Below are 114,371 nucleotides of genomic sequence, written 5' to 3'. Positions count from 1 at the left end.
AAAGCAGCTTGTTTCGGCGCCCTGCGCCAGCGCGATCACATCCTGCTCCGGCACGCGCGCGGCCACCACCTTCTGCCGGTCGCTCATGCGCCTGATGGCCGTCAGGCGGTCACGGATGCGCGCGGCGCGTTCAAACTCCAGCGCCTCGGCGGCGTCGCTCATCTTTTTTTCCAGCTGGTGCATGCTTTTGGCACTGCCGCCGCGCAGAAAATCGATGGCTTCCTCCACGTACTCGTTGTACTCCTCCTCGCTGATCCTCCCGCGGCACGGCGCGCAGCACTGCTTGATATAATAATTCAGGCACGGCCTCGCTTTGCCGATATCCTGCGGAAACCTGCGCGAGCAGGACGGCAGACGGAAAATTTTCAGCGCCTCGTCGATGGCTTCCTTGGTCGCCCACGAGCTGACGTAAGGGCCGATGTAATTCGCGCCGTCGTCAAGGATCTGCTTTGCCTGTGAAATCCTGGGCCACGGCCCGGAGGTAATCTTGATATAATGATAGCCCTTGTCATCCTTCAACAGGATGTTGTATTTCGGGGTGTGCTGCTTGATCAGGCTGCACTCCAGCACCAGGGCCTCGAATTCGCTGTCCGTCAGAATATACTCAAAATACTCCACGTTGGCGACCATGCGGCGCACCTTCTCGTCGTGGTTCTTTTCGGAGCCGAAATACTGGCTGACGCGGTTTTTCAGCGCCTTGGCCTTACCGATATAGATGATCTTGCCCGACTTGTCGTGCATGATGTAAACGCCGGGGCTGAGCGGAAGGCGCATGGCGCGGCTTCGAAGCTCCTTGATATGTTTTTCATGATCTGTCATGATACCCTCCTCTGCTGCGCAACCCGGAACAATCGGCACGGGTTGTAAATACAAAAAAGCACCGCCGGTTAAGCGGTGCTGTTTGGCAGAATAAATTACTCGGTAAAACCGGACTGAACCAATTCCACAAGGCTGTTTACCGCCTCTTCTTCATCCGTACCGTCTGCAATAATGCGGATGGTGGTCCCGCCGACAATACCAAGGGACAAAACGCCCAGAAGGCTTTTCGCGTTCACGCGTCTTTCTTCTTTTTCCACCCAGATAGAAGATTTGTATTCATTTGCCTTTTGAATAAAAAAGGTAGCGGGGCGCGCGTGAAGGCCCACTTGATTCTGAACCAGTACTTCTTTAACACACATTACTTCATTCACTCCTAAACAGAAAAGTCATTTCCGCAAAACCAATCATTAATAAATAAAAAATATCAGTTTCATTGTTATTTTTCTATGATTCACAGTTATTATATCACAATTCAGCATACCGTCAACTAAATAAAAAAACTTTGGATTGATGACTGAATCGGGTGGATTATGTTCGGCATTGCTTTGTGCAATGTGCTATAATTGTTGAAAACTTTTGTTTTCTCTGCTGTACTGTTCCCATTTTTCTTTTGGTTCATGCTTCGTTTCCGTTTTCCATTTCGGTTTTTTTCGTCTCGGAAAGCAGTTCGGCTAAAAACTCCGTGTCCTCTTTTGTCAAATCGGCCTTTTCCAGCAGTTCCGGCCTTTTCTGCAAAGTACGCAGAATCGACTGCTGCCGACGCCATTTCCTCACATTTTCATGATGGCCCGTCATCAGTTCGTCCGGGACCTTGACCCCGCGCCACAGTGCCGGGCGGGTGTACTGCGGATACTCCAGAAGGGAATGAAAATGACTCTCCTCCTGAAAGCATTCCTCGCTGGAAAGGACCCCGTCGACCATCCGGCAGACCGAATCCGCCAGCACCAGCGCCGGAAGCTCGCCGCCGGTGAGGACATAGTCCCCGATGGAGATTTCCTCATCCACGTACCGGTCGATAATGCGCTCGTCGATTCCCTCGTAGTGGCCGCAAAGCAGCGCCAGCTCGGGGAGCTGCGCCAGTTCCTTTACACGCTGCTGGGTCAGGGTTTTCCCCTGCGGGGACAGGTACACCAAATGGGGCTTTTTCCCCAGCTTCTCAATTAAACCGTCAATACACAGGGCAATCGGCTCCGCCATGAGCAGCATGCCCATGCCGCCCCCAAACGGGCAGTCGTCGACCCTGTTATGTTTATCATATGCAAAATCACGGATTTGGTGGCAGTACACCTCGATCGCGCCTTTTTTGCGCGCCCGCCCGATGATGCTCTCGGACATGACTGCCTCGCACATGTCGGGGAAAAGGGTAAGAAAATCAATCCGCATCATCAAAAATCCCCCTAAGCGGCCGTATCTGCATTTTACCATTTGTAATATTGATATCTATAATTACTTCCGGTATTGCCGGAATCAAATAATTCTTCTTATTTTCCGACGTAATCTGATAAACGTCGTTTGCGCCGGTGCGCATAATTTCCGTCAGGGTCCCGTAGTAGATGCAGGTATCGGCGTCAAAAACCTCCAGCCCGATCAGGTCCTGCATAAAATACCGGCCCTTGTCCAGCTTTACGTCGTCGCGGCTGATATAGAGAATCCTGCCGCGCAGCGAGTCCCCCTGCTCAATGGTAGAAATCCCATTCAGCTTTAAAAGCAGCTGCGTTTTGTGGACGCGCGAAGAAGCGACTTCCAGCTTTTGAGCGCCTTTGTCCCAATAGAGCGTTTTGAACTGAGCCAGGAACTCGGCCGAGTCGCACCAGGGGTCCACGCGCAGTTCCCCCTGAAGGCCGTGCGTCCCCACAATTTTGCCTGCCTCCAAAAACTGATTGACCATAATATCCTCCATGAATCAATAGGATTCCCCGCAGCGGCGTTTCCACACCCGCCGATTCAGTCTGTGACTGTCCGAGAGCATCGCCGCAGGCGCTCAGGAAAGCGGGAACTCCCCGGTTGACCGGACTCCCTCAGTCAGGCTTTGCCTGCCGGCTGCCCGGAACGCCTAGTGCGTTTTCCGCAGGCGCAGGACGGGGATTTTCTGAACGAATTTCAGCAGCGTATAAAGCATGACCACATTTACCGGGAGTAAAAGCAGATTTGTCACGACGCGTACGGAGAGAACCGCAAGAAAGGCCTTGCCATACATGATGGAAAGCCACAGGGAATTCAGAAGGAAGTTCACCAGAACCATTACAATGGTATTGGCGGCCAGAACCCTCCATACCGTCACCGGTTTTTTGTAAAGAATGAGTCCGTAGACGAACCCGGAAAGAAAGGCGTTCAGAGTAAAGCCGGGAAAAAACGGACCCGCCGGGCGAAGCACGTAATTGACTACGTCCCCGATGGCCCCCACAATACCGCCGACAACCGGGCCGTACAAAAAGCCCGACGTTGCGATGGTCAGAAAGGAAAACCGTATCTGCAAAATGTCGGAAACGGGTACGGTAAAAATGCCCAGAACGGCATTTAAGGCGATCAACAGCCCGCACATTGCAATGGTTGTTACGTTCCGCAGCTCCTGAACGGATGATTTAACAGACTGAAAAGAAAAGCTCAAAGAAAATTCCTCCTTTATGTTGTGTATTCATCTGCTACATAAAAGAGGGATTCCTCAGAGTATGCAGCAGCGGGATGCGAATTTTGTACCGCAAGTTTCCTTTTCGTCCGCCTGACAACTCCCCGTTCAGGCGGCACTTAACGCACAAAATTCTACTCTGCTATAATTGTTTTCTGTTTGCCCCGTTACCCGGGGCGGCGCGTTTCTACAAAGCAGGGCCGCAACAGCACTGTTGCAGCCCTGCGCTTAGTCAATTTCAACGGATACTTTCCCGTTGGTACGGGTAGCGGCGGCACGCATGACAATGCGAATCGCTTTGGCAATGCGGCCCTGCTTGCCGATCACCCTGCCCATGTCGTCTTCGGCAACGTGCAGGTGATAAACAACGGTTCCTTCCTCGTTGGGCTCGTCAACGTCCACGCGAACGGCGGACGGGTCTTCGACAAGTCCCTGTGCAATCGCAATCAGCAGTTCTTTCATTGTTTTATCCTCCGCGATTACAGTACGCCGTGTTTCTTGAACAGAGATTTCACGGTGTCTGTCGGCTGTGCGCCGTTAGCGATCCATTTCTTGGCCTTCTCAGCATCCACCTTTACGACGGACGGCTCCTCGAGCGGATTGTAATAGCCGATTTCTTCAATGAAACGGCCGTCGCGCGGGAAACGGGAATCTGCAACAACTATACGATAGAAAGGAGCTTTTTTGGCACCCATTCTGCGTAATCTAATCTTTACTGACATGATGTTTCACCTCCACAAATTGATCAATATCTTCACCAAAAGGGAAATCCTTCTTGGATGAATTCAATTAAAACGGCATCCCCATGCCGGAAAAACGCCGCTTTCCGCGGCCCTTCATCTGCTTTACCAGCTTCTGCATCTGCTCCAGCTGCTTGATCAGACGGTTGACGTCCTCCACCTTCATTCCGCTGCCCGCGGCCATGCGCCGCTTGCGCGAAGGGTTGATGACGGACGGCTTGCTCCGCTCCTCGGGGGTCATGGAAAGAATAATCGCCGCTACACGGTCCATCTGACGGTCGTCGATGTCCACGTCCTTGAGCTGTTTATCCATTCCAGGCATTTTGGAAAGCACATTCTTGAGCGGCCCCATTTTTCTTACCTGCACCAGCTGGTCGAGCAGGTCGTTGAAATCCAGCCTGTTCTGCATCAGCTTCTGAGCGGTCTTTTCCGCGGCATTGCGGTCAAGCCTGCTCTGCGCGTCCTCAATGAGGGTGAGCACGTCGCCCATGCCGAGGATGCGGGAGGCCATGCGGTCCGGGTGAAAAACTTCAAGGTCCTGCAGCTTTTCGCCGGTACCGGCGAATTTGATTGGCTTGCCCGTCACCGCGCGCACGGAAAGCGCCGCGCCGCCGCGGGTGTCGCCATCCAGCTTTGTCAGAATCACGCCGGTGATATTCAGCAGCTCGTCAAAGGTTTTCGCAACGTTGACGGCTTCCTGACCGGTCATGGAGTCCACCACAAGCAGAATCTCGTGCGGGCCGATCTCGTTTTTGATATTTTTCAGCTCGTTCATCAGGACTTCGTCGATCTGAAGACGTCCGGCGGTATCGATCAGGACCATGTCGTTGCCGTAGTCCCTGGCGTGCCTGACGGCGGCTTTGCAGATTTTCACGGGGTCTTCCCGGCCCATTTCAAAAACGGGAACACCGGCGTTTTCGCCGACGACCTGCAGCTGTTTGATGGCGGCGGGGCGATAAATATCGCACGCGACCAGAAGGGGCCTGTGGCCCTTGTTTTTCAGCATCAGCCCCAGCTTTCCGGCGTGGGTGGTTTTACCGGCGCCCTGCAGGCCGCAGAGCATGATAATGGTCGGGGGGGACGCAGGGCTGGCGAGCTTCGCGTCGCTTCCGCCCATCAGAGCGGTCAGTTCCTCGTTTACAATCTTAATCACCATCTGCGCCGGAGTCAGGCTTTCCATCACCTCGGTGCCGACGGCACGCGCGCTCACGGTATTGGTAAAGTCTTTGGCGACCTTATAGTTTACGTCGGCTTCCAAAAGGGCAAGGCGGACTTCGCGCATTGCTTCCTTTACGTCGGCCTCATTCAGTTTTCCTTTTGATTTCAGCCGTTTAAATGCGGCTGACAGCTTATCGGCAAGACCTTCAAATGCCAACAGGGGCCCTCCTTCCTATTCGCAGAGCTTTTGGGAAATATCAAGAATCAGCTTCGCGTTGTTTTCAAGCTCATTGGAATATATGTAATGATCGTTGTATTCTTTAATCTGTTCGGCAGCGGAGCTGATGCGCTCCAGACCGCTTCTCATCTCACGGAAACGGCGGGCCAGGCCCAGACGCTCCTCCATGTCCAGCAGCTGAAATTCGGCACGTTTAATGGAATCGCGCACCCCCTGGCGGGTAATGCCCTGGTTGTCCGCAATTTCGGAAAGCGATAAATCCTCGTTGTAGTAATATTCGATTACCTCGCGCTGTTTGTCGGTCAGCATATCCCCGTAAAAATCAAGCAATAACGATATTTCCAGATTTTTCGACATCCGATACCCCTCCATTCAGCCTGTAAAGCAATTAACTTTACAGTTACGAATTATACAATAAAACGCGGCGCTTGTCAATAGGAAAAAAGGCCGAAGCGCCGCGCTTTTTATTTTTTATTGGGATGGATTCAGAAAGGATTTCAGCTTTTCCTGCAGATACTTCTCCAGTTCCGGCATGTTGGCTGAAAAATTCAGCAGGAATTTTCCGTCGCGGACCTCCAGCCCGCCGATATTGCCCGGAGCGTCGTTCGGCATTTCGTAGGTGCCGAACACCGGCGGCGGCAGGTACAGAACATTGCCCTCCCGCTCGGTGCCGTCCGGAAGGGAATCCATGGCACGGGAAAGCGCCCACGCGGGATCGACCGGCAAACGGCCGATTTTCAGGGAGTTGACCGCGGCGCGGATATTGTTTTTCGCGCTGTCCCAGCCGACCGTCAGGTTGGCGCTGACGCCCAGCTTCATCCCTTTGTAGGAAACGGGCAGATAGGCGGCGACGGTGTTGTCGCTGTTGACGGTAAGCCGCACCCCGGAAACGGTGTTCTGACCGTTCTGCGCAAGCTTCCGGGTCATCAGCGAGCTGACCTCTTCCCCGGTCAGCTCAGCCGGCTTTCCGGTACCGGCCGCAACAAGGAGCTTCACAGTCACCGCGGCAGAATCCGTTTCCCCGCTTGGCACAAGGGGTGCATTGGGGTCGTTCAGCGCCAGCGCAAACAGGATTCCGATGACCGCGAGCAACAGAACAAGAACGGACACAAGAATGATCAGAGGCCCTTTTTTTCGGGTTTGCGTCGTTTTCAGGACAATCTCCCCCTCTTTACAGAATCAGGACGAACGTACCGGCAGTAATCAGAACTCCCCCGAGAATGGTCTTCATGTCTATCTTTTCATGCAGGAATGCAAACGCAAGGAAAATCGTGATGACCACGCTGAATTTATCGATCGGAGCGACCTTGGAAACCGGACCGATCTGGATCGCCTTGTAATAAAAAAGCCAGGAAAGGCCCGTTGTGATTCCGGACAGGACCAAAAACAGCAGGCTTCTCTGTGTAATGTTTTTGATTCCGGTATTCGCTCCGGTAAAAAAGACGATGCCCCACGCAAGGATCAGCACCACAACGGTTCTGACCGCTGTGGCAAGATTGGAGTTGACATTCTCGATACCGACTTTTGCCAGAATCGACGTCAAAGCCGCAAACAGCGCGGACCCAACTGCGTAAACAACCCACATCACGCCGCCTCATCTCCGATCATTATTTTAATTCCACAATGGTAACGCCGGCTTCTCCCTCTCCGAACACGCCCAGCCGGTAGCTGCGCACGCTCGGGTGCCTTTTCAGGTGCTGCTGCACCGCTGCGCGCAGGGCCCCCGTTCCTTTGCCGTGGATAACGGTGAGCTGTTCAATGCCGCTGAGCAGCGCCGAATCGATAAACCGGTCGACATTCATAATGGCCTCTTCCGTCGTCTGCCCGCGCAGGTCAAGCTCGGTCGTCACCTTTGCCTGCGCCCTGCCCGTCACGTTTCTGGTAACGGTCCTGCGCTTTTCCTTTCCTTTTTTCTCCTGCACCAGCCGCAGATTGGAAAGCGGCACCCTCGTCTGGATGATGCCCGCCTGCACCAGAACGTTTTGGCTATTCCCTTCCGGCAGCTGCAGCACCGTTCCCTGCTTGTCAATATCGTAAAGCAGGACGGTATCCCCCACCTGCAGCGGACGCGGCAGCACATACGGGCCCTCGTCCTTTCTGCCGTGAATGGGATCGGCGGTTTCCTCCAGAACGCGCAACCCGGCTTTCAGCCTTGCCTTCTGCTCGGCGGAGAGCGTTTTGTTCTGCTGTTTTTTCAGTTCTTCCATTTCGTTCAGAAGGGCGTCGATCTGCCCGCGGGTGCGGGAAACCAATTCGGAAGCCTGCTGGCGCGCCTTCTCGATCTCTTTGTCCGCCTCGGCCTGGATGCTGCTGCGGATTTCCTGCGCCTCCTTCTGCGCCCGAACGGCTTCCAGATGCGCCTGCTCCGCTTTGGCGCGTTCGCCCTCCAGCTTCTGGCGGCTGGTTTCCAGGCTTTGGACCACATCCTCAAACCGCGTATTTTCACTGGATACCAGCTCTTTTGCGCGCTCCACAATTTCCTCTTCCATACCAAGGCGCAAAGAGATGGCAAACGCGTTGGAGCGGCCCGGCACGCCGATCAGCAGCCGGTAGGTCGGCCGCAGCGTCTGTACGTCGAACTCGCAGCACGCGTTTTCCACGCCGTCTGTCTGCAGCGCATAGGCTTTCAGCTCCGCGTAGTGGGTCGTAGCGGCCACCCGCGCGCCCTTTTTGCGCAGGGCCTCCAGAATCGCCATCGCGAGCGCCGCACCCTCGACCGGGTCGGTTCCCGCTCCCAGCTCATCCAGCAGAATCAGGCTGTTCCCGTCCGCCTGACCGATGATCCGGATAATATTCGTCATATGCGCCGAAAAAGTGGACAGCGACTGTTCGATGCTCTGCTCGTCGCCGATGTCGGCCAGCACCTGATGAAAAACGGAAATCTCGCTGTTTTCCGCCACCGGCAGCATCAGCCCGCACATGGCCATCAGCGTAAGCAGCCCCACCGTTTTCAGCGACACCGTTTTTCCTCCCGTGTTGGGGCCGGTAATCACCAGGGTATCAAAATGAATGCCGAGTTCAATGTCCGTGGGGACGACCCGGTTCTTGTCAATCAGCGGATGGCGAGCCTTTTTCAGCAGGATTTTCCCCTTGTCGTTCACCGCCGGAAGGCTGGCCTTCATCTTATAGCCCAGATTCGCCTTGCCGAAAATCAGGTTCAGCTCCACCGCGGCGCGGTACCCGCTGATAATCCCGCTGGAAAAGTTTCCGGTCTCCGCCGAAAGCTCGGCGAGAATCCGCTCTATTTCCGCCTGCTCCTGCGACTGCAGCACCCGCACCTCATTGTTGGCCTCGACGACTCCCATCGGCTCTACAAACACGGTCGCACCGCTTGAGGAGGTATCGTGCACCAGTCCGGCGATTTCCCCGCGGAACTCCGCCTTGACCGGCACGACGAACCGGCCGCCGCGCATGGTGACGATCGGGTCCTGCAGATATTTCTGATAGAGCGTGGAACGGATCATTTTGTCGAGCTGTTCCCGGACGCGGGAGGACGCGGAACGGATTTTGCGGCGGATGGACGCGAGCTGAACGGACGCGTTGTCCGACATTTCCTCCTCGGAAAGGATCGCGCCGTAAATCCGGTCCTCCAGATATTTGTTGGGCATCAGGGAATCGAACCGCCAGTCCAGGCAGCTTTTTACCCCCGCGCTTTTCGAGCGCCAGTCCACGATCCCGCGCAGCGTGCGCAGAACGCCCGCGACGCGCAGCAGCTCGGCCATGTTGAGCGTGCCGCCCGCCTCCGCGCGGCGCAGGGAATTGGTCATGTTGTACAGCCCGCCGAAGGACGGCGCGCCGAAGCGAGCCATCAGCGTAAAGGCCTCGTCCGTGTCGGCCAGAAGGCGCTGTACCTCGGAAAGGGAAACGGACGGGGTAAGCTGCAAAGCGAGCTCCGCCGCGTCCTCGCACGCCGTTTCGGCCGCCAGCAGCTTTCGTATTTTATCGAGCTCCAAAGCTCTGTAATGTCTTTGCATCGTATCTTCCATAAGTTACCTCTACCTATTTCTATGAAAATGAAGTCTTCTTTATCAATTATATAAAAATAAACTGAGTGAAAAACATGTAAAGGAGCGTTCCTCCCCCAATGCTCAAAAGCGTATTGTGCTTCCATTTGTGCAGAAGGACTACCGCCGCCACGGAAATTAGCTCCGGTGCGCCGAACGGCGCCGAGAAAACGGAAATCCCCTTCAGACAGTAGACGATCAGCATCCCCATCACCGCGCAGGGGAGCACCCTGCCCAGATAGCGGACAAACGCCGGCGTCTCCTTCCCCTGCGGGAACAGGAGAAACGGCAGGGCGCGGGTAAACAGCGTTATCAGCGCCATTACGAAAATCAGGATCACGGCCTGACCGGACGTCAGCGTCATACGGTTTCCTCCCTTTCAGAAGCTTTCCCGAAAAGGCTGAGGACGGCAGCGATCAGCACCATGGAGGGCAGGATAAAATTCCCCGGCCCGAACACGGCAAGGCACAAAACGGAACCGCCCAGCCCCACAAGGGCAGGAAAATGGTTCCTGTTATTTTCCCACTGATCCACAAAGATAACCGTAAAAAGCGCCGTCATTACAAAATCGATGCCCTTTGTATTGAAGGAGACCAGAGAGCCGATCAGGCCGCCCGCCGCCGCACCGATGACCCAGTAAAGCTGGTCAAGGAGGGAAACCCAGAACAGAAACCGGTCCTCATCGACGCCTTGCGGCGCGCGGGCGCTGCACAGCAGGGAAAAGGTTTCATCCGTCAGCGAAAAAATCATGTAAGGCTTTTTCTTTCCCATGCTCTTGAACCTCTCCAGCATGGAAATTCCGTAAAAGGTATGTCGGGCGTTGACCATCAGGGTCATCAGCGCCGCCTGCAGCGGCAGAAACGGGCCGGACAAAAGTCCGATTGCCACAAACTGCATGGAGCCCGCGTAGATAAACACGCTCATCAGCACCGCCCAGCCCCAGCCGTACCCTTTGCTGTTCAGCAGGATTCCGAAGGCGGCGCCTAAAAAAAGATAACCGAGCATCACCGGAATGGTGTGCGGGAAAGCCGCGCGCAGCGCGTTTTTATGCTTCAAAAGGTTTCCCCCAATCATTCTAACCGTTCGTTGATTCGTCCTCTGTTTTCATCTGTCTGTAAAATTCCAGCGTATTGAAGCTGCGCTCCAAGGTGGATAAAACATACTGCTCGCTCGCCGCGGAAAGCTCTTTCAGCCCCTGTTGTGACAGGCTGAAGGAAAAAAGCTTCTCAAAATCGGCGTAAATAATATGCCGCAGACCGGTCAGCGCGCCGCGGCTCAGCCGGACGGCGGGTTCCGCGGAGTCCACGAAGCAGTCCCCGCAATAAATCAACCCTTTGCGGGGAAGGAAGAACATCTCCTCCGCTTCATAGCACGAACAGCCGGAACAGCAGATCAGATTGGGCATATACCCCGCGAGCGAGAGCATTTTCATTTCCACGATCGCCTTGATCTGTGCGTTCGGCCTTAATCCCCTACACAGAAAGTGGAAGGAATTGAGCATTAAACGCAAAAAATCCCCGGCCTCGGCTTCCTGCGGCGCCAGCGCACCCGCCAGCTCACAAAAATATTGGGCAAGGGAAAGACGCTCAATATCCCTGCGAAGGTCAAAAAAAACTTCAATGGGCTGTGCGTCGTCAATTATGTATTTATCCCGCCCCTTGAAAATTGTGAGGCGGGAATAACTGAAAAGCTGCGTGGCGGAAAGTTTGCTGTTTTTTAATTTTTTGGCCTGCTGCGCAAAAGCGCGTACAACCCCTTCCCCGCTTGTAAGTACGGTGACAAGGCGGTCGCTTTCACCCACGGAATTCTCCCTGATGATCAGGCCTTTGGTCTCTATCTGCATCCGCGCCCTCCCGCATTTGCCTTTCTTCATTACTGTGTTTGCATTGGCTGTAGATCAGATAATCGCTGATATTTCCGGTATGTTCAAAACAATTCCATGCTGTTTGTTCATCCATATTTCCCGCTCCCTTTTCATTTTCTGATTTAAGTATTTGCCTTAATTCAGCTTATATGAGCGGTAAATAAATGAATTAAACCCATAATCAGACAAATTTCACTGCAAAAATGTGCTTTGTCTAACCGTTGAAGGAATTGCTGTCAAACCCAAGGCTGCGCAAAACCGCGGTGCGGTTGCGCCAGTCCTCTTTTACCTTTACCCAGAGTTTCAGATTGATTTTACAGTCAAAAAAACGTTCCATATCGGTGCGGGCCAGCGTGCCGACTTTTTTCAGCATCGCGCCGTCCTTGCCGATGATAATTCCCTTATGGCTTTCCTTTTCGCAGAAAACCGTAGCCTCCATATCGGTGATGCCGCTTTTGTCCCCGCGCTCGTGCATGCTTTCCACCAGAACGGCAATGCCGTGCGGGACCTCTTTGCTGCACAGGCGCAGCAGCTTTTCCCGGATGATTTCCGCGGCCAGAACGCGCTCGGGCTGGTCGGTCAGCGTATCCTCCTCAAAAAAATGCCCGCCCGGCATCGCAAGCTTTTCCAGCTCGCCGGTAAGGTCCCTGACTCCGTTGCCGTCCATCGCCGAAATAGGCACCACGGCCTCAAAGTCGTAAAGTGCTGACAGTTCGGATATCTGCGCCATCAAAACGCTCTTGTCCTGCAGCAGGTCGATCTTGTTGATCGCCAGCACCGCCGGGATTTCGATCGACTTGAACCGTTCGATCAGCGCCTGGTCCGCCGGAGAGATTTTTTTGCCCGCTTCCACTACCAGAAGGCAGGCGTCCACCCCGGAAACGGACTCCGTAACGGAGCGCACCATGTACTCCCCAAGCTGATTATGCGGTTTCAAAAGACCGGGCGTATCAATAAAGACCAACTGGTATTCTCCCCTGGTCAGAACGCCCATAATACGGGTACGCGTCGTCTGCGGTTTATTGGAAACGATAGCGACCTTCTGTCCGATCATCGCGTTCAAAAGGGACGATTTCCCCACATTCGGGCGGCCTACTATCGCAATAAAAGCGGATTTATCCTGTTTCTGATCCACCATGGGCTCTTCTCCTTATTTCTCTCGTTTTTTTCTGATATAATCGCGGATACCGGTCGGTCCCATAACGATATAAACAATGTTTGCCGCAGTCACCGCGGCAAACAGCAAAAGCATGGGCGGGCTGGAGGCAAAATAACGGAGGATCCTTCCGAGCGCCTCGGGCTGCCAGAAAACGCACACACCGACCGCAGCCGCGAAAACGGCACAGACCAGAACCGCGCCCGCCGCCATATCCTTGATAATGCGCACCACGGGGTGAAAGCTCGCCGCCGTCAGGTCGCAGAGCTCCTCCGCAACGGTGTTGAACAGTTCGGCGGTCATCACCATGGCGGTAACAATCATCACAGCGGCATAGCTTGTCCGTGACATTTCAAAAAAGAACGAAAAGACAAATACATACAGTGCAGCCACCGTATGTATCCGCATATTCCGTTCATTATTGATGCAGTAGATGATTCCGCGAAAAGCATACCGAAAGCTTTTAAAAAACCGCAAGCTTATTCCTCATCCTCGTCCAATACATAGCTGCTTGTGCTGGGAAGGCCCAGCTGGGTCATGACCAGTTCTTCCTTCTCGCGCATATGGACCCGCTGGATTCCGCCGTTTTCATGGTCGTATCCAAGCAGGTGCAGCATGGAATGCACGGAAAGGTAGCCCACCTCGCGCTCAAGGCTGTGGCCGTAGCGTTCCGCCTGTTCCACCGCCTTTTCCATGGAAATGACGATGTCGCCCAGAATTTTCGCACCGGTGGAATGGTTGATGTCGTACACACCGTTTTCCCCCATAGGGAAGGAAAGCACATCGGTCGGGACGTCCTTTCCGCGGTACTGCCTGTTCAATTCATGAATCTGCTCATTATTTACAAAGGTGACGCTGATTTCTGCGGGCGATCCGAATTTTTCCATACGCAGCACAGCATTGCAGCAGCGCCGCACCAGCATGCGCAAACCCGTAGGAATTTTGACCTCTTTCTGCTTATTTTCAATGATAACTCTCACTTTTTCCATGGTCTTTAATGCCCGGCCTCCTCATTTTTCTCATATGCTTTGATAATGTCCTGCACCAGTTTATGGCGAACGACATCTTTTTCGTTGAATCGTACCTGTGCGATATCGTCAATGTCGCGCAGGATTTTCACGACGTCCTTCAAGCCGGACCTGCGCCCGTCCGGAAGGTCTATCTGGGTAATATCCCCTGTAATCACCATTTTGGAATTGAATCCCAAACGGGTGAGAAACATCTTCATCTGCTCCGGCGTCGTGTTCTGCGCCTCGTCCAGAATAATAAAGCTGTCGTCAAGCGTTCTTCCGCGCATATACGCCAGCGGAGCCACTTCAATATTGCCGCGCTCCACATACTTCTGATACGTTTCCGCACCCAGCATATCGAACAGCGCGTCGTACAGCGGGCGCAGGTACGGGTCCACCTTCTGCTGCAGGTCACCCGGAAGAAAACCCAGCTTTTCCCCCGCTTCCACAGCGGGACGGGTCAGGATAATGCGGTTGACCTCCTGCGCGCGGAACGCCGTAACGGCAAGGGCCACAGCCAGATAGGTCTTTCCGGTTCCCGCGGGGCCGACCCCGATGGTGATCGTGTGGTTTTTAATCGACGTACAGTACTTTTTCTGCCCGAGTGTTTTTGCCTTGACCGGCTTTCCTTTGGACGTTATACAAATGCAGTCCCCTGCAAGTGTCTCAATTTTATCTTCACTGCCTTCATTCACAAGGGAAATACAGTAACGGACATTCTGTTCGCTTAAGGCCTCTCCCCGGTTGACGAGGGACAGCAGGCTGTCAATTGCGCGGACGGCCAGCGCGACATCTTCCGGATCGCCGGAAACCTTGATTTCACTTCCGCGTCCGACAATGCCCACATGGTACTCTTTTTCGATCAGCCTGATATTTTCATCAAAGTTGCCGAAAAGAGCGACCGCCTGTTCCATGCGGTCAATATTGATCCTTTGTTCAAACATTCTATCTCCTTTTGAAGATTTGCCCAGCGGTGGAAAACCTTCCCTCAGATAAATTAGGTTCATTATAACACAGTAAGCCTATTAAGTCACCATGATTAATGACAAAAATATCGTTATTTTATTAATATTTCCGATTCTTGGGCAATATTTTCCTCACATTTTGCTTTGATTGTGTAAATCAGCCTGGAATCGGTAAATTCGGCGTCCTCGCTGGCGGAAATGATCTTCGCGTCCTTCAGTTCCTCCTTCTTTTTCTGTTCCATTTGCTTCCTTGCCTCGGCAAGCGCCTGCTCTTTTGTCAGCGTGATATTTTCCATTCTTTCCTCCGTCCACTTTTCCTCGTAAAAGCCCAGGGGCAAAACGGAGTTCATCAGCTTCAGGTCGGTGTGGACGCCTTCCGTCCGGTAGTTTCCCTGCGGCTTTCCCGCAAAGGTGAGCGGCACGCGCGCGCCGAACAGGAACAGGCATCTGCGCGTGAGCGTTTTCCCCGTTGGCTTCACCTCGCTGCGCTTCAAATCGACTTCGGTAGAAAGGGTGCGGGAGGTTTCGGCAATGATTTTCCCGGCCGCGTGCCTGAGCGTGGAGTAGCCGAGGTTATCCTCGACAACACAGCTGATCAGCAGCTGCCCCTCCACAACGGCGTCGCCCTTGCTGACCTGCGCGGTGCCGGTGTAAACGTCCATGGAAAGGATCTGGCCCGTACGGGCCGCCTTGATATTGCAGATCGTTTCGTGCTTGTCGCCGACAATCAGCGGCCGGTCGACCTTTTCCTCCAGATGGACCTCCGCGGAGCATCCTCTGGTGTTGACCGAGAGCCACCCGATCTGGGGAAATTTCAGCATGAGCTTCTGCTGCAGCAGCTGGGGCTGTACGCTTGATTTCAGCGCGCCGGGCGTGACGCCCAGACGCACCAGCTCCGCCTCGATCTGTTCGGTCGGGATCGAGGTATTCCCTTTTACCTCGATGCTCCAGACGTGGAGCGACAGCAGATGGACGATCACCATAAACAGAACGGCGCCCGCCAGAATCCCCCTGCGCCTGCGGATTCCCTTCGTAGCAAACGGAAAGCCGTGCCGCTCGCGGACTTTCAGCTTTGCGTTCGCTCTTCGCGCGCACGGACGCAGCGCACGATAGTTTTTTACGGCAACACAGGCTCCGCCCTCTTTTCCCGCCGCAATATCCCAAAGATAGATCCCGGCACGGGCACAGTTGTTCAGAAAGCGTTCATTGCTGCCGCCGACAACGGAAAACCGGGCGTAGCCGAGGAGCCAGCGCGTCAAATGTAAAGAAATCATCCCGCCACCTCACACAAGAAACTCAATTCCCGTCAGGAATCCAGTTACCACCAGGGAATCCGCCGTCAGGCATTTGATGACCAGTCCGCGCCCCGTGAAGCGCACAATCAGTTTTCCCGTCTTGATTCTGACCGCTTCGGTGTCGTATTCCAGCACGCCGCTGCAGCCGTCGACAATCACTTCCTGATTTCCGTTTATCTCCATATGAGTGGGCATCTGCATTGTTGACGTCAGCTTGCGGATATTGATTTTTTTCTCCAATTGAATCCCCGCCCTACATCGAATTTATCCTATAAAGCCTATGCGGCGGACGGCGTAAATATCCGCGCGGCGACATATATATAAGGTTATGAAAGGGTGGATCGTCATGAGAATAAAACAGGGCCTGCTGCTGACTGCAACATTTCTGGCCGCCTGCGCGCTGCTGATTTTTCCTGCGGCGGCGACGGCGGGGGCTAAAAACGGAATCGGATACTGCCTGCAGATTCTCGTCCCCTCGCTGTATCCGTTTATGGTGCTTTCCGTTTTCGTGGTCAAAAGCGGGCTGTCGGAAAAAATAGGACGGGTGTTTGAGGTTCCGTGCCGCAGTGTTCTGAAGCTGCCGGGCAGTTGTGCCGCGACCATTTTAATGAGCGCGATCGGCGGATACCCGACCGGGGCGCGCGGTATCGCGGCGCTTTATGAAAATGGTTCCGTCAGCGAAAAGCAGGCTTCCCGCATGCTCTGCTTCTGTGTCAATTCCGGCCCCGCGTTCGTGATTACCGCCGTTGGGGTCGGATTCCTGCACGACGAGCGCTCAGGGGTTATCCTGCTGATTTCACAGCTTGTCGCGTCCCTGGTTCTGGCCCTTGTGTGCAGCATCGGCGAGGAAAATGAAGCTCCCGCTCCCCGGGCGGGGAAAAAGCGCGTCAGGAACCGGGCCGCGGACGCCCTGATTCTGTCCGCTGCGGATGCGGCGCGCGCCATGATCAACATGTGCTGCTTTGTCATTCTGTTCGCGGCTTTCCTGAATTTGCTGCGCCAGTGGGCGACGGGACCGCGCGCCGCCGCGGCGCTTTCGGCTCTGCTGGAGGTAACGGGCGGCTGCTCCGACCTTGCGAAGCTCGGGGTGCCGCTGTGGGCGGTTTCGCTCGCGATCGGCTGGGGCGGCATCTGCGTCCATTTCCAGGTTTTGTCCGCCGTTTCCAATATCCGTGTGAACCTGCCCCGTTTTATGCTGTTCCGTCTGCTCCACGGCATTACCGCCGCGGCGCTCACCTGGGCTCTGCTGTGTATCTTTCCGGAGGATGTGGAGGTGTTCAGCACAACGTCCCGGCAGCTCGCGGGGAGCTTCTCCGGCTCCGTCCCCGCAGCCGCCGCGCTGATTGCGCTGTGCGCGGCGCTGATTTTCAGCCTGCCGCGCGAAAAGCTGGAAATGAAGGAAGAATAATGTTATAATAATATTGTCAAATTTCGGATGGAAAATACAGGAATTTTAAAAATCGCCCGCTTACGGCGGACGGGAAACCCTATAGGAGAATCAACATGTTTGGAAAAAAGAAAGCAAAGCTTTTTGGCAATCATATAGAAACAGACTGCAGGCACTGCGAAAACAGCTCCGACTTCGACGGCGCAAGCGTGTGCAGGCTGGGAAGATACCTGGACCCCGACGGCGGCTGCAGCCGTTTTGTCTACGACCCCTTAAAGCGCACCCCCGTGAGCATGCCTGCGCTCAAACCGCACAGCGCGGAGGAATTCAAGCTATAGAAAAAAGCCCGATACATACGGAAAGCCGACGCGTAAAATCGCGCCGGTTTTCTTTTACCCTTTTGGGAACTGATTGGAACAGATCAGGCTTGTTCTGTGAATCCATCGCCGCCATCCTCATTTGCAAGCGCCTGCACTTTGGAGTCTTCTTTGTTAAGGAAATACATTCCCACGGAGCCTGCCAGCGCAACCGCCGCCACAAGTAGCCAGGAGAAACGGTAGCCGGAAAAGGGCAGGACCCTTCCCATCACCAGAGGACCCAGCGCGTTGGCAGTTCCCTGCAGAAACAAGCGGACCGCGTTCATCCGGCCAAGGTAGGCGTCGGGGGAATGTTCCGCGATAAACGCCCCGAGATTGATCACGATCAATATTTCTCCAAAGGTGTACAGCGTGCCGGCAATCAAAAAGACGGGAATATTCTTTGCAAAGGCAAACAGGACATAAGACGCAAAGTAGCAGATTCCCCCGCTGGTCACAACCGCAAGCGGATGGTATTTCGCGGTCAGCTTCGTCAGCAGCGGAGTAAAGACGGTGCAGATGACGGGGTTGACAATGCTGATAAAGCTGTAAAAACGGGCTCCGTTCGATCCGTACAACTCATGGAACTGCAGCGGCAGCATAAAGCTCCATTGAATATAGGTAAAATCAAAGACAAACAGAAATAAAAGGAAAAAGAGCAGTACCGGCGTATTTTTCAATACTACGATTGAGAAAGCGTCCCTGCCGGTCTTCGCAGGGGCGGCAGGATCGGCGTCCTCCCCCCGGCTTTCTTTCGGAAGCCGGATGTACAGGGCGATCAGGCCGGTCGACAGCAGGGTCGTTACCGCGTCCAGAATAAATAAAAGCGGCAGGTGCTTTTCAAACAGCAGTCCGCCGATCAGCGGGCTGACTGCCATGCCGATATTGATTCCGAGATAAAGAAGGGAGTAGGAAGCTTTTCTGTTGTCTGGTACGGTAAGCCTCGCCACCATGGTCTGGTACGCGGGAGAGGCGGCCACAAACAAATCGGCCGCAATCATGATAAACACCAGAAGCGTGGTATGGTCTTTGATGAATCCGCACATAAAATAGAAAAGCGCACCCAGCGTCTGACAGAAAACCAGCATTTTTTTCTGGCCGATGGCGTCGATCAGCTTTCCTCCCAGAAGCAGGCACGGCCCCTGAGAGAGAATTAAAAGAGCGGCAAAATTTCCTGTCTCCGTTTCCGACATGCCCAGCTTCTGGGAAAGAATCAGTGTAAGAAGCGGGAGCACGAAGGAGCCGATGCTGGTGATGATGCGGGCGGTAAACAGCAGGTATATTTCCTTTGGCAAGCCGTTGTAAGCTGAAAAGCTGTCTTTAATTTTTAATTTCATAGCTGCTCCTGTTCTGAAAGTGAGATTGTTATTCTTCATCCCCGGTGCGGGCATAGAACAATGTGAATTCATAGGGCGCGGTTCCCTCCGTCGGCTGCGCGTGCGCGTCGCAGAAGGCGCGGAGCTTGTTCAGGACAGCCATGTCCTGTTTGCTCAGATAGAGCGTACCTGAAAGAAGTTCTCCGATCTCAGGAGAAGACGGCACGCCGGATTTGTCAGAGGAATCCATCGTGTCGGCCCAGCGGTTAAAATTCTCGCTGACATGGTTCTGCAGCACCGCGCGCCGGACGCCCGCCGCCTCCGCGGGCAGCTTTCCCAGACTGATACTCACATTCGTCGCCCGGTAAAACTTCGCCGTAAAGCCGTGAATCTTCTCGGTGCGCGCAAGCTCCGCAAGACCGGCGGCCTCCAGCTCGGCAAGATGATGCCCCGCGCTGGACGGAGCAACTCCCAGCGCGTCCGCCAGCTGCTTTGCCGTCATTCCGTCTTTATTACGCCCCAAAAGAAACAAGATTTTTTGGCGCAGAGGATGCATATAAGTTCTCAGTTCCTTTTCCGTGGTAAGATAAAGAGTTTTCCGTTCCATATCGGCCTCCAACATAACAATAGTTGTTATGTTTAGGATTATATCATAACATTTATTGTTATGTCAAGATAAAAATGAAGGAACTGCCACAAAATTTGCGTTTTGTGGCAGTCCCTGTTTTTTCCCCTTCCGGGGCCGGTGGAAACAGATTAAGCGACAGTAGCAACCGTAACAGGCGTTTTGTCGGAATTGATATAGAATCCCGCCGACTGTCCGGCTTTTCCTACCGCTGTTACCTGATAGAAATAATCCTTTCCGGATTGCTTTACAAATTTTACCTGAAACACCTGAGAATTTCCCGAAACAAAGGCCGGTTTTTCATCAGCTGTCAGTTTGAAAACATACGTTTTTCCTTGGGAAACCCTGATCGGCTTTGTGGTATCGCTCTTCACGGAGGAAGCCGCGGTTCCCACAGTAGCGACCAGCAGCTTTACACCATTGACATAAATTCCGGTCTGTTCGCCGGGCTTGCCGACAGCTGTCAGCTGAAAGTAATAATCGCTGCCGGATGTGCTGACAAGCTGTGTTTCAAAGACTCCCGGCGTACCGGCGACAAGCGACGGAGCCGCGCCGTTCGTGCTGGTAATTTTGAACTGATAGGCACCGTTCACGCTGAAATCCATCGTTGTGTCGCTGATAAAACTCGGAGTGGATGGAGTCGCGGAAGAGGTGGAACCGGAGCTGGAATGATGATGGTTCGAATCAGGGTCCGAGCCTGAATTTTTGGGAGCTGAAACTAAAGTGAAGGTCGAGAAAGAAGACGTCGTAAAGGAAGCGTATCTGCCGTTAAAGGTCAGGTTCAACAACTCATTGATATCTTCTTCCTCATTTATGTGCTGGATTTGATAGGTTCTGGAAGAATTATAGGTGAAAGAATCCGGAAGCTTAAACGTAACGGTCACCGGGATAGCAAGATCGTGCGTTTCCTCTCCGTCAACGGAAAGGTTCAGTTCAAACGCGAGAAGCGCGTTCTCCGCCGTGGGAACAATCTGCTTCATCTCCAATTCGACCGGGGTTTCCTCCCTCTCGTCTCCCGTAATTCCGGAAGCGAGAAACAGCCCGGATACGGACGGCTGCTCTGTTATTTTTTTGCCGCTGTCTTTAATGCTTTCACTGTCCACAGATACCGTCTTTGTGACAACGCCGTCCGTCAGCTTCGCAAGCAGGGACTCCAGGTTTTCAACTGCGGCGGCATCCAGTTTTTTCGTAACGTCCTCGCCGTAATGCTGAACGTTGGACACCGCGTCTTTGATGGCATCCGCCGTATCCGAATCGTTAACATCCGCGTCGGAGGCTTTCGGAAGCGCTTCAACCGATTTTTGAGCGTCCTCTACTTCCTTGTCATAATCTTCCTGACTCTGGACGGTTACCTCGCAGGAAGCAGTGTACCCGCCGTCCTCAGTGGTGACGGTGATTGTCGTCTGCCCATATGCAACATAGGTCATCAAGCCGTTTTGGTCAATCGTGGCAACCGTGGGGTCGGAACTTTCCCATGTCACTTTTTTGTTTGTGGCATCGGAAGGCTTAAACGTCGCTTTCCACTGGCGTGTAGCGCCCAGTGCGCCGACGTAAAGACTCCGGGTAGGCAGCAGTATTCCTGTTACCGGTTTGATTCCCTCTGGATAAACGGACACCGTGACCTCCGGAGCAGTAACATCTTCGCCCAGCTGATAGCCTTCCGGCAGATCGATTGTCGGGACAAAGGTATACTCCCCTGCGGTATTACCGTCGTAGGTTTCGCATGTCCATGTGACGGGAACTGTTACATCTTTCGCCGTATCACCGTCCTGATAGTGTCCGGTCAGTGTTTCCGGAAGGCTAAGCTTCGCTTTCTCGGTGCCATACGGAACCTCTATAGGGTCAACCTCGTCGAAGGAAGTGATGGTTTTCTCTTCTACAGGAGTAGCAGCGGTAATGGTATAGCAATACGCCTTGGTTTTCTCTGGGAACGAAACATAATTGTTATTGCCCCACGTCGCTTCATCACCGGCGCATACCGTGGTAAGGAACTCGATCTTGTTCTCATCCAGCTTTGTGGTGTCGAGCTTGATCGTCCATGTTCCTGTGTCACTTTCTTCATCATATTCATAAGAAATGTTTTCCCCGAGCGCTTCGACAGAGGTAACGGTCCCCTGATCGTCAAACTCAGCGCCCGCGGCTTTCAGAAGCTTGATTGTGTTTTCTTTCTCTTCTTCCTTGTCCTCAGGAATCTGTCCGAGCAGCGCATTTAAACTATCCTTAGTAAAATCTGCGGGTACCGACGTATCCGCCAAAAGATTCAGCTGCACCGCTTCATTGTATGCTTTCCCTTCAGCATCGCGCCCTTCGCCTGCCTTGTCGCCCAGATAAATATCGAGCTGCAGTTCAGAAAGGCTGGTACCACCCGTTGTTTTGAACGGAAAAACAAAAGATTGTTCCGTTTTAGCGGTCAGCGGCTGCGCGGGGTCCCCCGCCGGACCTTCCCAGTCTTCCTCAGCTGGGAACACCGTGCTCTCCGACGCGGAAGAAATGGAAAACCAAACTTGTCCATTGTCGCCTTTCTCTGAATCATAGACGGATGCCCAATTTTCCGGAAGCACAACAAAGTTTCTCGCAGCCGCTAAAGCTTCGTCACCCGTCGCCGGCTTATTCGGGCAATCCACCCAGATAGGCGGTGTATCTTTGTCCGACGGCGACTCGAAGTCGATTGTGGCGTCATTTTCAACGGTTAACTTAATTTTGTCCTGATCGCCGTCTTTGGGGTCTACATTAATTCCGCCCCACTCATTGTTTTTCAGTTCCAAATTGCCGTCGACCGTTACGGAAGCCTCATTGTCAACAAGCACACCAATTTTGCAGTTTAAAACTGAGACATCTTCAAGGCATATTCCCTGCGTTTTGTAAGCGATAATACCTCCTTGGGCGGCCTCAGATCCGTTAATTCTCAAGTCAAGTATCGAAACGTCCTGCGTGTCTACAAGAGCTAAAACATGATTTTTCCCGCTCAGATTACTTGCCTTAATGTCCTCGGTCGCCGTAATGGTGTGGCCCTGTCCGTCAATCGTAACGGGCTTTGTGACGTCTACGGTCGTCGCTACGGTAATATTGCTGTCCAAGTAAACTGTTCCCTCGTCCGCAACATTCTCCAGAGCCTCGGACAAAGTGTCAAAATGATTTTCCCCCGTCCCGCCCACATAGACGTCGGAAGTTTCCGCAAACGCCGCGGTACCGGAAAAAGCCGTGACGACCATGCTGAGCGCTAAAACCAGAGAAAGCGCCCTTTTCTGAATCTTCATTTTTACTCCTTCTTTCTTTTTTTCTGCGTATTTATGGAAACAGCCATCTCCCTCCTTTCTGCCTGACGTACGCACGTCCCATTTTTTGGGTTTTTTCTAATCACAAATTTTATTATAATACTGCAATATGCAGTATTCAAGTATAAAAAACAACATTTCGCATAATCTAATAAGAGTGTTTCCCATTTACTTTTATACTATTTGATATCACAAATATTATTTAGGATGGTGTAAAAATTGAAGGAGGCATCTTTTGGAGAAAAATTGAAAGCATTGCGGACGGATTTGGATCTAAAGCAGTCGGATGTGGCTCAAAAACTAGGGATTTCCGCATCTGTTTACGGAAATTATGAGCAGGATAAACGCAGCCCGGATTATAAAACACTGGCCAAAATTTGTATTTTTTATCATGTTTCGGCAGACTATCTTTTGGGCGTACCAACGGAAAGCGGCTGTTTTAGTGCGTTATCCAATACGTTACGGTCTATGCATCCCGCAGACCGGCAGCAAGTGAACGAGTATGCTGAGATGCTGTATTTTTACCGAAAGCACAAAAAATAAAAGGAGGCAGGAAAAATCCTGCCTCCGGCCCGGAAATTTCGGGCCGTTTTTCGGAGTTGAAGCCGAAGCGGACAAGCATTATCCCTTACGGGGATACGTTTTCTTCCATTTCGGTTTCTCCGTATATTTTTTAGCGGGCGGCTTGCCTTTCGAACTTTCGGCAAAGCCGCTTTTTCCGGCTGTCTCTTTTTTGGCGGAGACCTTTTTTCTCGGTTCGGCGCCGGGCGCCATGGTACGGCGGCGGCGGAGCTCCGACTTCGGAGTTGGGGTGGTGATCAGCATGGGATAAGGATTGTCCTGCACCACCGGAATGGTTTTCCCGATCAGCTTCTGAATATTGCGCAGGTCCGGCTTTTCGTCGATGCAGCAGAAGGAAACCGCTGTACCGCTCAATCCCGCCCGGCCGGTCCGGCCGATGCGGTGCACATAGGTCTCGGGGACCTCGGGGAGGTCGTAGTTGAACACGCAGGATAATTCCTCGATATCGATCCCCCTCGCGGCGATATCCGTGGCCACAAGCACGCGGATGCTGCCGTTTTTAAAGCTGTTCAGCGCCGTCTGGCGGGCATTCTGCGATTTGTTCCCGTGAATGGCCTGCGCGTTGATGTTGGCCTTTTCCAGCTCTCTTACCACCCTGTCTGCGCCGTGCTTCGTCCGGGTAAATACCAGCGCGGAACGGATGGACGAATCGTCCAGAAGGGAGACCAGCAGCTTCCGTTTATTATCCTTGTCCACAAAATACAGGGACTGATCGATCCTGTCGACCGTTGTTGCCGGGGGCGTAATTTCCACCTTTGCCGGGTCGACCAACAGGGTGTCGACCATTTCTTCGATCTCTTTGGGCATGGTCGCCGAAAACAGAAGCGTCTGCCGCTTCTGCGGGATTTTGGCAATGATTTTTTTTACGTCTGCGATAAAGCCCATATCCAGCATGCGGTCGGCTTCATCCAGAACGAGGATTTCGATATTTTTAAGCTGAATATACCCCTGATTCATCAGGTCGTTCAGCCTGCCGGGAGTCGCAACCAGAATGTCCACTCCGCGGCGGAGCTTTTCCACCTGCATTTTCTGGGATACGCCGCCGAACACCACACAGGTATGCAGGCGCGTGTAGCGGCCGTAGGAATGAAAGCTTTCATAAATCTGAAGGGCGAGCTCCCTTGTGGGAGTCAGAACCAGGGAACGAATTTTCCTCGGCTCTTTTGGGTCTGTCGGGCGGCCGCTTAAAAGCTGTAAAATCGGCACCGCAAAAGCCGCTGTTTTGCCGGTGCCGGTCTGTGCGCACCCAAGAAGGTCCCTGCCGGCGAGCACAAGCGGAATTGCCTGCTCCTGAATGGGCGTCGGTACGGCATAGTTTTCTTTCTCAAGTGCATCTAAAATTCTGCGACTGAGGTTAAGGTCTTTAAAATCCATATTTACTCCTAATTTATTATTTATAGATAACCTGGCGCTTTTTGTTTTCAACCATGTTCTATATTTTCAATTTTTTAAAATTATAGCACAATTTTGTCCAATAGTCTAATGATCCCCGGAATGCATTCCCTTCATGCGGTCCGATGCCGGACGGAGCGCATACTCTCCGCCCCGAAAACACATACTAACCGCGAAGGGAAGTGCTTTCATGAGCAAAGACATCAAAAAGGCGGTAATCAACGAACTCGACCGCCGGATTGCATTGCTGAAGGAACACCAGTCCGAGCGGATTATTACCACCGGCGATCAGTACGAAGAGCTGAACCAGGCCCTGTCAAAGGTGATCGGCGTACCGCTGACGGGGGAACTGGAAAGCATCAGGGAATTCGTTCAAACGCTGTAAAACACCGATAACTTGCGGAGGTAAATTATGTCTGATAATGAATTTGCGAAAAATCTGGAAAACAATCAGTATTTTCTCTCGCTGCCGAAATTTGTGCAGGAAAGCATCAAGCAGACCAGCCCCGACTTGCGTTCGGAAGCGGATTTACGCAAAATCGCCGAAAATCTGATTCGGGAAGCCGAGCCGGGTAAAGTGGGCGGCACGCCCCGGTTCTGAGAAAATCACACAGGCAGACGATAAAAACAGCCCATACCGGAGGCCTTCCGAAATTCATCGGATACCTCCGGTATTTTCATAGCCGGGCATTCCCTAACTTCATATTGACAAGCTGTTTCCTGTTTTCATAGTATATGACAGAGCCGTCGAAAGGAGCTGAGGGTTAAAAATGTGTTGCAACTCTTGCTGGCGATGGCGTCGGCACAGATGGCGCTGGCGCCGCTGCCGTGGCTGTTTCTGATTCCGTAATTTCTGCCTCCTTAAAGTAACCGCGAACGTGTGGCGCCTGCTGTGACAGCGGGCGCCATTGCTTTTGCGCCCTTCCCTTCTCCCGCCGTTTGGAGTATAATCGCAGATGAGGTGATATCGTTGAAAAAAGGTGTGTCTGTAGCGGGCTTCATTTTGGGCATTGTCATCACCGCCTGCGGTGCGGCCGTGACCGTTTTATGCTCTCTGGGATTTGCGAAAAAAGACTGATTTTCTCTCTTTTCAACTCTGATAACCGGCGGAAACCCGAACCGTTTTGCCGAGTCTCTAATATACTTTTATCAGGAAGGTCTGAATTTTTAGAGAGTCGGTGAAAAAAGATGTCATTTGGGCTTGCACTTTCAGGAGGAGGAACAAAAGGGGCTGCTCACGTAGGAGTCCTGCTTGCGCTGGAAGAAGCCGGGATGCGTCCCTCCTCCATTGCCGGAACCAGCGCCGGGGCTATCGTGGCCGGGCTTTACGCCACAGGGACGAATGCGCCGGCACTGAAACAAATGGTGATGGGTCTGTCCAAAACAGGGATGTCCCTGTGTGATGCGGATTTTGTAAACCTTTTAAAGGCGGTGCCGCAGCTTTTATTCCGCCATAAGATCGACATTACCGGACTGTTCAAGGGAAACCGTCTGGAAAAGTTTCTTTGTGCGCAGACGGATAACAAAAATATTATGGATGCCGATATCAAAACCATTATTCCGGCGGTGGATATCAATTCGGGTGAAACCATTGTTTACACAAGCTCCCTGCGGAATGTCGCCGCCGTGGAGGGGGTAACGTGGAAAACGGATATCCCCATCTGCCAGGCGATCCGCGCAAGCATGGCGGTGCCCGCCGTTTTCCGGCCGAAGCTGATCGGCGATCTGTGCCTGGTCGACGGAGGTGTAACCAACACCCTTCCGGTGGATCTTCTGACCGCGGCGGGCGAATCCAACGTTTTGGCCGTTGACGTCACCAAAGAGTACGAGGTACCCGCCAGAATGAATATTATTGACATTACAACGCATTCCCTGTCCATTATGAGCACCCGCTTAAAGGAGCTGAGCTCCCACGGGGAAAAATTGCTGCTGAAACCGCAGCTGCCAAAGGAATCCGGACTGCTGACGTTTGAGCAGATGGAGCAGTGCATGGACGCGGGATACGAAGCGGCACAGATGAGTATGGGCGCAATCAAGGCAATATTCAAATAGTCCCCGGACAAAGACTGTCCTATGCAAAAGAAACGGTGTTCTCCGAAAAGAGAGCACCGTTTCTTATACTCCTAACTCTTCTTTTAAATCATCTTTTCTTCTTCCAGATAGTTTTTCCACGCGCACAGCGCATCCTGATATCTTCGGCGCGCAACCGGAATCACGCTGCCGTCCTCGAGCACGAATTCATTTCTGCGCAAACGTCTCACGCAGGAAAAATTGACGACATAGCAGCGGTGGCAGGCATAGAAACGACCTGCCGGAAGACGTCTAAAAAAATCGGTCAGCGGCCCGGCGGCGGTCAGAGTGCCGCCGTCTCTGCAATGCACCAGAATCATTTTGTTAAATACCTCAAGGTAAAAGATATCGCAAGCCGCCAGTACGGTGATCTCCCTTCCGGTGGTCTCTATGATACAGACGGAGCCGTCTTCATACTGCCGGAACGCCCGGCAGAGCGCCGTATGCAGCCCCTGCTTCCGCACGGGCCTGAGCAAATAATGAACGGGCGCAACGGCATAGGCGGCCAGAGCGGACTTTTCGTCGGAGGAGATAAAAACGATCGGGGAACGCAGACCGGAATCCCGCAATTTTCCGGCAAACGCCACGCCGTCCTTTCCATCCAGCACGGTATCCAGAAAAAGGATGTGATACTGCGTCCCGGGGCTCATGACCGCCGCCTCCAGCTGTTCACAGGCAGTGTATCTGTCACAGGAAAAGGCCGTACGCCGGCCGGCCAGGATTTCTTCCATCATTTTCTGCAGCTGCACGGCGCAGTCCGGGTCGTTTTCACAGACGGCAATATGGTAAACCATCCTCTTTCCCCCTGATTCGCACAGCCGGATTTCTTTCCGGCAAAATACAATTTTTTCTTTCTTAGCATATCACCGTGTCAGATTGACGTCTATAGGAAAAATAGCCGAAAATATTTTGTAAAAATCTACCATTTACGCTTTTTAATCAACCATTCGCGCAAAATATTTGTTATTTCAAAAATTTTCCATTATGATTGATTTAAATTAAGTTAAGGAATTATACTGTCAGAAAAACTGTTCTTTGGAATATTGTTGTTTTAATATCCTCGGCTGGTTCGACCGGTTCCAGCCCTCAAAACGGACACTGATGCAGGGATGCAATCGGGCAGGTGGCCAAAGGATGGAGGAAATCAAATGTCGGTGGAAGTATTTACTTTGGGAGGCTGGGACTTGCAGAAGGACGGCAGGTCTCTTTTTACCGGGAGCAGGCGGTCCCACAAAAGTCTGGAACTGCTGAAATATTTTATGGCCAACAGAGGAAAGCGCCTTTCTCCCGACAGTATCGTGGAGAATCTATGGGACGACGCGGATCTTGTCGATTCCAAAAACACTCTTCGGACTCAGATTTTCCGTCTGCGCCAGATGCTGCAGGAGGAAGAACTGCTCGGAAAAAGCGGAAATGACGCTTCGCCATTCAAACTCATCTGTGACGGCGGCTTTTACATTTTCACCCTTGGAAAGGACTGTACGGTAGATACGGACCTTTTTGAGAAGGAAATCCGCGAGGCCGACGCAAAGCAGCACAGTGACCCAAATCTGGCGATCGGCCACTATGAGCGGGCAGTCCGGCTGTATCAGGGTGCTTATCTGGCGGAAATTTCCAACTGTGAATGGACCTTTCCCCTTCACACCCATTATTCCCGGCTTTATGTACAGTCTCTGCTCCGGCTTTTTACCCTTCTGAAAGGACAGGGCCGTCACTCCGAAATCGTGGAGTATTTCGAGCAGGCCGTCTGCCATGAACCGCTGGAAGAATCTTTGCATCTTTGCTTTCTGGAGGCCCTTCTGGCCCTGAACCAATACAGCGTGGCGCTGAGTCACTACAATTATATTACCGAGCGGATGTCCCGGGAGCTCGCCGTAAAACCTTCCTCAGCCATGAAGAGCATCTACCGGCGAATCACCGCGGGGGAACAAAACGTCCACCGGGCCGATCTGTCGGACCTGAGCAGGAATTTCTCCCAGTGCGACGATCCGGACGGCGCGCTGTACTGCGATCTGGAGTATTTCCGTATTATCTATAACCTTGAAGAACGCCGCCGGATGCGCGGGAGCAGAAATACCTTTCTTGGCCTTGCGACTATTTCCGGCGCGGGAAACGATCTTTTCCCCGCCCGGATGGAAATGGCCTGCAAAGGACTGAAGCGCATTCTGGAAGACTCCCTGCGCAGGGGAGACGTCTTTACCCAGTGGAACCAGTACCAGATGATCCTGCTGCTGACGGACACAAAGCAGGAAGGGCTGATTCTGGTCGGCTCGAGAATCCAGAAGCGGTTTGAAAAACAGGTCGGCAAAGGCTTCCTGACAGTCATGATGGAATTCACACCGTTCAGCGATGTACCGTCTCATTATCTGGAGCAAATCAACCGATAAAATACAGTTTTATTCGACAAAGAGGAACACCCTGTGAGGATTTTATCCTTTTACAGGGTGTTTTTTTATTGCTGTAATCGAACTGTGCCTGAAAGATAATTGGAAATAAATTCCTGTGTGCGGAAAATGAAATCCATATAACCCCATAATGAAATTGGCGCCTGCTATAATGGGGACAAATCACAAAAGCAGAGAGAATACGGAGGACAATATCATGAAAGCTTATTCAGGGAAGAGTGTGGTGCGAACGGCTTCCGACACTTCCCCCACTTTTTTAATCAAGGTGGTGCGTTCCGACCATTACAGCATACAGGGCTATATCCGCTGGCTGGAGGAAGATAAATATGTTCCGTTTCGGAGCAGCCTGGAGCTTTTTCATCTGCTTGAAACCGGCATCTGTCAAAGCCGCGGGGAGCTGGCGCAGTTAAGATCATGGGATTCCTGGGGCGAGAGCCGGGAAGAGGACTATCCCAGCAAGAAGATTATCGGGTGAAATGACAAAACAGTGAGAGGAGGAAGCGCGAATGCGCAGAGCAGGACATTCATGGAGCAATCGGCAAAAAACACAGAAGCCGGATAATACGGTTGCCGGCAGAATAGGAAAAGCCCTTTTGCTGGTTCTCGTCTGCGCGGGCTTCCTGTTTTATACAGTCCCCCGGATGCACACAGGCGCCTATTTCACCGCCACGGCAAGCTCATCGATTGATTTCGAAATGACCGTAGGAGGATTATTCGCCAATGATGCGGCCGTACCGGACGCTCAGCTTAAGGGAGGAACTTCGGTGATTACCGAATCCGGCGCACCGGAAAGCAAAACCGAAAGTGCTGCTGCCCAAAGCTCAGCCGCAAGCACAGCGGAGAGTGCCGTGGAAAGTACGGCTCCGCAGTCCAAAACAGAGTCTTCCGAAACACAGAGCACCCCGCCGCAGGACGGGGATGCGGAAAAACCGGATGCGGAGAATACAAACTCACACGTCCCCGGCAGCACTCAGGAAACCGGGGATTCCGTTCAGAACGGAACAGAATCTTAAAAACAGGCATATGCCCGGGAGGTAATTATGGAGACGGAAACAGTATCGATCGAAATATCGGAGCCCCAAAAGGACCCCCGTAAAATAGTACGGAAAATACTCAAAACAGTCGGAAATGTATTTTTTGCCTTACTGATGGTCCTGATCGCTTTTATGCTGTTTTTCATGGTGCGCAGCAAAATGACCGGCGGCGCGCCGAAGATTGCGGGTCATTATATGCTGGTTGTGCTCAGCGGCAGTATGTCCCCTCAGTTTGACACCGGCAGTGTTGCCTTTGTCAAACCGGTGGATGCCGCAGAGATCAAAAAGGGCGATATTATTACCTTCAAGGGTTTCGCAGGAAGCGATCAAATGACAACGCACAGGGTAGTTGGAATCAACCAAAAGTCAAACGGCTTGGAATTTCTGACCAAAGGCGACGCAAACCACGCCAACGACCCCGACCCCATACCGGGAGAAAACCTGATTGGCAAAGTCAGTTTCACCCTCCCCTATCTGGGTTATTTCATGAATTTCGCCCAGACCGGAAACGGGTTACTGCTGCTGATTATCGTTCCCGGAGCGCTGCTGCTTTTCTTCGAGTGCCGCAGTTTATATCAAACTTATTTGAATTCTAAAAAGCAGGCAAAGGAAGAAATCAACTCGCAGGAAATTCTCGCGCAAACCGTTGGAAAGGAGGAACGATGATCAGAAAATCTGTTTTTATCAGCGTTCTCCTTGTCATTCTGACGGTCGGACTGTTGGGCGGGGCCACCTCCTCCTACTTCACCGACACACAGGCTCCCCAGGCTGAAATCACCACCGGCAACGCGGCGATTAAAATTGTCAAGACAGAATCCGGCAGCACAAAAAAAGGCGGCTGCTACAAAGACGCTATGGACGCCGGACTGTCCGATTATCAGACGGAGTGCCTGCCCGACTGTTGGGGCGGGGACAACGAGTATTACGCCACCTGGACCATTCGGAACACGGGCAGCACGCCGGTCACTCTGCAGGCGAAGCTTTCCCAGGAGTGGGACAAAGAAAAACCTTATTTCCCTATCCCCATTCCGGGCCCGCCGCCAAAAATAGATCCCGAATCGGTCGACGGATGGTCGCTTGAAAAATCGGTTTACTCTTACGTAACCACGGGCAAGAAACCGGTTAATCTTATTTTGGAACCCAACGACAAAGCCGTTTTCAAACTGAAATTTCAGGTAACGGGCGGCGGACTTCTGCCGCAAAATTATAAACTGAGACTGAATCTGGACGTCACGGCCACTCAGACGACGGAGCACGCGGTCTACTCCAGGATGGACACAGACGAAGCCTCAGATGAATAATGAGGAAAAACAAATTCCACAAAGTTAGACAAAATACTAGAGGGGTGGATTATTGAATGACAAAATCAAGAATGAAACTTCTGACGGGAATCGTCGGGGTCGTAACGGCCGTCGCCCTGGTGGGCGGCGGGACCATGGCTTGGTTTACCGACAAAAAGGAAGTAGCAGCCTCCAAATTTACCGCGGGCACAGTGGAAATCCAGGCGGGCCAGTCCGTAGTGGAGGATACCGGCAGTTCGGGCAAGGTGTACTACAAAACGATCGAGCTTGACCCAGACAGCATCACAGCAAAACAGGGAAAAAAGATCAATGGCGGCACAATCGGCGCTGACCGCAGGGATCCGAAAAAGGTGCTTGTCTCCGACAAAGAGATGTTTTCTCTGGGTTACGGGGACCAGTCGACCACCGGGGTGCTTACCGCCGGCTTCTCCGAGCCGCTTGGTAAGGGGGACGTTCTCGTAATTGAGAATACCTGGGGAACAAAACCAGATCCCAAATATGTGGAAACAGCCAAGGTTTATGTAAGCGCCGACAATCATGAATGGACCTACGCGGGAACCGTGACCAACCAGGTATCCGGCGGCGACCAACGCCCGAATCTGGTTCCCAGCCCTATTCCGGACGCCCTGTATATTAAAATTGTAGACACTACGCCCAAAATATTGTCTGACGGAAAGACAGCGAACAGTAGCGAAGACGGATTTGACATTGACTATATTGCCGGAAGAAGCATCCTAGACGAAACCAACTGGAACCCGGGCGACATCAACAAGCTTGCGTTCTACGTTACCAATTCGGGAACCAAGGACATTGATGTGCGGGTAAAACTGGAAGGCCACTGGGAGACACTGCAAGGCGGCGAGTGGAAGGAAAATGATGATCTCGCCGATCCTGATATAATTTCCATCAATGAACCAAAAGGCTGGACAAAAGACGGCGATTTTTACTATTGTTCCAGCAACAGCAAAGGTGGACTGAAAGGTGTCAACGGCGGCGAATCTCCAAACGCAACCGATACGATCGCCGTACTCGATTTGACCGTTCAACTCAGCGGAGATGCCGGAAACGAGTATCAAAACGCAAAGTATGTCATTACCCCCACCTTCCAGGCGATTCAGCACTCTCACAGCGACGGCTGGAGCTGGGACAGCTTTGATACGTACAACGGTACCTCTGAAGATTAAATACATTTCATAACGTCTGTTGCCTCACCGAAAAAATCAGGCGCAGACGCGGAAACAGATTTCTGCGGATAATACGGTAATGTTAATAAAAATAATTTATATGTATGGAGGAAAGAAAAATGAATTTCAAGACAAAAGTTTTAACGAGTGTTCTCGCAGTCGGGCTGACCGTGGCGTTGGTCGGCGGCTCCACCATGGCGTGGTTTACGGATTCTAAGGTAGTCGAGGGCGCAACGTTTCAGGCGGGTACGGTAAGGCTCAGCAACACTTCCGGCGACCTTACCATTAGAGGATTCGCCCAGCAAAACATCAATCCCGGCGACGAGTTCAACGGAAGCCTGACCATCGTCAACGAGGGAACAAAACCGGTAAAGCTCAGAATCAAGATTCCGGAAATCTCTTGGCTGAACGGCGAAGAGCCGACCGGCCTGTCCACCGATAATGTAAAAGTTACACTCCCCGAAAATTGGGAAAAGCACAACGACGGCTATCTCTATTATACCGGAACGATCGGTAACTACCCGCAGGGCGTTATCCCCGGAACGCAGGATGACGGCACCGAATTCCCCACCGGCACTCCAGAGCAAAGAACCATTTCCTTCGCGTTTACCGGCCAATTCGACGGTGACCTTACGACAAACGACTATCAGGGTATGACCTTAAATATGGGCTCCTCTTCCGTCGAAGTCATTCAGGCAACCAACGGCGCGGCCTGGACAACGACTCCCGTCCCCGCGGCAACCTCCTCAACCACACCGGTTGCGTAACCATTTAACGTTAACGGATTGAGAACTAAGCAAACTCCAACGAACGTCACTTTAAAAAATCGTACCGGCAAGGTATGGGAAAAGGAGGGAAACCGACCATGCTGAAAGCTTCAAAAACAATAAAATTCTTCACGGCGCTTCTGGTTGCCGCCCTCCTTGTCCCCGGGACGGTTCACGCGCAGGCGCAGAGTCTTGCCACGGGGTACCAGAACGACGGCCAGAGCAGCGGTCTGAGCATTACCGCCCCGGACCCCGCGGCCGACGTCGGCAACCTGAACCCCGGCGACACAAAGTCCTCCCGCCTGCAATTGAAAAACACCGGCCGGTATACGCTGACGGTATACATGAAAATGCTGATCGAAGCGGAATCCGCGCCGAACGGCGGTTCTTTGGCGGACGGAATGACGCTGACCGTCAAAGACGGCGGCACTTACCTGACACAGGGAAAGCTTTTCCGTACGGCAGACGACGATTCCGTTCTGGTGGGCGAAATGAGTCCGGGTGCAAGCAAGACGCTGGATTTTAACGTCGACCTGCCCGGTCAGGGAATCGGAAACCAGTATCAGGGCGCTTCCATGCAGGTAAAATGGGTCTTCACCACCACCTATACAACCGCAAGCAGCGGTGGAGGCGGAGGTGGTGGAGGCGGCGGTGGAGGAGCGGCGGCCAACGTCACTACGCCTACGGAGATCATCGGCGCGGAAAGTGTCCCAACGGCCGGAGCAACCTCTGAAGAAACGGTCACCGTGGCACAGGAAACCGTTCCAAAAGCCAGCCCCGCTACCGGAGAACGATCCGTCAGACCGGTAGCCATTGTTGGGGCGGTGGCGGGGATGATCGCAATCTGCGCAATCCTTTCCCTGAGAAAACGGTGGCAAAGCCAAAATGTCCCATCCGACCATCACAAACACTCTTAATGACAGCATTTCCAGATGATTATGCAAATGTGTTTGTATCCCTTCTCCCGCCTTCGGCTGGGAAGGGATACATCTTATTTTGCAAATAAAAATCGATTTACTATAGAACAGGAACTGCCCGTTAAAACGGTACAGTTCCTGTTTTTTCATTCTGCAGTCCGCTCCCTGTTACAGTGGCTGGGAGTTTTTCACAAAATCGATTTTATAAAACCCGCAATTTTGCGGTTGTGCGACTTTATCGACAGCCTGAAAGAGGATTGTCTTATAAATTTTCTTTCAACACTTTCCCCAGCGCGGCGATTGCCGCGTCTTCGTCCGGCCCTTCCGCCGTAACCTTGACTTCCGTCCCCTGCTCGATTCCCATTCCGATCACCTGGAACAGTCTGGTCAGGTCCGCGCTTTTTCCTCCCGCGTGGATCATACAGGCGGACTGAAAGCTTTTTGCCTGCTTGACCAACATGCCGGCCGGTCTGGCGTGTACGCCGATCTCGTCACGAATGACATAAGTAATACTTTTCATGGTTGATTCCTTTCCTTACGGCCGCAGGAACAGACATTTTTTCCGGCGGTCTTTCCTGAAATAATTCCGCTATCCTTCCGGGTCGACGACAAATCGGATTCCCATACCGTTTCTGAGATAAGGCAGATACGGCAGCGCTTCCTCTTTCAGACGCCCGATCACATTGATTCTGGGATCGGACGGCAGCGAAACGCGCGCAATTTCCAGCTCTCCCTCGTAACGCAGAAAACCGGTGTTGGACAGCAGAATATCTCCCGCTCCGTACGCGGTCTCTTTTGCAGGCTCCAGCAGCGAGCGGTCCGGAACAGGAATTCTGCGTGACTCTACCGACCGGAAAACACATTCGCTGGAATCCCGCCTGTCGTGATGAATCGTTTCCGCAAGATAATGATAGCGGCGGTCCAGTTCCGCCGGCAGGCTGACAAACCCCCGGCTGAGATCCGCCCAGGCGGCCCAGGAGCTTTCCGAAAGGCTCACGTCCCCAACCAGCACCGTATCGCACGCCGCGTCAACAAAAAGCTCCAGCGCGTTCCGGACAATATCCGCACGGCGGCGGTGCGCCTCAACAGTCGGCAGTCCCTCGTACAGCGGCCCACGCAGCATTCCGTCGCCCGGAACGAAAGCCATCGTCTGGAACCCGTATGTTTTGAGTTGCCGGTTAACCTGCGCGACCTCCGCCAGCGACAGCCCCGTCCAGGGCTTTGGGTAATAATTGTGGCAGGCGGTAAAGCGGGTCAAATCCGCTCCCGCTTTCTGCCAGCCGGTGATCTCCGCAAAAGAAACCGTAGAAGCGTTGAGCACAATCTGAAAGGTATGGGAAAGCTCCGCCGCCTGCTGCGGGGAATAGCCGTCGTCCAAACGGATCTGGGTGACGCCCCAGTTCTGAAGGTCGTACAGGGAACGGCAGCCGAGACGCTCCGCCGTGTCCGGCCCCACATCCATCACCAGGTCCATCCCGTATTTTTTACAGGCGGAAAGCAGATTTTGCGCGGAGGACCGAAGGCCGTTCCGGCTTTCTTCCGGAATCTGCAGGGAGGTAAACGCGCATCGGATTCCCGCATCCGCCGCGCGTGCAATAATCTCTGCGTTTTTTTCCTCCGCAGTGCCGCAATAGAAACAAACTCCCGTATTCATTGCAATTTTCCGGCAAGTGCTTCGCGGACCCTGCCGTGCGCACGGTCCAGCACCTGCTCTCCCCTCTCCGCGGAAACGTTCAGCAGCAGCATTACGATCGCGGTTTTGACCCTGCCGCCCGCTTCGTGCAGCGCGGTTTCGGCGTTTTCCCTGTCGCATGCGGTCGCCGCCATCACCATGTTCTGTGCGCGTACGTTCAGCTTTTCATTGCTGGCCTGCATATTTACCATGAGATTCTCATACGCGTGCCCGATTTTCACCATACTGGCGGTGGAAATCATGTTCAGAACCATCTTCTGCGCCGTGCCCGACTTGAGCCGTGTCGACCCAGTCAGAACTTCCGGACCGACATTCGGCTCTATGGCTACATCCGCCTCTTTTCCGATGTCGGAGTCCCGGTTGCAGGCGATTGCCGCTGTACGGCACCCCAGCTGTCTCGCGTAGCGCAGGCCGTACAGTACATAGGGAGTACGGCCGCTGGCGGCCAGCCCGATCACGGTGTCGCACGGCTTCAGCCCGATCCGCTCCAGGTCCTCCCTGCCCAATGTACAGCTGTCTTCCGCGCCTTCAACGGCCTCAATCAGAGCGCCCTTCCCGCCGGCAATCAGTCCAACGACAGTGTCCGCGGAAACGCCGAACGTCGGCGGACACTCGGAAGCGTCCAGAACGCCAAGCCTTCCGGAGGTTCCCGCGCCGATGTAAATGATTCTTCCGCCGGACTGCAGGCTGGCCACGGTATACTCGACCGTCTTTGCGATCTGCGGCAGAACGGCACGCACGCCCGCAACCACCTTTTCATCCTCGCGGTTCATCACGGAGACAATTTCCATGGCGGACATGCAGTCCAGATTCATCGTTTCCGGGTTTCTTGCTTCGGTAGTAAAGTGGGAAAGATCCGTCATCATAAAACTCCTTTGTCATTCATGGCCTGATACAGCGCCAGAAATTCTTCCGCCAGAATGCCAAAAGCCTCCGCGCTCATCAATTGGTCTTCCGCGTGCGCCAAAAGCATGATCCGTTCGTCCTTCTGAAAAACGGGAACATGATCTTCCCCGGACACTTCCCGAATCAGGTCCGCGTGAATATGGTGCCCCTTGTTAAAGGCGCCCTGTCCCTCGCGGATCAGCTCCTTTGCCTTATCAATATCCTTTTCGCGCGCCGCCTGTATCGCCTCAATATATAAGCTCCGGGCGCTTCCCACTTCCGTTATGATCTCAAAAAGGACAGATTCTATATCCATTTCCTGCATATTTTCAACACTCCATAATTTTTCTGGCTTGCATAAGGGCCTGTTTGCCGTCCACCATTCCGTAGATCCGCATATCAACGGCTTCGATTTTTTTGTCCGGATATTCTTTTTTTAATTTTGACAGCATATAACGCACCTGAGGCCCCAGTAAAACAACATCCGCACCGGGGATCACATTCGGGGCCTCCGCTACGCCGTAAGCCTGAATCTCGCAGGGAAAATCGGTTTCCTTCGCGGCATTCTGCATTCTGGAAACCAGCAGGCTGGTAGACATACCCGCCACACACAGTAAAACAATCTTTTTCATCGTCATCCCTCGTTTCCGAAAATAGATAAATTATTCGCTATCGGTCAGCGCGCCGTGCATATACGCCTTGGCAAAGCCGTGTTCCCCGACCTCCACTGACCGGATCATGGCCATGGAATGATAGTATTCAAAATACGGCATATCGTTGACCTCACCGTTAAAGATACGATATTGTCTGAGTCCTGTAAACCATTGATCCAGTTCCTCCCGTGTCATGGAAAGATAGACCGTCGGGGTAAAGCCCGCCAGGTCTTCGCAGTTTTCGCCATGGAACAGCTGAATCTTCTGCCCTTCCCGCCGCAGCAGGCGCACGGCCTCCGTCACGGCCTCGTACGTGTAATAATGCCTGGGATGCAGGGTACCGCGGGCATGAGTGATCACACAGTCCGCTTTCTGCTCCCGCAGATAGTCCGCAAGGAGGGAAATAAACTTTCCCGTCTCCGGCAGCTCGCCGGAAAGATAGTCCATCGCATAACAGTCGCAGTCCAGTGCGGCCGCGGCCGCGGCGATCTCGCGGTGAAGCGCGAGATCGTATTCCTGCTTCTGTTCCTCCGTTGCCTTCGGGTCGGTCAGCCTTCCCTTTGTCACATGGACCAGCGTGCAGTGCGCATGGCGCGCCGCGTAGCGTATCAGCATCGGTCCCCCCATGATCTCCGCGTCCAGGGGATGCGCCCCGATACAGATTACCCGCTTATAATCTCCCATATTCCATCATCTCCGAATTAAATTTTTTTGCGGTACAGCTGATAGGTACGGTATACCTTCAGGCCGTGGCGCTCATAAAAGCGCATGGCGGCCCCGTGGGTCCAGAGAAAATAAAGATAATAGATACCGCGTTTTCTCATTTCCATCATCTGAAGGTCGATCAGAACGCCGCCGAGCCCCTCCGACCGCAGGGCTTCCGCCACACCGATCGGGCCGAACCGCGCGTCATGCCCGTCAATCTTACGCATACAGTAGCCGATGACATTGTCTTCCCGGTCTGTCACAAGCAGAATCGTATCCTCAGCCTCCCGATTGCGCAGGGCCAGCAGAATGTTGCGGACCCAGCCGGCGTCGAATTCCCGGTCTACAAAATTCAGAAGTTTTTCCATATACGGCATGGAAAAGGAATGAAAGGTAATCCCCTTTTCCGCCAGCTCTTCGATATGCTTTGCCGTTTTTTCGGGGAGAGTATAAGTAAAGAGGTCCCGCTGCATACTGACGGCGTCCGTCCCCCGCGCGTACCCGTTTTGATCGAAGAAGGGCACGCCGCCGGGATATTGCAGGTCAACACCGGGAGCAAAATAATTGGGGCTGTATGCGCACAGGGTGATTTCCTGTGTTCCCGCGGCTTTCAGCCTGGCTTCCTCCTCTTCCAGAAGCCTTTGCCCGATTCCCCGGCGCCGGTATTCCGGAAGGACAAAGAGGCTGCTGATCCAGCCCCGCCGCTCCTCCAGCCCCCGCGTCAGATAGGGATATTTTCTTCTGATCCCCAGGCTGAAGCCGGCCACATGTCCGTCAACGACGGCAACCAAAGCCAGTTCGGGGTCGAAGTTCTCGTCAAGAAGAACCTCCTGAATAAAACGCTCCCGGGTAATCGTATCATAGAACAGGGAAGCGTTCCAGCCGGAAACAATCTCATCAATGTATTCCTGCCGATAAGGGTGTATTTCTATTTCAGACATTCTTACTATCTTCCTTTTGTTTTTTGTATTCTTTTTCCGCCGCGAGTTCCTGTTTTTCCATGACTTTGAAGAACGGCAGGAACATAAAGAAAATAATGACCATATTGACAAGGGTAATCACCATGGACTGCAGCTTAAAGCCGCTGCCGATAAAGGACGCAAGCGGAGCAGGCATTGTCCATACAACCATGGACACCATGGGCGGTGTGATTCCCAGAACGCCCAGAATGGCGTTAAGGATAAACAGCACGCTGAAGCCCAATACCCACGGCACGAACATCAGCGGATTGAGCACGACCGGAAGGCCGTACATTACCGGCTCGGCAATGTTGAAAATCGTGCCGGGCAGGGAAAGCTTGCCCAGGACCTTGAAGCGCTCGGCCTTGCTCATGGTGCAGAGCAGCGCAAGCGGGAAAACGGAGCAGCGCACGTAGAAATTGATCCACTGTTCCGTAAACATATACGGAATTGCCTGATGCGCCGCAAAAGCATTGATGTTGTCCGTAATCATGGTCGTCCAGATCGGCTGCATGACGGAAGAGACGATGTTGGAACCGTGCAGACCGACAAACCACAGGATACGGTCGAGGAAGAAGCCTGCAAACTGCGCAACCGGTCCGCTGCCGCCAACCACAAGGTAAGCGCAGAGCTTGTTGAGCAGAGCCAGAAAATCAAAGCCTGCAAAGCCCTGACCGAGGATGGCGCAAATAACAACGACCACGGACACCGGAATCATGCTGGTGAAGGCCGCCGCAATCATCGGCGGAACGGCTTCCGGCATCTTGATGGTGATTTTTTTGCCGATCAGGAAACGATATACCTCTATGGCAAGAATGCTGATCAGGATGCCGCCGAAAAGGCTGGGAGAGCCGAGGATATAGGCAGGCCAGTCAAAATTTTCACTGAGCTTGGTAAAGTTGATAAAGCACAGGAACGCCACAAAGGATACGACCGCCGCCGCGATCGGGCTGACATTTCCGTCCTTCTTGTGATAATAATCTCCGAGGAAATATCCGTTCAGCACTGCTGTAATCAGAGCGAGCAGATTGATGGTCACAAAAACCACCTGCAGCAGCCACGGCCGGCAGGGTTCCACAACCGCGCTGATCGCGTTTGCGACACCGGGAAGGTTCAAGCCGCCGTCTTTTCCGAATAAGCCGCTCAGATTCAGAATCAAGGTCGCCGTCGCTCCCAGAATCATATACGGCATCAGCGTGACGAACGTACGCTGAAGAGCCTCCAGATACCGGACCTGTGAAAGTCTCAGCAGCGGCGGCGCCACCTTTTCTTCAATAAGATTTGTCACACGGTCGAGAAGCCCGCTTTTTTTTGTCTGTTCCCCCATAACTGATCTCCTCCTTAAGCGTTTGTTTTTTTCATGTATGTACCTCACGAGAAAAACCGGCCGGTTTTCTAACCATAGTATAGCGGAACCGAAAGGCAAAATCAATACATTTACCAAAAGTTTTGGGAAATTTCTTAAAATTCTGCGAGGTTTCCCAAATCTGGCATATTAACGACCGAATTCTCTCAAAACTTTTTCCTTTTGTGCATGTTTTATGATATAATACGAAAAAGAGGAGAATGAAAATGAATCCAATTGAACAAATCAAGCTCTGCGAACCGCAGTTTACGCGTTCCGATCAGAAAATCTCGCAATACGTCCTGGAGCATCTGGATGTGATTGCTTCCTATCCCATTATTGAAATTGCTAATAAAGCCGACGTTTCAAAATCGGCCCTGCTTCGCTTTTGCCAGAAGCTGGGCTATACCGGTTTTTCGGAATTTAAATACGAGGTGTCGAAGCATCTGCTCTCCGGTTCCTTCAAGGACCCGAACGCCGTCAACGGCAGCAACGATATCGTCAATATTTATCTTTCCTGTATCAGTCATATCCCATCCCATATTTCAGACGGAAAAATTAAGGAACTCTGCAGCCTGATCGTTCATGCCGATAAAATCAAAATATACGGCGTTCATGAAAGCGGGCTTTCGGCCAGCTATTTTGCCTTCCGCCTTGCCTCCCTTGGGATTGACGCGGAAACGATCACGCTGCCGGGAGTTTTTAATGAAAAAGCCAGCTTTTCCGGCGCGCGGGATCTGAATATCTTTATCTCTGTTTCCGGTATGACGGATTGCGTTATCGAGGCGGCGGGAGCTTCGTTCCTCCGAAAGGCAAAAACCGCTATGATAACGCAGAACAGCAAAGCAAAATATGCCAACCGGTATGACAGCCTTTTGATTATTCCTTCTCTGGAAACGGATAAAAACAAACTGTTTCTGGACTCTCAGGCCATCTTGTACATTTGCATCGACCTGATTATCAACAAGCTTGCCGAGCATCTATAAAGGGGAACGCGCCTTTTACAGTGCCTTCAAAACAAGAGCAGCCCGGTCAAAAGGCCGGGCTGTTTTTTTATCAGATGCGGCCCTGATAACGGAGCAGGCATCTTAATTCTCCTTTTCAACAATTGACCTTCATTAAAGGTCATATTTCTGCTTGTTTTAGCATATGCTTTTCTCAATGACAAGCGCTGAATGTCAAAGCGTTAGGAGAAGCGTTATGTTTAAAAATAAAAATACAGACGGAACATTCAATTTGTGCGGCGGCAAAATTACAGAACTACGCAAAGAAAAAAATTTATCTCAGCGTGCTTTAGCGGACCGAATGCAATTGAGAGGTTTGGATTTAAACAAAAATGCAATCCAGCAAATTGAAAGCGGTCAGCGTTTTGTCACGGATATTGAGCTAAAAGCTTTTGCAAATTTCTTTGGCATCACTACGGATGAATTGGTTAGCAAATGATATTAATCACACAAATTCGGCCGCAGGCGACTTTACCCTTTGGGAAAGTCACAGCATCTTTTAGGAGAAATCGTCTCTTCTGCTGCCGCAGACTGCCTTTTCTTTCTCCATACCTGCCGGGATTCTCTTCCGCCATCCGCAAAAAAACAGTCCAGCCTTCTGGCTGGACTGTTTTTTTCCGTCTAAGTAAGCGGATCTTCAATAAACCCGATTCCTGCCGCACCGGGGCCGGAATGCGCCCCCACAACGGCCCCAAGTACACTGTGATAGATGGGACCCGAAAAATTTGTTATTTTTCTGAAATAATGAACGGCATAATCAATATCTTCCTGAAATTCTGCATTTTGAAAAGTAATAATCATTTTATTGATATTGGTAATTCGTGAAACCGCGACGTCTACCATGGTTTTCAAAGAATGCTTTCTTCCTATTACGACCTTCACCGGGTGCACCACGCCGCTGATGAATTCACACACCGGTTTGATCTGGACGAGTTTACCGACAAAAACGGCGGCTCCGCCGATTCTTCCGCCTGATTGCATATATTTTAAAGTGTTCACTACAAAAAGCGTATTTGTTTTCTCGACGATCTTATGAATCAGGTCAATCATTTCCTGGAAACTGCGACCGCTTTTAATCATTTTAGCAATTGCAATTTCTAACGCAGCTTGTCCACAGGCGCAAGTATTGGAATCAATTACTTCGATTTGGACGTCTCTGTTTTTTTCTATAAAAAAGTTTTTTGCCATAATAGCGTCCTGAAAGCTGGAGGACAACTTAGAAGAGATTGTTGTGACAACATAGTTTGTAAACCCCTTGGCATGTTCTTCTTCAAATACTGCCAGCCAATCGTTCATATTGGGGGCCGAAGTTTTGGGAAGATCGTCCGGGTATTCGTCCATATGCCGATAGAAATCAGCCAAGCTATAATCAAGGTTTTCCCTGCGGTAATCGGTGTCTTCAAACTTCAAATAAAAGGGTACTTCTCTAATCTGATTTTGCTCAATGAAATCCCGCGCTAGTCCCCCTGAAGAGTCTGTAACCTGACATATCAATTCATTCATTCATCTGCACCCTTATAAATTAGTTTGTAAAACCCATAAACTCGTCCTGCTTACTTACTTTTTGTATTCTGTAATGGGAAGGGTCCCGTTATTAATAATTCCAATTATATTCTTTGCTTTTATGCTTTTCAAGTTTATACTGGATTTTTCTGTATAAAAAATAAAAAGCACACCGGCAGGCCGTCACTGTTTCGCTTCTGACGCATCTTCTATCATGCTGATTTCCATAAGAGGGCGCAGACGATTTATTTTACAAAAATACTGGTAAAACGCAAGTGCCGATTCCTTCTGCTCCGTGTTTTCAAGCAGCTGTGTCATTTCGGACAGTATGTGATTCATTACCGTGCCGGAACAATACTTAAATGCCGTGTTTCCCCAACGCGGCGTTGCATTCTGATCGAAATAATTCCAAAACAGCAGGACATTCTCAGGCGGGACGCGCATTTGGTACTTGTGGTGTCCTTCGATCAGCCCGTCATGTACATCCTTGCCAAAGAAATCCTCTCTGACCATGAACGCACCTATCATTCGCCGTTCCTGCTCCGGCTGCCTGCTCTGGCGTTCAGTCAGCAGGCACACCGAATTCGGCTTCAGCCTCTCTGCGATTCGCGGCTGTCCTTTTGAATACCCACTTAGGTATCGTCCCGTCGAAACCATACAGGTCTTACAGGTCTGTTCCGCATGTTCCGGTATAATGTCAAAAGCGGCGTGTGAGTTGGCTGTTATGGAGAAATTGAGCAATTTTTGCCTGCGCTCCTGTTCTGCCTGCTCCGCCTGACGCTGCCGATTTAATTCAGCATCTTTTTTAGCAATTTGTGCTGTGATATGCCGCTGGATATTCTTATCTTTCAAGACCAAATACTCTCTGAATGCATCCGGATAGATAAATTTTTTTTCGCCTTCAGAGAAGCAGACCGTTATTGTGTTGGCAGTTAAAGCCGTGACGACACCGCAGCCGAATGTCTTATGCCTAATTGCCTGACCGTTAATATCCATTTTTCTCCTTTCTAATGTGAAAAAGAACTTCTCATCCCGACCTGACAACCAGAGATGGAAGCTCTTTTCAAAAATGCGATGGATAAAAGATTATTGCTCCGTTCTCACATCGGCTCGTTTTTTTTCGCTGATGCGCAGAACAATATTACCCGCATCGGCCTGTAACTCTATTTTATCGCTTTGAAATTCCGGGATATCACCGATTGTAATCGTTGTCCCGATCGGCATATTTTCAAGATTGACTGTAACGGTATCGAGCAGATATTCCGGTTCGGCGGCGTGAGGAACCTGCATCTGCATCTGCTCCAGAACTCCTGTCACTTTTTCTTTGTTGATAAGCACAATATCAGCAACGCTGTTGAACTTTTTTCCTTCAGCCAATACCTGGAAGCTGACATGGACTATTTCGTCGTTCATACTGTCATATCCCAAATCCTTAATTAGCGTCGGATAGGTCTTTCCATCTACCTGAATATTCACCTTGCTTCCGTTGCGCTTGGTTCGCTGGAGTTGTCTGGCCGCCCTCTGATCGATCTGGACGGAGAGCGATTCCTTCAATCCCGCGCCATAGATAACGCACGGCACAATTCCTGAACGCCTCAGTTGTTTGGCCTTTGCGGCCGGGTCGCGCTTCTGCGCCAAAATGGTATTCATCTTAGCTCCTCCTACTAAAAAATTTTTTGGTGTCTTTTAAAAAAAAGAAGGGCTTTTTATAGTACGCCAATCGGCGCAATACCAAAAGCCCTTCTTAAAGACGGTTCTTTTATATTTAATTTTTATTAGTATAACACAGATTTAAGAAAAAAGCAAATCTGTAAGACTTGTCTTACACCTAACGTGTGGGTTTTAGCGATCAGTTGGTTTTCTTATTGTTGGTACGCCCTAAAATATAGTCTACACTAACACCGTAGAAATCCGCCAAAGCACAAAGAACGTGCGGCGGAACCATCCGCTGACCGCTTTCATAGTAGGCATAGCTGCGCTGGGGTACATTGATTGCCCTTCCGACTTTTTCCTGCGTTAAATCTGCATCCTCGCGCAGAGAACGAATACGCTTATATTTTTCCATTCCTATCACCAATACCAGTATAGATAAGAACAATTTGTTCATTTACAGTTTGAACATATTGTTCTAAAATATACTTTTGGTGAATATAATGCCAGATTATAAAGAAATGTATTTGAAGATGTTACAGGCATCCGAACAGGCTGTCAATATCCTGATTGAGGCAGGCCACCCTTCTTTTTCGGGAGAGGGGAATCGGGTGGTCGTACATTCGCCCGCGTTCCGCGAGTCCCTGTTTTTTTCCCGGCGCGCAGGCCACCCCTTTTTTTCTCCGCACTTGCGCCGGGGTTCGATTCCACCATCTTTCGCAAAAAAAGAAACCCGGCCTATCGGCCGGGTTTCTTTTTTGGAGCGGGAGAGGGGAATCGAACCCCCGTCATCAGCTTGGGAAGCTGATGTTCTACCATTGAACCACTTCCGCATGTGCATTATTTTATCATAAAAATTTTAAAGAATCAAGTGAAAAATTCATTCCACAATTTCAGTGAACAATTTTTCATTCATGGAAGCCTTATTACCGACAGTAACAAGAACATATCTTCCCTGCTGCACAATTACAAAATTTTTCAGCAGATTGTACTGTTCGGGATTCAGGCTTTTAAAACCCGCTGCCTTGGAATTGATATGGTTGGCGGCGGCGGCTTTCAATTCGGGAAACTTTGATTTATCCGTCAGCAAAAAGCAGGCGATTTCCGAAGCGCTGTCGGACGATTTGCTCATGTACAGCGAACTGTCGGTAATAATCCCGTCGGGAATACTGTAATGCTTGGACAGCTGATTCTGGCTGACCTCAATCATATCGGAATAATTCATTTCACTGATAATTTCGGCGGTAATACTGGCGGGAGAAGGCCCCACCGAATTTTCTTTCACATTTTTGGCCCAAAAAAAGGAACCCCCAAAAATAGCAAAAGCAATCAGCAGCGCGGCTATGGAGAATATTTTCCATCCCTTCCGGCTCAAAACTATTCTGCTCAATTTCTCGCCCCCGCCCCACTGCTATTATTGTGTATTTTAACGCATGACGGAAACGACTTAATTTCATATGGGAATATTTTCAAAATATAACAGCATTTTATGGAAATTTCAAAATGTTTTTGTATTGGCGGAAGAAGCTGTTCCGCAATCCTCTAACTTTACATAAATCTTAACATAATATTTCTAAAATATCATAATAAACGATTTCTTCCACACTTTCAACCGAGTTTTCAACATATTCCCCTTACAGGAACCGGAATTTTCCCCATTTTTCAACTTATCAAATGAACGGTGGAAAGAAAACGGTGGAATAATAGAAAGTTCCACAGGTTGACATAAAAACCGATTGTGTTGGCCGGACCGCAAAAGGAAAGGGCCGGATGTATGATACATCCGGCCCCGAACAAAAAGGAAATCAGTCTTTTGATTTTTCAGCAACCTGAGCGACCGCTTTTGCAACAAATGCAGCAACATCCATAGATCCAATATCGCCATCCTTGCGGCTGCGCACGGAAACGGTACCCTCCTGCGCCTCTTTATCCCCGATAATGAGCATATAGGGAATTTTCTGAAGCTGCGCTTCGCGGATCTTATATCCGATTTTTTCGCTTCTGGTGTCGCAGGTTGCCCTCAGGCCGGATGCCTTCAGCTTTGCGACTACCTTGTCGGCTTCCGGCTGCAGACGGTCGCTGATCGGCAGCACCCTGACCTGCTCGGGCATCAGCCACATGGGCAGCGCGCCTGCATATTTTTCAATCAGCAGGGCCAGCGTGCGCTCGTAGCAGCCGATGGAGGTGCGATGGATAATGTAGGGATTCTTCTGCTTCCCGTCCGCGTCCGTGTATTCCATGCCGAACTTTTCGGCCAGCATCTGGTCGATCTGGATGGTGATGAGCGTATCTTCTTTGCCGAATACGTTTTTAAGTTGAATATCAAGTTTCGGACCATAGAAAGCGGCTTCGCCGACGCCCTCCACATAGGGAATCTCAAGATGGTCCAGAATCTTGCGCATGACGCCCTGCGCTTCGTCCCACTGCTCCGGCGTCCCGATATATTTTGCGCGGTCGTTGGGGTCCCACATGGAGAACCGGTAGGAAACGTCCTCGTAAAGACCGAGCGTCTTCAGCATGAATATGGCAAGCTCCAGGCAGTCCTTGAATTCGTCTTCCAGCTGGGCAGGCGTACACATCAGATGCCCTTCGGAAATCGTAAACTGCCGCACCCGGATCAGGCCGTGCATTTCTCCGGAAGCCTCGTTGCGGAACAGCGTCGATGTCTCATTGTAACGCAGCGGCAGGTCACGGTAGGAACGCTTCTTGTTCAGGTAAGCCTGGTACTGGAACGGACAGGTCATCGGACGCAGGGCAAAAACCTCGTCGTCCTTTTCCTCGTCGCCGAGGACAAACATGCCGTCCTTATAGTGATCCCAGTGCCCGGAAAGCTTATAAAGGTCGCTTTTCGCCATAAAAGGCGTCTTTGTCAGCAGCCAGCCGCGGCTTTGCTCCTCGTCTTCCACAAAGCGCTGCAGAAGCTGAATCACGCGCGCGCCGTTCGGAAGCAAGATCGGCAGGCCCTGCCCGATCAGGTCGCTGGTGGTAAAGTAGCCGAGCTGACGGCCCAGAATATTATGGTCGCGCTTTTTCGCCTCTTCCACCTTCGCCAGATATTCCTCAAGCTCGCTGCTCTTCGGGAAGGAAATGCCGTAAATGCGCTGCAGCATCTTATTTTTGGAATCGCCGCGCCAATAAGCCGCCGTATTCGCGGTCAGCTTAACGGCTTTTACGCAGCCGGTGCTCATCAGATGGGGGCCGGCACAAAGGTCGGTGTAGTCTCCCTGACGGTAAAAGCTGATCTTTTCCCCTTTGCCGGAATGCTCCTCGATCAGTTCGACCTTGTATTTCTGGTTTTCCTTCTTCATCAGTTCAACCGCTTCAGCGGGGTCAAGCTCAAAGCGCTCGATCGGGATATTCTCCTTGATGATCTTTTTCATTTCCGCTTCAATTTTCGGAAGATCTTCCGGGGTCAGGGAGCGCTCCAGATCAATATCATAATAGAAGCCGCTGTCCACCGCCGGGCCGATGGCGAAGCCGGCGCCGGGGAACAGCCTTTTTACCGCCTGCGCCATAATGTGCGAGGTGGTATGCCAGTAAGCTTTCTTGCCCTCTTCGCTGTCAAAGGTCAGGATTTCCAGCTCACAGTCGCCGGTTACGGGCGTTCGCAGGTCCACTGCCTTTCCATCTATTTTACCGACACAGGCAGCCTTGTACAGGCCCATGCCGATCGACTTTGCGATTTCGGCCACCGTGATGCCGTTTTCAAACTCCCTGACATCCTCTTTCAGTTTTACTTTTACCATATCTTTCACTCCTTCAAATAAAAAAAGCCCTACCCCAAAAAGGGGCAAGGCTATCGCTCGCGGTTCCACCCAATTTCAGCGGACGAATCATCCGCTCTCATTGCAGCAGGTAACGGTGCTGCCCGGCATGCCTTTGGCAATCTGCGTTCGGCACGCACTCAGAGGCGGTGTCCTTTCTGCCAAACTGCGCGCACGCTTTCAGCTGCTGCATGCGCTCTCTGTTGCAATTGCACGGTGGAAAGGCTTCCTCGTCAACATTTTTTACATATTCTTATATATTGTTCATATTAGCACCGTCTGAGGAACTTGTCAACGGACGGCTGGGCGATTTGTTACTATTATACAGATTTTTTTCGTATCATGTGACTGAAACAACGATCGTCCTTAAATAATATGAACAGTTTGTATCGATTGCAAGCGATATTTCTTGACATTAGGGTACCAGAAGTAATACAATTATGAATAAGATGCACATATATGCATTCATGGGCTTAACGCACCCATCTTAATTAATTTTAAACTAAAATATTGAAAAAGTAAGAAAGACAAGGAGGTGCCAACAAATTGACCACAGCCACTGTTAGTTTGCTAACATGTATTATCATCGCGCTTGTCTGCGCGGTGGTTGCAGGTGTTATTGCTTTCTTAGGCGGAATCGCCCACCGGAAAAAGCAGGCCGAGTTTACCATCGGTTCCGCTGAGCTGGAAGCCAAAAGAATTATCAGCGACGCGATTAAATCATCCGAAGCCAAAAAGAAAGAAGCTGTTTTAGAGGGCAAGGACGAAATCCACCGTTTGAGAAACGAGTCGGAACGCGAGCTAAACGAACGCAGAAAAGAAGTACAGCGTCAGGAACGCCGCATCCAGCAGAAGGAAGAAACCCTGGATAAAAAAATGGAAAGTCTGGAAGCGAAAGACGAAATCCTGACCAATAAAAACAAACAGGCGGATGAAAGGCTTGCCGAAGCGGAAGCCGTAAAGAAAAGCCAGTTTGATATGCTGGAGCGGATTTCCGGATTCACCGTGGATCAGGCGAAGGATTATTTGCTGAAGAATCTGGAAGACGAACTCACCCATGAAAAGGCCGTCAAGCTGATGGAATTTGAACAGCAGACCAAGGAAGACGCCGACAAATCCGCGCGGGAAATCATTTCCATGGCAATTCAGCGCTGTGCGGCGGATCATGTGGCAGAAGCCACCATTTCCGTTGTTCCGCTGCCAAACGATGAGATGAAGGGCCGTATTATTGGACGTGAGGGAAGAAATATCCGGGCGATTGAAACTCTGACCGGTGTCGATCTGATTATTGACGATACTCCGGAAGCGATTACCCTTTCCAGTTTTGAGCCTGTTCGCCGCGAGGTAGCCCGCATTGCGCTGGAGCGTCTGATTGCGGACGGCAGAATTCATCCCGCAAGAATAGAGGAAATGATAGAGAAGGCGCGCCGCGAGGTGGATGCCACCATCAAACAGGAAGGCGAGCGTGCTGTGATCGAGGCCGGAGTGAATGGAATCCACCCCGAGCTGATCAAACTGCTGGGACGGTTGCGTTACCGCACCAGTTACGGACAAAATGTTTTGAATCATTCGCTGGAAGTTGCTTTTTTATCCGGTGTGATGGCTTCCGAACTTGGTTTGGATCCTACAATCGCACGCAGAGCCGGTTTGCTGCATGATATCGGCAAATCGCTCGACCATGAAATTGAAGGTTCCCATGTCGACATCGGCGTCGACGTGGCTCGCAAATACAAGGAAAGCGAAACCGTTATCCACGCAATTCACGCTCATCACAACGATGTGGAGCCTAAAACAGTCATCGCCTGCATTGTACAGGCGGCAGACGCAATTTCAGCCGCCAGGCCGGGCGCAAGGCGTGAAAACCTTGAAAATTATATCAAACGGCTTGAAAAGCTGGAGGAGGTCGCCTCTTCCTTTGACGGTGTGGAACGCTGCTTCGCGATTCAGGCCGGCAGAGAGATTCGGGTCATTGTAAAGCCCGAAATGATCAGCGACGACAAAATGGTGCTTCTGGCCCGCGACATCTGCAACAAGATTGAAAACGAGCTGGAATATCCGGGACAGATTAAGGTAAACATAATCCGTGAAAGCCGCGCGATCGAGTACGCGAAGTAATAGAACGGGACGTACCGGATGGCGCATAAGCGGCGGAGCGTAATATAGGGCGTTTCGGCGCATTGGGGAGAAGTTTTTTGGGGGACAGCGAAAGCTGTTCCCCATATTCATTTCTTACACGCCTTTCTGTTGTTGGGAATTCTCTGCTGTTTCTGACGGAAACAGGACCGGCGTAAATGCGTATTTAGGGATTTACTTGATAAAAATAAACTGTTACAATAAATTTATTACAAAAGAGCCCGCAGAAACACTGGGGGCATCCACATAGAAGGTAGGCTTTCAAATGAATATTCTTGCAATCGGCGACGTTGTCGGCAGCATCGGCTGCCGCTTTCTTCGCCAGCGTCTTCCGGTATTCAAAAAAATGAAAGGGATCGATCTGGTCATTGCAAACGGTGAAAATTCCGCCGACGGAAACGGACTGACCCCCGTTTCCGTTCAGTTCCTGTATGACAGCGGCGTGGACGTGATCACCGCCGGCAACCACAGCTTCCGCCGCAAAGAAAGCTACGAGCTGTTTGATTCCAGCGAATATCTGATTCGTCCCGCGAATTTTCCGTCCTCGGTTCCCGGCAGGGGCTCCTGTATTGTAGACATGGGGCGGGTGCAGGTAGGCGTCATCAATCTGATGGGGACGATTTACATGGAGAGCCTGGACTCCCCGTTCGACACGGCCGACCGCCTGCTTGCGGACATGCCTAAAATCACGCTGATAGACTTTCACGCGGAGGCGACCGGGGAAAAACGTTCCTTCGGCTATTATCTGGACGGGCGCGTCTCGGCGGTTTTCGGTACGCACACCCACGTTCAGACCGCGGACGAGTGCGTGCTTCCTCAGGGAGCCGGGTATATCACAGACCTGGGCATGACGGGACCCATCCAATCCGTGCTCGGCGTAAAGCCCGAACTGGTCATAGAGAAAATGAGGACCAAAATGCCGGTCCGTTTTGCGCTGGCTGAGGGCGACTGTAAAATGGAATGCGCCCTGTTTCAGATCGATGAAAAAAGCGGAAAAACCGTCTCTGTGGAGCGAATTCAGATTCAATAACAGCAATTCGTTGGTTTTTACAGTTTTTTTTTCATAATTTACGTGTTTTTGGTAAATACTACTTGCAAAACTTTGTGTTTCGTTTTATGATGATACTATGATTTTGCATAGTCTGGAGGATGGCCTATGGAAATATTGAAAGTATCGTCAAAGTCAGCGCCAAATTCCGTTGCGGGCGCAGTCGCAGGAGTGATTCGCGAAACAGGGTCTGTCGAGCTGCAGGCTGTCGGCGCAGGCGCCGCCAATCAGGCAATTAAGGCCATTGCAATCGCACGCGGATACCTTGCCCCATCCGGAATCGACGTTGTATGCATCCCAGCCTTTGCCAGTGTAGTGATCGACAATGAAGAACGCACGGCGATCAAGTTGATTGTTGAACCCAGATAGTTCCGACCCGTATCGATATCCTCACATGATGTGAGGATATTTTTTATGGCGCCTTATGCCCTTTTCCCACCGCGCCGGAAGGCCGCGAGAAATTAAGATTGAATCTGCCTGTGCACTATGATATAATATTAAGATGAAAAATAAGGTAATGCAATAAGTGAAATTTAGGGAGTGCTGAATGGTGATAAATGGAATTGACCTGAGAAACGCTATAATATCAGGCGCTAATAATATCGTAAAGCATAAAACATCGGTCGATGAGTTGAACATCTTCCCTGTTCCCGACGGAGATACGGGAACCAACATGTCCATGACGATGAGCTCCGCTTCCCGCGAGCTCTCAAAAAATACCAACAGCAGCGCAGGCGAAGTCGCGCGCACCGCAGCTTCCGCCATGCTCCACGGCGCAAGGGGCAACTCCGGGGTCATCCTCTCCATTCTGTTCCGCGGGTTCTCCAAGGGGATTGAGGGAATGGAAGAAGTCAGCGGCACCGATCTGGCCAACGCTTTGGGTGTTGGCGTAGAGGCCGCATATAAGGCCGTGATGAAGCCGACGGAGGGAACCATCCTGACCGTTTCCCGCGTTGCCAGCGAAAAGGGTAAGGCGGCGGCGGCCATCGACGACGACGTCGTTTATGTGTGGAGCGCGATTTGCAAGGGCGCTGCCGAAGCACTGGAAAAAACACCGGAGCTGCTGCCCGTACTGAAAAAGGCGGGAGTAATCGATGCCGGAGGAAAAGGACTCTGTTATATTTTGGACGGAATGCTGAGCGTATTTAAGGACGGTACCATCATTTTGAACGAGGCGGACTCCCCCGAGGAGCAGGCGGCTGAAACCGACTTTTTCAGAAACGCCGCCGCGGAATTTGATCAGGTCATCAACTTTACCTATTGCACCGAATTTATCGTGGGACGCGACCTTGAATGCAAGAAAGACCCGCAGGAGCTTCGCGGCTATCTGGAAAGCATCGGCGACAGCGTGGTTCTGGTGGACGACGACGACATTATCAAGGTGCATGTGCATACGGAAGAACCGGGCAACGCGCTGCAGTCGGCTCTGGTATTCGGCCAGCTGCTGACCGTAAAAATAGAAAATATGAAGGAACAGCACCGGAAGGCCGCGGAGGCAAACGAAGAGGCCAAAGCAAAGGCCGTGGCTTCCCTGGAACCTGCAGAGCCCGCCGACGAGGTCGGGTTTGTTTCAGTCGCCGCCGGAGAAGGCCTGAAAACCCTTTTCACCGACCTGGGCTGTACGCACGTCGTCAGCGGCGGGCAAACCATGAATCCCAGTACAAACGACCTTCTCGCCGCGATTCTGGCGACTCCCGCAAAAACCGTTCTGGTCCTGCCGAACAACAAGAACATCATTATGGCGGCCGAACAGACCATCCCGCTTGTGAACGACCGCAAGGTAATCGTCCTGCCCACCCGCACGATCCCGCAGGGCCTTTCCGCCATGCTCGCCTACGATCCGGACGCAAGCACGGAAGGAAATACCGTCGCGATGATGGAGGCCGCATCCAACGTCTCGACCGCTTCCGTCACCTTCGCCGCGCGCGACTCCGAATTCGGCGGCCACAAAATCAAGGCGGGCGACATTCTGGGCCTGAACAACGGCAAGCTGGAACTGATCGAAAAGGATATTGTCCATACCTGCAGCAAACTGACGCGCTCCATGATTACCCGCGGCACTTCGTTCATTACTATTATTTACGGGGCGGACGTTACGGAGGAACAGGCAAACGAAGCTTATAGCCGGATTAAGGCCAGGGTAGGCAATGAAACCGAGGTTACGCTCGTCAACGGCGGCCAGCCGGTATATTATTTTATTGTTTCCATTGAATGATGCGTTCTTTATTTGAAAGAAATATCCGCGACCTGAAGGGCGTCGGCGAAAAGCGTGCCAAGCTGTTTGAAAAGCTCGGCGCGCCGACTGTCGGCGCTTTACTGCGTCTGTACCCCCGTACCTATGAGGACCTGAGCCACCCTTATCCGATCCGCCTGGCGCCGCTGAACGAGCCCTGCGCCGTGCGGGCGACCGTTTTGGAACGGCCGAAGGAAACGAGAATCCGCTCCGGAATGATGATCTGCAAGGTAACGGTCACCGACGGCGAAAGCGATATGGAGCTTACCTATTTCAACAATCCCTATATCTCTTCCATGCTGAATGCGGACGAGGAATACGTATTTTACGGAAAGGTAACCGCCAATTTTCTAAAACGGGAAATGACCACGCCGGAATTTGTGCGCGCGGCGGTCAGTCCCCCTATCCGGTCCGTTTATCATCAGACGCTGGGGCTGACCAGCCGGATGATCGAAAACGCGGTCAGAAGCGCCCTTGATCTGCTGCCGGACAGGATTCGTGATCCGATTCCGGAAACGATCCGGGAGAAGTACGGGCTCTGCCCGCTGCGGTTTGCGCTGGAAAGCATCCATCTGCCGCAGAATATGGAGGCGGTGGAAACCGCCCGGAAACGCCTGATTTTTGAAGAACTGCTCATTCTGCAGCTGGGCCTTCTCCGACTGAAGGGCCACAGCCGCTCTGTAAGCCCCCTGAGGCTTGAGTACGACTGTTCTGAATGTTTTTACGGCTTGCTCCCCTTCGAGCCCACACAGGCCCAGCGAAGGGCCGTAAAAGAAGCCGTAACGGATATGATGAGCGGATTCCCGATGAACCGGCTGATTCAGGGAGACGTCGGCTCCGGAAAAACCGCGGTCGCAGCGGCGCTTTGCTACTGCGCCGTTGGAAACGGGATGCAGGCGGCGCTGATGGCGCCCACGGAAATCCTGGCGCAGCAGCACTACGCTTCCCTGTCCTCCCTGCTGCGGGATACGCGCGTCGCGCTGCTGACCGGCTCGATGCCGGCTGCGAAAAAGCGGGAGATTCTGCAGGAACTGCTGGACGGAGAGATCCAGCTTGTTATCGGCACGCACGCCCTTCTTTCCGAAAACGTCGCGTTTCGGCGCCTCGGCCTGGTGATCACGGACGAACAGCACCGTTTTGGCGTGGCGCAGCGCGCGGCTCTTGCCTCCAAGGGCGACCACCCGCATATGCTTGTCATGAGCGCCACCCCCATCCCGCGCACACTCGCGCTGATGATCTACGGCGACCTCGATATTTCGATTCTGGACGAGCTTCCGCCCGGCCGGCAGAAAATAGACACCTACGCGATTACGAGCGATAAACGCCTGAGGGCGTTCCGTTTTATCCGGAGGCATATCGACGAAGGCCGACAGTGCTACATCATCTGCCCGATGATCGACGAAGGCCAGAACGATATGGCGAGCGTGAACGAATACGCGGAAAAAGTAAGGAACCAGTGGCTTCCCGATTATACGGTCGGCGTGCTTCACGGAAAAATGAAGCCCAGGGAAAAAGAAGCCGTTATGACGGATTTTGCACAGGGAAAAATTGCGGTGCTGATTTCCACCACCGTTGTGGAGGTCGGCGTGGACGTTCCCAACGCGGTTGTGATGCTGATCGAAAACGCGGAACGGTACGGCCTTTCCCAGCTGCACCAGCTGCGCGGGCGCGTAGGGCGCGGAAAATACAAATCCACCTGTATTTTAATATCGGACGCACAGAACGAAGAAACCGTCGCGCGGCTGAAAACCATGTGCGCGACCAACGACGGCTTCCAGATTGCGGAACAGGACCTGAAGCTGCGCGGCCCCGGCGATTTCTTCGGCCACAGACAGCACGGACTGCCGGAGCTGAAGATCGCCGACATGGTCCATGATATGGACCTGCTGAAAGAGGCCCAGTCCGTCGCGCGGGAAATTCTGAGCATGGACGCCGAGCTGGAGTCCCCTCAGCACCGGGGCCTGCGTGCGGAGGTAAAACAGCTGTTTGAAAACAGAGCGGATTAATCGTCCATCAGTTCCGATGGTACCCCAGGAAATTGCTTTAGACAGAGAAATGCGCCTTGATCGGTGAATCCGTTTCAAGGCGCATTTTGTTGAGATCATTTCTTTAGTATACCATTTGCCGTCGCAAATCCATTTTGCAACAGCCGCTATTATCGGAATCTTTTAGACTGCGGGGGCTCCACCGGGATCATGTCATTAAACACCGCATAATTTTTGGCGGTGATTTTCCGGTCGACATGGATGGAGCCGAAAAACCATTTCTCGAATTTGACCTGCTTGACCAGCTGCTCGAAATATGCCTCCAGCTGATTGGTGCTTTCCTTGGGATTCACCGTATGGGACATCACTCTCGGTGCCGGTTCATGGGTCAGAATATAGTCAACCGCCATATCAGCCGCGGAAAGGTTTCTGACACCCTCGCGCATCTCTTCCATGCTTGGCATTTCGCGTTCCCACCATTTCCCCGCGGCGATGCGCATTTGCTTTTCCGTGCTTTCCCCGCCGCCGAACACAAACAGCTTCTTCCCTTCTATGGTATAGATCTGTCCGCGCATAAGGTGGTACAGGTTCCCGCTGATGTTCTGCACACGGCCGCCGTTCCACTCCGTCACGGGATACTGCTCCAGCAAATCGAAATTTTCATGGGTTCCGTCAAGGAAAAGAATGTTGTATTTTTTCTTGCCCAGCCTTTTCAGATTCTTTTCCTCTTTCGGGCCGCCATCCCAGAGAAAGCCGAAATCACCGCATACGATCAGCGTATCCCCCCTCTTCAGCTTTTTGGCCTGACCCGAGTCAAAACGACAAATTTCGCCGTGAGTATCCCCTGTTATGTAAATCACTGTGATTCCCCCATCAAATCTTACAATTTAATTACATTTCCAAACTGCCCTTTATCTTTTGCAGAAATGCTGTTATACTAATCTACAGGTCTGTACATCCCTGATTATCTATCAAACTTTACACATATAATATCACATCGGAGGAAAAAGTTCCATGAAAAAAATGCGCCAATTCCTGTCTGTTTCCATCCTTTTGATTCTGGTTCTGTTTTCGCCCGTCAGGGCGGGCGCAGCTACCTTTAATATTGATTTTGAACCGAATTGTGCCGCCATTGAGCTGGTCAATCTGGACACGGACACCGTCGTTTATCAGAAAAACGCGAATGAGCGCCGGGAGCCCGCTTCCACCACCAAAATTATGACCTTTATCGTTGCCAGTGAACAGATCAAGGACCTGGAAGGGACTAAAATAACGATTACCAAAGAAGTCATGGACACGCTTCTCGGAACGGGCAGTTCCATGTCCAATATCAAGGTCGGCGACGAGCTGACCGCCCTTCAGCTGATGAACTGCATGCTGGTGCCGAGCGGAAACGATGCGGCGCTGTTTCTGGCGGACTATGTGGGAAAGGGAGATATTGACGCCTTTGTCGATATGATGAACGCGAAGGCAAAGGAGTTGGGCTGTACCGGTACGCACTTCACCAACCCGCACGGCCTTCACGACGAGAATCACTACACAACGGCGCACGATCTTTACCTGATGACGAAATACGCGATGACCTTGCCGCATTTTACCGAGATCACCTCACAGGCGCGCGCTTCCTACAAACCGGTGGGCGGTCCGGAGACGGGGACCCTGCGTACTCTTTCCACCACCAACCTGCTGATCGACAAAAACACGGGAAGCCAGTATTACTACCAGTATGCGCGCGGCATTAAAACGGGCCATACAGACGAATCTGGCTACTGTCTGGTTTCTTCCGCCACCGCGGAGGGTTATAGCTATCTCTGCATCGCGCTCGGCGCGCCGTCCGTAGACGCGAACGGCAAACAGATCAAAACGCGCGGCGAGCTGGTCGATACGAAGAAGCTTTACCAGTGGGCGTTTAAAAATCTGGAACTGAAAAATATACTGAACAGCGAGGAGTCCATCGGCGAAGTCAAGCTGAAGGACGCCTGGAACAAGGATAAGCTGCTGCTTGTGGCCGAAAAGGATTATTCCGCGATGCTGCCGATGAACGTGTCGGCAAGCAGCGTGATCGTTACCAAGAACGTCCCCGACGCCGTCACCGCGCCCGTCAAAAAGGGACAGGTCATCGGAACGGCGACTCTCAGTTATGCCAACCAGAAGCTGACGACCGTTAATCTGGTGGCCGCGGAAAGCGTTGAGCGCAGCGAACTGCTGCATTCCGCCAATACCGTCAAGGCCATTTTCACTTCCGTCTGGTTCATCGTCATCGCGGCGGTGATCGTTCTGCTGGTCATCATTTACATTATCCTTGCGCTGATCTACAACCGCAAAAAGAAGAACCTGCGCAGAGTAAAGAAATATAGGAAAATGTGATCCGACAGTAAAGCGGAGCCTCAGCGATGACGGGGGCTCCTTTATGGAATTACAAAAAAACGCCCTGCTGTTAAACAGCAGGGCGTTTTGTATGAAAAGTAAAATTATTTAACTTCGACTTCTGCGCCAGTCTCGGCAAGCTTTGCTTTGATCGCTTCTGCATCGTCCTTGGAAGCGCCCTCTTTAACAGCCTTCGGTGCGCCGTCAACGAGCTCTTTTGCTTCTTTCAGGCCAAGACCTGTGATCTCACGGACAACCTTGATGACCTGGATCTTGTTGGGGCCGACAGCCTTCAGAACGACGTCGAACTCCGTCTTCTCTTCAGCAGCAGCGGCAGCCGGAGCAGCGGCGGCAGCAACAGCAACCGGAGCAGCAGCGGATACACCGAACTCTTCTTCCAGAGCCTTTACGAGCTCGGAAAGCTCAAGAACGGTAAGGGATTTTACATCTTCAATTAATTTTACAACTTTATCAGACATTGTGAATTACCTCCAAAATTTTTATTTTAGGAAACCTTATGCGTTGGCAGACTGCTTTTCCGCGATTGCGTTCAAAGCGACGACCAAGCCCTTCATTGTGCCGCTCAGCACAGTAACGAAGCCCGTAATAGGAGCGTTCAAGCCGCCCAGAGCTTTTGCAACCAAAACCTCTTTGGCAGGCAGGGAAGCCAGTTCTTTGACTCCGTCGGCATCAATGGCACCGCCATCGACAAATCCGGCCTTGAGTTCAAATGTTTTGCTGGTATCGGCAAATTTAGCGAGGATCTTTGCGCTGGAAACATAATCGTCCTTGCTGATTGCAAGTGCGGTCGTGCCTTCAAGAACATGGTCGAGGCCATCGATCCCGGCGTCCTTCAATGCAAGACGCAACAGGGTATTCTTGACGACCATGTAGTCACTGCCCGCTTCACGCAGCTCTTTGCGGAGCTTTGTGTCCTGAGCGACCGTGATGCCCTTATAGTCGACAATGACACCGGTACATGCACCCTTCAGGCTCTCGGTCAAAGCGGCAACCGCCTGCTTTTTTTGCTCTAAAATCTTCTCACTTGGCAAATGTATTCACCTCCGTCAGTTGGAATGCGGCGCGCAGGAAAATGAAAAAGCCCTTCCCGCATGACCGCGGAAAGGGCATAAATACATCATCATAACAATGCGTATCGGCCTCTATCCTCGGCAGGCTGGGCCAAAACCCATTAAGCAAATGCGCCTGCTGTCTTTGGAATAAAGAACAGCGAATATTATACTATCACAGACCGTGCGGTCTGTCAAGCCTTTCGGAATCAGACGCCAACCTTATTCGGGTTGATTCTGACGCCGGGGCCCATGGTGGAAGCTACGACGCAGCTCTTGATATACTGGCCCTTGGAAGCGGCCGGCTTCGCCTTTACGATTGCGCCGAGCAGAGCGTCAAAGTTTTCCTGCAGCTTCTGTCCGCCAAAGGAAACTTTGCCGATTGTGCAGTGGATAATGTTGGTCTTGTCAAGACGGTACTCGATCTTACCGGCCTTGGCGTCGGTAATCGCCTTGCCGATTTCGCGGGTAACCGTACCGGCTTTCGGGTTCGGCATCAGACCGCGGGGGCCCAGAACCTTACCTAAACGGCCGACAAGGCCCATCATGTCCGGAGTCGTGATCAAAATATCGAAATCCATCCAGTTTTCGGACTGGATTTTCTGTACCATTTCTTCGGCACCGACGAACTCGGCACCGGCAGCCTCAGCCTCTTTGACGGCGTCGCCTTTGCAGATGGCCAGTACCCGGACCTTTTTACCGGTTCCGTTCGGCAGTACGATCGCGCCGCGGACCTGCTGGTCAGCGTGACGGCTGTCTACGCCCAGTTTGACATGGACCTCAACGGTCTCGTCAAACTTGGATGTTCCGGTCTTGACACAGAGGTCAAGAGCCTCGTTTGCATCATAAAGCTTTGTACGGTCGACAAGCTTTACGTTCTCAACGTATTTTTTACCGTGTTTCATTGGTTTTCCTCCCTATTGAGTGGTAAAATCGGAGTAGAAAAGTTCCTCCCACCCGGGTGTCAATCTACGACTTCGATCCCCATGCTGCGCGCTGTACCGGCAACCATGCTCATGGCTGTCTCAACGGAAGCCGCATTTAAATCGGGCATCTTTGTCTCAGCTATCTTTCTGACCTGCTCGCGTGTGATCTTTGCTACCTTCTTCTTGTTCGGTTCACCGGAACCGCTCTCAATACCGCAGGCCTTTTTAATCAGGACGGCAGCAGGCGGGGTCTTGGTGATAAAGGTAAACGAACGATCCGCATAAACGGTGATGACAACAGGAATAATCAGTCCTACGTCATTTTTCGTGCGCTCGTTGAATTCCTTTGTAAACGCCATGATGTTGACGCCGTGCTGACCGAGAGCCGGTCCTACAGGCGGCGCCGGGGTAGCCTTGCCAGCAGGTATCTGGAGCTTAATCAAGCCCGTAACCTTTTGAGCCATTTGTTTGCACCTCCAAAATTCGTGGTAGATGGCGGAGCGGATGCTTTGAGTTTATCCGTTCCTCCCACAGGGGCAGTGCCCCTCATAATCAGCGGTCTCCCGCAAATTATCGTGAAATGTTATTCCATCGCTTCAGCCTGATCCAACTCAAGCTCAACCGGTGTTTCGCGCCCGAACATGGATACTGTTACGCGGACGCGGTTTTTGTCGACGTCAACTTCTTCAACAGTACCGACAAAGCCCTCCAACGGGCCGTCGATAATGTGTACGGAATCGCCGACGCTGTAAGAAACCTCGATTTCCTTCTGTTCAACGCCCAGCTTCGCCACTTCTTCATCCGTGAGCGGAATGGGCTTGGACGACGGGCCGACAAAACCCGTACAGCCCCTGATGTTGCGGACAACATACCATGACTCATCGGTTAGGAGCATCTTCACCAAAACATAACCGGGAAAAATCTTGCGCTCGACATCGCGCCTTTTGTTATCTTTGATTTCCGTAACAGTTTCCGTCGGCACACGGATTTCCTGAATTAAATCATGGAGCTGACGGTTTTCCACAGTCTTTTCAAGATTAGAGGCTACCTTGTTCTCATACCCGGAATAGGTATGAACAACATACCATTTTGCGTCTTCAGGCATCGTAATTTCCTCCGCTTATCCTACTTTGCAACATTCATAATCAACCCAAGCAGGTTCATGAGCAACGTGTCGAGTCCAAAGATAAACAGGCCAATCAGAAATATTGTTGCCAAAACGACGCCGGTATTCCTGAATACCGCCTGCGGTGTGGGCCATACAATCTTTTTTACCTCATTTTTGCAGTCGCGGAAAAACTTGGAAGCGCTCTTGCCCGTTCTCGCAAAAAAGTTTTCCTTTTTTGATGTATCTGCCATTCTTCGTCCCTCCGTCCGGCTTACTTCGTCTCTCTGTGAAGAGTGTGCTTCTTACAGAATCTGCAGTACTTGTTCATCTCAAGCCTGTCCGGATCATTCTTCTTGTTTTTCATCGTGTTGTAGTTGCGCTGTTTGCACTCAGTGCAGGCTAATGTGATTTTAACTCTCATGACGGCACCTCCCGTTATACGGAAAAATATTTAGGCCTTTTTTAAGGCCTCAGCCTCCCTCTTAAAAGGGCGCAAAAAAATAACCCCTTTATGAGGTATAAACATCATAGCATCTCACGTGGAATCTGTCAAGTTTTTTTTACGAAACGGAGCGGATTTTGCCCGCCCCGATTTCCCGTCTTTATTTCATGTCGTTCAGATTGGCCGCGACAAATCTCTTTTCCTTCTTTTTCTTTTCGGGCTTTACCACTTTCCCCTTGAATTTCAGCCCCGCGGTGTAGCCTTTTTTCAGATCGTCGCTGAACATCGGCTTGATATTCTCCGCCGCCCGGTCGCTCACGCCGTTCAGCACCACGATCGTAATAATGGAACGCACGTCCATGTCGCCGTTGGCGTACATGTCGTTCAGAAGGTCGCAGCAGCGCTTGATGCTGTCCGCTTTTGTGCCCTGCGCACAGAGCGCGTCAATTTTCGGCACCAGATGCTCCTTTGCGAAATGGATCGCGCGCACTTCCTCGTACTGATTTCTTTCGCCGTTGAGCTCCTCTTTCAGCTCCGGGAAAATACCGACGAAGCGGTTGAAGAAAAACACCGGGTCGGCATTGTTTTCATCGTCTTTCTTGCGCTTCTTTTTCGTTTTGGCCGCCGCCACGCGCTTCGGCCCTTCAATGGTCTCTATAAAGTCGTTCACAATGCTGTCGGCCTCGGTCAGGCTGTCCGTCTCGGGGTCAAAAAGCCAGATGGAAATGGACTTCCACTTTAAGTCCGGCTCCCCGTCCTCGGCATCGCAGGTTCGAAGCTCAAAGCGCTTTTTGTCCTGATGATAGAGAATACTGTAGGCGGTATTCTCCCCTTTAAACAGCACCGAACGGCCGCTGCCTTCCTTTTCCTCACCGGCCTTTACGAATCCCTGTCCGTTCAAAACCGCGCCGACTTTTTCAGCAATCAGGTCAAATGCCTTCTGCTCCAAACAAATCACTCCTGAATCTGTATTTACGCACACCGCTTGTCCGCACTGGCGGGACCCCGGTATGCACCTGTATTTTCCTTCTATATTTAACCAAAGATAGTATGGCTCACGATATTTATAAATTATACTACATAAACATTTTTTTGTCACCATACAATTTAATAAAATTCCGATTGCACCGCTAAAAGCCTTGTGGTATGATATGTATTTGTAGGATTATGTATATTATATAATAAGAAAAAGAGCAGAGCTTTGGAGGATAAGATTATGAATAAAAAGAGGATTGCCGTCATTTTCGGCGGCAGCTCATCCGAACACGAAGTATCTTGCGTTTCTGCGGCATCGGTCATCAACAACCTGCCGAAAGACAAATATGAAATCGTCTGCCTGGGCATTACGAAGGACGGACGCTGGTATCTATTCAGCGGCTCCCCGGAGGAAATCGCCGACGGGCGCTGGGAGCGCGACCCGCTCAACCAGCCTGCGTTTATCGCGCCCGACAGAAACATCCGGGGAATCGTGGTAGACGGAAAAATGGGGTTTGACGTAATCAAGGTAGACTGCGTGTTCCCCGTCCTGCACGGTAAAAACGGAGAGGACGGCACCATACAGGGGCTTCTGCAGTTAAGCGGGATTCCGTTCGTCGGCTGCCGCGCGCTTGCTTCCGCCGTGTGCATGGATAAGGCGGTCACCCACACACTGCTGACCGCGGCGGGCATCCATCAGGCAAACTATCTTTGGTTTTATACGGAAAAATATAAAACCGGCGCCGAGAAAATCAAGCGGAAGATCGACGCAAGGCTTGGATATCCCATCTTTGTGAAACCGGCAAACGCGGGGTCCTCCGTGGGAGTCAGCAAGGTAAGCAGCGAGGCGGAGCTTGACGAAGCGGTGGCCAAGGCGGCACTCGAGGATGACAAAATCGTTGTGGAAGAGGCCATTGTGGGCCAGGAGGTCGAGTGTGCGGTACTGGGCAATGCGGAACCGGAGGCTTCCGTTGTCGGTGAAATCGCGGCTTCCGCTGAATTTTACGACTACGACGACAAATATAAATCCGGAACATCCCAGCTCTATATCCCCGCGCATCTCGACGAGGCGGTGATGGAAGAAATCCGTTCCACCGCCCGCAGGGCTTACTATATGCTGGGCTGCACCGGCCTTTCCCGCGTGGACTTTTTCGTACGCGACGGCAAAGAGGTCATTCTGAACGAGCTGAACACCCTGCCGGGCTTCACTTCCATCAGCATGTACCCGAAGCTGTGGGAGGCTTCCGGCATCCCTTACGGCGAGCTGCTCGACAGGCTGGTGTCTCTTTCCTTTGAAATCCGGACACAATACTAATAAATCATTTTGGAGCGATGGAATAGAATGGACAACAGACCGATCGGCGTCTTTGACTCCGGGCTGGGCGGGCTGACCGCCGTAAAAGAGCTATTGCACATCATGCCGCACGAAAATATCATCTATTTCGGCGACACCGGCCGCGTTCCCTACGGATCGCGAAGCCGCGAAACGATTATGAAATACGCCGGACAGGATATGGCGTTTCTGGAATCCAAAAATGTGAAAATGATTATCGCCGCGTGCGGTACCGTCAGTTCGGTTGCGCCCGGAATCGGCGAAAAGCTGACCCTTCCCTACACCGGCGTGCTGAAACCAGCCGCGGCCGCGGCCGGGAAAGCCACCAGAAACGGGAAAGTCGGCATCATCGCCACCACGGCGACCATCCGCAGCGGTTCCTACCGCCGCGAGCTTGCGGCCATCGATCCCGAAATCGAGGTTTTCGACCGCGACTGCCCGCTGTTTGTCCCGCTGGTGGAAAACGGGTGGATCGCCGAAGACGAGCAGGTTACGCGCCTGGTCGCGCAGCGCTACCTGACCCCGCTGAGGGAAGCCGGAATCGACACCCTGATTATGGGCTGCACGCATTATCCGATTATCAGGCACATCATTTCCGAAATAATGGGCGACGGCGTGACCCTGATAGACAGCGGACGGGAAACCGCCGCTTACTGTTCCGCCCTGCTGAGAAAACAGGGGCTTCTCTGCGACAGAAGCGCGGACGGCGACTGCTCGTTCTACGTCAGCGACCGGATGGAAGGCTTTTCTCAGATTGCGGGTATCTTTCTCGGGAAAGATATCAAACGCGAGGTCAGCCATGTGGATATTGATCTCTATTAATTTTGAAATGAACCGAATAAATTGCAAGGAGTAAACAAATGCTGGAAAATTACCTGATTTCCATTAAAGGCCGGCAGAAAATAGACAACGAAACCGGCGAAGTCGAACTGACCACCCTCGGTTCGTATGTAAAAAAAGGCAACAGCCAATATATCGTGTATAAGGAATACGATGCGGACAACAACAACGCGGCGCAGACCTCCGTCCTGAAGGTGGACGGCAGTTCCAAAGTAACCCTGATGCGCGGCGGAGCCGACAGCACCCGCCTGATTCTGGAAAGCGGGAAGCGGCATCTCTGCCAGTACGACACGGGCTTCGGAAATATGATGGTGGGTGTTTTCACCAGCAGGGTAAAATCCAGTTTGGGAGAAATGGGCGGAAATTTGGAAATCAACTATACGCTGGATATCAATTCCAATTTATCGAGTTTGAACGAACTCTTCATTACGGTCAAGGAGGCAAATAACAAAGATGTCAAAAATAGTGTTGCAGGCGACCAGTGAACTGAAAAACGCAATTCTCCGCGCGGTGGAAAAGGCACAGGCCGCCGGCGGTCTGCCCCAGGGGGAAATGCCCCCTTTTTCCATTGAGGTGCCCGCCGACCGCAGTCACGGAGACTGGGCGACCAACGCGGCCATGGTGTCCGCCAAGGCGTTCCGCCTTGCCCCGAGGAAAATCGCGCAGCTGATCACGGAGTATATCGCGCTGGACGGCACATTTTTTGACCGTTTTGAAATCGCGGGTCCCGGATTTATCAACTTCTTTCTGAATCAGCGTTTCTATTCGGAGGTTCTGAAGGATATTACGCAGAGCGGCGCTTCTTACGGCCGCAGCGATTTTGGCAAAAAGGAAAAAATCATGGTCGAGTTCGTTTCCGCGAATCCAACCGGACCCATGCACATGGGCAACGCGCGCGGCGGCGCGCTGGGCGACTGCCTCGCGGCGGTCCTCGACGCCGCGGGCTACGACGTATGGCGTGAATTCTACGTAAACGACGCGGGAAACCAGATCGAAAAATTCGGCACCTCCCTTGCCGCGCGCTACCTGCAGCTTTTTCAGGGCGAGGACGCCGTCGAATTTCCTGAGGACGGATACCACGGAGACGACATCCGCGAAAGGGCCGCCGAGTTTGCGAAAGAGCACGGCGACAGCTATGTTGGCGCCGACCCCGAGGAGCTGAAAAATGCTTTGGTGGATTTTGCGCTTCCGAAAAATATCGCCAAGATGCAGACAGACCTGAAAAAATACGGCATCGTTTACGACGAGTGGTTTCTGGAAAGCCGCCTGCACAACGACGGCGAGCTGGAAGAAACGATTCAGATTCTGAGGGAAAAAGGCATGACCTATGAGAAGGACGGCGCCCTCTGGTACCGCGCGACCGATTTCGGCGCGGAAAAAGACGAAGTCCTTGTCCGCCAGAACGGAAATCCAACCTATTTCGCGGCGGATATCGCGTACCATAGAAACAAATTTGCAAAGCGCGGCTTTGACCGCTGCATCGACGTCTGGGGCGCCGACCACCACGGCCATGTGGCGAGAATGAAGGGCGCCATGGACGCGGTCGGGCTGGACGGCAGCAAGCTGAACGTCGTGCTGATTCAGCTGGTAAGGCTCGTGAAGGGCGGAGAAGTCGTGCGAATGAGCAAGCGTACCGGCAAAGCGATTCAGCTGGCCGACCTGCTCGACGAGGTGCCGGTGGACGCCGCAAGGTTCTATTTCAACATGAGGGAAGCCAATTCCCAAATGGACTTCGACCTTGATCTGGCCGTTCAGCAGGACGCGCAGAACCCGGTTTATTACGTGCAGTATGCCCGGGCGAGAATCTGCAGTATTTTCAAGGCGCTCGCCCCCGAGGGAATCCTCCCGCGCGGCTGCACCGACGAGGAACTCGCGCTTTTGACCGAGCCCGAAGAAATTGAGCTGATCCGGCATCTTTCTTCCTTCACCGGGGAAATTGTGGCGGCGGCGCAGGACTACGATCCCGCCAGAATTACCCGCTACGTCATTACGCTGGCTACGCTCTTCCATAAATTCTATAACGCATGCCGTGTTAAAGGCGAAAACGAAGGTCTGACCGCCGCCAGGATGTACCTGTGCGGCGCGGTTTCCACTGTGATCTGCAACGTGCTTTCCATGTTTAAGATTTCCGCGCCGGAAAGCATGTAAGCAGGCTGAACATGTTAGGAGCAATGAAGAACAAATGAGTTTCCCATTTCATCTTCCCCTGCTGCTGGATGGCGCTACGGCCACGAATCTGGCCGCCGCCGGAATGCCGGGCGGCGTTTGTGTGGAAAAATGGATTCTGGAAAATCCCGAAAAGCTCACAAAGCTGCAAAGCGACTTTATTGAAGCGGGCGCGCAGGCAGTCTATGCGCCGACCTTTGGTGCAAACCGGGCCTGCCTGAGCAGCTACGGTCTGGAAGCGGAGGTCGCGGACATCAATCAGAAGCTGGTGGCGCTTTCCAAAAGTGTGGCGAAACCCGCCGGGGTATTGGTGGGCGGGAACGTCTGCCCCACCGGCCTGTTCGTACCGCCGTTCGGCGAATCGGATTTTGATGACATCTATGACATTTACCGCGAACAGATCCGCGCGCTGGACGACGCGGGGGTCGACTTTATCGCGATCGAAACGCAGACCTCGCTCGCCGACATGCGCGCGGCGGTGCTTGCCGCAAGGACGACCAATCTGCCGGTTTTTGTGACCGTCACCGTGGATGAAAGCGGACACACCCTCACGGGAGGAAGCCTTCTGCCCGCGGTGATCACCCTGCAGGCCATGGGAGCGGACGCGATCGGCCTGAACTGCTCCTTTGGACCGGAGCACATGCTGGAGCATGTGGAACAGGTCGCTCCGCATATCAGCGTTCCGATCATCGCCAAACCGAGCGCCGGGGTACCCATGTGGAATTCTCCGGAGCACAGCGGAATCCTTTCCCCCGACGAATTCGCCGCCCGGATGCGCGGGCTGATGGAAGCGGGAGCGAGGATCGTCGGGGGCTGCTGCGGCTCCACCGTGGAGCATCTGAAAGCATTAGCACAGGTGGCGAAGGAATTCGGCCCGCCGGTAATTCCGGAAGAGCCGGACTGCTATGCCGCCGCAAATGAACGGGAAGCGTTTTTCCTGGGGGACGACATCGTATTCAGCGAACCGATTACCTGTACCAGCTCGCTTGGCGAAGACCTGATCGACCTGGACGACGAGCAGGTTACCGCGGCGTTAGTGGAGGTCAACAGTCTGGACGACGCGATGCTGCTGAGCGAAAACAGCACAATGACGCGCCTGCCCATTGCCGTGTACTGTGACAGCCTGCCGGTGCTCGACGCGGCGCTCCGGTATTTTCAGGGCCGGCTCATCGTCGATTCCGCCTGTCCGATCGAAACCGACCTGATCGAACCGCTCGCGGCGAAATACGGCGCGATTGTTTATTAACGATATTAGGCCATGTTTGTAAATTAAGAGTCTTGTCTTATTCGGCTAAAATTGCGTCTGACCGCGTCAAAAATGCTCGGCATACGGCAGGCTGAGCCTGCATGCACGTTTCGCACAGGTCCTTTTGAAGCGTATTCAAAGCGAGAAATACAGAAACCCGTATGAAATAAGCTGTCATCGTGGACGCCGTAGGCGGGTAAGACGCTTTGTGTCCGAAAATCCGTCGATTTTTAATTTACAAACATGGCCTAGAAAGCCGGAAGCGTTGCATTGCGCTTCCGGCTTTTTATCTTTGCATCTTATTTTTCATGCGCCTCTGTGTCGTGGGACTCCTCCGGCGGCTTTTCGTCTTCCTCGTCGGGCTCGTTCCAGCTGCAGAAAGCAAGATACATCCCCGCCAGCGCGACAAAGCAGGCCACGGAAGCGGTGGCGAGAGCCCATCCGGTAATCTCAAACGGACCGAGCACCATGGAAATCAGCGTCAGTACGATGCCGGCTTCAAAAAACAGAACTGCAAGTTTTCCGTCGCTCATAAAAAGCCCTCCCTTGTGATGATAATCCCGCGATTTTTTACAACCGCTTCCATTACAGAAATACTTCGTTGGACAGCGCCGCGAGCTGCTCCATGGAAAGCTGTTCCGCGCGCGCGTTCGGGGCGATTCCCGCCCTTTCCAGCGCCGCCGCTACCACTGTCCTGTCCAGCGATAGCCCGGCGGCGACGGAGTTGAGCACCGTTTTGCGCCGCTGGCCGAAAGCCGCCTTGACAAGGGCGAAAAAGTCCTTTTCCCTGTTGATTTTCACCGGCGGCTCTTTGCGGATTTTCAGATGGATGACCGCCGAATCGACGTTTGGCGGCGGAAAAAAGTTGTCCCGATTTACTTCAAAAAGGACCTCCGGTTCGGCAAAGTAACGCACCGCCGCGCTCACCGCACCGCAGGCGCGGGTGCCCGGCAGGGCGCAGAGGCGTTCCGCCGCTTCCTTCTGCACCATGACCGTCACGGAGCGGATCGGCAGCCGCTCTTCCAGAAGCCGCATAATGACCGGCGAAGTGATATAATAAGGCAGATTGGCGCAAACGGCCACTTCTCCGCCGGAAAACTCGGTTCCGATCAGCTTCCTGAGATCGGCCTTTAAGATATCTTCATTCACGATTTTGACATTACGGTACCCGGAAAGCGTGTCGTCCAGAACCGGCAGCAGCTTTTTGTCCAGCTCTACGGAAACCACCTTGTCCGCCCGCTTGGCGAGCTCCGCGGTCAGCACCCCCACGCCCGGCCCGATTTCCAGCACGCCGACTCCCTTTTGCGCGCCGCACTCTTCCGCCATGCGCGGGCAGATGTCCGGGTTGATCAGAAAATTCTGCCCCAGTGATTTGGAAAAGTGGAAACCGTGACGCGCCAGTATATTCTTAATGACTCTGATATCCGATAAATCCATTTTCTGTCCCCATATCTTTTTTGCTTACTCTTTTATTTCCTGATTATATCATACAAATTGCCACATTTCCATTGATTATCTGTCGAAAATACAATATGATAGGATTACTACAGCATCTCCAGTTGATTCCGCAACAAGGTTGCGTTCCTCCCCCGCCTTCGGCGGGGGAGGAACGTGTTTTGGTTTGCAAACTGAAATGGAATTGCTATCATAAAGGATTGGGAGGCATCAAAATGAACCGTACGGACAAAGAGAATTATTACCTTGATATTGCTGAAACCGTGTCGGAGCGAGGTACCTGTCTGCGCCGGAACTTCGGCGCGATCATCGTTCAGCATGACGAGATCGTATCGTCCGGATACACGGGGGCGCCCCGCGGCCGCCGCAACTGTATCGATACCGGCGTCTGTGTGCGCGAAACGCTGGGGGTTCCGCGCGGGGAACGCTACGAGCTCTGCCGCTCCGTCCATGCGGAGGCCAACGCCATTATCAGCGCCTCCCGCCGCGATATGATCGGCAGCACGCTGTATCTGGTGGGAAGGGACGCCAAGGCGGGCGGATATGTGGAAAACGCTTCCTCCTGTTCCATGTGCAAAAGAATGATTATCAATGCCGGCATCACACGCGTGGTTGCGCGGAACACAAAAAACACCTTTTCCTCCGTTTATGTACAGGAATGGGTGGAGAACGACGAATCCATGAGCGGGAAATTCGGATACTGATTACATAAAAAATGCGTCTTGAAACGGGCTTGAAAAGCTCGATCAAGGCGCATTTTCTGACTATAAAAGCTGTTGTTTTCCGTAAATGTCTATTGCACATTTCTTTTGCAGCAACGGCATTTTTATGAAAAAAAGCCCATGACCTGTTCCACGACAAAAACGACGGCGGTGGAGCCGAGCGCAACGGTAAGAAGGCCTTTGTCCCGATATGCAAGGAGAAGGGCCGCGGCAAGGCCGAACACCGCGGAATACGGATTTCCCGTGGAGTACAGAATTTCGGGAAAGGTCATGGCCGCAAGCACGGCGTAAGGCACATAAGCCAGGAACGACCGGATAAAGCGGTTGTGAATCTTCTTCCTGAAAATCGCCAACGGAAGCATACGGATGATATAGGTGACCAGCGCCATCAGGAAGGTACAGATCAAAATTCTCGGGTAATTCATTCCTGCACCTCCGGGTCGTCCACAGGGTAGCGCAGCGCGGCGTAGGCCGACGCGACCACCGCGCAGATGATGATGACCCATCCACCGGAAATCCGGTTCAGGAAGGGCATCCACCGGAAAAGACAGCTTAAAACCACCGCAATGGCGATGGCCAGCGCAACGGGGCGCGTATGCTTTGCGGGCGGAACGATAATGGCGATGAACATCCCGTAGATCGCAATGCCCAGCGCGGTGCGGACACTGACAGGCAGCAGGCAGGTGGCGGTTCCGCCGAGCAGGGTCCCCAGCGTCCAGCCGGTGTAAGGAGTCAGAATCAGCCCCAGAAGATACCGCGCGCCGATGCTTCCGTCCTGCTTCATGGCGACGGCGAAAATTTCATCGGTCACGCCGAAGGAAAGAACCAGCCGCTGGAGAGAGGTCATGGCACCGTCCACTTTTTGGGAAAGAGAGAGGGACATCAGCATATAGCGGATATTGATGACAAAAGTGGTTACGACAAGCTCTATGTAATGCCCGCCCGACAAAATCAGCTCGGTCCCGGCAAACTGCCCCGCGCTGGTCATGTTGCTCATGGTAATCAGCATCACCGCCCAAAGCGGCAGCCCGCCCTGCGTCGCCATCATTCCAAACGTGAAAGAAACGCTGATATACCCCAGGCAGATCGGCAGCCCGTCCTTCAGCCCCTTTTTAAATGTCAAAGCCTCTGTTCCGTGCATTTCCATGCTCCCATACTATAGCAATTTTGAGAAAAACCAAGGAATTCTCCCCGTCGTTGGGGAGAATCTTTTATTTTTTACTATTATATAATACCATTTGTATAATTAATTAATAATATTACAAATCATTACAAATCGTAACAGGATTTACAGCAGTCCGCAGACCAGATCGCCCATTTCCTCACAGGTGACCTGCCGCATCCCCTCCATATAGATGTCCGGCGTACGGGCTGTTTTCAGGACTTCGGATACGGCGTCTTCGATTGCCTGTGCCGCCTGCGGTTCGTCCAGCGAATAGCGAAGCATCATTGCGGCGGAAAGAATGGTCGCCAGCGGGTTGGCCTTTCCCGTTCCGGCAATATCGGGCGCGGAGCCGTGGATAGGCTCGTACAGGCCGGATTTGCCTTCGCTCAGGCTGGCGGAGGCCAGCATCCCGATGGAGCCGCTGATCATGGATGCTTCGTCGGAAAGAATATCGCCGAAGATGTTGGAGGTGACGATCACATCGAACTGCTTCGGGTTGCGCACCAGCTGCATGGCGCAGTTGTCCACATACAGATTGGACAGCTCTATATCAGGATACTCTTCTTTTCCGATTCTTTCAACCGTTGCGCGCCACAATCTGGAGGATTCCAGCACGTTGGCCTTGTCTACACTGCAAAGCCTGCCGCCGCGCTTTTGCGCCATGCGGAAGGCCACGCGCGCAATGCGCTCAATTTCCGGCACGGAGTACATTTCGGTGTCGTACGCGGCCTCAAAGCCGTTCACCGTCTTGCGGCCCCGCTCGCCGAAATAAATTCCCCCGGTCAGCTCCCGCACCACCATGATATCCAGATCGTCGCCGATGATCTCCGCTTTCAGGGGAGAAGCCTCGCGCAGCTGCTCAAAAATTCTGGCGGGGCGCAGATTGGCGAAAAGCCCAAGCGCGCCGCGGATGCCCAGAAGCCCCGCCTCCGGCCTCAGATTTCCGGGCACCGTGTCCCATTTGGGGCCGCCGACCGCGCCGAGCAGCGTGGAATCGGCGGCTTTGCATTTTTCAATTGTTTCCGGCGGAAGCGGCACCTCGGTCGCGTCAATCGCACAGCCGCCCAGAAGCGCTTCGTCATAGGAAACGGTAAATCCGAACCGGTCAGCGGCGCGGTTCAATACCTTCACGGCCTGGGTTACGATCTCGGGACCGATCCCGTCGCCTTTCAGCAGGACAATTTGATAGCTTTTCATTGTGGTTCCCCCTTTAAGATTCTTTCATGGCGGCATTCTTCGTACGGTTGATCGCGCAGATGATGCCTTTGATGGAAGCAAGACTGATATTATTGTCGATCCCCACGCCGAACGCCGGGCTGCCGTCCGGCGCGGTCAGCTGGATATAGGAAACCGCCTTGCTGTCCGCGCCGCTGGAAACGGCGTGCTCACGGTAGGAAACAAACTGGTAGTCAGTGATGCCGACGGATTTCAGCGCGTTAAAGAATGCGCTGACAGGCCCGTTCCCGCTGGCGCTGATGGCATGGTCCTCGTGCCGGAAGCGAATCACTCCGTCGAAATGGACCAGTGTGTCCCCGCTGATATCGTTTTCCTCATAAAGCTTATACTGCTTGAGATTGTATGGGGCGTTGACTTCAAGGAATTCCCTGCGGAAAATGCCAAAAATCTCATCGGGCTGAAGCTCGCGGCCCGCTTCGTCGCAGGCGGCCTTGACCATCGTACCGAATTCGGGATGCATTGCCTTGGGCAGCTCATAGCCGAAGCTCTGCTGCATCACAAACGCGGCGCCGCCCTTACCGGACTGGCTGTTGATGCGGATGATCGGCTCATACTCGCGGCCGACGTCGGCGGGATCGATCGGCAGATACGGCACTTCCCAATAGCCGCCGCCGTTTTTCGCCATATACTCGACGCCCTTTTTGATCGCGTCCTGATGGGAGCCGGAAAACGCTGTGAACACCAGATCGCCCACATAGGGATGACGTTCGTGAATCTTCATCTTGGTGCATTTCTCAAAGACCTCCTGAACGGCGCGCATGTTGGAGAAATCGAGTCCGGGGTCCACTCCCTGGGAGTACATGTTCATGGCGACCACCATCACATCCGCGTTCCCGGTACGTTCTCCGTTGCCGAAAAGGGTCCCCTCCACCCTTTCCGCGCCCGCCATCAGGCCCAGCTCGGTCGCCGCCGTGGCGGTGCCGCGGTCATTGTGGGGGTGCAGGCTGATAATGGCGCTTTTGCGGTTTTTCAGATGGCGGCAGAAATACTCGATCTGGTCGGCGTAGCAGTTCGGGGTGCTCATCTCGACCGTATTGGGCAGGTTCAGAATCAGCTTGTTCTCCGGCGTGGAGCCGAGCGCCTCCATCACCTTTTCGCAAATCAGCACGGAATTGTCGATTTCGGTCCCCGAGAAGCTTTCCGGGGAATATTCATAGCGGATATTCGCGCCGCTCTTTCCGATTTCCTCGTCGGTGAGTTCTTTAATCAGCTTTGCGCCCTCCACGGCAATATCGATAACGCCCTGCATGTCGGTGCGGAAAACCACCTTGCGCTGCAAAGTGGAGGTGGAATTATAAAAATGGACGATGACGTTCTTCGCACCTTTGATCGCTTCAAAGGTCTTATAAATCAAATGCGGCCTTGCCTGAACCAGCACCTGGATGGTCACGTCGTCCGGAATCCGCTTTTGCTCAATCAGCGCGCGGAGGATTTCGTACTCCGTCTCAGAGGCGGCCGGAAAACCGATTTCAATCTCCTTGAACCCGACATCCACAAGGGTCTGGAAATACAGCAGCTTTTCCTCAAGGTTCATCGGGTCAATCAGGGCCTGATTGCCGTCCCGCATATCCACGCTGCACCAGACCGGCGCTTTCGTAATGACTTTGTCGGGCCATTGACGGTCCGGCAGGCTGATCGGCTGAAACGGAATATACTTTTTGCAGCCTTCAAACATCATCCAACACTCCTTTATCAATTGATCAGTTGATCGGTGAAATAAAAAAAGCCCCGAACACAGAATTCTGTGTTCGGGGCGAATAAACAAATCCGCGGTACCACCCAAATTCGGCTCCGCAAAGCGGAAACCCTCGGCAAACCTCTAACAAGGCTCCGGCCTTTAACGCTGCCACTGCGTCCGTTTCTCCGTTTTCACATCGAAGACGGCGGCTCCGGGATGAGCTATACACATGGGCTTCCGCGCCGGCTTGCACCAACCGCCGGTTCTCTGCAATGCTTCTGCCAATGTCTTTTTCCCTTCATCGCTTTTGCATATTAAATTATTTACTATTATATTTTATGCGGGTACCTTTGTCAAGGATTAAATTTTATTCCTGCTCCTTTTTTCCAAACGCGCGGTCGGCAGCCTCACGCGCAAGGTCGATGACCAGCCGTTCGCTGTTCTGCTCGGAATTTTTCCGCGGGGGAATCGTTTCGTATACCTCGGCTACCATGGAACGCATCCATAGGCCCGGCGTAATCCGCAGGGAATACCCGCAGCCGTTGCTGGTCATCCAGTCGTAAAAATTGGCGCGCGGCAAGCCGTAGGCCGAAAGGATGCACATGATGCTGCCCCCGTGGGCAACCAACGCGGCGCTGCTTGTTCCGGAGCGCATCATTTCCTGTACGATCGACTCAAACGCGGAGCAGACCCGCTGCATGAACACGCCGCCGGATTCCCCGTTCGGAGGGGTAACGATTTCTCCGCTGCCCACCCAGTCGGTAAAGCTTTCATCCTCCGCCGCAATTTCCTTTGCGGTTTTCCCCTCCCAGTCGCCAAAGTCGCATTCGCGCAGGCCGTCGACCACCGTCGGCTGTGCGCCGGGATAGAGAAGCTGCAGGGTCTGCAGGCAGCGCTGAAGGGGGCTGCAGTAAAACACCTGAGCGGACGGATAGGAGTTGTGCCGTTTCAGGTCCTCAAGCTGCGCGATCCCCTCCGGAGCAAGGGGCAAATCGGTACGCCCCACATACTGGCCCAGAAGATTTCCCGTCGTAATTCCGTGACGGATTAAATGGATAGTGTAAGATTTCATTTTTCGGCTCCTTAAAAATTTTTCTGACTCAAGCCTTGACAAACACAAAATTCCTAGATACATGTAGGCGCAGAGCGAAAAGACACGATATCTAGCGGCTTTACAAAGCGTTATATTTGTTATATACTTTACAAGGCGTTAATTTTTCCATATTTCGACACAGGGGATAGTTCAATGAATAGCAGTTTCCCGAGAATTATTACTTTGCTGCGTAAAGAACGCGCATTAAGCCAGAAAAAGGCGGCCGAGGAACTGGAGGTTTCTCAGGCCCTGCTTTCGCATTACGAAAAGGGAATCCGTGAATGCGGGCTGGACTTTGTGGTAAAGGCCGCTGAATTTTATGACGTTTCCTGCGATTATCTCCTCGGAAGGACTCCGCACCGCAGCGGGGCCACCATTAAGGTGGAAGATATTCCGGAGCCGGACGCCATCGGCAAGGAGAATATTCTGAAAGGCAGCCTGCTGCCCGTTTTGAACAAAAAGCTGCTTGCGAATTCGATGAATATTATTTTCAGTACGCTGCAAAAGTGCCAGAACAAGTCGCTGACCTCGGAAGTGTCGGCGTACCTCAATATTTCCGTTTACAGGAGCTTCCGGCTTCTGTATTCCGCCAACCCGAAAAATCCGCAGGGTCTTTTTTCCGTTCCGCAGAAGCTGAGCGACGGGCGTTCCGGCGCGGCGATGGAAATTGCGTATTCCAACGCGGCCTGTCTGGCGAGCGGGGAAAACGCCGACGGGATGGAAGGGCTGGGAAAAACCAATCTGCCCGTGCTTTCACCGGAAAAAATCTCCGAAGAGTACCCGCTGTTTTCCAGTTCGCTGTTTAATCTGATTCAAAATGCTGAAGCGCTGATGGGCGCGAAAAAGCCTGTTAAATAAATTATATCATATCCGACTTAAATTGCAACCGGCCCGCCAGGCATTGGCGGGCCGGTTTTGTATTTCTACTTCTTCCGGACTTCTCTTATTCCTTTAAGGGTGAGAGTAGCGTAGCCCTTTCTCATATACGGCAGGTTAAAGACCGCGCCGGGCTGCTTTGCGCTTTCCATGACGGTACGGCACAGGAGCTCATAGATTTTGCTCTTGTAGTAAACGTCATAATCGCCTGAAACCCATACGCGCACCGTGTAGTCGATAAAAACGAGGCCTTTTTCCATCAGGCTTTTCAGCGCGGCGGAACGCGCCTTGACCGTCTCCATGGAATCCTCTGCGTCGGTAATCCTCACGTAATTGAGCGCAATGGAAATCAATTCCTCATTTTCGGAATTGTGCAGCTCCAAACGCACAATCGGATATCTTTGTGATTCCCTGATCTCCGTCAGGATATTTTTTTCTTCTTCCGTTAAGTTCAATTGATCAGATCCTTCCTAGTATTCTCTTTATATTATACCCATTTTATATTTCCATGCAAGGATGCGAAGCACACTTTCGTCAAGCCGCTGTTCGCTGACGGTCCCGTCCTGCACCGCGGCGTACAGCGCGTTGAAATCCCGCGCCATGTCGGAGGACAGCACAATATCATTTCCCGCTGTAAAGGCGGCGACGGAAGGGCTTTTCCCCGCTGTAAAATCAGTGATGGCGCCCATGGAGAGGTCGTCGGTCATAATGACGCCCGTAAAGCCCAGCTCGCCGCGCAGAATCTCATGTACCTTCGGCGAAAGGGAGGACGGACGGGACGGGTCCATGCAGTTCACGATATTATGCGAAACCATTACACACTGCGCGCCCGCGTCGATTCCCGCCTGAAACGGAACAAAATCCTGCTTCTGGAACACGCTGTAATCACGCTTGTCGTAGGCGATCCCGGTGTGAGTGTCCCGGTTGTTTCCGTAACCGGGGAAATGCTTGAGCGTACAGGACAGGTTCTGGCTGTTGTACGCACTGACCGATACCCTGACAAAGTCCGCCGTTTTGGAAGCGTCTTTGCCAAACGTCCTGCCGTAAATAAAATCGGAAGGATTGGTGGAAACATCGCATACGGGCGCGAGATTCAGATTCAGTCCAAGCTTTTTCAGAAGCTGGGCCTTCTGCACGGTGTCGTCATAAATCCCATTCGGGCCGGAAAGCCGGAACACCTGCTGCGGGGACCGGAACGCGGTTTTCCTGAGCGCCGGATATTTGCTGATGCGGACGACCGTGCCGCCCTCCTCGTCCGTGCAGAGAATCATTCCGATCTTGCTTGCGTCCTGATAGGATTTGAGCGCGGCCTGCACCTGCGTTGTGGTTTTGCCGCTGAAATCCGAAGCCATCAGGCAGTACCCGCCCGGCTGATAGTCGGCGGCGGCTTTGGCCGCTCCCGTCTGGGGGCAGCGGAAAACAAACACCTGCCCCACCTTTTCCCTCAGACTCATGGACATGAGCTTCTTTTGGGCAGGTACGCCGTAATCGGCAAAAATCCCGTCAAGCGGCGAAACGGCCGGGCCGTTTGACGCCGGAGCGGCCGAGCTGCCCGTGACCGGGTTTGACGGACCGGAGGGTTTCCCCGCCGCAGAACCGGCCGCAGAGGAGGTCTTTTCCCCGGACGAAGCTCCCGGCAGAAAGGGGCTCCCGGAAGGATTTCCCCGGGTAAAAATCCAAAACGCGGCAGCGAGAGCCAGAACGACTCCCGCTGCCGTAAAAAGGATTTTCCTGTTCTTTTGATATCCTGTCTGTTTCATCTTTGTTCCCCATCAATCCGCCCCACTGACACCGGCGGCTGGCGGAGCGGTCAGGATTGATTTTCTTTCATCAGTTCCCGGTACAGGCGAATGTATTCGTTTGCGGAACGTCCCCAGCTGAAATCACATTTCATGGCGCGATCCACCAGAATGCTCCACCCCTCCGGATTGGAGTAGCCCTCCAGCGCGCGGTTGATTGCGTACAGCATATCGCCGGAATCATAGGACTGGAAGGTAAAACCGTTGCCTTCCCCGTCGCCGCTGTCCTTGATGGAATCCTTCAGCCCGCCCGTTTCGCGGACGACCGGGACGGAACCGTAGCGCAGGGCGATCATCTGGGCAAGCCCGCAGGGCTCGCTCTTGCTCGGCATCAGGAAAATGTCGGAACCGGCGTAAATTTTTCGGGAAAGCTCGGGTATAAAACCGAAACAGGCACAGAGCCTGCCGGGGTACCGCTCCTGCATTTCACGGAAGAAATTCTCGTACTCCCAGTCGCCGGAGCCCAGAATCACAAACTGCGTGTTCGTTTCCCGCATCAGCCGGTCGAGCACTTCCTTGACAAGGTCCAGCCCTTTGTGGGAAACCATTCTCGTCACCATGCCGATGAGCGGCGTATTGGACTCCTGGTTCAGGCTGAGCCTTTCCTGCAGCTTTCTCTTGTTCTCCGCCTTGCCGGAAAGGTCTTCCGCCGAATAGGGAGCGTAGATCTCGGAATCGTTGGCGGGGTCGTAGCTGACCGTGTCGATCCCGTTCAGGATACCGGAAAGCTTCCATTCGCGCGCCTGTAAGATGCTGTCCAGGCCGTGGGAAAACCACGGGTCAAGGATTTCCTGCGCATAGGTCGGGCTGACCGTGGTAACGCGGTTGGCGCTTTCGATCGCGCCCTTGAGCAGATTGATGCAGTCGTCGTACTCCAGAACCGGCATATCCGACTGGGGAATTCCCAGCACGTCCTCCACCAACTCCTTGCCGTACTTGCCCTGATACTGAATATTGTGGATCGTCAGAATCGTTTTTATGCCCTTGTACCAATCATTATTTGCATAAAAGATGCTGAAATAAATCGGTACCAGCGCCGACTGCCAGTCGTTGCAGTGAATAATGTCGGGCCTGAAATCAATATACGGAAGCATTTCAAGAGCCGCGCGCGACAGGAACGCAAACCGCTCCGCGTCGTCGTAATGGCCGTACAGGCCGTGGCGCTTGAAATAGTACTGGTTGTCGATCAGATAGTAGATCACCCCGCCGACCTTTGCCTCAAACACGCCGCAGTACTGGCGGCGCCAGGCGACCGGCACGGAAAGGCTTGTGATAAATTTCATGTTTTCCCGCAGCTCCTGCGGAATATCCTCGTAAAGCGGCATGACCACGCGGCAGCCGATCAGCCGGAGCCGGAGCGCCTGCGGCAGGGAACCCGCCACCTCCGCCAGACCGCCGGTGGCCGCAAAGGGCCTTGCTTCACTGGTGCAGTATAATACTTTCATTTTTAAGCCTCCCTAACTGAAATGTCGGTTCCGATCACATCAGACCACGCTGCCCTTGCTGATAAAAACGGGATAGGACTGGAAGCCGAGAAGCGAACGGTCGTTTTTAATGACGACGTCTTTATCCATGACGACATAGTTGAGCCTGCAGTTCGGGCCGATGACGCTGTCCTGCATGACCACGCAGTTTTCGAGCTTTGTCCCCTTGCCGACGCGGACGCCGCGGAACAGCACGCAGTTTTCCACCGTACCGTCGATCACGCAGCCGTCGGCGATCAGGGAATTGGTGACAATGGAGCCCAGCCCGTAGCGCGCGGGCATATCGTCGCGCACCTTTGTGAAAATCGGCCTGTCGGCGTTGAACAGCTCCGCCCGTACCTTTGGCAGCATCAGGGACATGTTGGCTTCAAAATAGGAATTCATGGAACAGATCGTCTGGGTAAAGCCCTTGAATTCATAGGCGAAAATCCTGTAATTGGAAATATTGCGCTGGAGAAAGTCGCGCTTGAAATTATACAGGTTGCGGCTGACGCAGTCCGCGACGATCTTCATCAGGGTCTCGCGCTTCATCAGCAGCATGCTCAAGCCGTAGTTGCACTCGCCGTCTGCGCGCGGGTTGATGAGCATGTCGCGTACGCGGTTGTCCGGGTCGATGGTGTAGACCGTGGGGTCACAGATTTTTTCCGGCAGCTTCCCGGAACGGCAAATGACCGTAATATCCGCGTTATGCTTGAGATGGGAGGACATCACGTCGGTAAATTCGATATTGCAGACCACGTCGCTGTCGGAGACGATGACAAACTCTTCCCTCGAATTGGAAAGGAAAGTACCGATGGAGGAAAGGGATTCTATCCGGCTGTTGGACATGCTGCACTCCCCGCTGAAGGGGGGCAGAATAAACAGCCCTTCCCTTTTTCGGGACAAGTCCCACGCCTTTCCGGAACCGAGATGATCCATTAAGGACTGGTAGTTGCTTTTGGTAATTACGCCGACCTTGTTGATCCCCGAATTCACCATATTGGAAAGCGGGAAATCAATCAGGCGGTATCTGCCGCCGAACGGCACCGAACCCATGGTCCGCTTTTCGGTCAGCTCCCGGACCCGTTCCTCATGCACATTTGAAAAAATCAGTCCAAGCACATTGTTCCCGCGCATTATTTTTCCGCCTCCTCTGCCAGTGTTTCGGCGTCGATCATCGCTTTTGGCGGCACGGTCGTGCCGGGGGCGATGACACACCCGTCGCCCACGACGGCGACGCCCCACTCGTCCTTGTTTTCAATGTCCTCCGGCCGCGCGCCCACAACGGCGCCCTTGCCGATCACGGCGTTCTCGGATACGATCGCGTACTGGACGATGGCGTTTTCCTCCACCCTGGAACCCGGCATGATGATGGAGTCCTTCACCACCGCGCCCGGAGCGATGTAGACGCCCGCAAACAGCACGGCAAAGTCAATTTCCCCGTACACGTTGCAGCCCTCCGCGACAAGCGAATTCTGCACCGTCGCCCCGCCGGCGACATAGTGCGGGGGCATGACCGGGTTGCGGGAATAGATTTTCCAGTTTTCCTCGCTCAGGTCGAGAGGAATTTTCGGGTTCAACAGATCCATGTTGGATTCCCACAGGCTGTCGATCGTCCCGACGTCCTTCCAGTAGCCCTCGAAGCGGTACGCGAACATCCGCTCGCCGGCGTTCAGCATGGCGGGCAGAACGTCTTTTCCGAAATCGTTGGAGGATTTCGGGTTTGCCTCGTCCGCTTCCAGATATTTGCGCAGCTTGCTCCAGGTAAACACATAAATGCCCATGGAGGCCTGATTGCTCTTCGGCACCTTCGGCTTTTCGTCGAACTGATAGATCGAAGCGTCCTCATGCGTGTTGAGGATGCCGAACCGGGACGCCTCTTCCAGCGGGACCTCAATGACGGCAATGGTGCAGTCGGCTTCCTTTTCCTTGTGGTAGGCGACCATTTTGGAATAATCCATCTTATAAATATGATCGCCGGAAAGCACGACGACGTATTCGGGATTGTAACGCTCTATGTACGGGATATTCTGATAGATCGCGTTCGCCGTACCCTTGTACCAGTCCGATTTTCTGCCGCGCTGGTAAGGCGGAAGCACGCGCACCCCGGCGTTGATGCTGTCCAGATCCCACGGCTGGCCGCTTCCGATGTATTCGTTCAGCACAAGCGGCTGGTACTGCGTCAGCACGCCCACCGTTTCGATTCCGGAGTTTACGCAGTTGGAAAGTGGGAAATCAATAATGCGGTATTTGCCCCCGTAGGGCACCGCGGGTTTTGCAAGATATTTTGTCAGTACGCCCAGCCTGCTGCCCTGACCGCCGGCCAGCAGCATGGCGACTACCTCTTGTTTTGGCAACATTTTATGATCCTCCCCAATAATATTTACTTTTTTGCTGCTTTGCGCGCCGTCTTTATTTTTTGCGTAAGCGCCGCGGGTTGTTCAATTTTTTTCGCTTTGCGGCGGCATTTCAGAAAGATAACCGAAAGCGGGGGAAGCGTCAGCTCAACGGACTGCTCGAACCCGTGCATCGGTTTTGCGCCGGAATGGATGCTGCTGCCGTTCGTAATCCCGCTCCCGCCGAATTCAGCCCGGTCAGAAGAGAAAATTTCCGTATAGATTCCCTCAAACGGCACCCCGATGGAATAAGCGGTGCGCTCTACGGGCAGGAAATTACAGACGGCCAGAACCTCATTCCCCGACTTGTCGATGCGGCGGAAGGCAATAACACTCTGCGTATAATCGTCGTTGGAAATCCACGAAAAGCCTTCCCAGGAAAAATCGACCTCCCACAGGGCCGCGGTTTCCAGATAGAAATGGTTCAGGCTTTTGAAGAAATCGTTCAGCACCTGATGCTCAGGCTTATTCAGCAGAAGCCAGTCGAGTCCCTGCTCGTAATTCCATTCGTTGCGCTGACCGAACTCGGTCCCCATAAAAATCAGCTTTTTCCCGGGATGCGCCATCATGTAACACATAAACGCCCGCACGCCCGCAAATTTCTGCGCTTCGTCGCCGGGCATTTTTTCGACCAGGGACCGCTTTCCGTAAACGACCTCATCATGGGAAATCGGCAGAATAAAGTTTTCGGAAAACGCATAAAAGAACGAAAAGGTAATATTGTCGTGATTGAATTTGCGGTAGACAGGGTCAAGCGACATATAATGGAGCATGTCGTTCATCCAGCCCATATTCCATTTGTAATTGAAGCCCAGCCCCCCGCAGTACGTCGGCTTAGATACCATCGGCCAGGAGGTGGATTCCTCCGCGATCATCATCGCGTCCGGGAAAAGGCCGAATACGGACTCGTTCAGCTTCTGAAGAAAGGCGACCGCCTCCAGATTTTCCTTGCCGCCGTTCTTGTTCGGAATCCATTCCCCGTCCTTACGGCTGTAATCAAGATACAGCATGGACGCGACAGCGTCAACGCGGATTCCGTCGATGTGATACTTTTCGAGCCAGAACACCGCGCTGGAAATCAGGAAGCTGATTACCTCGCTGCGCCCGTAATCGAAAACCAGCGTCCCCCACTCCTTGTGCTCACCCTTGCGAGGGTCGCCGTACTCGTAGCAGGGCGTGCCGTCGAACCGGGCAAGCCCGCACTCGTCCTTGGGAAAATGGGCCGGCACCCAGTCCATGATCACGCCGATCCCCGCCCTGTGGCACTTTTCCACAAAGCTCATAAATTCCTTCGGCTCCCCGTACCGAGAGGTCGGGGCGAAATATCCCGTGACCTGGTACCCCCAGGAACCGTCGAACGGATGCTCCGTAACCGGCATCAGCTCGATATGCGTATAGCCCATGCTTTTTACATAGGGAACCAGCTCATCGGCAAGCTTATCGTAAGAAAACGTGTTGCCGTCCGGATATCTTCTCCACGAGCCGATGTGAAGCTCATAGATATTCACCGGCTGGCCGTAATGCTTTTTCACCGCCTTATGTTTCATCCACGCGGTATCGTTCCAGTTATAGCCCTCAATATCATAGTATTTGGAGGCGTTGCCCGGACGCGTTTCAAAATGATAGGCATAGGGGTCACTTTTGAAGGTCTGTTTTCCGTCGGCGCCGACCACACAGAATTTGTAAGACTGATACTGCCGCATGACAAACGGCAGGAAACACTCCCAGACGCCGTCGCTGATCTTTTCCATGGGATAATCCCCAGGCTGCCAGTCGTTGAAGTCCCCGGCTACGGAAACCTCTTCGGCATTCGGCGCCCAAACACGGCAGACCATGCCTTCTTTTCCGTCTTTTTCTGCTTTATGTACTCCCAGAAATTCATAGGCTTTTATGTTGGTTCCCTGATGGAACAAATAAAGCGGCAGATTCCCGTTATTTGATGCAGTTTCCTTTTGCATTTTAAACAACTCCCTTCTGGGTTTCATCGTTCCTTTTATGCTTGAATTTATCATATCACAATTTCCCAAAATATCAATACTTTAGTAGATTATTGGTAATAAACATGATATCTATTTGATAATTTTAGCTATTTTGTTATAAAACCAGCCTGTTTTCAACTGTAACGACGAAATAAGCCGCCGGAACTCCGGCTTCTATTTTCCGAAAGGTTTTTTCGGTTAATGATTGTGCATAAGAATTAAAAATTACGTAAAAAAGTAGTCAAATTCAACAATGAATATGGGATTGAAAATAAAATTTATGTATTTAATTTAAATTTTATATTGACAAATCTTTTGCGACCGGTATAATAGAAGTTGTTAAAAGAATATTAAGAGTGTGTAACTGATTCGATCAGGCATAAGCTTTCATGGAATTTTAATTTTCATGGTAGTTTATGCCTTTTATTTTTGTGTGAGAATTCTGACGAAACCCGGCCCGCGGCTCCTCTTCCCGTTCGGCGTATACAGGCAGACATGCGGTCGTCTGTCCGTAGCGGACCGCTATTTCAATCAAAATTCAAGTTGAGGGGATGTAAATGAATTACAGGGTAGCTAAGGTTCTGAACAGCAACGCGGTCCTGGCTCAGGACGAAGAGGAAAATCAGGTTGTCCTCATGAGCAAAGGAATCGGCTTCGGCAAAAGGGTAGGAGAAAAAATCCAGGACAGCGCGGAAGACCGGAAAATATTTTATATCCATGAGGACAGCGTCAACTCCGCAAAATTGAAACAGATCGACTCCCAGGTCCAGCAGGTGGAGGAGGTCACCAGAGAAATTGTAGAGGTGGCGCGCGAAAGGCTTCACATTGACAACAGCAAGCTTTACGGCGCTTTACTGGATCATATCACCTTCGCGGTAGAATGCTTACATATGGGCTTGCCGATCGACAATCCGTTCTGCGGTGAAATCGCAATCCTTTACAGCAGGGAATACGAAACCGCACAGATCGCAGCCGAGATCATCAAAGAGCGTATCGGCGTGGAAATCGGGGACGGTGAGACAGGCTTTATTGCGCTCCACCTCTACTCCGCCAGAAAAAACCGGCATATCCGTTCCGCCATGAAGAGCACCCGCGTCTACAGCGAAATACTCAGCATGGTGGGAATTGCCATCGACAAAAGGCTTGACAACACCCACGCGCCCGCAAAAAGCTTTCTGCTTTCCCTGCACTGTCTGGTTACGCTGACCGTCAACCGTAATCCGATCGTCATGAAGCTGAACCAGCAAGTCAAGCTGAGCATGCTCGATTCCTACCGGACGGCGCTGCAGGTCGCTAAAATGATTTATGATGAGATGGACGTCCAGCTCAGCGAGGACGCGATCGCTTTTATTGCGGTCGATATTGAAAAGCTGAAACAGTTGTGACCTATTCGAGGGAACTCGATTCAAAATATTTTTAGGAGGAAAAACAATGCAAAAAGTTTTAGCGGCACTACAAAAACTTGGCAAGGCATTGATGCTGCCTATTGCATCGCTGCCGATCGCGGGTCTTCTTCTCAGACTGGGGCAGAGCGACATGCTCAATATTCCCCTTCTGGCGGATTCCGGCAACGCCCTGTTCAGCAATCTTCCCCTCTTATTTGCAATCGGTATTGCGGTAGGTCTTGCAAAAGACAATAACGGCGCTGCGGGTCTGGCCGGAGCGGTCGCCTATTTCGTACTCAATGCGGCCGGCCAGGCCGTCAACCATGCCCTGCAGATCGGCAGCATTTTCATGCCGGCGGCGGGCCTTCCCGAAGGAATCACCGAAATCAACATGGCGCATTTCGGCGGAATCATCGCCGGTGTCATCGCCGGTCTGTGCTACAATAGGTTCCACAGCGCCAAGCTGCCCGACTGGCTCGCGTTCTTCGGCGGCAGACGTTTCGTTCCAATCGTCACGGGCGGTTTCTCCCTTGTGATCGGCGGCCTGCTCGGTACCGTATGGCCGACCTTCCAAAAGGGTCTGGACGCGGCTGCAAACTGGATGACCGGCAGCGGCGGACTCGGCGAATTCATCTACGGCACACTGAACAGACTGCTCCTGCCCTTCGGCCTGCATCACGTTGTGAACACGGCCGTATGGTTTAACTTCGGCACCTACACGGGCGCGGACGGTAAAACCGTTTCCGGCGACCTGTGGAGATTCTTTGCCGGCGATCCCCACGGCGGCGTATTTACCGCCGGTTTCTTCCCGATCATGATGTTTGCGCTTCCTGCGGCTGCCCTGGCCATGTATGTATGCGCCAAGAAAGAAAATAAAGCAATTGTCGGCGGCGCTCTTTTCTCCGTTGCGCTGACCGCGTTCCTGACCGGCGTAACAGAGCCGATCGAATTCATGTTCATGTTCCTCGCGCCTGTCCTCTTTGTTCTGCACGCCGCTCTGACAGGTCTTTCCCTGGTGGTTTGCAACATGCTCGGCATCCGCGACAGCTTCACCTTCTCGGCGGGACTTTTCGATTACCTCATCAACTGGACCAAGGCGGCAAACGGCTGGATGATTATCCCGGTCGGCCTTGTATTCGCTGTTGTTTACTTCTTCCTGTTCGTCTTCTTCATCAAGAAATTCAACCTGAAAACACCGGGCCGTGAAGACGACGAGGAAACCAGCAGCTTCTCCGCGCTGGTTGAAGATCAGGGCTTCGATAATATTGCGAAGAAATACATAGCGGCGCTCGGCGGTGCAGAGAATATTAAGGAGATCGATTCCTGTATCACCCGCATCCGCCTGACCCTTGTCAGCAACAAGGAGCTGAATGAAAAAGATTTCAAGGCCCTCGGCGCTTCCGGCGTCATGAAAGCAGGCACCCAGGTTACCCAAGTCATCGTCGGCACAAAGGCAGAGCTTTTGGTTGACGCAATGAAAAAATACCTCCCCGGCCACGACCACGCGACGGCCTGATCCATCTCTCCTTTTTGTTTCCCTCCCCCGAAATGGGGGAGGGAAACGATCTTTATTATTATCATTCGTTGAAATCAACATCGGAGGTCTATCATGCAATTATTCGGCAGAAATAAGAAACAAACCATTTTAGCTCAACAAACCGGAAAAGCCATTTTAATAACCGAAGTACCCGATCCTGTATTTGCCGATAAAATATTAGGCGACGGAATTGCGATCCTTCCTTCGGAAAACGGGGTTTATTCGCCCGTATCCGGAACAATCGTACAAATCGCGCATACGCTCCACGCAATCGGAATAGAAAGCGACGATGGGATCGAAGTGTTGGTTCACCTTGGAATCGACACCGTAAAACTGAACGGCGAAGGCTTTACCTGCCATGTAGAGGTCGGCCAGCATATCGCCGCAGGGGAAAAAGTAATGGATATGGATATTCAGGCGATCGCGGAAAAGGGCTACAGCACGATTTCTCCCTGTATCATTACCAATCTTGACGCGGTCAAAAACCTCGAATACGAGCAAGGCAATGTATCCGGCGGTAAATCGGTCGTCATGAGCTTCAGCAAGCAGTGAAGCCGGCCGCCTGTTAATCTGGAAAATAAAAGGGATGTTGCGCAGTCAGCGGACATTCCTTTTTTGTTTGCAGCAAATTCCGGGCAAAGCTGAAAATCCCTGTGCGGGCAACAGCCGAACGATTGCCGGACTGTCAGAAGAGAAATGCGACAAATAAAGCACCCCACAGCGGGCAACTGCGCGCTGTGGGGTGCTGAGCATTTAAAAGAATTCAACCATAAGATAAATTATTTATGGTCAACAACATTCATGTGTTTGATCAGGTCCAGAACCTTGTTGCTATAGCCCCACTCATTGTCGTACCAGGATACGAGCTTGACGAAGTGGTCGTTCAGCATGATACCGGCATTCTTATCAAAGATGGAAGTGCGGGGATCGCCGAGGAAGTCGGAAGAAACGACCGCGTCCTCAGTGTAGCCTAGGATGCCCTTCATTTCGTTCTCGGAAGCCTCTTTAACGGCTGCGCAGATTTCTTCATAGGTGGTCGGTTTTGCAAGGCTGACGGTCAGGTCGACAACGGAAACGTCCAGTGTGGGAACACGCATGGACATACCGGTCAGTTTGCCCTTGACTGCAGGAATAACAAGCGCACATGCTTTTGCAGCACCGGTGGAGGAAGGAATGATGTTGCCGGATGCGGCGCGGCCGCCTCTCCAGTCTTTGCTAGAAGGACCGTCAACAGTCTTCTGGGTGGCGGTGGTGGAATGAACAGTCGTCATAAGTCCTTCCACAAGGCCAAACTTGTCGTTGATTACTTTTGTCAAAGGAGCAAGGCAGTTCGTGGTGCAGGATGCGTTGGAAACGACCTTCATGTCCTTTGTGTAGGTGTCGAGGTTAACGCCGCAGACAAAAGTCGGGGTCTCCTTATCCTTTGCAGGAGCGGAAATAATAACCTTCTTTGCACCGGCTGTAATATGGGCGGAAGCCTTCTCGGTTGTGCAGAACACACCGGTGGACTCTACAACATACTCGGCTTCTACTTTGCCCCACGGAATCTGGGTAGGATCCTTTTCGGCAAAGACACCGATCTTTTTGCCGTTTACAACCAGCTTGCCGTCTTCGGCAGAGATATCACCCTGGAAGCGGCCGTGCATGGTGTCGTATTTCACCATGTAAACCATGTAGTCAACGTCAATAAACGGATCATTGATACCAACAATTTCAAATGTTTCCGGCTGAGCGACAGCTGCACGGAAGACCAGGCGGCCGATACGGCCAAACCCGTTGATGCCAATCTTAACAGACATAAAAATATACCTCCTGAAATTTAATCTTTCTTATCCTATTTTATAGCATTTTAAGATGTTTTACAAGCCATCTGACATAATTTTAACTAACTTTTTTCATCTTAATTCCGAAGGAAAGGACTTTTCATCCTTTCACAGAACTGCTCCTGACTGTGATACGCTTTTGCCAGAAATTCCAGGCAGCTCTCCTCTTTCAGAACGCCGTCGGAGAGTTCGTCCCCCGCATTGTCCGCCGTTTCGCTTACAGCCGCGCTGACCCGGGGTTCCTCCGCCGGAAGCTCTTCGTCGGGCTGGGGCTTGTCCTCCCCGATCTTCGCATACCGGATCAGGAACAGCACCACGTACAGCGCCAGCAAAACATTCACCGGGTACAGCCCGACCGGGAAAGTACCGGCACTGTGAAGGTTGAAAAGGACCATTAACGTGCCCGGAATTCCGGTAGCCAGCAAAAGCAGCGCCGCCGGAAGGCCAAACATATAAACCATTTTTCCACTTTTTTCATCTTCTATGCGCGCGAACATTTTCGCCTGGGCGAACAGGAATAACAGCAGAAAGATCACCGCAAACGTGTCGTAAATATTTTCCGAGACATTGACCACCGCCACATAGGTGATAAACAGCGAAACAAGGCTGGCACAGCCCCATACGGACGGAAGCAGCGCCAGAAGCGGGTGATGTTCAAAGGTGTTGCCGCCCGTCGCGAACTGATAGGAGGTCAGGATGATCACTCCGCCCGCGCAAATGCCGATCAGCGCGAGAAGAACGGAAGGAACGGGATTTTCTGATTCAGCCGAGGTGAAAATGCCGACAGCGTACTGCAGGATGATCCCCAGTCCGGCCAGGGTGCCGAACACCGCCGCGGGAAGGCTTCTGATCGGGCTGTACTTCGGCTTTTTTCCCTTATCCAGAAAGCACATCAGGACCAGCAGAAGGACCCCCGCCGCAAGACCGGCGGAAACAAACGCGGTCGTTTTCATGCCGTCGATATAAAAGCCGGTATCCTGATCCATCAGAAACAGTATCTGATAAATTCTGGTCGGCAGCGTAATCAGCAGGGCAACTGCGAATACAATCCAGGCATTCTTAATATTCATGATGTTCTGTCCTTCCAATCTTACTTTGCGTTTCGTTTGTCAAGAGATATGTACGGTTTGCTCTTCGACAGGGAACGATACGCCGGACGCATAATCCTGCCGCAGGTCTCCATTTCCTCTATGCGGTGGGCGCACCAGCCCGCAATACGGGAAATCGCAAAAAGCGGCGTAAACAGGTCGCTCGGAATCCCAAGCATCTCATAGACCAGCCCGGAGTAAAAATCGACATTGGCGGAAATGACCTTCATCTCCCCCTTGACCTTTGAAAAAGCCGCCGGCGCAAGCTTTTCCACGCGCTCGAACAGCTCGAATTTCTGAAGCATATCTCTTTCTTCGGCCATTTTGCGGGCTTTTGTCTTCAGGATGACCGCACGCGGGTCGGAAAGCGTATAAACCGCGTGTCCCATGCCGTAAATCAGGCCGGAACGGTCGCAGGCTTCCCCGCGGACGATTTTTTCAAGGTAATTCCCAAGCTCCGTCTCGTCTTCCCAGTTATGCACATTCTCCATGATCTCGTTCATCATCATCATGACCCTGTGATTGGCGCCGCCGTGCTTGGGGCCCTTCAGGGAGCCGATCGCGGCCGCGATGGAGGAATAAATATCCGTGCCCGTAGAAGAAAGCACGCGCGCGGTAAAGGTGGAGTTGTTGCCGCCGCCGTGCTCCGCATGGAGAATCAGGCAGAGGTCGAGCAGCTTTGCCTCCTCATCGGTAAACATGCGGTCGGGACGGATCGCGTTTAAAATAGCCTGCGCTGTGGAATGGGAAGGGTCAATGGGGTGGAAATACATGCTCTGCTTGTCAAAATGACGGCGCTTCACCTGATAGGCATATGTCATGATGGTGGGCATCCGCGCAATCAGCTGGATGGCCTGACGCATGTTATTCTGGAGGGAGGTGTCGTCCGGATTGTCGTCGTAGGAATACAGGGCCAGCACGGAACGCGCCAGCTTATTCATAATATTCTTGGACGGCGCCTTGATAATCATATCCTCCGCAAAATATTCCGGAAGCTCGCGGTAGCTGTTCAGGGTTTTACAGAAGGTCTGCAGCTGCTGCGCGTTCGGCAGCTCGCCGAAAAGCAGAAGCCACGCGACTTCCTCATATCCGAAACGCTTTTCCGCAAGGCATCCTTCCACGATCTCCCGAAGGTCGATCCCGCGGTAGGTAAGCTTGCCTTCGTCCGGGATACGCTCACCGTCTGCAATTAAGTAGCCGTGTACGTTACAGATCGTGGTAAGGCCCGCCATGACGCCCGTGCCGTCCGGGTTGCGCAGGCCGCGCTTGACCTGATATAATTCAAATTTGTCCTGCGGAATTTTATTGTTCGCCCTGAATTCAGCACACAGGCTCTTCAGGCCCGGATTGTCCTGCTCAAGTACAATTTCTGCCATATCAGTACACCATTTCCCCACGCAAATTCAATAAAAAAAGCCGTCCCGCTCCGCGTGGAAGAACCGACGGCGACGCCAATATCTCCTATAAACACTTTAGTATATAATATATATCACCGCGAAATCAAAGTCAAGTAACCTTGCATTGCAGAATCACTGATTTTGCAGCAAAAAGATTCAAAAATTTCATTTTTATGTCAAATTCCGCCTGTGATGAAATATATTTATAATTTTATGAATAATCTTTAATATGCTCATGTAAAATGTAATACGGTAGCTTTCCTGTTCAGAAAACGGACCAGCCAAACCGTGGATAAGCCGCTGAGATTTCCGTGCAAAATTCAGCCGCTTATCAGCCGATTCTATACTGCACGGAGGAATGGTGGTTGAAAATGAAAGGCAAAACCTTACTGGGACTTCTGCTTTTTCTGATAATGTTCCTGACCCCGTTTTTATCCATGGGTGCGAAAATTCCGGACAAGACAGACAAGCTGAGCTCCAAAAGTTCTTCGTCCGCCGTACAGTCCGGCCAGCAGTCGCAGGCAAAACCGCAGTCCCAGCCCGTATCCCAGACACCGCAAAGCAGCGCGCCCGCGGCCCAGAATACGGCCCAATTCAAGATACTCGATACCAAGAGCAATCAGATTCTGACGGTAAATGACCGGGATTTTCTCTACGGCGCAATCGTCACCGAAATGTCTCCCGAATCCCAGCCGGAAGCGCTGAAAGCGCAGGGCGTCGCCGCGTATACCTATTACAGCCGTCTGCGTACACAGGAAAAGACCAATCCCACGGCTGCGCTCAAGGGCGCGGATTTCTCCGCGGACACACAGGGATGGCAGATTTACGTCACCAAAGCACAGATGCAGGAGCGCTGGGGAACTAAGTTTGACGAATACTACAACAAACTTACGCAGGTGGTAAACGCCGTATACGGGCAGGTGCTCAAAAGCGGAAATGATCTTGCCGACGCGACCTACTACGCCATTTCCTCCGGCAAAACGGAAACCTCCGAAGACATCTGGGGCGGAAAGCGCAGCTATCTGGTCTCCGTCGCAAGCCCCGGAGACATATTCGCCGGCGGGTATCAGACCACGGTCACACTCAGCGCCGACCAGTTCAAAGCGGCTGCCCTGAAAGCCGCTCCGAAGGCAAGCCTTGGAACGGACGCGGCCAAATGGGTCGGAGCCGTCAGCCGCACCACCGCGGGCTCCGTGAAAACCATAGAGATCGGAGGGGTCTCCGTAACGGGCAACGACGCGCGCAGCGCGTTCGGGCTGCGTTCGGCAAACTTCACCCTTACCTGTAAGGACAATGTTTTTACCTTTGTGGTAAAGGGATACGGACACGGCGTCGGCATGAGCCAGGTGGGCGCGGATTACATGGCTTCGCAGGGGTCGACCTACAAACAGATTCTGGCGTGGTATTATCCCACCACTTCGCTGACAGCGATTGCTACATAAAAAAGGCGGAAGCAAAGCTTCCGCCTTTTCACATCAGCCGCCCAGATAAGCCTTGCGGACCTTCTCGTCATTTGCAAGCTCATCCGCATCGCCTTCCATGGCGATCGTTCCTGTTTCCAGAACGTAGGCGCGGTTGGCGATTTCCAGCGCCTTCTTTGCGTTTTGCTCAACCAGCAGGACGGTAACGCCCGACTGGTTTACATCCCGGATAATGCTGAATATCTCGTTCACCAGAAGCGGGGAAAGGCCCATGGACGGTTCGTCCAGCAGAAGCATTTTCGGATTGCACATCAGCGCGCGTCCGATTGCGAGCATCTGCTGCTCCCCGCCGCTGAGCGTACCGGCAATCTGTTTGCGGCGCTCTTTCAGCCGGGGCAGGCGCTCAAACAGCTTTTCAAAGTCGTCTTCGATTTTATCGCCGTCATTGCGGATATACGCGCCCATCTCCAGGTTTTCGAGCACGGTCATTTTGGAAAAAATACGCCTTCCCTCCGGGACCTGAGCCAGCCCGAGCTTGATAATCCTGTGGGGCTCCGTCGTACGCAGATCGTTGTCCATAAAGGTGATCTCGCCGTTTTTCGGCTTGATAAGTCCGGAAATGGAATGAAGCGTTGTGGTCTTTCCGGCGCCGTTCGCACCGATCAGGGTAACGATTTCCCCCTCCTGCACTTCAAAGGAAACGTTTTTAATGGCATGGATGGACCCGTAGAAAACGTCCAGGTTTTTTACCGACAGCATAACTCCCATATCACTCACCTCCAAGATACGCGGCGATCACTTTCGGATCGTTGCGCACCGTTTCCGCGGAACCTTCCGCGATGATCCTGCCGTAATCCAGAACCACAATATGTTCGCAGATCCCCATGACGAAGTTCATATCGTGCTCAATCAGCAGGATCGCAACATTGAATTTATCACGGATCAGCATGATGGTTTCCATCAGCTCCATGGTCTCGGTCGGGTTCATACCGGCCGCGGGCTCGTCAAGCAGCAGGACCTTCGGATTGGTCGCGAGCGCACGGGCAATTTCCAGCTTGCGCTGCTTGCCGTAGGGAAGGTTTTTCGCCAGATCGTGCGCATGCTCGTCAAGGCTGAAAACCTGTAAAAGCTCGTGCGCTCGTTTGGATACCGCCTTCTCCTCCTTACGGTAGGAAGGGAGGCGGAACATCCCCGCCAGAACGGAATACTTCATCTGGCTGTTCATCGCGATCTTTACGTTGTCAATGACGGTGGCGTCCTTAAACAGACGGATATTCTGAAAGGTTCTCGCAATCCCGTTTTGGGTGATCTGATAGGTCTTTTTGCCGACAATGTTATTTCCGTCGAGCTCAATCACGCCCTTGGTCGGCGTGTAAACGTCGGTCAGCAGGTTGAAAACGGTGGTTTTTCCCGCTCCGTTCGGCCCGATCAGGCCGATGATTTCCCCTTCGTTGATGGAGAAATGCACATCCTCAAGGGCCTGAAGGCCGCCGAAAGCAATTCCAAGATTTTTGGTTTCCAGTACAGACATCGGTTAGCCCTCCTTATTCGAAGCCGGGTCCTGCTTTTTCCCTTTTACAGCACCTTTGATTTTATCCACTGTTTTCATCAGCGAAAATTCGCTGCGGCCCAGCAGCCCGGTAGGACGGAAGAGCATCACGCAGATCAGCACGATGGAATAAAGCAGCATGCGGTAGCTGGAAAACCCGCGCAGCGCTTCCGGCAAAACGGTAAGCACGCCCGCGGAAATAATGGAGCCCGTAATCGAGCCCATGCCGCCCAGCACGACCATTACAAGGATTTCCACCGAACGGTTGAAGTCGAACTTCGACGGGTCGATAAGGCCGATCTGGTGCGCGTAAAGTCCGCCCGCCACACCGGCAAAGAATGCCGCCAGAATAAACGCAAGCAGCTTGTAATAGGTGGTGTTGATGCCCGAGGCTTCCGCGGCGATTTCATCCTCGCGGATGGAGATAACGGCGCGGCCGTGGCGGGAAGTCCCAAAGGTAAAGCTGATAAAGATCGCCAGAACAGCGATAAAGAACATATAGGTAAACATCGCCGTCAGGTTATGACGGGAGTTCAGGGAGTCGATGCCGTAAAGGCCCTTCGCCCCGTTGGTAATGGTCAAATTGTTGGCGATTACGCGTATGATTTCCCCAAAGCCCAGGGTGATAATCGCCAGATAGTCGCCTTTCAGGCGCAGGGCCGGCACGCCGATGATAACGCCGAAAAGCGCCGCAACCAGGCCGCCCAGCACCAGCGCAATGGGGAACGCGACCGGAAGCGGAAGCCCGGAGTGAAGGGTGAACAGACCCGCGGCGTACGCGCCCACCAGCATGAATCCCGCGTGGCCCAGAACCAGCTGGCCCAGCAGGCCGGTCACAAGGTTCAGGCTGACGGCCATAATGATGTTGATGCACATCATGTTGATAATATCGGAATAATAGCTATTCACAACGCCCTGGCGGATCAGCATGGTAAAGACCACATACAGAAGGATAACGATCACCAGATTCACAATGTAAGAAATCTTTTTTCTTCTTGAAATACCCAACATTCGTTACACCTTCTCCCTTGTATTTTTGCCAAGCAGACCCGCGGGCTTTACCAGCAGAACGATAATCAGGATTCCGAATACCACGGCGTCCGTCAGGTTGCTGCTGATATAGGCGTTCGTCAGGCTTTCGGCAACGCCCAGCAGGTAGCCGCCCAGCATGGCGCCGGGGATGCTGCCGATTCCGCCCAGCACGGCGGCGACAAATGCTTTCAGGCCCAGCAGACCGCCCATAATCGGCTTGATCTGCGGATATGTGTTGCAGTAAAGCACCGCGCCCGCGGAAGCCAGGGCCGAACCGATGCCGAATGTAAAGGCAATGGTAGTGTTTGTGTTGATGCCCATCAGCTTAGCGGCACCCGCATCCTCAGAGGTCGCACGCATCGCCTTTCCGATCTTCATCTTGCTGACCATGAGCTGCAGCCCGGCCATCATGACGACGGATACCAGAATGTTCAGAACCGTGGACGAAGTAATCTGCAGTTCACCGATCTGCAGCGGGCTGAAAGAGAACATTTTCGGCATTGATTTCGCATCCGACCCAAACAGCAGCTGGAAAAGGTTCTGCAAAAAGATGCTGACGCCGATTGCCGTAATCAGCAGGGAAATTCTGGGTGCGTCCCGGACCAGAAGCCTGTGGTATGCTACGCGCTCAATCACAACGCCGGCAAGCCCGCAGAAAATAATCGAACCCAGCACTGCAAGCCACAGGGGAAGATTCATCATAACCAAGATAACAAATACGACATAAGCGCCTACCATAATGATATCGCCGTGCGCAAAGTTAATCAGCTGAACGATACCATAAACCATACTGTAGCCCAGAGCGACCAGCGCGTAAATGCTGCCGATACCCAGGCCGTTGATGATTTGCGAAAAGAAATCCATAAACCGCACCCTCCTGCATTTAATTGAAACAGTGATATTGTTCGCAGAAAACCCGAAAAGAGGGCGAATTTCTTCACCCTCTTTTCCCATTTTAATTCCTAAACAGAATGGGTAAACTTACTTTTTAAAGTTCTCTACAAATTTGTATTTTCCATCCGCAATGGTCGTAATGACAGCCTCTCTGACCGGGTTGCGGTTTTCGTCAAAGGTGGTGTTGCCGGTAAGGCCCTTGTATTCAATGCCTTTGAGCGCTTCGACAATCTTGTCGGAATCCGTGGAACCGGCCTTCTCGATTGCGGCGACCATCATGCCCATGGCGTCATAGCCCAGAACAGCAAACATGTTTGCATCCGTGTTGTAGGTTTCCTTGTAGGTTTTCAGGAAAGCCTGCAGATCGGGATCGGAGCTTTCAGCGGAGTACTGGCTGCAGAAATAGCAATCCTTCACGGCGTCGAGGTTGCTTTTGTCAATCTTTTCAAGAACGCCGTCCCAGCCGTCCGCACCGAGAAGCTTCGCGCTCAGGCCGACGTCCTTCGCCTGTACAGCAATCAGCGCTACATCGGAATAATAAACCGGAACCATAACGACGTCGGGGTTACCGGCCTTAATCTTTGTAAGCTGTGATTTGAAATCAACGCTTCCGCTCTGATAGGCTTCTTTGTTGGTAATGGTCATGCCGGCTTCTTTTGCGGCAGCTTCAAAAGCATCTGCAACGCCGGTGGAATAGTCGTCACCGTTGTCATAGATAATGGCAGCGGTTTTTGCGCCGAGCTTCTGAGCCGCATAGGCAGCCATCAATTCGCCCTGGAACGGGTCGATAAAGCAGGCGCGGAAGATATTGTCGCCGGCCTTTGTAATGTCCGCCGCGGTGCCGGTAGCCGTAATCATCGGCAGGCCGTCTTTTACCGCCTTCTGCGCAACGGCAATGGTCGGTTTAGAGGTAACGTCGCCAACCAGCGCGACTACCTTATCGTCCTGTACAAGCTTGTTGTAAGCATTGACAGCCTCGATTGCATCGCCCTTTTCATCGTAGGAGATGTATTCAATCTGCTTTCCAAGGACGCCGCCGGCTTTATTGATCTTATCTACGGCCAGCTTAACGCCGTTGTTTGTAGCAATACCATAAACGGATACGTTTCCGGTCAGCGGCGCAAGTCCGCCGATTTTAATTGTTTCACCAGCCGCACCGGCACTGCCCGCAGCCGCAGAGTCCGTGTTCCCGCCTCCCTGAGCGCAGCCTGTTGCAGAAGCAGAAAGCATTACAGCCGCCAAAACAGCTGCCAATAAACGCTTTTTCATCATGTTTTACCTCCCAAGTAAAATAGTCTCTTCGCATTTTTATTCTACAGCCGAGTTGCCGAAACAACCCGGCTTCATGCCCTGATCCTAATATTCTAATGTTTTTGATTATACTACTGATGAAGTATATTTGCAACTGCATATTTACAATTATTCGTTTTATTTCATAAAATCGTAAAAATTAACAGTTTTTATTTGCTTTTTAATCTTCGGTCGTATATAAATGAAATATTGTGCTCCGCATATTGCAAATTTATCGCTTAACTATTGCTTTAAACCAGTAAAATTTTGTTCTGGTGCAGTATAACCTATCCAAATCATTCAAATAGAGATAAAATTGTGCAAAAAAGCGTCCCCGTAAAACGGGAACGCTTAAAAGCTCTTTAACGAATCAGCCTTCTACAGAAGCATACATAAAGTAGTCGAAGCCCATCGGGGATTGATAGTATCCCTTCACCTTCGGGTTCAACAAAACAATACGGGTACGATAGGTCGTCGGTGCAACCACCATATCACGCATCAGAATATCCTCAGCCTGGTGCAGAAGCGGCATTCTGACTTTGTTGTCGTCCGTTGCTTTGATCTGCTCAATCAGTTTATCATATTCCGGATTGGAATATTTACCGCTGTTGTTGCCGCCGTTGGTCACAAACAGATCAAGCATGGAAACTGCATCGTTGAAATCAACGCCGAATCCGCCGCGGGCGATCTGGAAGTTGGCCTTGTTGCGCGTATCAAGGAACACGGACCACTCCTGCTGGGAAATCGTAACGTTAATGCCCAGCTCGGTCTTCCACATATTCTGCAGTGCTTCGGCAAGCGCATTATTCATGGAAGCGGGATTGGTGACATACTCAACGGACGGGAAGCCCTTGCCGTCCGGATAACCGGCTTCCGCGAGAAGCTTTTTCGCTTCGGCTACATTTTTCTCATAATCTTCCGACTTAATGGAAATATAATCTCCTCCGACATCGCGGAACCCCTTCGAGGAGTCCTCGTCCTGAAGACCGGTCGGTACAAAAGCGCCGGCGGGAGCCTGGGCTTTCTTCGTTACCTTTTCAGCAATATAATTGCGGTCGATCGCAAGGGAGAAAGCTTTTCTGACTCTTATGTCGTCAAAAGGTTTCTTCTCGCAGTTAAAAATGCAATAGTTTGTGCTTAAATCCGGCAGAATTTTGAAATCGGGCTTATCCTGCCAGGTAGCGATTTCTTCAACCGGAATGGTATAACAGAAACTGATTTCGTCATTCTGGTAAGCGGCGAGTCTTGGCGAATCGTCTTCCAACAGAACAAATTTCAAGGTATCCAGTTTGATTTTATCTTTGTCGTAGTAATTCGGGTTCTTCTCTACCGTAATGCTCTCTTTATGACTCCAGTCCTTCAGCTTGAAAGCACCGTTGGAAATATAGGTTTTGGGGTCCTGCGTCCAGGTATCGTTCCCCTCAACAATATCCTTACGGACCGGGAAATAAGCCGTAAAGGAAAGGAGCTCATCAAAATACGCGCACGGAGCTCTCAAGGTCACGACCAGCGTCTTATCGTCCGTAGCCTTGACACCCAGCTTATCTTTATCCATTTTTCCCGCGGCAATTTCGTTCGCGTTGAGAACCGGATCAAAAATATAAACATACTGGGAAGCTGTTTTCGGATCGACCACTCTCTTCCAGGCGTATTCAAAATCACCTGCGGTCACCGGCTTGCCGTCAGACCATTTAATGTCGTCACGGAGCGTAATCGTATACGTTTTATGGTCGTCGCTCTTTTTGATTTCTTTCGCCTGCGCATTGATAATCTTATGATCAGATGAATAGCGGGTAAGTCCTTCGAACAGATGGTTCATAACGGTGGTAACATCCGCCGCCTGGTTCAAGGCCGGATCCATAGTGGCCGGTTCCGCGCCAAGGCTGACGCTCAGCGATTGACTGGCCGGCGCCTTGCTGCCTGTTCCTTCTGCGGCAGAGGAGACGGCTGCACCGTTTCCACAGCCTGCAAAGGCGGAAACCATCATCGCCGACGCAAGAACGAGGGCGACAATTTTCTTTTTCATTAAAAATCCCTCCAATTTCTTTCTTATTTTTCTCTTCAGATTATTTCAATTTGCAATGCAAATTAAAACCTGTTAAAACTCCCCGATACGATGACAGGCCGCAAAATGACCCGTTTCATATTCCTTGAATTCCGGCACCTCAGCCGCGCACTGTTCCGTCGCGTACGGGCAGCGGGTTCTGAAGCGGCAGCCGGAAGGCGGATTCAGCGGGCTGGGCACGTCGCCCTCAAGCACAATTCTCTTTTTTGCACGGCTCATCTTCGGGTCCGGAATCGGAATCGCGGAAAGAAGGCTTTGCGTGTAGGGATGGATCGGGTGGTCATAAAGCGAATCGCTGTCCGCAAGCTCGACGAGCTTTCCCAGATACATTACCCCGATCCGGTTGCTGATATGCTTTACAATCGCAAGATCGTGGGCAATAAACAGATAGGTCAGGTCCATCTCCTGCTGCAAATCTTCAAACATATTGACAACCTGCGCCTGTATGGAAACATCCAGTGCGGAAATCGGTTCGTCGCACACAATAAATTCGGGATTCACCGCCAGCGCGCGCGCAATGCCGATTCTCTGGCGCTGTCCGCCGGAAAATTCATGGGGATAGCGGTTTGCGTGCTCGGAATTCAGCCCTACTCTCTCCAGCAGGGAAAGGATTCTGTCGTTACGCTCCTTGCGGCCGGAAGCCAGATTATGGATGTCGATCGGTTCGCCGACAATGTCGCCGACCGTCATGCGGGCGTCCAGGGATGCGTAAGGGTCCTGGAAAACAATCTGCATTTTTTTACGGTAAGGGGCAAAGTCCACATTTGTGACATCTTCCCCGTTATAGATAATTTTTCCTCCGGTCGGCTCATACAGCCGCAGGATGGTTCTTCCGGTCGTTGTCTTTCCGCAGCCGCTTTCTCCAACCAGCCCCAGGGTCTCTCCCTTATTGATATAAAAGCTGACATCATCAACAGCCTGCACATAATTTGTCTTGAATATACCTCCGCTTACCGGAAAATATTGTTGAAGATGCTGAACTTCCAACAGCTTTTCGCTCATTTTGTGTTTCCCTCCCCGGCATTCTCCAACTGCTCTTTCTGTAAGAGCCAGCAGGCACTTTTATGACCCGGAGAAATCTCGGTAAACTCCGGCATCTGCCTCAGGCAGATTTTCATGCACCTGTCGCAGCGGGAAGCAAACGGACAGCCCGCCGGAGGATACAGCAAATCAACAGTGGTCCCTTCAATCGGAATCAGTCTCTCGTGCCCCTGCTCATGGATTTTCGGGACGGAGTTCAAAAGACCGACCGTATAACAGTGCTTAGGATTATAAAAAATATCGTCCGTACTGCCGATTTCAACGATCTTGCCGGCATACATGACCGCAATGCGGTCACAAACGTCGGAGACAACGCCCAAATCATGCGTGATGATGATAATCGACATATTAATTTTCTTTTTCAGCTCCACCATCAGTTCCAAAATCTGCGCCTGAATGGTAACGTCAAGCGCCGTGGTGGGTTCGTCGGCAATCAGCAGCTTTGGCTCGCAGGCCAGCGCCATGGCGATCATCACCCTCTGGCGCATACCGCCCGAAAATTCGTGCGGATACTGCTTCATGCGTTTTTCCGGTTCGTTCATACCAACCAGAGCCAAAAGCTCGGTGGCTCTCGCCTTGCACTGCGCCCTGCTCTTGTCCGTGTGCAGACGTATCATTTCGGTAAGCTGGTTCCCAATGGTATAGACCGGGTTCAGGGAGGTCATCGGGTCCTGGAAAATGATGCTGACTTCGCTGCCGCGCATTTTCCGGAACTCTTTTTCTTTCATTTTTTCAATATGGTGTCCGTTAAACTCAACGGTACCGCCCACCACTTTACCGGGGTCGGCAATAATTCCCATCAAAGTGTAAGCGGATACGCTTTTTCCGCTTCCGGATTCTCCAACGATTCCAAGCACCTCGCCGTGGTCAAGCGTATAGGATACGCCGCTGACGGCCTTTACCTCTCCGGCGGGGGTAAAAAAGGAAACTTGAAGGTTTTCTATGTCAAGCAAACAATTTGAACTCATTTTCAAATCTCCTATTTCTTAAGCTTCGGATCGAACGCATCTCTCAGGCCGTCACCGAAAAGATTAAATGACAGAATAATCAGGCTGATGGCAATGGAAGGAATAATCAAACGGTAAGGAAACGCGTTGATTCCGCCCAGTGCGTCGGAAGCAAGCGAACCAAGACTGGCCATGGGAATCGCAACGCCCAGTCCAAGGTAGCTCAGAAAGGCTTCCGTAAAGATTGCAGAAGGAATCTGCAGGGTTGTTGTAACAATCAGCGTCCCGATGCAGTTCGGAAGCAGATGCTTGGCAATAATCTGACGGTTTGAAGCGCCCAGCGCCCTTGCCGCCGTAACAAATTCCTGTTCCTTCAGCGTCATGATCTGGCCGCGTACGATTCTCGCCATACCGACCCAGTACAGCAGACTGAAGGTAATAAAAATACTGATCAGCCCGACTCCGATCTTCTGCAATCCCTCAAAGGCGGGATTGCTGTCAAACAGCTGAGTCAGCGGTGTTTTCAAAGTTACCTGCAAAAGAATAATAATCAGCATATCCGGCACAGAGTAAATAATATCCACGATACGCATCATGATCATATCGACCTTGCCGCCGAAGTAGCCGGCAATCGCGCCGTAGATGCTGCCGATCAAAAGGACCAGCGCGCTGGCAATCAAGCCGACCAGAAGGGAAATTCTGGCGCCGATCATCACGCGGATACCAAGGTCGCGCCCGAAGCTGTCCGTACCGAAAATATGCGGAAAAACGCTCTCCCCCTGGGAAATGCTTTTCAACTCCATCTCCGAGTACTGCATCGGCGTCAAATCTTCGCTTCCGCGGATCTGCTGGTCATACTGATACGGGTAAAAATTAGGAACAATAAACGCAAAGACCAAAACGAACACAATGACAACCATTGCGGCCATGGCCACTTTATTTTTAGCAAAACGCTGCATTGCGTCTTTCCAGTAGGTTGTGCTTTCGCGCATCACCACCAAAGATTCTTTTTCATCCGAGCTGGCAGGCAAAAAGTCATCTGCGTTCAACTGGAGGCTAAAGGGATTCTTTTTGAGCTTTATATCGTCCAACATCTTTTCCTGCCTTCCTCACTTCAGTTTAATTCTTGGATCAACCAGTTTGTAACAAATGTCCACAATCACATTCATAAAGACCAATAAAATGGCAAGGAAAAGAGTGGTACTCATCACCATCGGATAATCGCGGCCGGTAATACAATTGATAAATTCACGGCCCAGACCCGGAATCGTAAATATTTTCTCAACCACGAAGCTTCCGGTCATCGTGTAGGCAAGCAGCGGGCCGACATAAGTGATTACCGGAATGATCGCGTTTTTCAGCGCATGCTTGAACAGCATGGAAAATTTACTTACGCCTTTCGCCTTTGCCGTACGTATGTAGTCCTGATTGAGCGCGTCCAGCATGCTGGAACGCATCAGGCGCGTAATATACGCCGTTGGATAAAATGACAGCGCCGCAACCGGCATGATATAATGCAGCGGCGTTTTCAGGCCGAGTGTCGGCAACACGTGCAGATTTACGCCAAACGTAATCAGCAGAAAAGACGCGACAACAAAGCCCGGCACGGCAATTCCCATGGTGGAAATGACCATCAGCAAGCTGTCGGCCCATTTCCCTCTGTTCAACGCCGCCACGGAACCCATCGTCACGCCCATAATCAGCGCCAGTAAAATTGAGATACCGGCAAGCCTTGCCGAAACGGGAAACGTTGAAAAAATAATATCATTGGCGGTCCTGCCCTTTTGCTTGATGGACAGACCGAAATCACCATGCAGCAAATTGTTCATATAATTCCCGTACTGCACATACAGTGGTTTATCAAGTCCGTATTTTACTTTTAAAGCCTGTGTCGTCTCCGGCGAAACCGCTTTCTCGCTTAAAAACGGGCCTCCGGGTATCATGTTCATCAGCGCAAAGGTGATGACGGAAATCAGAAAAATCGTCAAAAGCGCATAGGCGATACGCTTTATCACATAGTTTGTCACTACAGCCACTCCTTAAAATTCCTGTTTGCAGAAGGCAATATCATATTTCACGCATCAAATGAATATGACCGGGTATCCTAAAAGGAATACAATACGAAATTATATCACAAATATGTCCTTAATTCAACACAGTCTATCATTTACCTTCATACGCCTATGTAGGACACACCCTTGTCCGGATGTGTCCTACATACCTTACCTTATTTTGTTATTATATCAATTTTCAATTCAGAATACAAGCTAATTATGTGGAATACTCTTAAATATTCTGATTTTTTGCATATTTTTTTTTCTAATATTCAAAAAAGCGAATCGGCGGAAACGTATGCCCATTGAGGCACAGCTTTTGTTCCCCCATAATTTGGAATCCTGTTTTGATAGGCCCTTGTCCCTGAAATCAACCGCGTACCGCGCCAATTCCTGCGATGCGGCAGATTGTGCCTGCACGCGCGTTTTGTACATAGTTTTCCCTGGTGTTTAGAATGATCAGAGAATCCGACGGCTATTTTCAAATTTTATTATTTTTAAAAATTCATTGCATAAACCGTTGAATCGGAATATAATGGAACAAACAAATGAATATATGTTCATATGAACAGGAGTGATTATAATGGAAGAAATAACCGACTTATGCGAAGAAAAATGCATTCACCCCAATCTTGTTGAAAATACACTCCACAGCATGCCCGATCTGGATACACTGTTCGCCCTTGCGGAATTATTCAAGGTCTTTGGCGATACCACCAGAGTCCGCATCATCTGCGCGCTGTTTGAAAACGAGCTGTGTGTCTGCGATATCGCGGAAGTGCTGGACATGGGCCAGTCCGCCATTTCCCATCAGCTCCGTCTTTTGCGCAATGCCCACCTTGTACGGGTAAGACGCGAAGGAAAATCCTCTTTTTACTCCCTTGACGACGATCATGTTCGGCTGCTGTTTGAACAGGGCTTAAACCACGTAAAGGAGGAAAACCCGCATGCATGAATACGAGAATGAACAATGCGAACCTCGCTGCTCCTGCTGCGCGCATGACCACGAGCACCATGAACACGAAGAGTGTCACGAGCAGAAACACGGCCATGACAGCCACGGAGATGAAAAAGTCCAGCCTGCTTTAGCCTCCTCCTGCGGCTGCGGATGCAGCCACTGTGAGGGAGAAGAAAACGAAGAAGAGGAAAACTCGAACCGATTTAAAATAGAAATCATATCCTCCCTGCTGTTCTTTGCGGCAGGCTTTCTTTCGGAACATATTTTCCAGGCGCCGCCGCTGATCCAGGGAATCCTGTTCGGCCTGTCGGTTGTTTTATCCGGCTGGCGCGTATTCAGAAGCGGCTGGCGTTCCCTTCTGAAGCTCAGAATGGATGAAACCACGCTGATGGCGGTCGCGGTGATCGCTGCCTTCTGCTTAGGGCAGTACCTGGAAGCGGCAATGGTCGCCATCCTGTATCAGCTGGGAGAAATGATTGAAGACAAGGCGATCGATAATTCCCGCGAAAGCATCGGCAAGCTCGCGGAAATCCGTGCGGATACTGCGCGGAGAATCCGGGACGGAAACGAAGCGATTGTTCCCGCGCAGGAGGTGCAGGTCGGTGACACCATCGCGGTCTATCCCTTTGAGCGGGTCCCGCTGGACGGCACCGTCCTTTCGGGGACCTCCACACTGAACGCTTCCGCGCTGACGGGAGAGAGCGTTCCTATCGACGCCTCCGCCGGTTGCGAGGTCCTGTCGGGCATGATGAACGAACAGGGTCCCCTGACGGTTGAAGTAACGCACGACCTTCAGAATTCCGCCGCCTCCCGGATCATTGCCATGGTGGAATCCGCTGCCGCACGAAAGGGCAGGGCGGAAAAGCTCATCACCCGCTTTGCGGAAATCTACACCCCGCTGGTAATGGTGCTTGCCGTCCTGCTGATGATCCTTCCCCCTCTGTTTGGATTGGGCGAATTCCGTGTCTGGCTTTACCGCGCGCTGGTCTTTCTGGTAGCCTCCTGCCCATGCGCGCTGGTCATCTCGGTTCCGCTCGGGTTCTACGCCGGGATCGGCGCCGAAAGCAAAAACGGCGTCTTAATCAAAGGCGGCAGGTTTTTAGAAGCTCTTGCGCTGGCCGACGCGGTTGTATTCGATAAAACAGGAACTTTGACCAGCGGCGAACTGAAGCTGAGCAAAGTGAACGTTCTGGGCAGTCTGGACGAAGCCGAACTTCTGCGGATCGCGGCCTCTGCCGAGCAGTACAGCTCCCACCCCGCCGCGAAAGCGGTGATAAAGGCCGCTGCCGGTGCGGAGCTTCTGCCCGCCGAGCAGGCTGAAGAAATTCCCGGCAACGGCGTTATCGCGATGATGGACGGTAAAAAAGTCATCTGCGGCCGCAGAAATCTTTTTGAAGAAAACGGACTGAATATGGAGAACTTTTCCCCCGCCTCCATTTTTATCGCGGTTGACGGCGTCGTAGAAGGCAGCATAGAGCTGAGCGACACCGTGAAGTCCGATTCCGCAGAGGGAATCGGACTGCTGAAAAAAATCGGCTTGAAGCGGATTGTCATGCTGACCGGAGACAACGAAAGCTCCGCGGCCGCAGCCGCAGAGGATTGCGGAATTACGGAGTACCACGCCGGACTTCTTCCGGAAAATAAAGTATCCATTATGGAAAGCATCCGCAGAGAGACCGGAAAAACCATCTTCGTCGGTGACGGCATCAACGACGCCCCGGTACTGGCCGCGTCCGACTGTGGGGTCGCCATGGGGCTTGGCACCGACGCTGCGATCGAAGCCTCCGACGTTGTACTTACGCTGGATAAACCGTCCAAACTGGCGCCCGCCATCCGTATCGCGCACCGCGCGATGGGGATCATCCGTTTCAACATTGCCTTTGCGCTTACCTGCAAAGCATTGGTGCTTGTCCTTGCGGCGCTCGGCTACTCTTCCATGTGGATGGCCGTATTCGCGGATATGGGCGTCTGCATCATTTCCGTGATCAACGCGACAAGGATTTTGAAATTCCGTTAATTGTACAACTTCCTATTGTTAAAATAAACAGCCTTCCGTTCAGCTTGAACGGAAGGCTGTTTTTATGTGATCTTATAATTCGACTTGCTGGACCGCCTTGCGCAGCTCAAGCACCGCGGACGGAGTGACCGAAAGCTCGCTGATTCCGATTTTAACGTAGAATTCCGTCAGCGTGGTATCCGCAGCGGATTCCCCGCAGATGCCCACCCAGATGCCGGCATTCTTTGCGCTCTCCGCCGTCTTCTCAATCATGCGCAGCACTGCGGGATGGCGCGAATCGAACATCTTGGAAATGGTGTGGTTCATGCGGTCGACAGCCAGCGTGTACTGCGTCAGGTCGTTGGTGCCGATGCTGAAGAAATCGACTTCCTTCGCAAGCAGATCGCTCAGCATGACCGAAGCAGGCGTTTCAATCATAATCCCTATCTCAATATCCGGAGCGAACACGATCTTCTCAGCGGTCAGATCCTTTTTGACCTTCTCCACAATTTCCTTAATCTGTTTTACCTCGTCAACCGAAATAATCATCGGGAACATAATGGCCAGCTTTCCAAAAGCGGAAGCCCGGATCAGTGCTCTGAGCTGGGTAACGAAAAGCTCCTGACGATCCAGACAAATGCGAATCGCACGGTAGCCCATCGCGGGGTTTTCCTCGTGCGGGATGTCAAGATAAGGCACCTGTTTATCCGCGCCCAAATCCAGCGTACGGATAATCACGCGCTTTCCGCCCATTTTTTCCAGCACCCTTTTATAGGCCTTGAACTGATCTTCCTCACTGGGAAAGTTTTTGCTTTCCATATACAGGAATTCACTGCGGAAAAGGCCGATGCCGTCCGCATCGTTTTCCAGCACCATGGAGACATCTTCCGGATGGCCGATATTCGCGTTGATTTCAATGACCGTTCCGTTCTTTGTAACAGCCTTGGTCCCTTTCAGCAGATTTAATTCATGCTGATAGTTTTCAAATTCCTGCTGCTTTTTCCGATACTCTTCAAGCGTCTGCTCGTCCGGCTCGAGGATAACGTCTCCCGCGGCGCCGTCTACAATAAGGGAAGCCCCGTCTGTCAGCTCGCCGTATCCGCCGGCAAGCCCAACCACGGCGGGAATGCCCATCGTTCTGGCCAGGATGGCCGAATGGGAGCTTTTAGAGCCTTCGCGCGTTACAAAGGCAAGAACAAGGTTCTTATCCATCTGTACGGTTTCACTGGGCATCAGATCAACCGCGCCGACAATCGACCGGTCGGTCAGGCAGTCCAGTCCGTTGGCAAGGGTTTCGTCAAGATTGCGGATCAGCCTCTTGGAGATATCGACAACGTCCGCCGCGCGGCCGCGCATATACTCGTCGTCCATCTGCGCGAACATCTCGGAAAATTGCCTGCCCGCCTGCCATACGGCGTATTCAGCGTTCACTTTGTCATTTTTGATTGCGTCCTGAATCGTGTTGTAATAGTCCTCGTCCTGAAGCATCATGATATGTATCTGAAATATCATGGAATTTGCTTCGCCAACACGCTTAAGCGCTTTCCTGTAAATTTCGTTGAGTGCCTCTACCGCCGCGTCTTTGGCGGAGTTAAGCCGGGACAGTTCCGCAGGAACGTCCGTAATGCTCTTTTTTTGAATATGATCGTCAATATTGACACAAAGGGTCAGTTTTCCAATTGCATAACCCTTTGATGCAGCGACTCCGTGTATTTTTTTCATCTTACCACCAACCTTACAGATTTTGTTCACAGAATTCTTTGATTTTCAGGCAGTCCGCCTCCTCATTTTCACCCTCAACCGTAATGGTAATTTCATCATCCTTTTTCGCACCAAGGCCCATAACGGCAAATAATTTCTTAGCGCTTACTTTCTTGGAATGAAACGTAATGCTGATGTCCGATGAACAGGAAGACGCCAATTTTACAAGGAGCCCCGCCGGCCTTGCATGAAGCCCCACTTCATCCTTTACAATATGTTGGAACGCCTGCACACTAACCAAACCTTTCTTAAAATTTATAGTTTAATATTCCTAATAATCAAATTTTCTATTTTGTAAATATGACTAAAAATATTGTATCAATTTTTCATGATTTGTCAATCACTGTTTTTACCGTACACTCAACTTATTTGCCACTAATACATCACAAAGCTGCTTAATACTGTAGACCGCAGCCGTATCTGTGATTGCATTTTGTTGAATATAGTCATAAATATCCTGATTGTAATATCTTGGGTCGATAATATGAATTTCCTGAAAATTTGTCGCCAAAAAGGGCACCATGCTGTTCGCATACGAATCCTTGATAATCAGCAGCTTCCTGCCGTTGCTCACTGCGGAGTTCTTTACGACGTCAACACTATGATTTCCGCCGAGAAATACGGAGTATTTATCTTTCTTTTCCAGGTATTCTTTCCAGTAAAGGCTGTCCCTTTGCTGCTTGCCGGTCTGTTGTGTCAGTACAGCCGTCTTTTTATATACCGGCAGATACAGCACGTCGGGCTCCTGTGTGGTCAAAATCGCTTTGGAATACAGCGTTCCCAGAAAGGAATCCGAAACCGCTTCAAAATCAAAATCCTCCTGCGGAGTCGGCTGTATATTCATGGCCTTTACAAGCGCCTCGTAGCCCTTATAGGCGCCGAAAGTGTTCCAATGATGATCTGTCTTATAGTAATAATCGTTTCCTGTCCGGTCACTCAGCGTATCAAAGAGATCGATTACCTTTGTATTCTCCCCCGCACCGGCCTGAATAGTGTTCAATTCCTCACGCTGGTCATGACTTGGCGCGGAAAAAGGAAGCCTGTCCTGCTGCTCCTGCGCGCCGGAGGGCACGGGCATAAAATAGAACGGAAGATCCGTGTTCTTCGCGAAGAGCTGGATTGCAGCCACATTGCGTGCAAAAGTATCGGTATGGTTTGGCAAAAGCACTTCATAAAGATGGCCGTCTTTTCCGAAATATACGCCGCCTTCCGCAGGGGTCTGTCCGTAGTTGGAACTGAGATCCCGTTTCCCCATCATCAGCTGGATGCGGGTATTGAGCGCAATCGATGCCTTGCGAAACATAAAATGGTCGCCGACATAGCTCTCTATGGAATCCATAAAGGAACCGTTCGCGAGGGAGGCCAGCGTCACTTTTGGGGCTGACTCCAGCACACGGTTTTCATCTTCTGAAAAATCCTGTTTCGGAGCAAAGATCAGGTACATGGCACCGGTCAGGATCGTCACCAGCAGAACCGTAGTGACAACGACGGCTTCGATCTCACACTTCTTACTATTTTCTTTTATATTCAGAAATAATTTCATGTTATCCCCTTAAAAATACAGATGCAATTCTTATCATGTATGGGAATCGACTTTCTGTCCGGCTGACGGAATAGAAAATGGAATCCTCATTAAAAGCGGAAATAGAGGAACGGACTGTAAGAATTATCGATCAAAAAGGTCATTGACATCACAAAAAGACAGATAAACCCAAGGCTCCAGACGATTTTCCCCGGTGTTCCGCTCTTGCGAAGCCTTTCCGTCCAATTAGCGATCAATGTTGAACTGCAGAGCGCCGCAATGATCAGCAGAGGCGCACAGGTCACCAAAGAATAGACGCCAAGCTTGTCCGCGCCGGGTGCGAACCCAAACATCGCTCCAAGCACCCCAAATGCTTTTCCAATGTCCAGATAGGAGAAGAATACCCATCCGATCACCGCGGCTAAAAAGCTGTATAACCACTGAAAGAACGCCGGAATCCTGTCAAGCCATTTTTGGAGAAACAGCTTCTCACAGATGATCAGAACCGCGTAATAAGCGCCCCACATGGCAAAGTTCCAACTGGCGCCATGCCAGATTCCGGTGAGCACCCAGACGATCGCAAGGTTGCGGACATTCTTAATCGTAGAGCAGCGGTTGCCGCCGAGGGGGATGTAAACATATTGGCGGAACCAGGTTCCCAGTGTAATATGCCAGCGGCGCCAAAATTCTGAAACACTGCGGGAAATATACGGATACCGGAAGTTTTCGGGAATCTGAAAGCCAAACATACCGGCAAGGCCAATCGCCATATCCGAATAACCGGAAAAATCAAGATAAATCTGGAAAGTGAAAGCCAGCGCGCCGAGCCACGCGGTCAGCGTACTGGGGTTCCCCAGATACTGCACTTTGTCGGCAAGGATTGCGAGGTTGTTTGCCAGCAACACCTTTTTAAAGAGGCCAACCAAAAACCGTCTGCCGCCGGAGGTGAATTTCTCCAACGTTTCCTGCCGGTTCTGCAGCTGCTCCGCCAAATCTTCATAGCGTACGATCGGGCCGGCGACCAGATGCGGAAAAAAAGAAATATACGCACCGAAATCAATGATGTTGCGCTGTGCCGGCGCTTCCCCTCGGTAAATATCAATGGAGTAGGAAAGCGATTCAAACGTATAAAAGGAAATACCGATCGGTAAGGCCACCGCAGGCAGCGGGACGGAAAAACCGGAAATCGAGTTAAAGGTTTCCACCAATAACCCGGAATATTTAAAAAAGCCAAGCAATCCCAGATTGACACAAATACTGATAATTAAAAAAACGCGGGCCTTTCCCTTTTCATCACGGTATTTGCTGATAAAATACCCGGCAATATAATCAAAGATCGTGGTAAAGAGCATCAGGAAGACGTAGACGGGTTCCCCCCACGCGTAAAAAACCAGGCTGAAAAGAAACAGACACAAGTTTTTGAACTTGCGTGGTACAACAAAATAAACAATCAAAACCATCGGTAAGAAAACAAAAATAAAAAATAAACTGCTGAATATCATTTTACCGTTCCCCTGCGTTTTTATAATACTTCTATTTTACGTTATCCCGGCTGTTTTTTCAAGTGACAGTAAGAAACAATCCTTACAAAGTATCATATAATTATGTCGTTAACCCCCAATTGATATTCAGTTTTTAAAAAACAGCACAAAGCGGCGGCCTGGGCTTTCGCCCAAACCGCCGCTACGCAAATACAACTATACTTATTTTGTTGAGATAGTAATAATTTGATTAAAAGAGTCTGTGCAATAGGTTACTTAGCCAACAGTAGCAACGAAAGTCTTAACGCCATTTACATAGACGCCAGTCTTCGCGCCGACTGCGCCGACAGAAGTGATCTTGTAGAGATAATCGTTACCAGTCTTGGAAACGAACTCTGCTTTGAAAACGCCTGCGGTACCGAGAGCAAAGGTCGGTGTTGCAGCAGCAGTAACTTTCAGCGTGTAGGCACCCTTAACGGTAACGTCCTTCGTTGTGTCAGTTGTGAAAGCAGGAGCTTTTACAGTAGCAACAAGAAGCTTCGTGCCGTTGAGGTAGATACCAGTTGCAGCGCCAACATTGCCGATTGCAGTAATCTTGTAGAAGTAGTCATTGCCGTTTTTGGAAGCAAGAGCTACAGAGAAGACACCAGCAGTACCGGTTGTGAAGGTCGGAGCAGTTGTGGAAGTAATCTTGAACTGATAGGTGGAACCCTTTGCAACAGAGAAGTCCTTCGTTGTGTCGGAAGTAGCTTCCGGAACAGCAGTTGCAGTAATGTCACATTTTGCTGCATCATAATCATCCAACTCATAACCATCTTCATCGTACAGAGTAGCAGTCAAAGTTGTGTGATTCTCAGAAGCAAAAGTGGAATCAATGCTTGTGACTTCAACCTTTGCTGTGTTGCCGCTAGTTGTAAGTGTAAAGACATCTTCGCTGCCGCCATCAAGTTCCCATTTCACTGTGTAACCAGCGGGGAGTGATGTTCCGTTCGGATAAGCGACTGCGGTAAATGTCTCGGAGTAGTCCTTTGCGATGCTGGAAAAAGTCTTGTTAATAGCAACACCAGCAAAAGAAGTAGAAGCAACCTTAAAAGTATCTACACCGCTCGCCGTTGTTTTATCAACCGTAAAGCCATAAGTGTCAAGATCATCAACATCTACGTTGCCCGCATCAGCTTTAAAGGCAACCAGACCATTGGTGAGAGGATCGGAAATCTTCATCCGAGCACCGGAAGCGCTCTCGGAAATATAGAGTTTGCCAGCGCCTACAGTAAACGTACCATCGCCGTCAATTGTACCAACTGTAACAGCATCCTTGAAAGTGATAGCTGCATCAGTATCAAAGGACAGAGTATCTACATTTACCGTTCCAGTTACTGTAACATCTGTGTCATCATTCTGGGTAGCAATCTTACCATTTACTGCATTGATAGGAGCGGCAATTGTACCTACAAAAGCATCATCTTCATCGTCTTCATTGCCCAGATTCAAAGTAGTATCATAGTAATCAAAATCAATTGTACCAACTGAGATGCCAGAGCCATCAGTACCATAAAGGGTAAAGTCACTGTCATCATCATTCGCTGTAATACCGCCAATTGATACCTTTGCCTCATCAGCATAAGCGGAAACTTTCAGCGCAGTGATTTTGCCAGTTGTAATCGGCTCATCATCGTCAGTTGACTGAATCTCGACGGTACCATCTGTCTTAATTGTTCCGACGGAACCTCCGTTAATTGTAACTTTATCAGCGTTGTCATCTGCATCGCTTGTATCAATGTTTCCCGCCTTGCCGCTTGTAATTGTAACTTCACCCGAAGCACCATCAGTAGAAATATCGCCAACCTTGCCATCGGTAAGATTAACTTCACCATTGTCAAGGTCAACAGAACCAACATTACCATCGCCTATATCAAGCTGAGTAACAGTACCAGAAATTTTTCTTACATTGGTGTCTTCATCGACGGAAACTTTGCCAGTAAGCGTACCGAACACAACTTCCTTGTCGGTAAGGACTGCCTCTTTGCCATCAAATTGTTTAACCCCATCAAGAACAGTTTTACCACTTGTCTTCTTAATAGTAAAGCCTGAATCTTTATAGTTGTCGTTAGAATCATATGACAGCAACGTATCAACATCTACTTTTTTCTCGATCTTTGCCTTCAACGTGTACTTATCATCGGAATTGCTGGACACCTTGCCATCTTTGATTTTCTTAGCGGTTATCGTGACATTGCCCGTACCGGCATCCCCTGTAACTGTACCGTCTTTCATTTTTCCGATTGTTGCAACAACACCATTTACAGGATCGGAAGAAGCACCGTCAGATGTTATAATACCTGTGATACCTAACAAGTGAAAATCATTGCTGCCGCTGGAAACATCAATCTGGTATCCGTCCTTTGCATAACCGGTTTTCGCATCAGACTGGTACAAATTTGTCGCAGGTACAAAGTTAGCAAACGCATCGTTTTCACCTGGTTCTACAGTAAAGATACCTACATTTACTGTGGCACCAGCTGTCATCGGGAATGCATCCAGTTCATCAATGCCTTCACCAGAATCTTTTACCTTAGTTTTACCAAATACAAGTTCGCCCTTGTCATAAACATGAACAGTAAGTTCCTGACTGCCTTTTACAGTGTACTCATCACCATCATCATTGGTGTAGTCACCAGAAAACAGAACTTTAATCACTTCTGTTCCGTTGTCACTGCTGCTCTTTAATTTGAGTGTAGCAGTGTCATCA

General features: G+C 51.9%; 115 protein-coding genes, 1 tRNA gene, 1 riboswitch and 2 other annotated features (2 of these 119 cut by a window edge). Of the genes, 35 read left to right on the top strand and 81 right to left on the bottom strand.

Features of this window, described 5'->3' with window-relative positions; translation table 11 throughout:
* The 21 genes from uvrC to ACRQU7_RS06170 all read right to left on the bottom strand — a co-directional run.
* On the bottom strand, nt 1–819 hold the start of the coding sequence (uvrC, locus tag ACRQU7_RS06270; RefSeq protein WP_444644569.1) for an excinuclease ABC subunit UvrC. 1,038 nt of this gene lie to the left of the window's left edge; the window shows 819 of its 1,857 coding nt (coding positions 1–819); the start codon lies at nt 817–819; its stop codon lies off the left edge, out of view.
* Nucleotides 820–914: 95 nt separating this feature from the next.
* Nucleotides 915–1,178, bottom strand: coding sequence for an HPr family phosphocarrier protein (locus ACRQU7_RS06265; RefSeq protein ID WP_038323319.1), 264 nt, complete (start codon nt 1,176–1,178; stop codon nt 915–917).
* Between the two features lie 256 nt (nt 1,179–1,434).
* Entirely contained in the window at nt 1,435–2,202 is a 768-nt protein-coding gene (gene trmD / locus ACRQU7_RS06260; RefSeq protein ID WP_444645523.1) for a tRNA (guanosine(37)-N1)-methyltransferase TrmD, read from the bottom strand.
* Complete coding sequence (gene rimM / locus ACRQU7_RS06255; protein WP_444644566.1) at nt 2,192–2,707, bottom strand: ribosome maturation factor RimM; 516 nt, start codon at nt 2,705–2,707, stop codon at nt 2,192–2,194. The genes trmD and rimM overlap by 11 nt, the downstream gene beginning before the upstream one ends.
* A gap of 165 nt (nt 2,708–2,872) precedes the next feature.
* A complete protein-coding gene (locus ACRQU7_RS06250) occupies nt 2,873–3,427 on the bottom strand; it encodes a folate family ECF transporter S component (protein WP_038323314.1) in 555 nt (184 codons plus the stop codon).
* A gap of 65 nt (nt 3,428–3,492) precedes the next feature.
* Nucleotides 3,493–3,589: riboswitch (THF riboswitch) on the bottom strand.
* Nucleotides 3,590–3,673: 84 nt separating this feature from the next.
* On the bottom strand, nt 3,674–3,907 hold the full coding sequence (locus tag ACRQU7_RS06245) for a KH domain-containing protein (RefSeq protein WP_038323313.1): 234 nt from the start codon (nt 3,905–3,907) through the stop codon (nt 3,674–3,676).
* A gap of 17 nt (nt 3,908–3,924) precedes the next feature.
* Complete coding sequence (gene rpsP, locus ACRQU7_RS06240) at nt 3,925–4,167, bottom strand: 30S ribosomal protein S16 (RefSeq protein WP_038323312.1); 243 nt, start codon at nt 4,165–4,167, stop codon at nt 3,925–3,927.
* A 67-nt stretch (nt 4,168–4,234) separates the two neighbouring features.
* Nucleotides 4,235–5,560, bottom strand: coding sequence for a signal recognition particle protein (ffh, locus tag ACRQU7_RS06235; protein WP_444644563.1), 1,326 nt, complete (start codon nt 5,558–5,560; stop codon nt 4,235–4,237).
* 15 nt (nt 5,561–5,575) lie between these two features.
* Nucleotides 5,576–5,938: a YlxM family DNA-binding protein gene (gene ylxM, locus ACRQU7_RS06230; RefSeq protein WP_038323309.1), complete on the bottom strand. Its 363-nt coding sequence runs from the start codon at nt 5,936–5,938 to the stop codon at nt 5,576–5,578.
* 114 nt (nt 5,939–6,052) lie between these two features.
* On the bottom strand, nt 6,053–6,691 hold the full coding sequence (locus ACRQU7_RS06225) for a hypothetical protein (protein WP_444644561.1): 639 nt from the start codon (nt 6,689–6,691) through the stop codon (nt 6,053–6,055).
* A 61-nt stretch (nt 6,692–6,752) separates the two neighbouring features.
* The gene (locus tag ACRQU7_RS06220; RefSeq protein WP_444644559.1) at nt 6,753–7,166 is read right to left on the bottom strand and encodes an EamA family transporter; all 414 of its coding nucleotides are present in this window, start codon (nt 7,164–7,166) and stop codon (nt 6,753–6,755) included.
* A 22-nt stretch (nt 7,167–7,188) separates the two neighbouring features.
* The gene (locus ACRQU7_RS06215) at nt 7,189–9,555 is read right to left on the bottom strand and encodes an endonuclease MutS2 (RefSeq protein ID WP_444645521.1); all 2,367 of its coding nucleotides are present in this window, start codon (nt 9,553–9,555) and stop codon (nt 7,189–7,191) included.
* Between the two features lie 58 nt (nt 9,556–9,613).
* Nucleotides 9,614–9,949, bottom strand: a complete 336-nt coding sequence (locus ACRQU7_RS06210) for a branched-chain amino acid transporter permease (RefSeq protein WP_444644557.1) — start codon at nt 9,947–9,949, stop codon at nt 9,614–9,616.
* Complete coding sequence (locus tag ACRQU7_RS06205) at nt 9,946–10,590, bottom strand: AzlC family ABC transporter permease (protein WP_444645519.1); 645 nt, start codon at nt 10,588–10,590, stop codon at nt 9,946–9,948. Before ACRQU7_RS06205 ends, ACRQU7_RS06210 begins: the two co-directional genes overlap by 4 nt.
* Nucleotides 10,591–10,660: 70 nt before the next feature.
* Nucleotides 10,661–11,428 (bottom strand): DNA repair protein RecO, encoded by a 768-nt coding sequence (recO, locus tag ACRQU7_RS06200; protein ID WP_141827633.1) that lies wholly within the window; start codon nt 11,426–11,428, stop codon nt 10,661–10,663.
* A gap of 235 nt (nt 11,429–11,663) precedes the next feature.
* A complete protein-coding gene (era, locus tag ACRQU7_RS06195; protein ID WP_444644555.1) occupies nt 11,664–12,587 on the bottom strand; it encodes a GTPase Era in 924 nt (307 codons plus the stop codon).
* Between the two features lie 12 nt (nt 12,588–12,599).
* Complete coding sequence (locus ACRQU7_RS06190) at nt 12,600–13,082, bottom strand: diacylglycerol kinase family protein (RefSeq protein ID WP_444644553.1); 483 nt, start codon at nt 13,080–13,082, stop codon at nt 12,600–12,602.
* A 2-nt stretch (nt 13,083–13,084) separates the two neighbouring features.
* The gene (ybeY, locus tag ACRQU7_RS06185) at nt 13,085–13,594 is read right to left on the bottom strand and encodes an rRNA maturation RNase YbeY (protein WP_038323234.1); all 510 of its coding nucleotides are present in this window, start codon (nt 13,592–13,594) and stop codon (nt 13,085–13,087) included.
* A gap of 5 nt (nt 13,595–13,599) precedes the next feature.
* Nucleotides 13,600–14,559: a PhoH family protein gene (locus ACRQU7_RS06180; protein ID WP_038323233.1), complete on the bottom strand. Its 960-nt coding sequence runs from the start codon at nt 14,557–14,559 to the stop codon at nt 13,600–13,602.
* Between the two features lie 113 nt (nt 14,560–14,672).
* Nucleotides 14,673–15,854 carry a sporulation protein YqfD gene (gene yqfD, locus ACRQU7_RS06175; RefSeq protein ID WP_444644550.1) on the bottom strand — a complete coding sequence of 394 codons (1,182 nt, stop codon included), beginning with the start codon at nt 15,852–15,854 and terminating at the stop codon, nt 14,673–14,675.
* A gap of 9 nt (nt 15,855–15,863) precedes the next feature.
* Entirely contained in the window at nt 15,864–16,115 is a 252-nt protein-coding gene (locus tag ACRQU7_RS06170) for a YabP/YqfC family sporulation protein (protein ID WP_038323230.1), read from the bottom strand.
* Nucleotides 16,116–16,221: 106 nt separating this feature from the next.
* On the opposite strand from ACRQU7_RS06170, the gene ACRQU7_RS06165 reads away from it, so the two are divergent.
* Nucleotides 16,222–17,283: a nucleoside recognition domain-containing protein gene (locus ACRQU7_RS06165; RefSeq protein ID WP_444644548.1), complete on the top strand. Its 1,062-nt coding sequence runs from the start codon at nt 16,222–16,224 to the stop codon at nt 17,281–17,283.
* Between the two features lie 95 nt (nt 17,284–17,378).
* On the top strand, nt 17,379–17,600 hold the full coding sequence (locus tag ACRQU7_RS06160) for a hypothetical protein (RefSeq protein WP_038323228.1): 222 nt from the start codon (nt 17,379–17,381) through the stop codon (nt 17,598–17,600).
* 83 nt (nt 17,601–17,683) lie between these two features.
* Here ACRQU7_RS06160 and ACRQU7_RS06155 read toward each other — a convergent pair whose 3' ends face one another.
* From ACRQU7_RS06155 to ACRQU7_RS06145, 3 genes are all read right to left on the bottom strand, one after another.
* Nucleotides 17,684–18,955, bottom strand: a complete 1,272-nt coding sequence (locus ACRQU7_RS06155) for an MFS transporter (RefSeq protein ID WP_444644546.1) — start codon at nt 18,953–18,955, stop codon at nt 17,684–17,686.
* 28 nt (nt 18,956–18,983) lie between these two features.
* Nucleotides 18,984–19,541 (bottom strand): winged helix-turn-helix domain-containing protein, encoded by a 558-nt coding sequence (locus ACRQU7_RS06150; RefSeq protein ID WP_444644544.1) that lies wholly within the window; start codon nt 19,539–19,541, stop codon nt 18,984–18,986.
* 149 nt (nt 19,542–19,690) lie between these two features.
* Nucleotides 19,691–22,816 (bottom strand): Ig-like domain-containing protein, encoded by a 3,126-nt coding sequence (locus tag ACRQU7_RS06145; RefSeq protein WP_444644542.1) that lies wholly within the window; start codon nt 22,814–22,816, stop codon nt 19,691–19,693.
* Between the two features lie 237 nt (nt 22,817–23,053).
* Between ACRQU7_RS06145 and ACRQU7_RS06140 the strand changes: the two genes are divergently transcribed.
* On the top strand, nt 23,054–23,377 hold the full coding sequence (locus tag ACRQU7_RS06140) for a helix-turn-helix domain-containing protein (protein ID WP_038323226.1): 324 nt from the start codon (nt 23,054–23,056) through the stop codon (nt 23,375–23,377).
* Between the two features lie 78 nt (nt 23,378–23,455).
* On the opposite strand, the gene ACRQU7_RS06135 is transcribed toward ACRQU7_RS06140, so the two are convergent.
* Nucleotides 23,456–24,790: a DEAD/DEAH box helicase gene (locus ACRQU7_RS06135; RefSeq protein WP_444644539.1), complete on the bottom strand. Its 1,335-nt coding sequence runs from the start codon at nt 24,788–24,790 to the stop codon at nt 23,456–23,458.
* A 208-nt stretch (nt 24,791–24,998) separates the two neighbouring features.
* Here ACRQU7_RS06135 and ACRQU7_RS06130 point away from each other — a divergent pair, with 208 nt between their 5' ends.
* From ACRQU7_RS06130 to ACRQU7_RS06120, 3 genes are all read left to right on the top strand, one after another.
* Nucleotides 24,999–25,193, top strand: a complete 195-nt coding sequence (locus ACRQU7_RS06130) for a hypothetical protein (protein ID WP_038323224.1) — start codon at nt 24,999–25,001, stop codon at nt 25,191–25,193.
* A gap of 27 nt (nt 25,194–25,220) precedes the next feature.
* Nucleotides 25,221–25,409, top strand: a complete 189-nt coding sequence (locus ACRQU7_RS06125; protein WP_444644537.1) for a hypothetical protein — start codon at nt 25,221–25,223, stop codon at nt 25,407–25,409.
* A gap of 587 nt (nt 25,410–25,996) precedes the next feature.
* Nucleotides 25,997–26,860, top strand: a complete 864-nt coding sequence (locus ACRQU7_RS06120) for a patatin-like phospholipase family protein (protein WP_444644535.1) — start codon at nt 25,997–25,999, stop codon at nt 26,858–26,860.
* 83 nt (nt 26,861–26,943) lie between these two features.
* Here ACRQU7_RS06120 and ACRQU7_RS06115 read toward each other — a convergent pair whose 3' ends face one another.
* Nucleotides 26,944–27,672, bottom strand: coding sequence for a LytR/AlgR family response regulator transcription factor (locus ACRQU7_RS06115; RefSeq protein WP_444644533.1), 729 nt, complete (start codon nt 27,670–27,672; stop codon nt 26,944–26,946).
* A gap of 354 nt (nt 27,673–28,026) precedes the next feature.
* On the opposite strand from ACRQU7_RS06115, the gene ACRQU7_RS06110 reads away from it, so the two are divergent.
* From ACRQU7_RS06110 to ACRQU7_RS06075, 8 genes are all read left to right on the top strand, one after another.
* Nucleotides 28,027–29,265: a BTAD domain-containing putative transcriptional regulator gene (locus ACRQU7_RS06110; protein WP_444644531.1), complete on the top strand. Its 1,239-nt coding sequence runs from the start codon at nt 28,027–28,029 to the stop codon at nt 29,263–29,265.
* Between the two features lie 214 nt (nt 29,266–29,479).
* Nucleotides 29,480–29,758 (top strand): hypothetical protein, encoded by a 279-nt coding sequence (locus tag ACRQU7_RS06105; protein WP_444644529.1) that lies wholly within the window; start codon nt 29,480–29,482, stop codon nt 29,756–29,758.
* A gap of 31 nt (nt 29,759–29,789) precedes the next feature.
* Nucleotides 29,790–30,296, top strand: coding sequence for a hypothetical protein (locus ACRQU7_RS06100; protein ID WP_444644527.1), 507 nt, complete (start codon nt 29,790–29,792; stop codon nt 30,294–30,296).
* Between the two features lie 27 nt (nt 30,297–30,323).
* The gene (locus ACRQU7_RS06095) at nt 30,324–30,983 is read left to right on the top strand and encodes a signal peptidase I (protein WP_444644525.1); all 660 of its coding nucleotides are present in this window, start codon (nt 30,324–30,326) and stop codon (nt 30,981–30,983) included.
* A complete protein-coding gene (locus tag ACRQU7_RS06090; RefSeq protein WP_444644523.1) occupies nt 30,980–31,618 on the top strand; it encodes a SipW-dependent-type signal peptide-containing protein in 639 nt (212 codons plus the stop codon). Before ACRQU7_RS06095 ends, ACRQU7_RS06090 begins: the two co-directional genes overlap by 4 nt.
* A gap of 56 nt (nt 31,619–31,674) precedes the next feature.
* Nucleotides 31,675–32,802: a TasA family protein gene (locus tag ACRQU7_RS06085; RefSeq protein ID WP_444644521.1), complete on the top strand. Its 1,128-nt coding sequence runs from the start codon at nt 31,675–31,677 to the stop codon at nt 32,800–32,802.
* A 119-nt stretch (nt 32,803–32,921) separates the two neighbouring features.
* A complete protein-coding gene (locus tag ACRQU7_RS06080; RefSeq protein ID WP_444644519.1) occupies nt 32,922–33,569 on the top strand; it encodes a TasA family protein in 648 nt (215 codons plus the stop codon).
* A gap of 98 nt (nt 33,570–33,667) precedes the next feature.
* A complete protein-coding gene (locus ACRQU7_RS06075) occupies nt 33,668–34,486 on the top strand; it encodes a hypothetical protein (protein ID WP_444644517.1) in 819 nt (272 codons plus the stop codon).
* Nucleotides 34,487–34,748: 262 nt separating this feature from the next.
* Here ACRQU7_RS06075 and ACRQU7_RS06070 read toward each other — a convergent pair whose 3' ends face one another.
* From ACRQU7_RS06070 to ACRQU7_RS06035, 8 genes are all read right to left on the bottom strand, one after another.
* Nucleotides 34,749–35,006, bottom strand: coding sequence for an HPr family phosphocarrier protein (locus ACRQU7_RS06070; protein WP_038323206.1), 258 nt, complete (start codon nt 35,004–35,006; stop codon nt 34,749–34,751).
* Between the two features lie 69 nt (nt 35,007–35,075).
* Nucleotides 35,076–36,140, bottom strand: coding sequence for a MupG family TIM beta-alpha barrel fold protein (locus tag ACRQU7_RS06065; protein ID WP_444644515.1), 1,065 nt, complete (start codon nt 36,138–36,140; stop codon nt 35,076–35,078).
* On the bottom strand, nt 36,137–37,042 hold the full coding sequence (gene murQ, locus ACRQU7_RS06060; protein WP_444644513.1) for an N-acetylmuramic acid 6-phosphate etherase: 906 nt from the start codon (nt 37,040–37,042) through the stop codon (nt 36,137–36,139). Before murQ ends, ACRQU7_RS06065 begins: the two co-directional genes overlap by 4 nt.
* Nucleotides 37,042–37,389 carry a PTS lactose/cellobiose transporter subunit IIA gene (locus tag ACRQU7_RS06055; protein ID WP_038323203.1) on the bottom strand — a complete coding sequence of 116 codons (348 nt, stop codon included), beginning with the start codon at nt 37,387–37,389 and terminating at the stop codon, nt 37,042–37,044. Before ACRQU7_RS06055 ends, murQ begins: the two co-directional genes overlap by 1 nt.
* A 4-nt stretch (nt 37,390–37,393) precedes the next feature.
* On the bottom strand, nt 37,394–37,696 hold the full coding sequence (locus ACRQU7_RS06050) for a PTS sugar transporter subunit IIB (RefSeq protein ID WP_038323282.1): 303 nt from the start codon (nt 37,694–37,696) through the stop codon (nt 37,394–37,396).
* A 30-nt stretch (nt 37,697–37,726) separates the two neighbouring features.
* The gene (locus ACRQU7_RS06045; RefSeq protein WP_444644510.1) at nt 37,727–38,401 is read right to left on the bottom strand and encodes a PIG-L deacetylase family protein; all 675 of its coding nucleotides are present in this window, start codon (nt 38,399–38,401) and stop codon (nt 37,727–37,729) included.
* 17 nt (nt 38,402–38,418) lie between these two features.
* Nucleotides 38,419–39,363 carry a GNAT family N-acetyltransferase gene (locus ACRQU7_RS06040; RefSeq protein WP_444644508.1) on the bottom strand — a complete coding sequence of 315 codons (945 nt, stop codon included), beginning with the start codon at nt 39,361–39,363 and terminating at the stop codon, nt 38,419–38,421.
* Nucleotides 39,356–40,708 carry a PTS sugar transporter subunit IIC gene (locus ACRQU7_RS06035; protein ID WP_444644506.1) on the bottom strand — a complete coding sequence of 451 codons (1,353 nt, stop codon included), beginning with the start codon at nt 40,706–40,708 and terminating at the stop codon, nt 39,356–39,358. The genes ACRQU7_RS06040 and ACRQU7_RS06035 overlap by 8 nt, the downstream gene beginning before the upstream one ends.
* Nucleotides 40,709–40,953: 245 nt before the next feature.
* On the opposite strand from ACRQU7_RS06035, the gene ACRQU7_RS06030 reads away from it, so the two are divergent.
* Together ACRQU7_RS06030 and ACRQU7_RS06025 are read left to right on the top strand one after the other, a co-directional pair.
* Complete coding sequence (locus tag ACRQU7_RS06030; protein WP_444644504.1) at nt 40,954–41,712, top strand: MurR/RpiR family transcriptional regulator; 759 nt, start codon at nt 40,954–40,956, stop codon at nt 41,710–41,712.
* Between the two features lie 214 nt (nt 41,713–41,926).
* Nucleotides 41,927–42,169, top strand: a complete 243-nt coding sequence (locus ACRQU7_RS06025; RefSeq protein WP_444644502.1) for a helix-turn-helix domain-containing protein — start codon at nt 41,927–41,929, stop codon at nt 42,167–42,169.
* Between the two features lie 182 nt (nt 42,170–42,351).
* Here the strand turns inward: ACRQU7_RS06025 and ACRQU7_RS06020 are convergent, their stop codons facing one another.
* The 7 genes from ACRQU7_RS06020 to thrS form a co-directional block, all read right to left on the bottom strand.
* A complete protein-coding gene (locus ACRQU7_RS06020; protein ID WP_444644500.1) occupies nt 42,352–43,233 on the bottom strand; it encodes a DegV family protein in 882 nt (293 codons plus the stop codon).
* Between the two features lie 183 nt (nt 43,234–43,416).
* Entirely contained in the window at nt 43,417–44,229 is an 813-nt protein-coding gene (locus ACRQU7_RS06015) for a hypothetical protein (RefSeq protein WP_444644498.1), read from the bottom strand.
* Between the two features lie 90 nt (nt 44,230–44,319).
* Nucleotides 44,320–44,883 carry a 50S ribosomal protein L25 gene (locus tag ACRQU7_RS06010; protein WP_444644496.1) on the bottom strand — a complete coding sequence of 188 codons (564 nt, stop codon included), beginning with the start codon at nt 44,881–44,883 and terminating at the stop codon, nt 44,320–44,322.
* A gap of 199 nt (nt 44,884–45,082) precedes the next feature.
* Nucleotides 45,083–45,298, bottom strand: coding sequence for a helix-turn-helix domain-containing protein (locus tag ACRQU7_RS06005; protein WP_444644494.1), 216 nt, complete (start codon nt 45,296–45,298; stop codon nt 45,083–45,085).
* A 344-nt stretch (nt 45,299–45,642) separates the two neighbouring features.
* A tRNA-Gly gene (locus tag ACRQU7_RS06000) sits at nt 45,643–45,716 on the bottom strand.
* A gap of 47 nt (nt 45,717–45,763) precedes the next feature.
* Nucleotides 45,764–46,273 (bottom strand): DUF4358 domain-containing protein, encoded by a 510-nt coding sequence (locus ACRQU7_RS05995; RefSeq protein WP_444644492.1) that lies wholly within the window; start codon nt 46,271–46,273, stop codon nt 45,764–45,766.
* A 415-nt stretch (nt 46,274–46,688) separates the two neighbouring features.
* Entirely contained in the window at nt 46,689–48,629 is a 1,941-nt protein-coding gene (thrS, locus tag ACRQU7_RS05990; protein ID WP_444644490.1) for a threonine--tRNA ligase, read from the bottom strand.
* Nucleotides 48,630–49,193: 564 nt separating this feature from the next.
* Between thrS and rny the strand changes: the two genes are divergently transcribed.
* The 5 genes from rny to recG all read left to right on the top strand — a co-directional run bounded on the left by rny (nt 49,194) and on the right by recG (nt 56,067).
* Nucleotides 49,194–50,762, top strand: a complete 1,569-nt coding sequence (gene rny, locus ACRQU7_RS05985; RefSeq protein WP_243122595.1) for a ribonuclease Y — start codon at nt 49,194–49,196, stop codon at nt 50,760–50,762.
* A gap of 283 nt (nt 50,763–51,045) precedes the next feature.
* Entirely contained in the window at nt 51,046–51,810 is a 765-nt protein-coding gene (locus tag ACRQU7_RS05980) for a TIGR00282 family metallophosphoesterase (RefSeq protein ID WP_444644488.1), read from the top strand.
* 126 nt (nt 51,811–51,936) lie between these two features.
* Nucleotides 51,937–52,197, top strand: a complete 261-nt coding sequence (locus ACRQU7_RS05975; RefSeq protein WP_038323180.1) for a stage V sporulation protein S — start codon at nt 51,937–51,939, stop codon at nt 52,195–52,197.
* A gap of 181 nt (nt 52,198–52,378) precedes the next feature.
* The gene (locus tag ACRQU7_RS05970) at nt 52,379–54,043 is read left to right on the top strand and encodes a DAK2 domain-containing protein (RefSeq protein WP_444645517.1); all 1,665 of its coding nucleotides are present in this window, start codon (nt 52,379–52,381) and stop codon (nt 54,041–54,043) included.
* Entirely contained in the window at nt 54,040–56,067 is a 2,028-nt protein-coding gene (gene recG / locus ACRQU7_RS05965) for an ATP-dependent DNA helicase RecG (RefSeq protein WP_444644485.1), read from the top strand. The genes ACRQU7_RS05970 and recG overlap by 4 nt, the downstream gene beginning before the upstream one ends.
* A gap of 149 nt (nt 56,068–56,216) precedes the next feature.
* On the opposite strand, the gene ACRQU7_RS05960 is transcribed toward recG, so the two are convergent.
* A complete protein-coding gene (locus tag ACRQU7_RS05960) occupies nt 56,217–56,906 on the bottom strand; it encodes a metallophosphoesterase family protein (RefSeq protein ID WP_444644483.1) in 690 nt (229 codons plus the stop codon).
* A 154-nt stretch (nt 56,907–57,060) separates the two neighbouring features.
* Between ACRQU7_RS05960 and ACRQU7_RS05955 the strand changes: the two genes are divergently transcribed.
* On the top strand, nt 57,061–58,413 hold the full coding sequence (locus ACRQU7_RS05955; RefSeq protein ID WP_444644481.1) for a D-alanyl-D-alanine carboxypeptidase family protein: 1,353 nt from the start codon (nt 57,061–57,063) through the stop codon (nt 58,411–58,413).
* 104 nt (nt 58,414–58,517) lie between these two features.
* Here ACRQU7_RS05955 and rplL read toward each other — a convergent pair whose 3' ends face one another.
* The 8 genes from rplL to ACRQU7_RS05915 all read right to left on the bottom strand — a co-directional run bounded on the left by rplL (nt 58,518) and on the right by ACRQU7_RS05915 (nt 62,908).
* Complete coding sequence (rplL, locus tag ACRQU7_RS05950; protein ID WP_038323173.1) at nt 58,518–58,892, bottom strand: 50S ribosomal protein L7/L12; 375 nt, start codon at nt 58,890–58,892, stop codon at nt 58,518–58,520.
* 36 nt (nt 58,893–58,928) lie between these two features.
* Nucleotides 58,929–59,465 carry a 50S ribosomal protein L10 gene (gene rplJ, locus ACRQU7_RS05945; protein ID WP_038323172.1) on the bottom strand — a complete coding sequence of 179 codons (537 nt, stop codon included), beginning with the start codon at nt 59,463–59,465 and terminating at the stop codon, nt 58,929–58,931.
* Between the two features lie 34 nt (nt 59,466–59,499).
* Nucleotides 59,500–59,650 (bottom strand) — a sequence feature (ribosomal protein L10 leader region).
* Between the two features lie 42 nt (nt 59,651–59,692).
* Nucleotides 59,693–60,388: a 50S ribosomal protein L1 gene (gene rplA, locus ACRQU7_RS05940; protein ID WP_038323171.1), complete on the bottom strand. Its 696-nt coding sequence runs from the start codon at nt 60,386–60,388 to the stop codon at nt 59,693–59,695.
* Nucleotides 60,389–60,447: 59 nt separating this feature from the next.
* On the bottom strand, nt 60,448–60,873 hold the full coding sequence (gene rplK, locus ACRQU7_RS05935; protein WP_038323170.1) for a 50S ribosomal protein L11: 426 nt from the start codon (nt 60,871–60,873) through the stop codon (nt 60,448–60,450).
* Nucleotides 60,874–60,992: 119 nt separating this feature from the next.
* Nucleotides 60,993–61,514 (bottom strand): transcription termination/antitermination protein NusG, encoded by a 522-nt coding sequence (nusG, locus tag ACRQU7_RS05930; protein ID WP_038323169.1) that lies wholly within the window; start codon nt 61,512–61,514, stop codon nt 60,993–60,995.
* Nucleotides 61,515–61,534: 20 nt separating this feature from the next.
* A complete protein-coding gene (gene secE / locus ACRQU7_RS05925) occupies nt 61,535–61,768 on the bottom strand; it encodes a preprotein translocase subunit SecE (RefSeq protein WP_038323167.1) in 234 nt (77 codons plus the stop codon).
* 20 nt (nt 61,769–61,788) lie between these two features.
* On the bottom strand, nt 61,789–61,938 hold the full coding sequence (gene rpmG / locus ACRQU7_RS05920; protein WP_038323165.1) for a 50S ribosomal protein L33: 150 nt from the start codon (nt 61,936–61,938) through the stop codon (nt 61,789–61,791).
* A gap of 181 nt (nt 61,939–62,119) precedes the next feature.
* Nucleotides 62,120–62,908, bottom strand: coding sequence for a DUF7674 family protein (locus ACRQU7_RS05915; RefSeq protein ID WP_444644477.1), 789 nt, complete (start codon nt 62,906–62,908; stop codon nt 62,120–62,122).
* 267 nt (nt 62,909–63,175) lie between these two features.
* Between ACRQU7_RS05915 and ACRQU7_RS05910 the strand changes: the two genes are divergently transcribed.
* From ACRQU7_RS05910 to ACRQU7_RS05890, 5 genes are read left to right on the top strand one after another with little or no spacing between them, the layout of a single operon-like run.
* A complete protein-coding gene (locus ACRQU7_RS05910; protein WP_444644475.1) occupies nt 63,176–64,249 on the top strand; it encodes a D-alanine--D-alanine ligase family protein in 1,074 nt (357 codons plus the stop codon).
* Nucleotides 64,250–64,276: 27 nt separating this feature from the next.
* Nucleotides 64,277–65,089 (top strand): glutamate racemase, encoded by an 813-nt coding sequence (gene murI, locus ACRQU7_RS05905; RefSeq protein WP_444644473.1) that lies wholly within the window; start codon nt 64,277–64,279, stop codon nt 65,087–65,089.
* Between the two features lie 38 nt (nt 65,090–65,127).
* Nucleotides 65,128–65,592: a DUF1934 domain-containing protein gene (locus ACRQU7_RS05900; protein ID WP_038323161.1), complete on the top strand. Its 465-nt coding sequence runs from the start codon at nt 65,128–65,130 to the stop codon at nt 65,590–65,592.
* A complete protein-coding gene (gene argS / locus ACRQU7_RS05895; RefSeq protein WP_444644470.1) occupies nt 65,561–67,255 on the top strand; it encodes an arginine--tRNA ligase in 1,695 nt (564 codons plus the stop codon). Before ACRQU7_RS05900 ends, argS begins: the two co-directional genes overlap by 32 nt.
* 34 nt (nt 67,256–67,289) lie before the next feature.
* Nucleotides 67,290–68,519: a homocysteine S-methyltransferase family protein gene (locus ACRQU7_RS05890; RefSeq protein WP_444644468.1), complete on the top strand. Its 1,230-nt coding sequence runs from the start codon at nt 67,290–67,292 to the stop codon at nt 68,517–68,519.
* Nucleotides 68,520–68,818: 299 nt separating this feature from the next.
* Here the strand turns inward: ACRQU7_RS05890 and ACRQU7_RS05885 are convergent, their stop codons facing one another.
* Both ACRQU7_RS05885 and rsmA read right to left on the bottom strand, forming a co-directional pair.
* Complete coding sequence (locus tag ACRQU7_RS05885; RefSeq protein ID WP_141827594.1) at nt 68,819–69,052, bottom strand: hypothetical protein; 234 nt, start codon at nt 69,050–69,052, stop codon at nt 68,819–68,821.
* Between the two features lie 52 nt (nt 69,053–69,104).
* Nucleotides 69,105–69,956, bottom strand: a complete 852-nt coding sequence (gene rsmA, locus ACRQU7_RS05880) for a 16S rRNA (adenine(1518)-N(6)/adenine(1519)-N(6))-dimethyltransferase RsmA (RefSeq protein ID WP_444644466.1) — start codon at nt 69,954–69,956, stop codon at nt 69,105–69,107.
* A 233-nt stretch (nt 69,957–70,189) separates the two neighbouring features.
* On the opposite strand from rsmA, the gene ACRQU7_RS05875 reads away from it, so the two are divergent.
* Entirely contained in the window at nt 70,190–70,678 is a 489-nt protein-coding gene (locus tag ACRQU7_RS05875) for a deoxycytidylate deaminase (protein WP_038323154.1), read from the top strand.
* Between the two features lie 122 nt (nt 70,679–70,800).
* Here the strand turns inward: ACRQU7_RS05875 and ACRQU7_RS05870 are convergent, their stop codons facing one another.
* From ACRQU7_RS05870 to ACRQU7_RS05850, 5 genes are all read right to left on the bottom strand, one after another.
* Nucleotides 70,801–71,121 (bottom strand): AzlD domain-containing protein, encoded by a 321-nt coding sequence (locus tag ACRQU7_RS05870; protein WP_038323153.1) that lies wholly within the window; start codon nt 71,119–71,121, stop codon nt 70,801–70,803.
* Complete coding sequence (locus ACRQU7_RS05865; protein ID WP_444644463.1) at nt 71,118–71,843, bottom strand: AzlC family ABC transporter permease; 726 nt, start codon at nt 71,841–71,843, stop codon at nt 71,118–71,120. The genes ACRQU7_RS05870 and ACRQU7_RS05865 overlap by 4 nt, the downstream gene beginning before the upstream one ends.
* 141 nt (nt 71,844–71,984) lie before the next feature.
* On the bottom strand, nt 71,985–73,058 hold the full coding sequence (leuB, locus tag ACRQU7_RS05860; RefSeq protein WP_444644461.1) for a 3-isopropylmalate dehydrogenase: 1,074 nt from the start codon (nt 73,056–73,058) through the stop codon (nt 71,985–71,987).
* Nucleotides 73,059–73,071: 13 nt separating this feature from the next.
* A complete protein-coding gene (gene leuA / locus ACRQU7_RS05855) occupies nt 73,072–74,772 on the bottom strand; it encodes a 2-isopropylmalate synthase (RefSeq protein ID WP_444645515.1) in 1,701 nt (566 codons plus the stop codon).
* 71 nt (nt 74,773–74,843) lie between these two features.
* Nucleotides 74,844–75,086 (bottom strand) — a binding site (T-box leader).
* A 56-nt stretch (nt 75,087–75,142) separates the two neighbouring features.
* Nucleotides 75,143–75,847: a histidine phosphatase family protein gene (locus ACRQU7_RS05850; RefSeq protein ID WP_444644459.1), complete on the bottom strand. Its 705-nt coding sequence runs from the start codon at nt 75,845–75,847 to the stop codon at nt 75,143–75,145.
* A gap of 174 nt (nt 75,848–76,021) precedes the next feature.
* Between ACRQU7_RS05850 and ACRQU7_RS05845 the strand changes: the two genes are divergently transcribed.
* Nucleotides 76,022–76,726 (top strand): helix-turn-helix domain-containing protein, encoded by a 705-nt coding sequence (locus ACRQU7_RS05845; RefSeq protein WP_444644457.1) that lies wholly within the window; start codon nt 76,022–76,024, stop codon nt 76,724–76,726.
* Between the two features lie 65 nt (nt 76,727–76,791).
* Here the strand turns inward: ACRQU7_RS05845 and ACRQU7_RS05840 are convergent, their stop codons facing one another.
* The 6 genes from ACRQU7_RS05840 to glgB are packed head-to-tail and all read right to left on the bottom strand — an operon-like array spanning nt 76,792 to nt 84,360.
* Nucleotides 76,792–77,199: a hypothetical protein gene (locus ACRQU7_RS05840; protein WP_444644455.1), complete on the bottom strand. Its 408-nt coding sequence runs from the start codon at nt 77,197–77,199 to the stop codon at nt 76,792–76,794.
* A gap of 27 nt (nt 77,200–77,226) precedes the next feature.
* Nucleotides 77,227–78,504 carry a glycoside hydrolase family 3 N-terminal domain-containing protein gene (locus tag ACRQU7_RS05835; RefSeq protein WP_444644453.1) on the bottom strand — a complete coding sequence of 426 codons (1,278 nt, stop codon included), beginning with the start codon at nt 78,502–78,504 and terminating at the stop codon, nt 77,227–77,229.
* A 50-nt stretch (nt 78,505–78,554) separates the two neighbouring features.
* On the bottom strand, nt 78,555–79,988 hold the full coding sequence (gene glgA, locus ACRQU7_RS05830) for a glycogen synthase GlgA (protein ID WP_444644451.1): 1,434 nt from the start codon (nt 79,986–79,988) through the stop codon (nt 78,555–78,557).
* Between the two features lie 39 nt (nt 79,989–80,027).
* Entirely contained in the window at nt 80,028–81,143 is a 1,116-nt protein-coding gene (glgD, locus tag ACRQU7_RS05825) for a glucose-1-phosphate adenylyltransferase subunit GlgD (RefSeq protein ID WP_444644449.1), read from the bottom strand.
* Nucleotides 81,143–82,366 carry a glucose-1-phosphate adenylyltransferase gene (locus ACRQU7_RS05820; protein ID WP_038323138.1) on the bottom strand — a complete coding sequence of 408 codons (1,224 nt, stop codon included), beginning with the start codon at nt 82,364–82,366 and terminating at the stop codon, nt 81,143–81,145. The genes glgD and ACRQU7_RS05820 overlap by 1 nt, the downstream gene beginning before the upstream one ends.
* 23 nt (nt 82,367–82,389) lie before the next feature.
* On the bottom strand, nt 82,390–84,360 hold the full coding sequence (gene glgB, locus ACRQU7_RS05815; protein WP_444644447.1) for a 1,4-alpha-glucan branching protein GlgB: 1,971 nt from the start codon (nt 84,358–84,360) through the stop codon (nt 82,390–82,392).
* A gap of 578 nt (nt 84,361–84,938) precedes the next feature.
* On the opposite strand from glgB, the gene ACRQU7_RS05810 reads away from it, so the two are divergent.
* The 3 genes from ACRQU7_RS05810 (at nt 84,939) to ACRQU7_RS05800 (ending at nt 87,855) form a co-directional block, all read left to right on the top strand.
* Nucleotides 84,939–85,766 (top strand): PRD domain-containing protein, encoded by an 828-nt coding sequence (locus ACRQU7_RS05810; protein WP_141827584.1) that lies wholly within the window; start codon nt 84,939–84,941, stop codon nt 85,764–85,766.
* Nucleotides 85,767–85,812: 46 nt separating this feature from the next.
* Nucleotides 85,813–87,282: an N-acetylglucosamine-specific PTS transporter subunit IIBC gene (nagE, locus tag ACRQU7_RS05805; protein WP_444644444.1), complete on the top strand. Its 1,470-nt coding sequence runs from the start codon at nt 85,813–85,815 to the stop codon at nt 87,280–87,282.
* 93 nt (nt 87,283–87,375) lie between these two features.
* Complete coding sequence (locus ACRQU7_RS05800; protein ID WP_444644442.1) at nt 87,376–87,855, top strand: PTS sugar transporter subunit IIA; 480 nt, start codon at nt 87,376–87,378, stop codon at nt 87,853–87,855.
* Between the two features lie 227 nt (nt 87,856–88,082).
* On the opposite strand, the gene gap is transcribed toward ACRQU7_RS05800, so the two are convergent.
* The 3 genes from gap to ACRQU7_RS05785 form a co-directional block, all read right to left on the bottom strand.
* Nucleotides 88,083–89,102 (bottom strand): type I glyceraldehyde-3-phosphate dehydrogenase, encoded by a 1,020-nt coding sequence (gap, locus tag ACRQU7_RS05795; protein WP_038323130.1) that lies wholly within the window; start codon nt 89,100–89,102, stop codon nt 88,083–88,085.
* Between the two features lie 101 nt (nt 89,103–89,203).
* Nucleotides 89,204–90,196 (bottom strand): hypothetical protein, encoded by a 993-nt coding sequence (locus ACRQU7_RS05790; protein WP_444644440.1) that lies wholly within the window; start codon nt 90,194–90,196, stop codon nt 89,204–89,206.
* Nucleotides 90,197–90,216: 20 nt separating this feature from the next.
* Nucleotides 90,217–91,590 carry a citrate/2-methylcitrate synthase gene (locus ACRQU7_RS05785; RefSeq protein ID WP_444644438.1) on the bottom strand — a complete coding sequence of 458 codons (1,374 nt, stop codon included), beginning with the start codon at nt 91,588–91,590 and terminating at the stop codon, nt 90,217–90,219.
* Between the two features lie 392 nt (nt 91,591–91,982).
* On the opposite strand from ACRQU7_RS05785, the gene spoIID reads away from it, so the two are divergent.
* Nucleotides 91,983–93,053, top strand: a complete 1,071-nt coding sequence (gene spoIID, locus ACRQU7_RS05780; RefSeq protein ID WP_444645513.1) for a stage II sporulation protein D — start codon at nt 91,983–91,985, stop codon at nt 93,051–93,053.
* A gap of 33 nt (nt 93,054–93,086) precedes the next feature.
* Here spoIID and ACRQU7_RS05775 read toward each other — a convergent pair whose 3' ends face one another.
* The 10 genes from ACRQU7_RS05775 to ACRQU7_RS05730 all read right to left on the bottom strand — a co-directional run bounded on the left by ACRQU7_RS05775 (nt 93,087) and on the right by ACRQU7_RS05730 (nt 103,877).
* A complete protein-coding gene (locus ACRQU7_RS05775; RefSeq protein WP_081928211.1) occupies nt 93,087–93,800 on the bottom strand; it encodes an ABC transporter ATP-binding protein in 714 nt (237 codons plus the stop codon).
* A gap of 1 nt (nt 93,801) precedes the next feature.
* The gene (locus ACRQU7_RS05770) at nt 93,802–94,563 is read right to left on the bottom strand and encodes an ABC transporter ATP-binding protein (protein WP_141827579.1); all 762 of its coding nucleotides are present in this window, start codon (nt 94,561–94,563) and stop codon (nt 93,802–93,804) included.
* Nucleotides 94,564–94,566: 3 nt separating this feature from the next.
* On the bottom strand, nt 94,567–95,583 hold the full coding sequence (locus ACRQU7_RS05765; protein ID WP_444645511.1) for a branched-chain amino acid ABC transporter permease: 1,017 nt from the start codon (nt 95,581–95,583) through the stop codon (nt 94,567–94,569).
* A gap of 12 nt (nt 95,584–95,595) precedes the next feature.
* Entirely contained in the window at nt 95,596–96,477 is an 882-nt protein-coding gene (locus ACRQU7_RS05760; RefSeq protein ID WP_038323126.1) for a branched-chain amino acid ABC transporter permease, read from the bottom strand.
* 117 nt (nt 96,478–96,594) lie between these two features.
* Nucleotides 96,595–97,776 (bottom strand): ABC transporter substrate-binding protein, encoded by a 1,182-nt coding sequence (locus tag ACRQU7_RS05755; RefSeq protein ID WP_444644435.1) that lies wholly within the window; start codon nt 97,774–97,776, stop codon nt 96,595–96,597.
* 391 nt (nt 97,777–98,167) lie between these two features.
* Nucleotides 98,168–99,823: an ABC transporter substrate-binding protein gene (locus ACRQU7_RS05750; RefSeq protein WP_444644433.1), complete on the bottom strand. Its 1,656-nt coding sequence runs from the start codon at nt 99,821–99,823 to the stop codon at nt 98,168–98,170.
* Between the two features lie 72 nt (nt 99,824–99,895).
* Entirely contained in the window at nt 99,896–100,864 is a 969-nt protein-coding gene (locus ACRQU7_RS05745) for an ABC transporter ATP-binding protein (protein ID WP_038323124.1), read from the bottom strand.
* Nucleotides 100,861–101,871 (bottom strand): ABC transporter ATP-binding protein, encoded by a 1,011-nt coding sequence (locus tag ACRQU7_RS05740; protein WP_038323122.1) that lies wholly within the window; start codon nt 101,869–101,871, stop codon nt 100,861–100,863. Before ACRQU7_RS05740 ends, ACRQU7_RS05745 begins: the two co-directional genes overlap by 4 nt.
* 11 nt (nt 101,872–101,882) lie before the next feature.
* Nucleotides 101,883–102,944 (bottom strand): ABC transporter permease, encoded by a 1,062-nt coding sequence (locus ACRQU7_RS05735; protein ID WP_444644430.1) that lies wholly within the window; start codon nt 102,942–102,944, stop codon nt 101,883–101,885.
* A gap of 15 nt (nt 102,945–102,959) precedes the next feature.
* Entirely contained in the window at nt 102,960–103,877 is a 918-nt protein-coding gene (locus ACRQU7_RS05730) for an ABC transporter permease (protein WP_141827574.1), read from the bottom strand.
* A gap of 610 nt (nt 103,878–104,487) precedes the next feature.
* Between ACRQU7_RS05730 and ACRQU7_RS05725 the strand changes: the two genes are divergently transcribed.
* Both ACRQU7_RS05725 and ACRQU7_RS05720 read left to right on the top strand, forming a co-directional pair.
* Complete coding sequence (locus ACRQU7_RS05725; protein WP_038323119.1) at nt 104,488–104,859, top strand: ArsR/SmtB family transcription factor; 372 nt, start codon at nt 104,488–104,490, stop codon at nt 104,857–104,859.
* Nucleotides 104,852–106,879: a heavy metal translocating P-type ATPase gene (locus tag ACRQU7_RS05720; protein WP_444644427.1), complete on the top strand. Its 2,028-nt coding sequence runs from the start codon at nt 104,852–104,854 to the stop codon at nt 106,877–106,879. Before ACRQU7_RS05725 ends, ACRQU7_RS05720 begins: the two co-directional genes overlap by 8 nt.
* Nucleotides 106,880–106,951: 72 nt before the next feature.
* Here the strand turns inward: ACRQU7_RS05720 and ptsP are convergent, their stop codons facing one another.
* The 5 genes from ptsP to ACRQU7_RS05695 form a co-directional block, all read right to left on the bottom strand.
* On the bottom strand, nt 106,952–108,580 hold the full coding sequence (gene ptsP / locus ACRQU7_RS05715; protein ID WP_444644425.1) for a phosphoenolpyruvate--protein phosphotransferase: 1,629 nt from the start codon (nt 108,578–108,580) through the stop codon (nt 106,952–106,954).
* A gap of 13 nt (nt 108,581–108,593) precedes the next feature.
* Entirely contained in the window at nt 108,594–108,851 is a 258-nt protein-coding gene (locus ACRQU7_RS05710; protein WP_038323116.1) for an HPr family phosphocarrier protein, read from the bottom strand.
* Nucleotides 108,852–108,968: 117 nt separating this feature from the next.
* On the bottom strand, nt 108,969–110,162 hold the full coding sequence (locus tag ACRQU7_RS05705; protein ID WP_444644423.1) for a DHHW family protein: 1,194 nt from the start codon (nt 110,160–110,162) through the stop codon (nt 108,969–108,971).
* A gap of 89 nt (nt 110,163–110,251) precedes the next feature.
* On the bottom strand, nt 110,252–111,556 hold the full coding sequence (locus ACRQU7_RS05700) for an MBOAT family O-acyltransferase (protein WP_444644421.1): 1,305 nt from the start codon (nt 111,554–111,556) through the stop codon (nt 110,252–110,254).
* Between the two features lie 342 nt (nt 111,557–111,898).
* Nucleotides 111,899–114,371, bottom strand: partial view of a hypothetical protein gene (locus tag ACRQU7_RS05695; protein WP_444644419.1) — the 3' portion only. The gene runs 308 nt beyond the window's last position; 2,473 of the gene's 2,781 nt are visible here — the last part of the coding sequence; the start codon falls outside the window, past its right edge; its stop codon occupies nt 111,899–111,901.

This window comes from Caproiciproducens puteiluti (assembly GCF_052442865.1).
GTDB lineage: Bacteria > Bacillota > Clostridia > Oscillospirales > Acutalibacteraceae > Caproiciproducens.
This window is presented reverse-complemented; position numbering and strand designations above follow the sequence as displayed.

Bases quoted from the DNA above. Each gene is read 5' to 3' on its own strand.
- ACRQU7_RS05735 (WP_444644430.1), bottom strand. From the start codon at position 102,944: ATGTTGGACGATATAAAGCTCAAAAAGAATCCCTTTAGCCTCCAGTTG.
- recG (WP_444644485.1), top strand. From the start codon at position 54,040: ATGATGCGTTCTTTATTTGAAAGAAATATCCGCGACCTGAAGGGCGTC.
- ACRQU7_RS06125 (WP_444644537.1), top strand. From the start codon at position 25,221: ATGTCTGATAATGAATTTGCGAAAAATCTGGAAAACAATCAGTATTTT.
- ACRQU7_RS06155 (WP_444644546.1), bottom strand. From the start codon at position 18,955: ATGAAATTAAAAATTAAAGACAGCTTTTCAGCTTACAACGGCTTGCCA.
- spoIID (WP_444645513.1), top strand. From the start codon at position 91,983: ATGAAAGGCAAAACCTTACTGGGACTTCTGCTTTTTCTGATAATGTTC.
- ACRQU7_RS06100 (WP_444644527.1), top strand. From the start codon at position 29,790: ATGCGCAGAGCAGGACATTCATGGAGCAATCGGCAAAAAACACAGAAG.
- ACRQU7_RS06205 (WP_444645519.1), bottom strand. From the start codon at position 10,590: ATGCTCGGTTATCTTTTTTTAGGCGCCGCCTTCGGAATCCTGCTGAAC.
- ACRQU7_RS06090 (WP_444644523.1), top strand. From the start codon at position 30,980: ATGATCAGAAAATCTGTTTTTATCAGCGTTCTCCTTGTCATTCTGACG.
- ACRQU7_RS06110 (WP_444644531.1), top strand. From the start codon at position 28,027: ATGTCGGTGGAAGTATTTACTTTGGGAGGCTGGGACTTGCAGAAGGAC.
- ACRQU7_RS05760 (WP_038323126.1), bottom strand. From the start codon at position 96,477: ATGGATTTCTTTTCGCAAATCATCAACGGCCTGGGTATCGGCAGCATT.
- ACRQU7_RS06070 (WP_038323206.1), bottom strand. From the start codon at position 35,006: ATGAAAAGTATTACTTATGTCATTCGTGACGAGATCGGCGTACACGCC.
- murI (WP_444644473.1), top strand. From the start codon at position 64,277: ATGGACAACAGACCGATCGGCGTCTTTGACTCCGGGCTGGGCGGGCTG.
- ACRQU7_RS05980 (WP_444644488.1), top strand. From the start codon at position 51,046: ATGAATATTCTTGCAATCGGCGACGTTGTCGGCAGCATCGGCTGCCGC.
- nusG (WP_038323169.1), bottom strand. From the start codon at position 61,514: ATGCCTGAAGACGCAAAATGGTATGTTGTTCATACCTATTCCGGGTAT.
- ACRQU7_RS05770 (WP_141827579.1), bottom strand. From the start codon at position 94,563: ATGTCTGTACTGGAAACCAAAAATCTTGGAATTGCTTTCGGCGGCCTT.
- ACRQU7_RS06160 (WP_038323228.1), top strand. From the start codon at position 17,379: ATGTTTGGAAAAAAGAAAGCAAAGCTTTTTGGCAATCATATAGAAACA.
- ACRQU7_RS05875 (WP_038323154.1), top strand. From the start codon at position 70,190: ATGAACCGTACGGACAAAGAGAATTATTACCTTGATATTGCTGAAACC.
- ACRQU7_RS06135 (WP_444644539.1), bottom strand. From the start codon at position 24,790: ATGGATTTTAAAGACCTTAACCTCAGTCGCAGAATTTTAGATGCACTT.
- rplL (WP_038323173.1), bottom strand. From the start codon at position 58,892: ATGTCTGATAAAGTTGTAAAATTAATTGAAGATGTAAAATCCCTTACC.
- ylxM (WP_038323309.1), bottom strand. From the start codon at position 5,938: ATGTCGAAAAATCTGGAAATATCGTTATTGCTTGATTTTTACGGGGAT.
- ACRQU7_RS06150 (WP_444644544.1), bottom strand. From the start codon at position 19,541: ATGGAACGGAAAACTCTTTATCTTACCACGGAAAAGGAACTGAGAACT.
- rpmG (WP_038323165.1), bottom strand. From the start codon at position 61,938: ATGAGAGTTAAAATCACATTAGCCTGCACTGAGTGCAAACAGCGCAAC.
- ACRQU7_RS06095 (WP_444644525.1), top strand. From the start codon at position 30,324: ATGGAGACGGAAACAGTATCGATCGAAATATCGGAGCCCCAAAAGGAC.
- ACRQU7_RS05870 (WP_038323153.1), bottom strand. From the start codon at position 71,121: ATGAATTACCCGAGAATTTTGATCTGTACCTTCCTGATGGCGCTGGTC.
- ACRQU7_RS06245 (WP_038323313.1), bottom strand. From the start codon at position 3,907: ATGAAAGAACTGCTGATTGCGATTGCACAGGGACTTGTCGAAGACCCG.
- ACRQU7_RS05800 (WP_444644442.1), top strand. From the start codon at position 87,376: ATGCAATTATTCGGCAGAAATAAGAAACAAACCATTTTAGCTCAACAA.
- ACRQU7_RS05785 (WP_444644438.1), bottom strand. From the start codon at position 91,590: ATGGCAGAAATTGTACTTGAGCAGGACAATCCGGGCCTGAAGAGCCTG.
- leuB (WP_444644461.1), bottom strand. From the start codon at position 73,058: ATGAAAAGCTATCAAATTGTCCTGCTGAAAGGCGACGGGATCGGTCCC.
- ACRQU7_RS05835 (WP_444644453.1), bottom strand. From the start codon at position 78,504: ATGAAACAGACAGGATATCAAAAGAACAGGAAAATCCTTTTTACGGCA.
- rpsP (WP_038323312.1), bottom strand. From the start codon at position 4,167: ATGTCAGTAAAGATTAGATTACGCAGAATGGGTGCCAAAAAAGCTCCT.
- ACRQU7_RS05745 (WP_038323124.1), bottom strand. From the start codon at position 100,864: ATGAGCGAAAAGCTGTTGGAAGTTCAGCATCTTCAACAATATTTTCCG.
- ACRQU7_RS06010 (WP_444644496.1), bottom strand. From the start codon at position 44,883: ATGAATACCATTTTGGCGCAGAAGCGCGACCCGGCCGCAAAGGCCAAA.
- recO (WP_141827633.1), bottom strand. From the start codon at position 11,428: ATGCAGATAGAGACCAAAGGCCTGATCATCAGGGAGAATTCCGTGGGT.
- ptsP (WP_444644425.1), bottom strand. From the start codon at position 108,580: ATGAAAAAAATACACGGAGTCGCTGCATCAAAGGGTTATGCAATTGGA.
- ACRQU7_RS05975 (WP_038323180.1), top strand. From the start codon at position 51,937: ATGGAAATATTGAAAGTATCGTCAAAGTCAGCGCCAAATTCCGTTGCG.
- yqfD (WP_444644550.1), bottom strand. From the start codon at position 15,854: ATGATTTCTTTACATTTGACGCGCTGGCTCCTCGGCTACGCCCGGTTT.
- ACRQU7_RS06035 (WP_444644506.1), bottom strand. From the start codon at position 40,708: ATGGGGGAACAGACAAAAAAAAGCGGGCTTCTCGACCGTGTGACAAAT.
- ACRQU7_RS05705 (WP_444644423.1), bottom strand. From the start codon at position 110,162: ATGAAATTATTTCTGAATATAAAAGAAAATAGTAAGAAGTGTGAGATC.
- glgB (WP_444644447.1), bottom strand. From the start codon at position 84,360: ATGCAAAAGGAAACTGCATCAAATAACGGGAATCTGCCGCTTTATTTG.
- rimM (WP_444644566.1), bottom strand. From the start codon at position 2,707: ATGGTCAATCAGTTTTTGGAGGCAGGCAAAATTGTGGGGACGCACGGC.
- ACRQU7_RS06050 (WP_038323282.1), bottom strand. From the start codon at position 37,696: ATGAAAAAGATTGTTTTACTGTGTGTGGCGGGTATGTCTACCAGCCTG.
- ACRQU7_RS05910 (WP_444644475.1), top strand. From the start codon at position 63,176: ATGAATAAAAAGAGGATTGCCGTCATTTTCGGCGGCAGCTCATCCGAA.
- ACRQU7_RS05845 (WP_444644457.1), top strand. From the start codon at position 76,022: ATGAATAGCAGTTTCCCGAGAATTATTACTTTGCTGCGTAAAGAACGC.
- murQ (WP_444644513.1), bottom strand. From the start codon at position 37,042: ATGACGGATCTTTCCCACTTTACTACCGAAGCAAGAAACCCGGAAACG.
- ACRQU7_RS06055 (WP_038323203.1), bottom strand. From the start codon at position 37,389: ATGCAGGAAATGGATATAGAATCTGTCCTTTTTGAGATCATAACGGAA.
- ACRQU7_RS06075 (WP_444644517.1), top strand. From the start codon at position 33,668: ATGCTGAAAGCTTCAAAAACAATAAAATTCTTCACGGCGCTTCTGGTT.
- ACRQU7_RS06265 (WP_038323319.1), bottom strand. From the start codon at position 1,178: ATGTGTGTTAAAGAAGTACTGGTTCAGAATCAAGTGGGCCTTCACGCG.
- ACRQU7_RS06165 (WP_444644548.1), top strand. From the start codon at position 16,222: ATGAGAATAAAACAGGGCCTGCTGCTGACTGCAACATTTCTGGCCGCC.
- ACRQU7_RS05810 (WP_141827584.1), top strand. From the start codon at position 84,939: ATGAATTACAGGGTAGCTAAGGTTCTGAACAGCAACGCGGTCCTGGCT.
- ACRQU7_RS06065 (WP_444644515.1), bottom strand. From the start codon at position 36,140: ATGAATACGGGAGTTTGTTTCTATTGCGGCACTGCGGAGGAAAAAAAC.
- ACRQU7_RS06030 (WP_444644504.1), top strand. From the start codon at position 40,954: ATGAATCCAATTGAACAAATCAAGCTCTGCGAACCGCAGTTTACGCGT.
- ACRQU7_RS05885 (WP_141827594.1), bottom strand. From the start codon at position 69,052: ATGAGCGACGGAAAACTTGCAGTTCTGTTTTTTGAAGCCGGCATCGTA.
- ACRQU7_RS06220 (WP_444644559.1), bottom strand. From the start codon at position 7,166: ATGTGGGTTGTTTACGCAGTTGGGTCCGCGCTGTTTGCGGCTTTGACG.
- ACRQU7_RS05750 (WP_444644433.1), bottom strand. From the start codon at position 99,823: ATGAAAAAGAAAATTGTCGCCCTCGTTCTTGCGTCGGCGATGATGGTT.
- ybeY (WP_038323234.1), bottom strand. From the start codon at position 13,594: ATGGAAAAAGTGAGAGTTATCATTGAAAATAAGCAGAAAGAGGTCAAA.
- ACRQU7_RS06120 (WP_444644535.1), top strand. From the start codon at position 25,997: ATGTCATTTGGGCTTGCACTTTCAGGAGGAGGAACAAAAGGGGCTGCT.
- ACRQU7_RS05820 (WP_038323138.1), bottom strand. From the start codon at position 82,366: ATGTTGCCAAAACAAGAGGTAGTCGCCATGCTGCTGGCCGGCGGTCAG.
- rsmA (WP_444644466.1), bottom strand. From the start codon at position 69,956: ATGGATTTATCGGATATCAGAGTCATTAAGAATATACTGGCGCGTCAC.
- ACRQU7_RS06020 (WP_444644500.1), bottom strand. From the start codon at position 43,233: ATGAATGAATTGATATGTCAGGTTACAGACTCTTCAGGGGGACTAGCG.
- ACRQU7_RS05955 (WP_444644481.1), top strand. From the start codon at position 57,061: ATGAAAAAAATGCGCCAATTCCTGTCTGTTTCCATCCTTTTGATTCTG.
- ACRQU7_RS05890 (WP_444644468.1), top strand. From the start codon at position 67,290: ATGAGTTTCCCATTTCATCTTCCCCTGCTGCTGGATGGCGCTACGGCC.
- rplA (WP_038323171.1), bottom strand. From the start codon at position 60,388: ATGAAACACGGTAAAAAATACGTTGAGAACGTAAAGCTTGTCGACCGT.
- glgA (WP_444644451.1), bottom strand. From the start codon at position 79,988: ATGAAAGTATTATACTGCACCAGTGAAGCAAGGCCCTTTGCGGCCACC.
- glgD (WP_444644449.1), bottom strand. From the start codon at position 81,143: ATGCGCGGGAACAATGTGCTTGGACTGATTTTTTCAAATGTGCATGAG.
- ACRQU7_RS05900 (WP_038323161.1), top strand. From the start codon at position 65,128: ATGCTGGAAAATTACCTGATTTCCATTAAAGGCCGGCAGAAAATAGAC.
- trmD (WP_444645523.1), bottom strand. From the start codon at position 2,202: ATGCGGATTGATTTTCTTACCCTTTTCCCCGACATGTGCGAGGCAGTC.
- thrS (WP_444644490.1), bottom strand. From the start codon at position 48,629: ATGGTAAAAGTAAAACTGAAAGAGGATGTCAGGGAGTTTGAAAACGGC.
- ACRQU7_RS06145 (WP_444644542.1), bottom strand. From the start codon at position 22,816: ATGAAGATTCAGAAAAGGGCGCTTTCTCTGGTTTTAGCGCTCAGCATG.
- ACRQU7_RS05755 (WP_444644435.1), bottom strand. From the start codon at position 97,776: ATGAAAAAGCGTTTATTGGCAGCTGTTTTGGCGGCTGTAATGCTTTCT.
- ACRQU7_RS05790 (WP_444644440.1), bottom strand. From the start codon at position 90,196: ATGAATATTAAGAATGCCTGGATTGTATTCGCAGTTGCCCTGCTGATT.
- ACRQU7_RS05850 (WP_444644459.1), bottom strand. From the start codon at position 75,847: ATGAAATCTTACACTATCCATTTAATCCGTCACGGAATTACGACGGGA.
- ACRQU7_RS06130 (WP_038323224.1), top strand. From the start codon at position 24,999: ATGAGCAAAGACATCAAAAAGGCGGTAATCAACGAACTCGACCGCCGG.
- ACRQU7_RS05725 (WP_038323119.1), top strand. From the start codon at position 104,488: ATGGAAGAAATAACCGACTTATGCGAAGAAAAATGCATTCACCCCAAT.
- era (WP_444644555.1), bottom strand. From the start codon at position 12,587: ATGGTGGATCAGAAACAGGATAAATCCGCTTTTATTGCGATAGTAGGC.
- ACRQU7_RS06080 (WP_444644519.1), top strand. From the start codon at position 32,922: ATGAATTTCAAGACAAAAGTTTTAACGAGTGTTCTCGCAGTCGGGCTG.
- ACRQU7_RS06040 (WP_444644508.1), bottom strand. From the start codon at position 39,363: ATGTCTGAAATAGAAATACACCCTTATCGGCAGGAATACATTGATGAG.
- secE (WP_038323167.1), bottom strand. From the start codon at position 61,768: ATGGCAGATACATCAAAAAAGGAAAACTTTTTTGCGAGAACGGGCAAG.
- nagE (WP_444644444.1), top strand. From the start codon at position 85,813: ATGCAAAAAGTTTTAGCGGCACTACAAAAACTTGGCAAGGCATTGATG.
- ACRQU7_RS06085 (WP_444644521.1), top strand. From the start codon at position 31,675: ATGACAAAATCAAGAATGAAACTTCTGACGGGAATCGTCGGGGTCGTA.
- ACRQU7_RS06115 (WP_444644533.1), bottom strand. From the start codon at position 27,672: ATGGTTTACCATATTGCCGTCTGTGAAAACGACCCGGACTGCGCCGTG.
- gap (WP_038323130.1), bottom strand. From the start codon at position 89,102: ATGTCTGTTAAGATTGGCATCAACGGGTTTGGCCGTATCGGCCGCCTG.
- argS (WP_444644470.1), top strand. From the start codon at position 65,561: ATGTCAAAAATAGTGTTGCAGGCGACCAGTGAACTGAAAAACGCAATT.
- leuA (WP_444645515.1), bottom strand. From the start codon at position 74,772: ATGTTTGAAGGCTGCAAAAAGTATATTCCGTTTCAGCCGATCAGCCTG.
- ACRQU7_RS05865 (WP_444644463.1), bottom strand. From the start codon at position 71,843: ATGGAAATGCACGGAACAGAGGCTTTGACATTTAAAAAGGGGCTGAAG.
- ACRQU7_RS06025 (WP_444644502.1), top strand. From the start codon at position 41,927: ATGTTTAAAAATAAAAATACAGACGGAACATTCAATTTGTGCGGCGGC.
- ACRQU7_RS05775 (WP_081928211.1), bottom strand. From the start codon at position 93,800: ATGGGAGTTATGCTGTCGGTAAAAAACCTGGACGTTTTCTACGGGTCC.
- ACRQU7_RS06105 (WP_444644529.1), top strand. From the start codon at position 29,480: ATGAAAGCTTATTCAGGGAAGAGTGTGGTGCGAACGGCTTCCGACACT.
- ACRQU7_RS06215 (WP_444645521.1), bottom strand. From the start codon at position 9,555: ATGCAAAGACATTACAGAGCTTTGGAGCTCGATAAAATACGAAAGCTG.
- ACRQU7_RS06005 (WP_444644494.1), bottom strand. From the start codon at position 45,298: ATGGAAAAATATAAGCGTATTCGTTCTCTGCGCGAGGATGCAGATTTA.
- ACRQU7_RS05740 (WP_038323122.1), bottom strand. From the start codon at position 101,871: ATGAGTTCAAATTGTTTGCTTGACATAGAAAACCTTCAAGTTTCCTTT.
- ACRQU7_RS06180 (WP_038323233.1), bottom strand. From the start codon at position 14,559: ATGTTTGAACAAAGGATCAATATTGACCGCATGGAACAGGCGGTCGCT.
- ACRQU7_RS06015 (WP_444644498.1), bottom strand. From the start codon at position 44,229: ATGGATATTAACGGTCAGGCAATTAGGCATAAGACATTCGGCTGCGGT.
- ACRQU7_RS06045 (WP_444644510.1), bottom strand. From the start codon at position 38,401: ATGGGAGATTATAAGCGGGTAATCTGTATCGGGGCGCATCCCCTGGAC.
- ACRQU7_RS06210 (WP_444644557.1), bottom strand. From the start codon at position 9,949: ATGACGCTGACGTCCGGTCAGGCCGTGATCCTGATTTTCGTAATGGCG.
- rplK (WP_038323170.1), bottom strand. From the start codon at position 60,873: ATGGCTCAAAAGGTTACGGGCTTGATTAAGCTCCAGATACCTGCTGGC.
- ACRQU7_RS05720 (WP_444644427.1), top strand. From the start codon at position 104,852: ATGCATGAATACGAGAATGAACAATGCGAACCTCGCTGCTCCTGCTGC.